General features: G+C 61.6%; 106 protein-coding genes and 1 riboswitch (2 of these 107 running past the window's edge). Of the genes, 68 read left to right on the top strand and 38 right to left on the bottom strand.

The genetic code is table 11. The annotated features are described in order from the left end of the window. The 3 genes from ACYQ47_RS10250 to ACYQ47_RS10240 form a co-directional block, all read right to left on the bottom strand. A protein-coding gene (locus ACYQ47_RS10250) for an amino acid permease (protein ID WP_459905312.1) crosses the window boundary here: on the bottom strand, positions 1-1,191 show its 5' portion. It extends 345 nt beyond the left edge of the window; only the first 1,191 of its 1,536 coding nucleotides appear in the window; the start codon lies at positions 1,189-1,191; its stop codon lies off the left edge, out of view. Positions 1,192-1,317: 126 nt separating this feature from the next. Further along, on the bottom strand, positions 1,318-2,097 hold the full coding sequence (locus ACYQ47_RS10245; protein WP_459905311.1) for an SDR family NAD(P)-dependent oxidoreductase: 780 nt from the start codon (positions 2,095-2,097) through the stop codon (positions 1,318-1,320). Positions 2,098-2,274: 177 nt separating this feature from the next. After that, complete coding sequence (locus tag ACYQ47_RS10240) at positions 2,275-2,916, bottom strand: glutathione S-transferase family protein (protein ID WP_250469697.1); 642 nt, start codon at positions 2,914-2,916, stop codon at positions 2,275-2,277. A 256-nt stretch (positions 2,917-3,172) separates the two neighbouring features. Here ACYQ47_RS10240 and ACYQ47_RS10235 point away from each other — a divergent pair, with 256 nt between their 5' ends. Both ACYQ47_RS10235 and ACYQ47_RS10230 read left to right on the top strand, forming a co-directional pair. Next, positions 3,173-3,331, top strand: coding sequence for a hypothetical protein (locus ACYQ47_RS10235; RefSeq protein ID WP_459905310.1), 159 nt, complete (start codon positions 3,173-3,175; stop codon positions 3,329-3,331). A 33-nt stretch (positions 3,332-3,364) separates the two neighbouring features. Further along, positions 3,365-5,638: a phosphocholine-specific phospholipase C gene (locus tag ACYQ47_RS10230; RefSeq protein ID WP_244830598.1), complete on the top strand. Its 2,274-nt coding sequence runs from the start codon at positions 3,365-3,367 to the stop codon at positions 5,636-5,638. A 54-nt stretch (positions 5,639-5,692) separates the two neighbouring features. Here ACYQ47_RS10230 and ACYQ47_RS10225 read toward each other — a convergent pair whose 3' ends face one another. The 4 genes from ACYQ47_RS10225 to ACYQ47_RS10210 form a co-directional block, all read right to left on the bottom strand. Next, entirely contained in the window at positions 5,693-5,971 is a 279-nt protein-coding gene (locus ACYQ47_RS10225) for a DUF3253 domain-containing protein (RefSeq protein WP_250511611.1), read from the bottom strand. Continuing rightward, the gene (locus ACYQ47_RS10220) at positions 5,971-6,942 is read right to left on the bottom strand and encodes a shikimate dehydrogenase family protein (protein ID WP_459905309.1); all 972 of its coding nucleotides are present in this window, start codon (positions 6,940-6,942) and stop codon (positions 5,971-5,973) included. Before ACYQ47_RS10220 ends, ACYQ47_RS10225 begins: the two co-directional genes overlap by 1 nt. After that, on the bottom strand, positions 6,939-7,586 hold the full coding sequence (locus tag ACYQ47_RS10215) for a glucose-6-phosphate isomerase (protein ID WP_310392086.1): 648 nt from the start codon (positions 7,584-7,586) through the stop codon (positions 6,939-6,941). The genes ACYQ47_RS10220 and ACYQ47_RS10215 overlap by 4 nt, the downstream gene beginning before the upstream one ends. An 85-nt stretch (positions 7,587-7,671) precedes the next feature. Continuing rightward, a complete protein-coding gene (locus tag ACYQ47_RS10210) occupies positions 7,672-8,628 on the bottom strand; it encodes a helix-turn-helix domain-containing protein (protein WP_459905308.1) in 957 nt (318 codons plus the stop codon). A 95-nt stretch (positions 8,629-8,723) separates the two neighbouring features. Here ACYQ47_RS10210 and ACYQ47_RS10205 point away from each other — a divergent pair, with 95 nt between their 5' ends. Beyond that, the gene (locus tag ACYQ47_RS10205; RefSeq protein ID WP_459905307.1) at positions 8,724-9,968 is read left to right on the top strand and encodes a DUF1479 domain-containing protein; all 1,245 of its coding nucleotides are present in this window, start codon (positions 8,724-8,726) and stop codon (positions 9,966-9,968) included. A gap of 61 nt (positions 9,969-10,029) precedes the next feature. Here ACYQ47_RS10205 and ACYQ47_RS10200 read toward each other — a convergent pair whose 3' ends face one another. Beyond that, positions 10,030-11,151, bottom strand: a complete 1,122-nt coding sequence (locus ACYQ47_RS10200; RefSeq protein WP_459905306.1) for a mandelate racemase/muconate lactonizing enzyme family protein — start codon at positions 11,149-11,151, stop codon at positions 10,030-10,032. A 106-nt stretch (positions 11,152-11,257) separates the two neighbouring features. Here ACYQ47_RS10200 and ACYQ47_RS10195 point away from each other — a divergent pair, with 106 nt between their 5' ends. From ACYQ47_RS10195 to ACYQ47_RS10175, 5 genes are all read left to right on the top strand, one after another. Beyond that, positions 11,258-12,160 carry a LysR substrate-binding domain-containing protein gene (locus tag ACYQ47_RS10195; RefSeq protein ID WP_244830616.1) on the top strand — a complete coding sequence of 301 codons (903 nt, stop codon included), beginning with the start codon at positions 11,258-11,260 and terminating at the stop codon, positions 12,158-12,160. A gap of 108 nt (positions 12,161-12,268) precedes the next feature. After that, positions 12,269-14,029, top strand: a complete 1,761-nt coding sequence (locus ACYQ47_RS10190; protein WP_459905305.1) for an IlvD/Edd family dehydratase — start codon at positions 12,269-12,271, stop codon at positions 14,027-14,029. Positions 14,030-14,206: 177 nt separating this feature from the next. Further along, complete coding sequence (locus ACYQ47_RS10185; protein WP_459905304.1) at positions 14,207-15,154, top strand: dihydrodipicolinate synthase family protein; 948 nt, start codon at positions 14,207-14,209, stop codon at positions 15,152-15,154. A gap of 39 nt (positions 15,155-15,193) precedes the next feature. Next, positions 15,194-16,501: an MFS transporter gene (locus ACYQ47_RS10180; protein ID WP_459905303.1), complete on the top strand. Its 1,308-nt coding sequence runs from the start codon at positions 15,194-15,196 to the stop codon at positions 16,499-16,501. Positions 16,502-16,511: 10 nt separating this feature from the next. Next, complete coding sequence (locus ACYQ47_RS10175) at positions 16,512-17,459, top strand: 2-hydroxyacid dehydrogenase (RefSeq protein ID WP_459905302.1); 948 nt, start codon at positions 16,512-16,514, stop codon at positions 17,457-17,459. Here the strand turns inward: ACYQ47_RS10175 and ACYQ47_RS10170 are convergent, their stop codons facing one another. The 4 genes from ACYQ47_RS10170 to ACYQ47_RS10155 form a co-directional block, all read right to left on the bottom strand. Further along, positions 17,460-18,431, bottom strand: coding sequence for an amidohydrolase family protein (locus ACYQ47_RS10170; protein ID WP_309958619.1), 972 nt, complete (start codon positions 18,429-18,431; stop codon positions 17,460-17,462). A gap of 37 nt (positions 18,432-18,468) precedes the next feature. Then, the gene (locus tag ACYQ47_RS10165; protein WP_459905301.1) at positions 18,469-19,275 is read right to left on the bottom strand and encodes an NAD-dependent epimerase/dehydratase family protein; all 807 of its coding nucleotides are present in this window, start codon (positions 19,273-19,275) and stop codon (positions 18,469-18,471) included. A 17-nt stretch (positions 19,276-19,292) separates the two neighbouring features. After that, positions 19,293-20,585, bottom strand: a complete 1,293-nt coding sequence (locus ACYQ47_RS10160) for an MFS transporter (protein ID WP_244830629.1) — start codon at positions 20,583-20,585, stop codon at positions 19,293-19,295. A gap of 95 nt (positions 20,586-20,680) precedes the next feature. Further along, positions 20,681-22,228, bottom strand: coding sequence for a UxaA family hydrolase (locus tag ACYQ47_RS10155; RefSeq protein ID WP_459905300.1), 1,548 nt, complete (start codon positions 22,226-22,228; stop codon positions 20,681-20,683). Positions 22,229-22,447: 219 nt separating this feature from the next. Here ACYQ47_RS10155 and ACYQ47_RS10150 point away from each other — a divergent pair, with 219 nt between their 5' ends. Further along, the gene (locus ACYQ47_RS10150; RefSeq protein ID WP_309958620.1) at positions 22,448-23,386 is read left to right on the top strand and encodes an SMP-30/gluconolactonase/LRE family protein; all 939 of its coding nucleotides are present in this window, start codon (positions 22,448-22,450) and stop codon (positions 23,384-23,386) included. A 22-nt stretch (positions 23,387-23,408) separates the two neighbouring features. Here the strand turns inward: ACYQ47_RS10150 and ACYQ47_RS10145 are convergent, their stop codons facing one another. Both ACYQ47_RS10145 and ACYQ47_RS10140 read right to left on the bottom strand, forming a co-directional pair. After that, positions 23,409-25,094 (bottom strand): methyl-accepting chemotaxis protein, encoded by a 1,686-nt coding sequence (locus ACYQ47_RS10145; RefSeq protein ID WP_459905299.1) that lies wholly within the window; start codon positions 25,092-25,094, stop codon positions 23,409-23,411. 133 nt (positions 25,095-25,227) lie between these two features. Then, complete coding sequence (locus ACYQ47_RS10140) at positions 25,228-27,594, bottom strand: sensor domain-containing protein (RefSeq protein ID WP_459905298.1); 2,367 nt, start codon at positions 27,592-27,594, stop codon at positions 25,228-25,230. A gap of 421 nt (positions 27,595-28,015) precedes the next feature. Between ACYQ47_RS10140 and ACYQ47_RS10135 the strand changes: the two genes are divergently transcribed. From ACYQ47_RS10135 to ACYQ47_RS10065, 15 genes are all read left to right on the top strand, one after another. Next, entirely contained in the window at positions 28,016-28,969 is a 954-nt protein-coding gene (locus tag ACYQ47_RS10135; protein WP_250494626.1) for a DnaJ C-terminal domain-containing protein, read from the top strand. 6 nt (positions 28,970-28,975) lie between these two features. Then, positions 28,976-29,296 carry a chaperone modulator CbpM gene (locus ACYQ47_RS10130; protein WP_250469456.1) on the top strand — a complete coding sequence of 107 codons (321 nt, stop codon included), beginning with the start codon at positions 28,976-28,978 and terminating at the stop codon, positions 29,294-29,296. 188 nt (positions 29,297-29,484) lie between these two features. Then, positions 29,485-29,615, top strand: a riboswitch (guanidine-I (ykkC/yxkD leader). 58 nt (positions 29,616-29,673) lie between these two features. After that, on the top strand, positions 29,674-30,750 hold the full coding sequence (locus tag ACYQ47_RS10125; RefSeq protein WP_250494624.1) for a putative urea ABC transporter substrate-binding protein: 1,077 nt from the start codon (positions 29,674-29,676) through the stop codon (positions 30,748-30,750). Positions 30,751-30,774: 24 nt separating this feature from the next. Next, positions 30,775-31,590, top strand: coding sequence for an ABC transporter permease (locus tag ACYQ47_RS10120; protein WP_459905297.1), 816 nt, complete (start codon positions 30,775-30,777; stop codon positions 31,588-31,590). Next, on the top strand, positions 31,587-32,378 hold the full coding sequence (locus tag ACYQ47_RS10115) for an ABC transporter ATP-binding protein (RefSeq protein WP_250469446.1): 792 nt from the start codon (positions 31,587-31,589) through the stop codon (positions 32,376-32,378). Before ACYQ47_RS10120 ends, ACYQ47_RS10115 begins: the two co-directional genes overlap by 4 nt. 14 nt (positions 32,379-32,392) lie before the next feature. Continuing rightward, a complete protein-coding gene (locus tag ACYQ47_RS10110) occupies positions 32,393-33,097 on the top strand; it encodes an urea amidolyase associated protein UAAP1 (protein WP_250511097.1) in 705 nt (234 codons plus the stop codon). A gap of 16 nt (positions 33,098-33,113) precedes the next feature. After that, complete coding sequence (locus ACYQ47_RS10105) at positions 33,114-33,755, top strand: urea amidolyase associated protein UAAP2 (RefSeq protein WP_244830645.1); 642 nt, start codon at positions 33,114-33,116, stop codon at positions 33,753-33,755. 184 nt (positions 33,756-33,939) lie between these two features. Next, positions 33,940-37,545 carry an urea carboxylase gene (uca, locus tag ACYQ47_RS10100; RefSeq protein WP_459905296.1) on the top strand — a complete coding sequence of 1,202 codons (3,606 nt, stop codon included), beginning with the start codon at positions 33,940-33,942 and terminating at the stop codon, positions 37,543-37,545. Between the two features lie 160 nt (positions 37,546-37,705). Then, on the top strand, positions 37,706-38,698 hold the full coding sequence (locus tag ACYQ47_RS10095) for a TRAP transporter substrate-binding protein (protein ID WP_244830653.1): 993 nt from the start codon (positions 37,706-37,708) through the stop codon (positions 38,696-38,698). A gap of 47 nt (positions 38,699-38,745) precedes the next feature. Continuing rightward, complete coding sequence (locus ACYQ47_RS10090) at positions 38,746-39,324, top strand: TRAP transporter small permease subunit (protein ID WP_250469441.1); 579 nt, start codon at positions 38,746-38,748, stop codon at positions 39,322-39,324. A gap of 12 nt (positions 39,325-39,336) precedes the next feature. Next, the gene (locus ACYQ47_RS10085; protein ID WP_250494619.1) at positions 39,337-40,641 is read left to right on the top strand and encodes a TRAP transporter large permease; all 1,305 of its coding nucleotides are present in this window, start codon (positions 39,337-39,339) and stop codon (positions 40,639-40,641) included. Between the two features lie 36 nt (positions 40,642-40,677). Then, on the top strand, positions 40,678-42,798 hold the full coding sequence (locus tag ACYQ47_RS10080; RefSeq protein ID WP_310392044.1) for a hydantoinase/oxoprolinase family protein: 2,121 nt from the start codon (positions 40,678-40,680) through the stop codon (positions 42,796-42,798). Then, positions 42,795-44,471, top strand: coding sequence for a hydantoinase B/oxoprolinase family protein (locus ACYQ47_RS10075; RefSeq protein WP_244830661.1), 1,677 nt, complete (start codon positions 42,795-42,797; stop codon positions 44,469-44,471). Before ACYQ47_RS10080 ends, ACYQ47_RS10075 begins: the two co-directional genes overlap by 4 nt. Before the next feature lie 61 nt (positions 44,472-44,532). Continuing rightward, positions 44,533-45,420 (top strand): alpha/beta fold hydrolase, encoded by an 888-nt coding sequence (locus tag ACYQ47_RS10070; RefSeq protein WP_459905295.1) that lies wholly within the window; start codon positions 44,533-44,535, stop codon positions 45,418-45,420. A 74-nt stretch (positions 45,421-45,494) separates the two neighbouring features. Further along, positions 45,495-46,457 carry a LysR substrate-binding domain-containing protein gene (locus ACYQ47_RS10065; protein WP_250527703.1) on the top strand — a complete coding sequence of 321 codons (963 nt, stop codon included), beginning with the start codon at positions 45,495-45,497 and terminating at the stop codon, positions 46,455-46,457. On the opposite strand, the gene ACYQ47_RS10060 is transcribed toward ACYQ47_RS10065, so the two are convergent. The 6 genes from ACYQ47_RS10060 to ACYQ47_RS10035 all read right to left on the bottom strand — a co-directional run bounded on the left by ACYQ47_RS10060 (position 46,440) and on the right by ACYQ47_RS10035 (position 52,483). Continuing rightward, positions 46,440-47,276 (bottom strand): hydroxypyruvate isomerase family protein, encoded by an 837-nt coding sequence (locus ACYQ47_RS10060; protein WP_459905294.1) that lies wholly within the window; start codon positions 47,274-47,276, stop codon positions 46,440-46,442. The genes ACYQ47_RS10065 and ACYQ47_RS10060 overlap by 18 nt on opposite strands. Continuing rightward, positions 47,273-47,701 (bottom strand): RidA family protein, encoded by a 429-nt coding sequence (locus ACYQ47_RS10055; RefSeq protein WP_459905293.1) that lies wholly within the window; start codon positions 47,699-47,701, stop codon positions 47,273-47,275. The genes ACYQ47_RS10060 and ACYQ47_RS10055 overlap by 4 nt, the downstream gene beginning before the upstream one ends. A 13-nt stretch (positions 47,702-47,714) precedes the next feature. After that, a complete protein-coding gene (locus tag ACYQ47_RS10050; protein WP_459905292.1) occupies positions 47,715-48,422 on the bottom strand; it encodes a substrate-binding domain-containing protein in 708 nt (235 codons plus the stop codon). A 26-nt stretch (positions 48,423-48,448) separates the two neighbouring features. Further along, positions 48,449-49,117: an arylsulfatase gene (locus ACYQ47_RS10045; protein ID WP_459905291.1), complete on the bottom strand. Its 669-nt coding sequence runs from the start codon at positions 49,115-49,117 to the stop codon at positions 48,449-48,451. 155 nt (positions 49,118-49,272) lie between these two features. After that, a complete protein-coding gene (locus ACYQ47_RS10040; protein ID WP_459905290.1) occupies positions 49,273-50,238 on the bottom strand; it encodes an O-fucosyltransferase family protein in 966 nt (321 codons plus the stop codon). 163 nt (positions 50,239-50,401) lie between these two features. Next, positions 50,402-52,483 (bottom strand): putative bifunctional diguanylate cyclase/phosphodiesterase, encoded by a 2,082-nt coding sequence (locus ACYQ47_RS10035; RefSeq protein WP_459905289.1) that lies wholly within the window; start codon positions 52,481-52,483, stop codon positions 50,402-50,404. Positions 52,484-52,818: 335 nt separating this feature from the next. Here ACYQ47_RS10035 and ACYQ47_RS10030 point away from each other — a divergent pair, with 335 nt between their 5' ends. Then, positions 52,819-54,390 (top strand): methyl-accepting chemotaxis protein, encoded by a 1,572-nt coding sequence (locus ACYQ47_RS10030; protein WP_459905288.1) that lies wholly within the window; start codon positions 52,819-52,821, stop codon positions 54,388-54,390. A gap of 559 nt (positions 54,391-54,949) precedes the next feature. Further along, on the top strand, positions 54,950-56,278 hold the full coding sequence (locus ACYQ47_RS10025) for a hypothetical protein (RefSeq protein WP_459905488.1): 1,329 nt from the start codon (positions 54,950-54,952) through the stop codon (positions 56,276-56,278). Positions 56,279-56,561: 283 nt separating this feature from the next. Here ACYQ47_RS10025 and ACYQ47_RS10020 read toward each other — a convergent pair whose 3' ends face one another. Next, a complete protein-coding gene (locus tag ACYQ47_RS10020) occupies positions 56,562-56,780 on the bottom strand; it encodes a tautomerase family protein (protein ID WP_244830680.1) in 219 nt (72 codons plus the stop codon). Positions 56,781-56,789: 9 nt separating this feature from the next. Continuing rightward, entirely contained in the window at positions 56,790-57,737 is a 948-nt protein-coding gene (locus ACYQ47_RS10015; protein ID WP_459905287.1) for a dioxygenase family protein, read from the bottom strand. A 310-nt stretch (positions 57,738-58,047) separates the two neighbouring features. On the opposite strand from ACYQ47_RS10015, the gene ACYQ47_RS10010 reads away from it, so the two are divergent. From ACYQ47_RS10010 to ACYQ47_RS09995, 4 genes are all read left to right on the top strand, one after another. After that, positions 58,048-58,887, top strand: a complete 840-nt coding sequence (locus ACYQ47_RS10010; RefSeq protein ID WP_459905286.1) for an ABC transporter permease subunit — start codon at positions 58,048-58,050, stop codon at positions 58,885-58,887. After that, positions 58,884-59,627 carry an ABC transporter ATP-binding protein gene (locus ACYQ47_RS10005; RefSeq protein WP_244830683.1) on the top strand — a complete coding sequence of 248 codons (744 nt, stop codon included), beginning with the start codon at positions 58,884-58,886 and terminating at the stop codon, positions 59,625-59,627. The genes ACYQ47_RS10010 and ACYQ47_RS10005 overlap by 4 nt, the downstream gene beginning before the upstream one ends. 43 nt (positions 59,628-59,670) lie before the next feature. Beyond that, positions 59,671-60,675: an NrtA/SsuA/CpmA family ABC transporter substrate-binding protein gene (locus ACYQ47_RS10000; RefSeq protein ID WP_250469423.1), complete on the top strand. Its 1,005-nt coding sequence runs from the start codon at positions 59,671-59,673 to the stop codon at positions 60,673-60,675. 96 nt (positions 60,676-60,771) lie between these two features. Next, positions 60,772-62,013 (top strand): acyl-CoA dehydrogenase family protein, encoded by a 1,242-nt coding sequence (locus tag ACYQ47_RS09995; protein WP_459905285.1) that lies wholly within the window; start codon positions 60,772-60,774, stop codon positions 62,011-62,013. 121 nt (positions 62,014-62,134) lie between these two features. On the opposite strand, the gene ACYQ47_RS09990 is transcribed toward ACYQ47_RS09995, so the two are convergent. Continuing rightward, positions 62,135-63,196, bottom strand: a complete 1,062-nt coding sequence (locus ACYQ47_RS09990; RefSeq protein ID WP_250511079.1) for an LLM class flavin-dependent oxidoreductase — start codon at positions 63,194-63,196, stop codon at positions 62,135-62,137. Between the two features lie 251 nt (positions 63,197-63,447). Here ACYQ47_RS09990 and ACYQ47_RS09985 point away from each other — a divergent pair, with 251 nt between their 5' ends. The 10 genes from ACYQ47_RS09985 (at position 63,448) to ACYQ47_RS09940 (ending at position 74,648) form a co-directional block, all read left to right on the top strand. After that, complete coding sequence (locus ACYQ47_RS09985; RefSeq protein WP_459905284.1) at positions 63,448-65,016, top strand: ABC transporter substrate-binding protein; 1,569 nt, start codon at positions 63,448-63,450, stop codon at positions 65,014-65,016. Position 65,017: 1 nt separating this feature from the next. Then, a complete protein-coding gene (locus ACYQ47_RS09980; protein WP_459905487.1) occupies positions 65,018-65,938 on the top strand; it encodes an ABC transporter permease in 921 nt (306 codons plus the stop codon). After that, a complete protein-coding gene (locus ACYQ47_RS09975) occupies positions 65,935-66,798 on the top strand; it encodes an ABC transporter permease (protein WP_250469418.1) in 864 nt (287 codons plus the stop codon). Before ACYQ47_RS09980 ends, ACYQ47_RS09975 begins: the two co-directional genes overlap by 4 nt. Then, on the top strand, positions 66,795-67,811 hold the full coding sequence (locus ACYQ47_RS09970; protein WP_459905283.1) for an ABC transporter ATP-binding protein: 1,017 nt from the start codon (positions 66,795-66,797) through the stop codon (positions 67,809-67,811). The genes ACYQ47_RS09975 and ACYQ47_RS09970 overlap by 4 nt, the downstream gene beginning before the upstream one ends. After that, a complete protein-coding gene (locus tag ACYQ47_RS09965; protein WP_459905282.1) occupies positions 67,808-68,797 on the top strand; it encodes an oligopeptide/dipeptide ABC transporter ATP-binding protein in 990 nt (329 codons plus the stop codon). The genes ACYQ47_RS09970 and ACYQ47_RS09965 overlap by 4 nt, the downstream gene beginning before the upstream one ends. Before the next feature lie 10 nt (positions 68,798-68,807). Then, positions 68,808-70,211, top strand: a complete 1,404-nt coding sequence (locus tag ACYQ47_RS09960; protein ID WP_459905281.1) for an LLM class flavin-dependent oxidoreductase — start codon at positions 68,808-68,810, stop codon at positions 70,209-70,211. After that, on the top strand, positions 70,204-71,043 hold the full coding sequence (locus ACYQ47_RS09955; RefSeq protein WP_309845600.1) for a TauD/TfdA dioxygenase family protein: 840 nt from the start codon (positions 70,204-70,206) through the stop codon (positions 71,041-71,043). The genes ACYQ47_RS09960 and ACYQ47_RS09955 overlap by 8 nt, the downstream gene beginning before the upstream one ends. A gap of 17 nt (positions 71,044-71,060) precedes the next feature. After that, a complete protein-coding gene (locus tag ACYQ47_RS09950) occupies positions 71,061-72,425 on the top strand; it encodes an LLM class flavin-dependent oxidoreductase (RefSeq protein ID WP_370652258.1) in 1,365 nt (454 codons plus the stop codon). Positions 72,426-72,444: 19 nt separating this feature from the next. Next, on the top strand, positions 72,445-73,644 hold the full coding sequence (locus ACYQ47_RS09945) for an acyl-CoA dehydrogenase family protein (RefSeq protein ID WP_459905280.1): 1,200 nt from the start codon (positions 72,445-72,447) through the stop codon (positions 73,642-73,644). Between the two features lie 185 nt (positions 73,645-73,829). Then, entirely contained in the window at positions 73,830-74,648 is an 819-nt protein-coding gene (locus ACYQ47_RS09940) for an SHOCT domain-containing protein (protein WP_250527691.1), read from the top strand. Between the two features lie 128 nt (positions 74,649-74,776). On the opposite strand, the gene ACYQ47_RS09935 is transcribed toward ACYQ47_RS09940, so the two are convergent. The 3 genes from ACYQ47_RS09935 to ACYQ47_RS09925 form a co-directional block, all read right to left on the bottom strand. Beyond that, the gene (locus tag ACYQ47_RS09935; protein WP_459905279.1) at positions 74,777-76,135 is read right to left on the bottom strand and encodes a hypothetical protein; all 1,359 of its coding nucleotides are present in this window, start codon (positions 76,133-76,135) and stop codon (positions 74,777-74,779) included. A gap of 176 nt (positions 76,136-76,311) precedes the next feature. Then, positions 76,312-76,551 carry a hypothetical protein gene (locus ACYQ47_RS09930; RefSeq protein ID WP_459905278.1) on the bottom strand — a complete coding sequence of 80 codons (240 nt, stop codon included), beginning with the start codon at positions 76,549-76,551 and terminating at the stop codon, positions 76,312-76,314. Between the two features lie 530 nt (positions 76,552-77,081). Beyond that, entirely contained in the window at positions 77,082-77,741 is a 660-nt protein-coding gene (locus ACYQ47_RS09925; RefSeq protein ID WP_459905277.1) for an RHS repeat domain-containing protein, read from the bottom strand. Here ACYQ47_RS09925 and ACYQ47_RS09920 point away from each other — a divergent pair. The 23 genes from ACYQ47_RS09920 (at position 77,740) to ACYQ47_RS09810 (ending at position 94,526) form a co-directional block, all read left to right on the top strand. After that, the gene (locus tag ACYQ47_RS09920) at positions 77,740-78,216 is read left to right on the top strand and encodes an FHIPEP family type III secretion protein (RefSeq protein ID WP_459905276.1); all 477 of its coding nucleotides are present in this window, start codon (positions 77,740-77,742) and stop codon (positions 78,214-78,216) included. The two genes, ACYQ47_RS09925 and ACYQ47_RS09920, sit on opposite strands and share 2 nt — an antisense overlap. Before the next feature lie 43 nt (positions 78,217-78,259). Next, positions 78,260-78,964, top strand: a complete 705-nt coding sequence (locus ACYQ47_RS09915) for a flagellar hook-basal body protein (RefSeq protein ID WP_459905275.1) — start codon at positions 78,260-78,262, stop codon at positions 78,962-78,964. Between the two features lie 2 nt (positions 78,965-78,966). Next, positions 78,967-79,755: a flagellar hook-basal body protein gene (locus tag ACYQ47_RS09910; RefSeq protein WP_459905274.1), complete on the top strand. Its 789-nt coding sequence runs from the start codon at positions 78,967-78,969 to the stop codon at positions 79,753-79,755. 11 nt (positions 79,756-79,766) lie between these two features. Next, positions 79,767-80,351: a flagellar basal body L-ring protein FlgH gene (locus ACYQ47_RS09905; RefSeq protein WP_309847359.1), complete on the top strand. Its 585-nt coding sequence runs from the start codon at positions 79,767-79,769 to the stop codon at positions 80,349-80,351. Beyond that, positions 80,351-81,487: a flagellar basal body P-ring protein FlgI gene (locus ACYQ47_RS09900; protein WP_459905273.1), complete on the top strand. Its 1,137-nt coding sequence runs from the start codon at positions 80,351-80,353 to the stop codon at positions 81,485-81,487. Before ACYQ47_RS09905 ends, ACYQ47_RS09900 begins: the two co-directional genes overlap by 1 nt. 30 nt (positions 81,488-81,517) lie before the next feature. Then, positions 81,518-81,883, top strand: a complete 366-nt coding sequence (locus ACYQ47_RS09895; RefSeq protein WP_459905272.1) for a flagellar basal body rod protein FlgB — start codon at positions 81,518-81,520, stop codon at positions 81,881-81,883. A 6-nt stretch (positions 81,884-81,889) separates the two neighbouring features. Further along, positions 81,890-82,339: a flagellar basal body rod protein FlgC gene (gene flgC / locus ACYQ47_RS09890; RefSeq protein ID WP_459905271.1), complete on the top strand. Its 450-nt coding sequence runs from the start codon at positions 81,890-81,892 to the stop codon at positions 82,337-82,339. Continuing rightward, complete coding sequence (locus ACYQ47_RS09885; RefSeq protein WP_244830712.1) at positions 82,336-82,635, top strand: flagellar hook-basal body complex protein FliE; 300 nt, start codon at positions 82,336-82,338, stop codon at positions 82,633-82,635. Before flgC ends, ACYQ47_RS09885 begins: the two co-directional genes overlap by 4 nt. Before the next feature lies 1 nt (position 82,636). Then, positions 82,637-84,076, top strand: coding sequence for a flagellar basal-body MS-ring/collar protein FliF (gene fliF, locus ACYQ47_RS09880; RefSeq protein WP_459905269.1), 1,440 nt, complete (start codon positions 82,637-82,639; stop codon positions 84,074-84,076). Then, the gene (locus ACYQ47_RS09875; protein ID WP_459905268.1) at positions 84,069-84,623 is read left to right on the top strand and encodes a hypothetical protein; all 555 of its coding nucleotides are present in this window, start codon (positions 84,069-84,071) and stop codon (positions 84,621-84,623) included. The genes fliF and ACYQ47_RS09875 overlap by 8 nt, the downstream gene beginning before the upstream one ends. 98 nt (positions 84,624-84,721) lie before the next feature. After that, on the top strand, positions 84,722-85,309 hold the full coding sequence (locus ACYQ47_RS09870) for a FliH/SctL family protein (RefSeq protein WP_459905266.1): 588 nt from the start codon (positions 84,722-84,724) through the stop codon (positions 85,307-85,309). Next, positions 85,306-86,634, top strand: coding sequence for a FliI/YscN family ATPase (locus tag ACYQ47_RS09865; RefSeq protein WP_459905264.1), 1,329 nt, complete (start codon positions 85,306-85,308; stop codon positions 86,632-86,634). Before ACYQ47_RS09870 ends, ACYQ47_RS09865 begins: the two co-directional genes overlap by 4 nt. Before the next feature lie 86 nt (positions 86,635-86,720). Further along, complete coding sequence (locus ACYQ47_RS09860) at positions 86,721-87,083, top strand: hypothetical protein (protein ID WP_459905263.1); 363 nt, start codon at positions 86,721-86,723, stop codon at positions 87,081-87,083. 690 nt (positions 87,084-87,773) lie between these two features. After that, a complete protein-coding gene (locus tag ACYQ47_RS09855) occupies positions 87,774-88,193 on the top strand; it encodes a flagellar hook assembly protein FlgD (RefSeq protein ID WP_309847340.1) in 420 nt (139 codons plus the stop codon). A 25-nt stretch (positions 88,194-88,218) separates the two neighbouring features. Beyond that, a complete protein-coding gene (locus ACYQ47_RS09850; protein WP_459905261.1) occupies positions 88,219-89,412 on the top strand; it encodes a flagellar hook protein FlgE in 1,194 nt (397 codons plus the stop codon). Then, entirely contained in the window at positions 89,412-90,233 is an 822-nt protein-coding gene (locus ACYQ47_RS09845) for a FliM/FliN family flagellar motor C-terminal domain-containing protein (protein WP_459905260.1), read from the top strand. The genes ACYQ47_RS09850 and ACYQ47_RS09845 overlap by 1 nt, the downstream gene beginning before the upstream one ends. Before the next feature lie 6 nt (positions 90,234-90,239). Continuing rightward, positions 90,240-90,617 (top strand): flagellar motor switch protein FliN, encoded by a 378-nt coding sequence (fliN, locus tag ACYQ47_RS09840; protein ID WP_459905259.1) that lies wholly within the window; start codon positions 90,240-90,242, stop codon positions 90,615-90,617. After that, positions 90,595-90,993, top strand: a complete 399-nt coding sequence (locus ACYQ47_RS09835; protein ID WP_244830723.1) for a flagellar biosynthetic protein FliO — start codon at positions 90,595-90,597, stop codon at positions 90,991-90,993. The genes fliN and ACYQ47_RS09835 overlap by 23 nt, the downstream gene beginning before the upstream one ends. Next, positions 90,990-91,778 (top strand): flagellar type III secretion system pore protein FliP, encoded by a 789-nt coding sequence (gene fliP, locus ACYQ47_RS09830; RefSeq protein ID WP_244830725.1) that lies wholly within the window; start codon positions 90,990-90,992, stop codon positions 91,776-91,778. The genes ACYQ47_RS09835 and fliP overlap by 4 nt, the downstream gene beginning before the upstream one ends. Beyond that, positions 91,775-92,542 (top strand): sigma-70 family RNA polymerase sigma factor, encoded by a 768-nt coding sequence (locus tag ACYQ47_RS09825; RefSeq protein ID WP_459905258.1) that lies wholly within the window; start codon positions 91,775-91,777, stop codon positions 92,540-92,542. The genes fliP and ACYQ47_RS09825 overlap by 4 nt, the downstream gene beginning before the upstream one ends. Positions 92,543-92,544: 2 nt before the next feature. Further along, entirely contained in the window at positions 92,545-93,108 is a 564-nt protein-coding gene (locus ACYQ47_RS09820) for a tetratricopeptide repeat protein (protein WP_244830728.1), read from the top strand. A 6-nt stretch (positions 93,109-93,114) separates the two neighbouring features. Continuing rightward, positions 93,115-93,495 carry a hypothetical protein gene (locus tag ACYQ47_RS09815; RefSeq protein ID WP_459905256.1) on the top strand — a complete coding sequence of 127 codons (381 nt, stop codon included), beginning with the start codon at positions 93,115-93,117 and terminating at the stop codon, positions 93,493-93,495. Positions 93,496-93,800: 305 nt separating this feature from the next. Then, positions 93,801-94,526 (top strand): class II aldolase and adducin N-terminal domain-containing protein, encoded by a 726-nt coding sequence (locus ACYQ47_RS09810; protein WP_250511069.1) that lies wholly within the window; start codon positions 93,801-93,803, stop codon positions 94,524-94,526. A 68-nt stretch (positions 94,527-94,594) separates the two neighbouring features. On the opposite strand, the gene ACYQ47_RS09805 is transcribed toward ACYQ47_RS09810, so the two are convergent. After that, positions 94,595-95,587, bottom strand: a complete 993-nt coding sequence (locus ACYQ47_RS09805; protein WP_459905255.1) for a D-2-hydroxyacid dehydrogenase family protein — start codon at positions 95,585-95,587, stop codon at positions 94,595-94,597. Between the two features lie 46 nt (positions 95,588-95,633). Continuing rightward, positions 95,634-96,995: an MFS transporter gene (locus ACYQ47_RS09800; protein ID WP_459905254.1), complete on the bottom strand. Its 1,362-nt coding sequence runs from the start codon at positions 96,993-96,995 to the stop codon at positions 95,634-95,636. 302 nt (positions 96,996-97,297) lie between these two features. Here ACYQ47_RS09800 and ACYQ47_RS09795 point away from each other — a divergent pair, with 302 nt between their 5' ends. Beyond that, on the top strand, positions 97,298-98,062 hold the full coding sequence (locus tag ACYQ47_RS09795; protein ID WP_459905252.1) for an alpha/beta fold hydrolase: 765 nt from the start codon (positions 97,298-97,300) through the stop codon (positions 98,060-98,062). Positions 98,063-98,084: 22 nt separating this feature from the next. Here ACYQ47_RS09795 and ACYQ47_RS09790 read toward each other — a convergent pair whose 3' ends face one another. Genes ACYQ47_RS09790 through ACYQ47_RS09765 form a run of 6 tightly spaced genes read right to left on the bottom strand, consistent with a single transcriptional unit; the run spans position 98,085 to position 106,238 of the window. After that, positions 98,085-99,023, bottom strand: coding sequence for a hydroxymethylglutaryl-CoA lyase (locus ACYQ47_RS09790; protein ID WP_459905250.1), 939 nt, complete (start codon positions 99,021-99,023; stop codon positions 98,085-98,087). 15 nt (positions 99,024-99,038) lie between these two features. Then, entirely contained in the window at positions 99,039-100,400 is a 1,362-nt protein-coding gene (locus ACYQ47_RS09785; RefSeq protein ID WP_244830742.1) for an MFS transporter, read from the bottom strand. Positions 100,401-100,452: 52 nt separating this feature from the next. Beyond that, complete coding sequence (locus ACYQ47_RS09780) at positions 100,453-101,265, bottom strand: enoyl-CoA hydratase-related protein (RefSeq protein WP_310392002.1); 813 nt, start codon at positions 101,263-101,265, stop codon at positions 100,453-100,455. Further along, entirely contained in the window at positions 101,262-102,431 is a 1,170-nt protein-coding gene (locus tag ACYQ47_RS09775; RefSeq protein WP_459905247.1) for a CaiB/BaiF CoA transferase family protein, read from the bottom strand. The genes ACYQ47_RS09780 and ACYQ47_RS09775 overlap by 4 nt, the downstream gene beginning before the upstream one ends. Continuing rightward, positions 102,428-104,176 carry a hydantoinase B/oxoprolinase family protein gene (locus ACYQ47_RS09770; RefSeq protein WP_244830748.1) on the bottom strand — a complete coding sequence of 583 codons (1,749 nt, stop codon included), beginning with the start codon at positions 104,174-104,176 and terminating at the stop codon, positions 102,428-102,430. Before ACYQ47_RS09770 ends, ACYQ47_RS09775 begins: the two co-directional genes overlap by 4 nt. Positions 104,177-104,192: 16 nt before the next feature. Next, a complete protein-coding gene (locus tag ACYQ47_RS09765; RefSeq protein WP_244830751.1) occupies positions 104,193-106,238 on the bottom strand; it encodes a hydantoinase/oxoprolinase family protein in 2,046 nt (681 codons plus the stop codon). A gap of 192 nt (positions 106,239-106,430) precedes the next feature. Between ACYQ47_RS09765 and ACYQ47_RS09760 the strand changes: the two genes are divergently transcribed. After that, on the top strand, positions 106,431-107,369 hold the full coding sequence (locus ACYQ47_RS09760; protein WP_459905245.1) for a LysR family transcriptional regulator: 939 nt from the start codon (positions 106,431-106,433) through the stop codon (positions 107,367-107,369). A 100-nt stretch (positions 107,370-107,469) separates the two neighbouring features. On the opposite strand, the gene ACYQ47_RS09755 is transcribed toward ACYQ47_RS09760, so the two are convergent. Then, positions 107,470-108,171: a dienelactone hydrolase family protein gene (locus ACYQ47_RS09755; protein WP_459905243.1), complete on the bottom strand. Its 702-nt coding sequence runs from the start codon at positions 108,169-108,171 to the stop codon at positions 107,470-107,472. Positions 108,172-108,255: 84 nt separating this feature from the next. Next, positions 108,256-109,746, bottom strand: a complete 1,491-nt coding sequence (locus ACYQ47_RS09750; RefSeq protein ID WP_250469393.1) for a mechanosensitive ion channel domain-containing protein — start codon at positions 109,744-109,746, stop codon at positions 108,256-108,258. A 131-nt stretch (positions 109,747-109,877) separates the two neighbouring features. On the opposite strand from ACYQ47_RS09750, the gene ACYQ47_RS09745 reads away from it, so the two are divergent. After that, positions 109,878-111,317 (top strand): TldD/PmbA family protein, encoded by a 1,440-nt coding sequence (locus tag ACYQ47_RS09745; protein WP_459905241.1) that lies wholly within the window; start codon positions 109,878-109,880, stop codon positions 111,315-111,317. Then, entirely contained in the window at positions 111,314-112,654 is a 1,341-nt protein-coding gene (locus ACYQ47_RS09740; RefSeq protein WP_310391988.1) for a TldD/PmbA family protein, read from the top strand. Before ACYQ47_RS09745 ends, ACYQ47_RS09740 begins: the two co-directional genes overlap by 4 nt. 14 nt (positions 112,655-112,668) lie before the next feature. Here the strand turns inward: ACYQ47_RS09740 and ACYQ47_RS09735 are convergent, their stop codons facing one another. Continuing rightward, complete coding sequence (locus tag ACYQ47_RS09735) at positions 112,669-113,796, bottom strand: YbdK family carboxylate-amine ligase (RefSeq protein ID WP_459905238.1); 1,128 nt, start codon at positions 113,794-113,796, stop codon at positions 112,669-112,671. 216 nt (positions 113,797-114,012) lie between these two features. Here ACYQ47_RS09735 and ACYQ47_RS09730 point away from each other — a divergent pair, with 216 nt between their 5' ends. Next, complete coding sequence (locus ACYQ47_RS09730; RefSeq protein ID WP_244830998.1) at positions 114,013-114,387, top strand: DUF4148 domain-containing protein; 375 nt, start codon at positions 114,013-114,015, stop codon at positions 114,385-114,387. A gap of 271 nt (positions 114,388-114,658) precedes the next feature. Here ACYQ47_RS09730 and ACYQ47_RS09725 read toward each other — a convergent pair whose 3' ends face one another. Beyond that, positions 114,659-114,905, bottom strand: partial view of a hypothetical protein gene (locus ACYQ47_RS09725; RefSeq protein ID WP_459905236.1) — the final stretch only. 404 nt of this gene lie beyond the right edge of the window; 247 of the gene's 651 nt are visible here — the last part of the coding sequence; the start codon falls outside the window, past its right edge; the stop codon is at positions 114,659-114,661.

Below are 114,905 nucleotides of genomic sequence, written 5' to 3'. Positions count from 1 at the left end.
GGCGCTGAGCACGGAGAAGGCATCGCCATACAGCGTGATGAGAATGGCAAGTATGGCGCAAGTCCAGATCGCCGCGCCCGGCGTGCGATGCTTCGGGCTCACGTGACGCAGAAACTTCGAGCCGGGCAGCCCGCCATCGCGCGCGAACGCGTACATCATGCGCGAGGTGGACATGATGGCCGCAAGCCCGCAGACATAGTTGATGAAGAACATCGCGAGTTCGAGACACACGCGCAACGTCGTCGGAATCGGCGCGAGAATGGCTTCGAAGAAACCGGTGCCCTGTTTCATGCCCGCCGTGAGATCCGGCATGACGAGCACGAAGGTGCAGACCATGACGTAGCCAAAGACCGCCGACCAGAACACCGAGCCGATGATCCCTTTCGGCACGTTGCGCGCGGCATCGTGCGTTTCCTCGGACGTGTGCGCGGAAGCGTCGAAGCCGGTAATGGTGTACGTCACGAGCAGCAAGCCCGCGAGAAACGCGAGCGGCGTCGATTGCTTCGGCCACGCGCCGCCATCGACGCCCGTGAAGTTGGTGAACGTGACGAGCCGATGCAGATCGAGCGGCACGGACGAGTAATAGAGCAGCGCCACGACCAGAACGATGGTGACGACGAAGATGAGATAGCCCGAGAGATCGGTGATCTTGCTGGCGATCTTGATCCCGCGTGCATTGAGCAGCGCCTGCGACAACGTGATGATCGCGAGGAACGCGGTCTGGTGCCACCACGTCAGGCTTTCGGGCGCAACGCCGAACATCGGCGCGATCAGCGTCTTGAAGAACGGATCGTAGGTGCCGAAGTTGATCGCGCTGATGACGAAGATCAGACCAATCAGGTTGAGCCATGCCGTGAGCCATCCCAACTGCTTGCCGCCGAGGATCGAGCCCCAGTGATACAGCCCGCCCGCTGTGGGAAACGCGGACGCGATCTGCGCCATCGACACCGCGACGATCAACGCGAACAACGCGCCAAGCGGCCACCCGAGCCCGACGGACGCGCCGCCCGTCGCCGAAAGCGCCAGCTGGAAAGCGGTGATGCCGCCCGACAGGATGCAGATGATCGAGAACGAGACCGCGAAGTTCGAGAAGCCGTTCATGCGCCGGGACAACTCCTGCGCATAACCCATCTTGTGCAACAGGCTCACGTCGCTGTCGCTGCTTGCTTCAGACTGGTGCTTTGCGTTCATATTCACTCCGTCACGAATGCCTGCCGGGAAGGAACCAGAATTCGACGTCCGTATTGCCTGTCACGCTAACGCGCGACGCGCAACAGGCACGGTAAGTAGCCAAATTTCGAAGCGCTACCTGATTCTTTACACGGCGGAGAAGCCGTTATCCACGAAGAGATGCGTTCCGTTGACGAAGCTCGCTTCGTCGGATGCCAGAAACAGCGCCGCAGCAGCGACTTCGGACGGCTCGCACAGCCTGCCCTGCTGAAGCGCGATGGCGGCCTCAGTGGCATCGACACCCATTGCCTGCAGGTCGCGAAGCTCGCGCATGCCGTGCGGCGTGCGAATGAATCCAGGCGCCACGGCGTTGCAGCGAATGCCCCGATCGCGGTATTCGACGGCTATCGCGCGGGCGAACATGTGGCATGCGCCCTTGGTGGCGTCGTAGAGCACTTCGCCGGGCGTGGCGTAGACCGCCGAGATCGACGAGGTGCACACGATGCTGCCCTTGCCCTTTTCGAGCATCTGCGGCAGGACCGCCTGCGTCATGAGGAACATGCTTTTGACGTTCACGCCCATCAGCCAGTCCCATTCCGATTCCTCTATTTCGAGGAACGGTTTGACGATCAGCGTGCCGGCGTGATTGAAGAGGATGTCCGCGTTGCCATATTGCTCTTTCGCGGCTGCGACGGCTTTCCGGACATCGGCTTGACGGGAGACGTCCGCACCCAGACCTAGCGCTTCGAATCCCGCTTCGTTGAGCCGGGAGGCGAGCGCAATGGCGGCATCCACGTCCCGGTCGATGATGGCGACCTTCGCGCCCTGTTGCGCGAACAGTTCCGATGCCGCTGCGCCGCATCCACCCGCGCCGCCGCTGATGATCGCCACCTTGCCGGCGAGGCGGCCGTCGTTTCTGGAAACCATATCGTTGTCCTCGGTAACGTTGACCTGCGTCCGACAGAGGGTCGCTCCGTGCATCGACGTTACTGCGCCAAAATGCGATCTACTACTGGTTTTCGGCGTAGCGGGCTTTGGGCGAGGCCGCGTAACGAGGAACGACAACGCCGGAACCGGCCTGCGCCCGGCGCTTCATCGATGTCCCTAGGTAAGCATCGGCGTCAGGTCGGGATCGCCCTTCTTCATCGCTCGCCGATACGCCGGGCGTTCGCCGATTCGCTGCAGATAAGCCCGTATGTTGGGATACGGCGAAAGGTCCAGCGGCTGAAAAATACGCATGGTAGTCAACGAAAATACGCTCATGATGTCGGCGGCCGTAAAGTCGCTGCCCGCAAGATAGTCCGCCTGTCCCAGCCGATCTTCGATGAGCGCCAGCACTTTATCGAGCCGTCCCTGCACGGCGGTTTGCACCGGATGATCCACCGGCAAACCGGCGCGGCCGATCATCATCGAGCGTCCCATGACCGGCTGCAGGTTGCCGTTCGCGAAGTGAAACCAGTAGAGATAGGACGCGAAGTCGGGATGATCCGGCGCGTGCTGCAATCTGCCGTCGCCATGGCGCGCGAGAATGAACTCGACGATAGCCGCGGACTCGGCGAGCAACATGCCATCGACTTCGATGAGCGGCGCCGCGCCCAGCGGATGCAACGCGACGAGTTCGGGCGGTGACAGCATGGTGCGTGCATCGCGCGTGTACTTGACGAGCTCATATGGAACATCGAGCTCCTCGCACAGCCAGACGATACGCTCGGATTGCGAGTGCCCGAGGTGATGGATTTTCAGCATGAGTCAGTTTCCTTGAGTACGAGTGAAGTCGAAGCGCGATGAACCTGGCGTGCAGCGCAAGCAGCGAGCCTGGCGCCCGCCGTCCGAAAGGCATCAAGCCTACCGAATTTCGAACGACTTTCTTGAACCTTCATATTTCTGCCAAAAATTACCTTTACATTTCCGTCAGAAATCAGGCGCCTGCTTACGAACATGGAATGTCCGGCCGGAAATTCCATCCAGTTTCTCACTCGTTCTTTTTCTGATGACGACAACCATGCCCCACCTGACTGCGCTCGGCAGACCGTCGCTGGCAAGCGTGCTGATTTGCATCGCGCTTACGCTCGCCGCTTGCGGAGGAGACGACAAGTCGGCAACGCCCGCCTCGACCAACGCGTCGTCCTGCAAGATCAGCCACTGCGCGCCGGCTCCCTGAGTCGCATTCCCACATCAAAAACTCATCAATGGCATGACATTCAGTCCATCTAAACGAAGCTTCATCAAGACGTCGCTTGGCACCGCCGCTTCCGCCGCCGTGCTTTCCACGTTCCCGCCTGCTATTCGGCGCGCGCTCGCCATCGACGCGAACAACGTCACGGGCACGATCAGGGACGTTCAGCACGTCGTGTTGCTGATGCTGGAAAACCGTTCGTTCGACAGCTATTTCGGCACCTTCAAGGGCGTGCGCGGTTATGGCGACCGCTTTGCCATTCCCTCGCCCAACGGCGCAAACGTCTTCTATCAGAACTACACGAGTTCCGGCTCGACGAGCACGCTGATTCCCTATCATCTCGACGAGTCGAAAGGCAACGCACTGCGCGCGGGCAGCACACCGCATACGTGGTCCGACTCGCAGGCCGCATGGGACAACGGCCGCATGGCGGCATGGCCGACAGCGAAGAAGCCCTTGTCGATGGGGTATTACGAAACGGTCGAAGTGCCCTTTCATCGCGCGCTCGCGGACGCCTTCACGCTGTGCGATTCGTATCACTGCGGCATGCACACCGGCACGATTGCAAACCGTCTCTTCTACTGGACCGGCACGAACGGTCCCAACGGTTTGAGTCCGTCGACCAACGCGCCGGTCAAGGTGGCCGCATTGAACAACGAGTTCAATGGCGGCAATGACATTGGCTCGTCGTCAACCGGCTGGACCTGGACGACCTATGCGGACCGTCTGCAAAACGCGGGCGTGAGCTGGAAGGTGTATCAAAGTCTCATCGACAATTTCGGCTGCAACGAGATGATGAGCTTTCGCCACTGGCGCACCGCAATCGAGCAGATGCCCGCCGCACGGCGACCGGTGTACGTGGCGAACACGGACATCACGCAACCCGTGACGGCGGCGGGCGCGTTCTACGATTCATCGATCGACGACGCCCTGAGTCCGCTCGCGAAAGGCTTCGGCAACACCATGCCACAAGGCTTTCTCGAAACGTTTCGCGACGACATCCAGAAGGGCACGCTGCCTGCCGTATCGTGGATCATCCCGCCGTCCGTGTATAGCGAGCATCCCGGTCCGTCGAGTCCCACGCAAGGCGGCTGGTACGTGCAGGAAGTGCTCGATGCGCTGACCGCGAACCCGGATGTGTGGAGCAAGACCGTGCTGCTCGTCAATTACGACGAGAACGATGGCTTCTTCGATCACCTTCCGCCGCCGAGCGCGCCGTCGCACGCAAGCGATGGCACGCTCGCGGGTGCGAGCACCTTGTCCGACACCGACATGGCGGTGGAATATCACAACTTCGCGCCGGCAACGAGCAATCAGCCGAAGACCGACGGACGACCTTACGGCCCCGGCCCGCGCGTGCCGATGTGGGTGATCTCGCCGTGGAGCCGTGGCGGCTTCGTGAACTCGCAGGTCTTCGATCACACCTCGACGCTCATGTTCCTCGAAAAGCGCTTCGGCGTGACCGAACCGCAGATCAGCAGCTATCGGCGTGCGATTTGCGGCGACCTGACCTCGTGCTTCAACTTCGTCAATCCGAACGATGCCGCGCTGCCGACGCTCTCCGGGCGCACGACGAAGGACTCGGCCGATGCGCTCGCCAAGTCGCAGGCGGCGGCATCCGCGATCCAGGCGCAGTCCGTGACGGCGAGTTCGCCGTTGCCCGCGCAGGCTACCGGTACACGTCCGTCGCGCGCCTTGCCTTACGAGCTGCACACGACCGCGCATGTGAACGCCAACGCAAGCACGGTTGCGCTCGAATTCGCGAATGGCAGCACGAACAACGCGGGCGCGGTGTTTCATGTGTACGACAGAAACCATCTCGAACTCGTGCCGCGCCGCTTCGTCGTCGAGGCGGGCAAGTCGCTGACGGGAACGTGGACCGTGCCTGCCAGCGATGCGGGGCGATACGACCTGTGGGTGCTTGGACCCAATGGTTACCACCGCGAGTTTGCGGGCAATCTGAAGGAAGTGAGCGCATCCGCGAATGCCGAGATTCAGGTTTGCTATCAGCCGTGCGATACGTCGCTCGTCAGCGTGAAGCTCTACAACCGCGGCAATCAGTCGTGCACGTTCACGACGGCAGCGCTGGCCTATCTCACGAATGGTCCGTGGGTCACGACGGTGGCTGCGAACTCGGTCGTCGAAGTGACCTGGCCAATTGCCGATAGCGGCAACTGGTACGACTTCATGGTCACGTGCAGCGGTCTGAACGCGTTCAAGCGACGCTTCGCGGGACGTGTGGAGAATGGCAAGGACCTCGTTTCCGATCCGGCCATGGGGATGGCTTCTTAACGTGCATGAGCGGGTCCGTGTCGGCTCGACGATGACGCGGACCGCTTACGCTCTTTATGCCGATGCCGGAAAAGCCGGCCCGCGCCGCAAGCGAATGGGCCCATGACTCATTGCATCGGGGTCCAGCGTCACGTCCCCTTGTGTGATCAGCACTTTGCCTTCACGCGCCATTTGCGCGGCTACGTCCCTGACCAAAGGCATCAGCGCGCGCCATCCATCTTCGTCGCTCACTAGATTGCGTGCCACATCCGATGGACAAATGGAAGAAGTCGCGGCACGTCCGCCAAGCAAATCCAGCGCGCAATTTTCGATGTCCCGCGTAGATACGCTCATCACGCAACCGGGCGCGCAGGCGCCGGCTTGCCCGCTTCCGCCGCGATCCGGCATAGCTCATCGAACGCGGGTCCACGCGACGGAATCTCGACATGGAACACTTCGGCCATCACGCGGGTCCAGCCGTAGATGAAGTAAGTCCACCCGTCTTCTATCTGCAATTGCTTTTGAAGCGCCTGCGCACGCGCCTGTTCGAGAAAGACCAGATCGCCGCGATAATTCAGCTCCCAAACCACGGCGCGTTCCGGGAACACGGCTGCGTCGCTGAGCGGCGAACCTGGCGCGTCCTTGCCAAGTCCCGTCGCATTGATCACCAACGCGCCCGAAGACAATCGCGCGAGCACCACGTCATTGTCCTTTGCGTCCTGCACGAGCACGTACTCGCATGCAACGCCAGCGCCGATCTCTCGATGAATCCGCTCGATCTCCTCGAGCCGCGCCGCGGAACGGTCCGATACGATCACCTTCGACGGCCGATTCGCGCCACGGCCTGGTTGCATCAGATGCCATGTCATCGCAATGGTCGAGCCGCCCGCGCCCATCGAGAACGCTTCCGCGCCCGTCGTTGCGAAATGCTGTTCGGGCAGGAAGCCATCGAGCGCGAAGCCGGAAGTGATCGGGTCCTTGGCGTGACAGACGAACTTGCCGTCGCGCTTGGAGAGGCAACTCGTTTCGCTCATCATGAGCGCGTGAGGATCGATCTCATCGAAGAGATCGCGGCACGCAGCGTACAAGTCGATCTTGTGCGTGGTGACGAGCGCGCCAACCGACAAGGGATCGTCGCGCAAGAACTCGACGGCTTCGCGATACGCATTCGCCGGCGAATGCGGCTCGAAGTCGATGCCCTTCATCTCGACATTACCGAGCCCGAGATGCCTTGCCCATGCGGGAAACACGCGCATGATCGAACTTTGCGCGGTCGTCACGCCGATGAAGTAAAACGTCGGCCGTTGCGCGGCTTGGTAACTCATCGCGCCGCTCCTTCGGCACGCGCGCCGCGCGCGATCAGCGCTTCCACGTCGGCTTGCGAACGCTCGCGATACGCAGGATTCGCTTCGCTGCGCCAGCCGCCCTGACCGTCATCGACGATACGCAAGCGCATGCCGCCCGCTTGTTCGATGATCGCGTAGTCCTGCCCCGAATCCGCCGGATAGCAGAACAGCATCACGAAGTCTTCCGCGCCCGTGTTGACGGAACGATGAATCCAGCGCGGCGGCACGTAGCACACGGTATGCGCGTGTATTTCGACGATGCGTGTCTCTCCGTCCGGCGACTCCATCGACATGAGCCCGTCGCCCTTGAGACCGAAATACAACTCCGGCCGGTCGATGTTCGCGTGAATATGCCCGCGCGTCATGAAGTATTCGCGGCCGACCTTCCCTGGCGACATGCGCGTGACGCCGGTGATGAGGTCGCCCGGCTGATCGCTTGGGCGATGATCGGTCACGTCGTACACGACATCCTTGCCGCGAGCGGAAGCCAGCGCGTCGAAGGCGGATGCATCGGCGTACAAGCCGGCGAGATCGTCGAGGCGCTTCTGGTAGCGCGTGCCCGTGCCTTCCATCAGCCCGGTATTCAGGTTCACATCGAATGAGCGCGGTTCAGGCCATTGCATGAGCCATCTCCAAGGAAGGTTGCAAAAACGGAAGGGTCAATGCTAACTTAAGTGGCGTCATGCGTGACCGTGACGCATGACGCCGTCACGCAATCGACTTCGGCATGCGCGGATTGCGCTGCAACGAAGGCGAGCGCTCGGTGATACGCGGCCCGGCGTGCGCCTCGGCAACATCACCGGCCGCGAATTGTCTTCGATAAGCGACGGGCGTGAGGTCCTTCATCGCCTTGAATTGCCGGTTGAAGTTGGCGACATTCGGAAACCCGGAGCGCGCCGCGACGACGGACACCGGCGCGGACGTATGCGCGAGCATGCGGCAGGCATGTCCGATTCTGACCCGCGTGATGTATCGTCCCACGCTCTCGCCCATGTGCTGCTCGAAGTAGCGCGCAAGCGAACGTTCCGACACGTTGGCCGCCTCGCAAAGCTCGGAAAGACGCAGCGGTTCGGCAAAGCGCGAGTCGATCATCGAGAGCACGCGGTTGATGCGTTCCGGTTCGTGACCCGAAGGACCGTCCGTACGCTCACTGAACGCAGCAGGCGATGCAAGCGGTTGACCAGGCGCTTCCGCCAGCGAGCAAAGCACGTTCAGCGCGGCGGCCAGGCGTTCGCGAGGCGCGTTGCAAAGCAGCTTGTCGAGTTGCGTGCGCATCGCGGCGCCGACTTCCTCACCGAACGCCAGTCCGCACGCGGCTCGGCGCAAGAGGTCGCGCAAGGGTGTGTATTCGGGGCAGACATCCGCGAGCCGCCGCGCCCATTCGCCACTGAACCAGATCACGATGGCGACCTGAGGCACGCTCGAATTGATCGAACGGTTCGACGCCCACGTATGCGGGAGATTCGGTGGCACGAGCACCAGATCCGCGTCGGAATAACCCTCGATCGAATCGCCGATATAACGCTTGCCGTGGCTGTTGAGCGTGAGCGTCAACTCGTATTCGGGATGATGGTGCCATTCGAAAGGAATGCGCGGCAGACGCCGGTGGTAAACCCTCACCGAACATTCATCACCGAATTCGACGTGTTCGTATGCGGGTTTCATGGCAGAAGACGCGAAGAAGTTGTCCGGATGGTATCACTTCTGCAGGCGTGATCGGCCTATTCTGCCGGTATGGCAAAACCCATACGGAGACAACCATGGCACTTGAAATCGACGATTTGCCGGCAACCATCCGGCAAGCCAAACGAGCGCTTCGCGAGCGGCTGCCGAACTATCGCGAAGTCTTCGCCGAAGTGGAAGAAGCAATCCACGCCGAGGCCAGCGAGATTGCCGAGCGACGTAATCGCGGCGAGAACGTCATCCCTGAAATCCAGTTCTCCGAGATCGCGCAGCAGCGGGTGAGCGCGGAGCAGATCGCACTCATCAAGTCGCGTGGTGCGTGCGTGATCCGCAATGTGTTCGAAGCATCGATCGTCGAACAATGGGACCGCGATATCGCGGAGTATGTCGAGCGCAACGACCTCGATACGCGACTGCAGAACCGCGCCGAGGACAAATACTTCGGCCAGCTCGCCTCGAGCAAGCCGCAGATTTACGGCGTGTACTGGTCGAAGCCGCAGGTGCTGGCACGGCAGGCGCCTTCCTTGACTGCGGCGCGCTTGTTCCTCAACCGCTTGTGGCGCGTCGAGAGCGAAGGCCGCGTTCATTTCGATCCCGAGCGCGTGCCGGTGTATGCCGACCGCATGCGTCGCCGTCCGCCCGGCTCCGAGTCGTTGGGTTTGTCCGCGCATTGCGACGGCGGCTCGGTCGAACGATGGATCGAAGCAAATTTCCGCAAGGTGTACCGGCATGTGTTCGACGGCAACTGGCGTCAATATGACCCATTCGACGCCGCGTTCCGGCCGGATGTCGAGGAGATCGCGTCGCCCGCGGTGTGCTCCATGTTCCGCACGTTTCAAGGATGGACCGCGCTCACGCCGCAAGGTCCGGGCGACGGCACGTTGCAGCTCGTGCCGATTGCGAACTCGATGGCGTATATCCTGTTGCGCGCCCTTCAGGACGATGTCGCCGACGACGACCTGTGCGGCGCCATGCCCGGCCGCGCGCTTTCTATCAAGCCCGAATTTCATGCACCGCTTTTCGAAGCGTTGTCTTCGATCCCGCACATGCAGGCGGGCGACACCGTCTTCTGGCACAGCGACGTGATCCACGCCGTGGAAGACGCGCATCGCGGCGCGGGCTACAGCAACGTGATGTATATCGCTTCGGCGCCTGCGTGCGCCAAGAACGACGAATATCTCAAACGCCAGTTGCCCGCTTTCCTCGAAGGCAGAAGCCCGCCCGACTTTCCCGCCGATCACTTCGAAGTCGACTTCGTCGGACGCGCCACGATGCAAGACCTGACGCCGCTCGGCAAAGCGCAACTCGGGTTCGATCTTTAAAGCTCATGAGTCGTCGATAAAACGGGCGCACGCCATCGCAACCAGGACCGAATAAAAGCCTTCAAATCCGCTTCCACTGCCCGTACTTCGCTACCTGCGATTCATCGAAGGAGAAGCCGAGGCCGGGCGCGTCGTGCAGCTTGACGCGCCCGTTCTCATGCGACAACTGGCGGTCCACTAGACGGCGGAAGTTGAGCACCTGATCGTCCCAGAAATATTCGACGTAGCGCGCGTTCGGCGTGGCAGCGACGAGCGGCGCGTGCAGGTCGTGGAACCAGTGCGGACACATCACGACACCATGACTTGCCGCCGTCGCCGCGATCTTGCGCCATTCGGTAATGCCGCCGCACACCGCCGCATCCGATTGCAGAATCGCGGCCGCGCCCTGGTCGAGCAATTCCTTGTGATACCAGCGGCCATAGCCGATCTCGCCCGTCGCCACCGGAATGCGCGTGGCCTTCGCAAGCCTCGCGTGATTGTCGACATCGTCTGGCGAAAAGGGCTCTTCGATGAAGTACGGATCGTATTGCTCGATGCGGCGCACATGCTGCAAGGCCTGCGTGAGATCGGTCCAGCCGTTGTTCATGTCGATCATCAGTTCGACGTCCGGCCCGACGGCTTCGCGTGCCGCCTTCACGCGCCGCTCCTCTTCCTGCGGCGACAAACGCCCGCCTTTCATCTTCACCGCCCGAAAACCCATCTCCACGTAGCCGGCCATTTCCTCGCCGAGCTTTTCAGGTGTCTTGCCGTCGAGATAGTAGCCTCCGCTCGCGTAGGCCGGCACGCTTTCGAGCTCGTTCGCGCCGAGATATTTGTGCAAGGCCACGCCATGCGTGCGCGCGTTGAGATCCCACAGCGCGACATCGAGAATGGACAGCGCACGCATCACGGTGCCCGCGCGTCCTTGCAATAACGCTTCGTTATACATCGTCTGCCAGAGTCCTTCCACAGCGTACGAGTCGCGGCCGATCAGCACCGGCGCGAGCAACTGCTCCACCGCCACGGTCAGCAATTCGCCCGCCGAGCTGCCGATATAGCAAAAGCCGATGCCTTCGACGCCATCGGTCGAGCGCACCTTGACGAGGCCGTAATGACGCGTGGACACCGTGCGCGTCGAAAAGGACGTGACGCGATCGAGCGGCACCGCGGCCGCGCATACGGCGATGGATTCGATGATAGGCATGGCTGTCTCCCTGTATTGTCGTCAAGAACCGCAAGAACGAGTCTGATGACATGCGCGCCGCAGAAGAAGTATCCTTTGGCTTCTTCAAACCCAAAATTTTTTATCGATGGACTCGCGCTATCTGCAGAGCTTCGTGTTCGTCGTCGAACTGGGTTCGATCGCGGAAGCCGCGCGCAGGCTCGATCTGACGCCCGCCGCCGTTGCGCAACGCGTCAAGATGCTGGAAGCCGAACTCGGCGCCACGCTCGTGCGTCGCTCGGGCCGCACGGTGGGCGCGACGGAAGCCGGCGAGCGCATTCTCGCGCGGGCGCGAGCGGTGCTGCACGACATTCGCGACTTGCGTTCGGACATCGAGGACACGGATCAATTAGGCGGTCAACTGCGTCTTGGCGGCATGGCGACGATGATGGGCAGCCTCATTCCCGACGCGCTCGCGGTGCTGCTCGGTCATCATCCGCAGATGGACTTCTATCTGGAGCCGGGCACGTCGCTCGATCTTTATCGCAAGGTGACGGCAGGCGATCTCGATGCCGCCGTGATCGCGCAACCGCTTTTCAATCTCCCGAAAAGCTGCGACTGGCATACGTTTCGCACGGAGCCGCTCGTGCTTCTGACGCCCGCCGCGATGAACGTCAACGACGTCCACGCCACCTTGCTTTCAGAACCCTTCATTCGCTACGACCGTAACGTGGTCGGCGGCCAACTCGCGGATGCGTATTTACGGCAGCAAGGCATCAAGCCGAATCAGCGCTGCGAACTCGATGGCCTCGCGGCCATCGCCACGCTGGTCGATCGCGGGCTGGGCGTCTCGCTCGTGCCGGACTGGGCGCCGCACGAGTATCCGGGCATTTCCGTGCGCAAGTGGGCGCTCCCCAACGCGGCGCCCAAGCGTCTCGTCGGCTTGTTATGGGGACGTTCATGCGCGCGCATCCGGCTCGTGCAGGCGTTTCTCGGCGCGGCGGACTCTATCGAACGGACGCGGCACGGGTCGGGCAAACCGAAGCAATAGTCACGTCCGGAAGCAAGAAGTTCTATGGTTTGAAGCAAGCGCGAGCGTGTCGCGGCAACGCAAGCCAGCCGCGATAATGCGGACACACCTACAGGAGACGCCAGCAACATGAGCGACACATTCAAGAAAAAGTCCGGCGCTGAACAAGACCCGCAACCCGGCGGCCTGCGCAAATCGCTGACGAGCTATGGCGACAGCGGCTTCTCGCTCTTTCTGCGCAAGGCTTTCATCAAGGGCGCGGGCTATACGGACAGCGCGCTCGACCGGCCGGTGATCGGCATTGTCAACACAGGCAGCGCGTATAACCCGTGTCATGGCAACGCGCCGCAGCTGATCGAGGCCGTCAAGCGCGGCGTGATGCTCGCGGGTGGCCTGCCAATGGACTTCCCGACCATCTCCATTGCCGAATCGTTCTCGCAGCCGACCAGCATGTATCTGCGCAACCTCATGTCGATCGACACCGAGGAGATGATTCGCGCGCAGCCCATGGACGCCGTCGTGCTGATCGGTGGATGCGACAAGACCGTGCCCGCGCAACTGATGGGCGCGGCATCGGCGAATATCCCGGCGATCCAGCTCATCACCGGTTCCATGCTGACGGGCGCGCATCGCGGCGAGCGCGTGGGCGCATGCACCGATTGCCGGCGCTATTGGGGACGTTTTCGCGCGGAGGAGATCGACGAGACGGAAATCGCGGCGGTCAACAACCAGCTCGTCGCGAGCGTGGGCACGTGTTCGGTGATGGGCACGGCAAGCACCATGGCGTGTATTGCCGAAGCGCTCGGCATGACCGTTCCGGGCGGCGCCGCGCCGCCCGCGGTGACATCGGACCGCATGCGCGTCGCCGAAATGACCGGCACGCAAGCCGTGCAGATGGCGAAGGACGACCTCACCATCGACAAGATCCTCACCGCCGATGCCTTCGAGAACGCCATGCGCGTGCTGCTGGCTATCGGCGGTTCGACCAATGGCATCGTGCATCTGACCGCCATTGCCGGACGCATGGGCTACGACGTCGATCTGAAAGCGCTCGACCGCATGGGCCGAGAGACGCCCGTGCTGCTCGATCTGAAGCCGTCCGGCTCGCATTACATGGAGGATTTTCATAAGGCGGGCGGCATGGCCACGCTGCTGCGCGAACTCAAGCCGCTTCTCAATCTGAACGCGCTGACCGTCACGGGCCGCACGCTCGGCGAGGAGATCGAAGCGGCGGGTCCGGCCTTCGTGCAGGATGTCGTGCGCTCGTTCGACAACCCGATCTATCCGCAAGGCGGTATTGCCGTCCTAGAAGGCAATCTCGCGCCGGGCGGCGCGATCATCAAGCAATCGGCGGCGAACGCCGAACTCATGGAGCACGAGGGCCGCGCGGTGGTGTTCGAGAACGGCGCGGACTTGGCCACGCGCATCGATTCCGCCGATCTCGACGTCAACGCCGATGACATTCTGGTGCTCAAGAACATCGGTCCGAAGGGCGCGCCCGGCATGCCGGAAGCCGGGTACATTCCGATCCCGCGCAAGCTCGCGACGGCGGGCGTCAAAGACATGGTGCGCATCTCCGATGGCCGCATGAGCGGCACCGCATTCGGCACGATCGTGCTGCACGTGACGCCCGAATCGGCGATCGGCGGGCCGCTTGCGCACGTGCAGACGGGCGACCGCATTCGCCTGTCCGTGTCGAAGCGCGAGATCAGCCTGCTGATCAGCGACGAGGAACTCGCTGCGCGTGCGGCCCGACATCCCGTGACGATACCGACAGCGGAGCGTGGATACCGCAAGCTGTTTCTCGATACGGTGACGCAAGCGGATAAAGGCGTCGACTTCGATTTCTTGCGCGCGACGGAGAAGCGCGGCACGACGCCAAGAAGCTAGACGCGTCATGCTGAAGCACGCCAGGGCCGCTTTCGAGCGGCCTTTTTTGCGTTCACGGGAAGCGTCCGCATAAGACACAAGAATTTTTTGTCTTTGAAGCAAGCGCACCCTTGTTCTTCCATATCCAACCCACGGCGATACTGGCGCGACCCTCGAACGACACCGGAGACGCTTGCCATGACTACATCAAAGACCTTTCAGGGCGCGCTGTCGCCCGTTCTCACGCCATTCGACGATAACGGCGCGCCATCGGCCGAGCGTCTGATTCGCCACTGCCGCGCGTTGCTCGACGACGATGTCGGGCTGGCCGTGTTCGGCACGAATTCCGAGGCCAACTCCATGTCCGTCGCGGAGAAGCGCGGACTGCTCGATGCGCTCATCGGCGCAGGCCTGCCCGCTGCACGCATGATGCCTGGCACCGGCGCTTGTGCGTTGCCGGACACCATCGAACTCACACGCCATGCGGTAGCGAACGGCTGTGGCGGCGTGCTGATGCTGCCGCCGTTCTACTACAAGGGCGTGAGCGACGAAGGCCTGTTCCGCGCATACGCCACCGTGATAGACGCTGTCGCCGATGCGCGTCTGAAGATTTATCTCTATCACATTCCGCCGGTCGCGCAGGTGCCGTTGGGCCTTGCACTCATCGAACGCTTGCTGAAGGCGTATCCGGGCACCATTGCGGGCATCAAGGACAGCTCGGGCGACTGGAGCAACACGTCGGCCGTCATCGATGCTTTCGCGTCCACGGGCTTCGAAGTCTTCGCGGGCAGCGAGACGTTCCTGTTGCGCACGTTGCAAGCGGGCGGCGCGGGTTGCATCACCGCGACGGGCAACGTGAATGCGGCGGCCATCGGCAAGCTCGCGCGCGAATGGCGCGCCGTCGATGCGCCCGCACAGCAACGCCGCCTAGACGAAACGCGCGCGGTGTTCCAGCGCTTCCCAATGATCGCCGCGATGAAAGCGGCCATTGCATGGCAATCCGGCGATGAAGGCTGGGCGAATTTGCGCCCGCCGCTCGTCGAACTCGATGGCACGCAACGCGTGCAGCTTGAAAACGCGCTGGACGCCATCGGCTTTTCCATTCCGCATGCCGATCAGCTCGGCGTTCGCGAACCCGCGCACTGAACCGCCGTACAACCATACGAATAAAAACGGAGACAAATCTTGTACGACAGCCCTTCACTTCCCGCATCGATAGCAACCGACGACGCCGATTCCATCTTTCGCCGCGTTGCGCTGCGCTTCATGCCACTCTTGTTCGTCGGCTACGTGGTCGCTTATCTGGATCGCGTCAACGTCGGCTTCGCCAAGCTGCAGATGTTGAACTCGTTGCATCTGAGCGAAGCCGTGTACGGCCTCGGTGCGGGGTTGTTCTTCGTTGGCTACTTTTTCTTCGAGGTACCGAGCAACCTTCTGCTGCATCGCATCGGCGCGCGGCGCTGGATCGCGCGGATCATGATTACCTGGGCCGCGTTATCGATGGCCACTGCCTGGGTCTCCACGCCCATGCAGTTCTACGCCGTGCGGTTTCTGCTCGGTGTCGCGGAAGCGGGCTTCTTTCCGGGCATGGTGCTGTATCTGACCTACTGGTTCCCCTCGCATCGGCGCGGCAAGATGATTGCGCTCCTGATGGCGGGCAATCCGGTGTCGGGGCTTATCGGCGGACCGGCGTCCGGCTGGATCATGCATTCGATGAGCGGCGTGGGTGGCTTCGAAGGTTGGCAGTGGCTCTTCATCATCGAAGCGGTGCCGTCCATCGTGCTCGGCTTCGTGATCCTGAAGCATCTCGATGACCGCGTCGCCGACGCCACCTGGCTCTCCGAACCCGAAAAGCGCGTGATCCTCGATGAAATCACCGCCGATACCGCCACGCAAACGCACGGCTCGGTGCGCGCGGTGTTCACGTCGGCGCGCGTGTACCTGATGTGCCTGATTCTCTTCGGCATTGTCATGGGTTCGTACGCAATCGGCTTCTGGCAGCCGACCATCCTGCGTTCGACGGGTATAGAAGACGCGTTCATCATCGGCCTTCTGACGATGATTCCGTATTCCGTCGCCCTCATCGCGATGATCCTCACCGGCAAGCACGCCGACCGCACACGCGAGCGGCGCTGGCACGTCGCGCTGCCCGCGCTCATTGCCGGAGCGGGCTTCGTGCTGTGCGCGCTCTTCGGCGCGTCATCGGCGATATCGGTGGCCGGCCTCACGCTCGCGACTGCGGGCGTCATCACCGCGCTGCCGATGTTCTGGGCGCTGCCCACGGCGTTTCTCGGCGGCACGGGCGCGGCGGCGGGCATCGCGCTCATCAACTGCACGGGCAATCTTGCCGGATTCGTAAGCCCGGCCGTGATCGGCTGGCTCAAATCGATCACGCATTCGCTTTCGTCGGGACTGTTCGTGGTTGCGGCTTCGCTTGCGTTGTCGGCGTTGCTGATTTTCGTCTTTGTGCCGGCGAAGCTCGTCAACAAGTAAGGATTCGACGATGACCGCCAACGACACGAATGTGCCACCCGTTTTGCGGATAGGCGAGTTTCCTGCCATTGCCGAGGCCTTGCTGAAAGAGCGCCTCGCTCTACACACGCTCGCCGAGATCGGCGCTGACGACGCGCTCCGCGCGCGCATCGGCGCTATCGTCACACGGTCCAACTACGACATCGACATCGCGCTCATCGAACAATTACCCGCGCTGCGCATCATTGCGACGAGCGGCGTCGGCTTCGACCGCATTCCGGTCGAGTTTGCGCGCGAACGCGGCATCGTCGTGACCAACACGCCCGATCTGCTTAACGCGGCCGTCGCCGAACTGACGATAGGACTCGTGCTCGCGATGCTAAGGCAACTGCCGCGCGCCGACCGCTTCGTACGCGAAGGCGCGTGGTCGAACGGCGTACTGCCGCTCGGCTCGAACCTGGCGGGCAAGCGCGTCGGGATTGTCGGCATGGGGCGCGTCGGCAAGGAGATCGCTCGAAGACTCGCGCCGTTCCATGTCGAGATCGCGTACTTCGGGCGCACGCGTCAGGCGCTGCCGTTCGAATGGTTCGAGACGCCCGTTCAGCTTGCGCGCTGGTCGGACATTCTGATCGCGAGTTGTCCGGGCGGCAGCGCGACGCGTCATCTGATCGATGCTACCGTGCTCGACGCGCTTGGGTCCAAGGGCATGCTCGTGAACATTGCGCGCGGTTCTGTCGTGGATGAAGCGGCGCTAGTTGCAGCGCTGGAACGTCAGGCGCTCGCGGGCGCCGCGCTCGATGTCTTCGAGCACGAACCGCTCAACGATTCGCCTTTGCGACAGTTGGACAATGTCGTGCTGAGCCCGCATATCGGCAGCGCGACGCATGAGACGCGGCTTGCAATGGCCAAACTCACCGCCGACAACGTCGTCTCGTTCTTCACGACAGGACGGGCATTGACGCCCGTACATATCGAGTAATTAGAACTGATACAGCGTGGCGGGCGTATCGACGAGAATGCGCTTGCGCGTCGCTTCATCCGGCACGACGTTGGCGAAAAGGTCCGCGAGCAAGGCATCATCGGGAATGCGGTTCAACGGCTGCTCCGTCGGATGCGGCCAGTCGCTTCCCCACAGCACGCGCTCCGGCGCGACCTGAGCAAAGCCCGCCGCGAGCGCGACGCTATCCGCATACGAAGGCGGCCCGACCTGCGTCTCGTTGTAGAAGCCGATCAGCTTCACGTACGCCTTCCCGCTCGTCAGCAACTCGGAGACCATCTGAAAAGAAGCCTGATGCACCGCATCGGGTTCCGGCACGTGCGCAAGATGATCGAATACGACCGGACACGGCAAGTCGTACCACGTGCTTCGCGCCTGCATCAAAAACGCAGCGGGTGCGTTCACCTGCACATGCCACCCCATTGGCGCAATACGAGCCGCAAGCGGCTTCACCATATCGAGCGTGGTCGTTCCCGGTGGCGCGAGATTGAAGCGGATACCGCGTACGCCAGCGCGATTCAAGGCTTCGAGTTCCGTCTGAGTCACGCTCGTATTGACGACCGCGATGCCGCGTGCGCGTCCGTTGAAACGCGCGATGGATTCGACGAGCAGACGGTTATCGACGCCATAACTCGACGGCTGGATGATGACATTGCGTGTCGTGCCGATGCGCTTTTGCAGTTGCCGATAATCGTCGACGGTTGCATCGCCGGGCTTGAGCGTCGCTTCGGGCGCCCACGGATAGCGATGATCGTAGATGTGATGATGGCAGTCGGTCGCATCGGGCGGCATCGCGAGCTTCGTGCGCTCGGTGCCGGTGGACCATTTCACTTGCTGCGCGTCACTCTGTACTCGCGTTTCTGCGCAACCGCTCAATGCCAAACCACCCGCTGATGCAACGAGCGCACTCAGCGCCTTCAACGTCTCACGACGCTTTCCATTCCACTTCGACAAGGCTGTCTCCTGTTTTATTCGAATGTGCCTGCACGTATTAATCGATGCGCTGCGTGTCTCCCTCGAACTCGCGAAGACAACCGAAGCCGCCATGAAACAGCGCCTCGGTCGCGTCTTCCGCGTCGCTCGATGAGGAGATTTCCAGCGCATGCGTCTGCGCATCGTCCTGCGGTCGATAGCCGAGCGCACGCGCATTCGCATTGCTCCAGCGATTGCGCGCATTGTCGGACACGCCATAAACGATGACGAAGTGATAGTCCGGCGCATCGATAGCGCGACGCGTCAGTTGCACCATGTCGCGATGACTGATCCACGAATAAAGGTGGCGCGGTTCGGTCGGCTTGTCGTCGGGACGAAACGAACCGATGCGCAAACACGCCACCGACATGCCGTACTTGTCGGCATACAAACGCCCGAGCGCTTCGCCGAACGCCTTCGACACACCATAGCGGCTATCGGGGCGAACCATGACCGTGTCGTCGATCATCCTGTCGCGCCGATGGAAGCCCACCGCATGATTCGAACTCGCGAACACCACGCGTTTCACGCCCGCCTCGCGCGCCGCCTCGAAGACGTTGTAGCAGCCATCGATGTTCATGTCGCGAATCTTCTGCCACGTGTCCTCGTCGGGAATGCCCGCGAGATGCACGACCACATCGACGCCCTCCATGATCTCGCGCAAGCGCTCGGGACGCGTGATGTCGGCAGTGACGATTTCCTCATGCTCGCCCGCGCTCGCTTGCGGCGCGATGTCCGCAAGGCGTAGCGCGTAATGGCCCGCGAATCCGGCGCGTAGCGCGCGGCCGATAAGTCCGGCCGCGCCCGTGATCAAAACCCGTTTCATGCGTTGTCTCTCCGTGTTTATCGCAAGGATTGGCTTGCGATGCCGAGTTCGGATGCGCGGCGGTTATGCACGAAAAGCACCATGGCGATGACGCCGGTGAAGTCGATCAGCGCGCCGAACAAGAACGCGCTGTGATAGCCGCCGAAGTATTGGATGAGAACCCCTGTTAGCGCCGGTCCGATGATGCCCGACAGGTTGCTCAGGAAGTGGATGAAGCCACCCACGCCGCCCTGCCGATGCAGCGGCAGAATCTCGTGCTGGATCGCCCAGATGGCCTGGCACGATCCGGTGAGGAACAGGAGCGCCGCCGCGATGAGCGCGACCGCCGCCACGAGCGAAGTGGCCGACGTGATGCACAGCACGGCGACACCGGACAGCGCGAGCGGAATCGTCGCGACGAGCTTGCGCGCCTTCACTGGATCGTCCATGCGACGATAAATCCAGTCGCCTACCAGCCCGCCGCCAAAGTAACCAATGGCGCCGCAAATCCACGGAATGGACGTGATGATGCTCATCTGCTTGAGGTCGAGATGCATCACGTTGGTCAGATAACTCGGCAACCACGAGATGAACACGTACTGTGTGTAGTTCACGGCGAAGAGACCCGCGCCGAGCGCGAGCGTGCTTGGGCGGCGCAGATACGCGCCGAGCGTCATGCCGTCGTCCTCCACGTTCGCGGCTTCGGCAATGGAACGGCTCTCGTCGATCATGCGACGTTCGTCATCGCGCACGCGCGCGTTTTGCGCGGGCTTGTCGGTCACGAAGATGCGCCACACCACGAGCCACAGGAAGCCGAGCACGGCGATCACGATGAACGACGTGCGCCAGTCGAACGCATACGCGATCAGACCGACCACCGGTCCCGCAATGGCATTGCCGAGTGTCTGTCCGGAGAACGTGAAGCCGATCATCGTCGAGGTCTCGTGACGCGGAAACCAGTTCGAGATCGTGCGATTCGTATTGGAGCTCATCGGCCCTTCGCCAATGCCGAAGAACACGCGGCATACGAGCAGCGAGACGAATCCCGTCGCGGCCGCTGTGAGTCCGCAGAACAGCGACCAGATGCCCATGGCGTAAGTGAACACGCGCACGGTGCCCCACTTGTCGGAGAAATAGCCGCCGAGAAAGGAGAAGATGGAATAGCCGATGAAGAAGCTGCTGAAGATGATGCCGAGTTGCGAGGGCGAAAGATCGAGCGTCTTGCCAACGATGGGCGCGACGATGCCGAGCGCCGCGCGATCCATGTAGTTGATCGCGCCTGCCGTGAATAGCAGGCCCGCGACCACATAGCGGTATTTGCCGGTCTTCATATGTCTCCTTGACTGCTTTAGTTATGGAGCGGCCATGAAGCCCTCGGCCGCGAAGGTCCTGCCTTGCCGATGCTGTCGCGTCTAAATCCTCACTCTCAACTCATGATGCCGATCTGCCACGGCACGAATTCGTGATCGCCGAGGCCGAGCAGTTCGCTCTTGCTGCGCTCGCCCGAAGCGGTGGCGAGCAGCGCGTCGAAGATGACCTGCCCCATGCTTTCGATGCTCGCTTCGCCATCGAGAATGGCGCCGCAATTCAGGTCCATGTCCTCGGTGAGACGGCGATACATCGGCGTGTTGGTGGCGAGCTTGATCGATGGCACGGGCTTCGCGCCGAACATGGAACCTCGCCCTGTCGTGAACGCGATGAGGTTCGCGCCACCCGCGATCTGTCCGGTCGCGGAGACCGGATCGAAGCCCGGCGTATCCATGAAAACGAGGCCGTTTTGCGTCACGGGCTCGGCGTAGCGATACACCTCCATGAGCGGCGTGGTGCCGCCTTTCATCGACGAGCCGATCGATTTCTCGAAGATGTTGGCGAGGCCGCCGACCTGATTGCCCGGACTCACCTTGCCGTTGATCTGCACATCGCGACCGACCGAATATTCTTCCTTCCACCAGCGGATGCGATCCACGAGTTTCTCGCCCACCGAGCGGCTCACGGCGCGGCGCGTCAGCGTATGTTCGACGCCATAGACCTCGGGCGTTTCCGACAGGATGGCGGTGCCGCCGTGACGCACGAGAATGTCCATCGCGGCGCCGAGCGCGGGATTCGCGCTGATCGAGGAAAAGCCGTCCGAACCGCCGCATTGCAGGCCGATCTTCAGATGGCTCGCATCGACCGTGCTGCGCGTGACGTCGTTGGCGCGGGGCAGCAACGCCTTCACAGCTTCAATGCCCGCCTCGATGGTTTTGCGCGTGCCGCCGGTTTCCTGCATCGTGAAGGTATGCAGTCGCGAACTTGCGCTCAAATGCTCCTGATCGAGCAGGCCTTGCAACTGATTGCGTTCGCAACCGAGTCCGACGATAAGTGCCGCCGCGAGATTCGCGTGGCGCGCGTAGCCGGCCATCGTGCGGCGCAGCAGTTGCATGGGCTCGCCGCTCATCTCCATGCCGCAGCCGATCGAATGGCTGAACGCCACCACGCCATCCACGTTCGGGTAATCCGCCACTCGCTCGGGCGTGAACCATTCCGCGATCTTGTGCACGACCGTGGCCGAGCAATTCACGGTGGAGAGAATGCCGATGTAATTGCGCGTCGCCACGCTGCCATCCGCGCGCACGATGCCCTGAAACGTCGCGCGCTTCCCGACAGGCAACTGCTCGACCGCGCGATAGTCCTCGCCATAGGCGTAGTCGCGATCGAAGTCGCGGAACTCGACGTTGTGTCCGTGAACCAGCGTGCCCGGTGCGATATCGGCGGCGGCGAAACCGATCACCACGTTGTATTTGCGGATCGGCTCGCCATGCCGGATGGCGCGGGCGGCGATCTTGTAGCCTGCCGTGACCTGGCTTCGGCTCACGAAGTCTTCGGCATCCACGCGCGTGCCCATCGCTACATCCGTGCGGGCAATCACGACGTTGTCATTGGAATGAAGACGGATCACCGGGCCGGCGACGCGCTTTTCGGACTGCTCGATCATGGGTTTCGTATAAGTTATGCGCCGCGAGTACGCGCCTGATGGACCGCTTCATGAAGTACTGGATGGACCACTCGCTGCGCCAATCATACGGATCGGGGATTTGCTATGGTTTGCTTGAGAAGCAAGAAATTTTTTAGTCCGGCGCGCTAACCTGCGGGCTGAGACACCGGGAGCGCCGGGACCGCCGCCGCGCCGACGCTGATAACAAGGAGACATCTCATGTGGCAACAGACCGAACGCTATCCCGACCCGCGCGTGATTTCGCTCGATCCATCCTTCGATCGCTATCGTGTGGCGTTCTCCGCGGTCGAGCGGCTTGCAACGGGCTTTCGGTTCACGGAAGGTCCGGTCTGGTTCGGCGATGGCCGCTTCCTCTTGTTCAGCGATATCCCGAATAACCGCATGCTGCGCTGGGAAGAGGAAACGGGGGCGGTGAGCGTGTATCGCGCTGCATCGAACCATGCGAATGGCAACACGCGTGACCGGCAAGGACGGCTCATCACGTGTGAACATGGGCGCCGCATCACGCGCACGGAATACGACGGCCGCATAACCGTGCTGATGGATTCGTTCGATGGCAAGCCGCTCAATTCGCCTAACGATGTCGTCGTCAAGTCCGACGGTTCGATCTGGTTCACCGATCCGCCCATGGGCATCTGGGGCCACTATGAAGGCAACAAGGCCGAGCCGGAACTGCCGCATTCCATCTATCGCATCGACGCAAAGACGCTCGAAGCGAGCCTCGTCACGGCGGATCTGAAAGGACCGAACGGTCTGTGTTTTTCGGCCGACGAGAAACTGCTTTACGTGACCGAATCGCGCGGCGTGCCGAACAAGCTCATCCACGTGTACGACGTGTCGGAGGACGGGCGCGGAATCGGCCGGGGACGCGTGTTTTACGACGCGGGCGTGGGAACGGTGGACGGCATACGCGTCGATGTCGACGGCAACTTGTGGTGCGGCTGGGGCATGGGCAGCGACGAACTCGACGGCGTGATGATTCTTTCGCCTGCGGGCAAGCCGATCGGACGCATCGCCCTGCCCGAGCGATGCGCCAATCTTTGCTTCGGCGGACCGAAGCGCAACCGTCTCTTCATGGCGGCGTCGCAGTCGATCTATTCGGTGTACGTGAACACGCAGGGCGTCGCGAACGTTTAGCGCGAGCGCCCTGTTTCATCGCTTAGAACGTGGCCCAGTCGCCGTCGCCGGCTGCGACCGCGGGTTCTGCGCGCTTCTTCGGCGCGGCAGGCTTGACGGCCTTCACGATCGACGCGGGCGCAGGACGGTGCACGGGCGATGCGTTCGCACGGGTCGCGGCAACGACAGTCTGTCCCGTGCGAAACACGGCGACGGTCGTGCGCAATTGCTCGGCCTGATCTTCCAGCGATCCAGCCGCTGCCGCCGCTTCTTCGACGAGTGCCGCGTTCTGCTGCGTGACCTCGTCCATCTGCGAGATGGCCTGGTTCACTTGCTCGATACCGCGCGTCTGTTCATGCGATGCCGACGCGATCTCGCCCATGATGTCCGTCACGCGTTGTATCGCCGTGCCGACCTTTTGCATGGTTCCACCCGCGCGGGCAACGAGTTCCGTGCCCGCCTGCACGCGGCCGCCCGACGTCTCGATCAACTCCTTGATCTCCTTAGCGGCACTCGACGAACGCTGTGCGAGGCTGCGCACTTCACTTGCAACGACGGCAAAGCCGCGACCCTGCTCGCCAGCCCGAGCGGCTTCGACCGCGGCGTTCAACGCAAGGATGTTGGTCTGGAACGCAATGCCTTCGATCATGCCGATGATCTCCGCGATCTTGGCCGAACTCTGCTCGATGCCCGCCATGGTCTCGACGACCTGACCGACGATAGCGCTGCCTTCGTTGGCGACGGCGTTCGCGTTGTCGGCGAGGCCGCTTGCCTGCATCGCGTTCTCGGAGTTCTGCTTGACCGTCGCGGTGAGTTCTTCCATGCTCGCGGCCGTTTCCTGCAGCGAAGCGGCCTGCTGTTCGGTACGCGATGAAAGATCGGTATTGCCCGCTGCAATCTGCTTGCTGGCGCTCGCAATGGCCTCGCTGCTCGTGCGGACGGAGCCGACGGTCGCCGCGAGCTTCTCCTTCATGGCGGCGACGCCGGAGAGCAACTGGCCCATCTCATCGTGGGTCTTGATCGTGACCGTGCGTGTCAGATCGCCTGCCGCGATGTGCTCGAAATGCTCGAGTGCATCGGCGAGCGGCGACATGATCGCGCGACGCAGGAAGTACCAACCGAAAGCCGCGCCCGCAATACCCACGACGAGCGAGATGAAGCCAACGGTACGCACGGTTGCGTAGCTGCTGTCGTTTTCCTCGTCCTGGCGGGCTGCGTCGATGAGTTGGAATTCCTTCAGCTTCTTGAAGGCATCGCTCGTGCGATTGTAGGCATCGGGCACGTCTTTCTGTGCATAGCGAATGATCTCGGCCTGATCGCGTTTCTCGATGGCGGCGCCAAAAGCTTCGACTGCCTTGCGCATTTGAGCGCGGCCTTCGACCACGTCCTTCGCGAGGACGTCTTCGTCCGCGCCACGCGGGATGACATCGTACTTCTTGTACCACTCGTCCGAATCGGCCAACGCTTTCTCGGCGCGAGCGCGCAGGTCTTCCCCTCCGGTGCCTTCGCGGTCGAGCGCAAAGCGGTCGAGCAGCACGCGTGCGCGGTTCAGGTACACGTCCGAGACACCCAGCGCGTTGACGGAGGGCAACGTGCTCAGACTCACGTCTCTTGCGGACGCCTTGATGGTCGCCATGCCGTATAGACCGATTCCCACGGACAAGCTGAGCAGCACGCCAAGAAAAATCATGGTGAGCGCGAGCCGCGCCCGGATTGTCAGGCTCTTCATTCGTTTTGCTTCCAGAGTGGTCGTAGGTGGAGACGAGGCGCGATGCTTATCGACGCCGGTTGCAAGCTTGTCCACCTTCTTATCGGCGTGAAGCAGGGAAACTGTAATGAGGATGTAGGTATGACGGCCGCCGTTACGTCACGGCGCCCGCTGCAACGACACCGCTCGGCTCAGGCACGAGCGTCGAAAGTCCCACGACGAGTTCCGGCGCGACCGGCCGGCTCAGCAAGTAACCTTGCACGAAGTCGCACTGCGCTTGCCGCAGCATGTCCAGTTGCGTTGCGCGCTCGACACCTTCCGCCGTGACGCTCACGCCGAGCGCATGCGACATCTGGATGATGCCGCACACGATGCCATGCGTCGCGGCATCGCTTTCCAGGCGAGCGACAAACGAACGGTCGATCTTGAGCGTATCCGGCGCGAAATCCGCGAGGTAACGCAGACTCGAATAGCCCGTGCCGAAGTCATCGATGGCGATGCGCACGCCGAGTTCCTTCAACGCACAGAGCGTGCGTTGCGCGAGCTCTGCATTCTCCATCAACGCACTCTCGGTCAGTTCCACTTGCAGGCTCGACGGCGGCAGTCCGTGCCGGCGCAAAGCGTTATCCACGACATCGACGATAGCCGTATCGCGCAACTGCCGCGCCGACACGTTCACGGAGACGCTGAGCGCGCTCGCACCGTTTCTGCGCCAGTGCGCAAGCTGCCGAAGCGCGTCTTCCATGACCCACGCGCCGACCTCGATGATGAAGCCGCTCTCTTCCAGGATCGGAATGAACACGCCCGGCGAGACGACACCGCGCGTTGGATGACTCCAACGGATGAGCGCCTCGACACTGCGGACCGCGAGCGAATGCGGCTCGTGAATCGCCTGATAGTGCAGCACGAACTGGTCGTTGGCGAGCGCGGCGGGCAGGTCGCGCTCCAGGTTGAAGTCGACGATACGCTTGCTTGCGTCCTTGTCGGCAAAGCGAAAGCCGTTGCGCCCGGCCTTCTTCGCGGCATACATCGCAATGTCGGCACTCGTGAGCAAGGTCTCGTGATCGGCGCCGTTCTCGGGGAACACGGAAATGCCGATCGACGCGGTGACGAACGCGCCGGCGCGAGGCGCATCGCCTGTTTGTGCGAGCACGCCGAGAATGATTCGCGCGATGCTCGCAAGCCGTTCCTTGTCGCGTGCCTCGTCGATCAGCACGGCAAACTCGTCGCCGCCGAGTCGCGCAAGAAAGGCATCGGCCGGGAGCGCCGCCTGAATCACTTCGCTCAGCGACTTGAGCAGACGGTCGGCTGCCGTATGGCCGAGCGTGTCGTTGAGCACCTTGAAGCGGTCCAGATCGATGAACATCAGCGCGAACACGTTGTCCTCGCGGCAGCGTTCCTCGATGGCCCGCAAAAGCGCAACGCGATTCGCGAGCCCTGTCAGCGAATCCGAGAAAGCCAGCCGGTCCAGTTCCGCGACACGCTCCTGCTCCGCAGTGATGTCCTCGCTGATGCCGATGATGCGCGCCACGCCGCCCGCCGCATCGCGCACGGGATAACCCGTGCTTTGCACCCAACGCACGCCGCCGCCGGGCCGCTTGATGCGGTATTGCACGCGCCCGCCAATCGCGGTGTCGACGATGCGGCGCATCGCGGCTTCGACTTGCGGACGGTCTTCGGGCAGCACGACATCCATCCACGCTTGCGGACGTTCCAGCAGCGTCGGCGCGTCCACGCCGAACAGGGACGCGCAGCCTTCGCTCAACCGATGGAAGTGGCTGAAATCCGCGCTATACGAGTAGAAGCAGAGACCGGCGTGCGCTTCCATCTCGGTCATCAGCGCGTCTTTCGCGCGCAGATCGGCGGCGAGGTCGGCTTCCTGAGTGACATCGAGCGACGCGCACAAAATGCCGTAGACGCCACCCCTACCGTTTTCGATAGGGATCAATCGCGACTGCCATACCTTCGGCTCGCCTGTCGTCGTCGGGCACGCGCCAGTGAAAGACGTGCGCGCGCCTTGCAGCGCGGCGGCGAATGCGCTGCGAGCGGCGATGGCGTCATCGTTCGACCAGAAGCTCAGCCAGTCGGCGCCGGCAAGCTGTTCCGGGCCGCTCGCCTGCATCAACTGCGCGCCATGCTCGGAGATGCGCAACATGCGCCCTTCTTCGTCCAGCAGCTTCAGGCATTCGCGGTTCGCGTCCAACAGCGCCCGTGCGAGCGCGCGGGTGGCATTCTCGCGCCCGGCGGCGCGGCGTGCACGACCAAGACCGATCGTCAGCACGACGCCGCCGGCAAAGACGCCAACGCACGACGCCGCAACGTTCGACACGGACGCGAGTGGCCAATAAACGAGCGCGAACGCGCCCACCGCACCGAGCATGTGCTGCGCGACGCAGGCAGAGGAAAGAATTGCGCTACGTGCCTGAGTTTTCAGGAAGAACGACAGGAAGCCCTGGTTCTGCGCGGATCGAGTCTCCGACCGTGCGCGGTCGACTGAACCCTGGGTGGAATGATGGGACATGGGCATTGCAAAACCAGGCTTTCGGTGGACGTGGTGGACGAGTCGACCAAGCCTCGTGCTTGATGGAGCCGATCAGGCGATTCCTGGTTTACGACGCACAAGTGCAAATGCTTTAGCCCTGTGCGGACGAAGAAATACGTGGCGCGGGCGATGGAGCCGTCAGGGAGAGTGCGAGAACAAGGCTCCAAGCGTGCCTTACCGATACGTGAAGCGCCGGTGCGTCCTCTTCGTCCGAGGGACGCCCGTGCATGCGCTTCGAAACGAGCGTGCGGCCATTCGTCGAGCCGCTTCTGCGCGCTCGAATCGTTCACCCATGACACGCTCCAGCAAACATGCTTGTATATTAACGGGACGACATCGGCGTCGCGACTACGCGTCGCGTCGGCGAACCGGGACCAATGATCGACCATCCGGGCTAACCATGAAATACAAAGACTACTACGCGGTCATGGGCGTTCCGCGCACGGCGAGCGAAGCGGAAATCAAGACCGCTCACAGAAAACTCGCGCGCAAGTTTCATCCCGACCTCAACAAGGACGCGGACGCCGAAGCGCGCTTCAAGGAAGTGGGCGAGGCATATCAGGTACTCAAGGACCCGGAGAAGCGCGCCGCGTTCGATGCCCTCGGCACCGGGCTCAAAGATGGCGACGAGATCCGTCCGCGTCCCGATGTCGGCGATGGCTTCGAGTATCGCGGTGGCGAAAGTCAGCAAGACGCCGACGACTTCTTCAGCGACCTGTTCGGCGCACGCAGCGGCATGCACGGCGGCGCACGCGCGCGGCATGGGACACGGTCGCGCATGCCCGAGTGGCCGGGCGAGGATCATCATGCAAGCGTCGCGGTCAGCCTGGAAGATACCTACACCGGCGCGCAGCGCACCTTCAGGCTACAAATGCCCGTCATCGACGATGAAGGACGCGTGACGTATCAAACGCGCACGCTCGATGTGACGATACCGAAGGGCATTCTCGACGGCCAGCGCCTGCGCCTCGCGGGTCAGGGAGGCGCCGGTTCGGGCAATGCGCCGCCAGGCGACCTCTATCTGGAAGTGACGGTCGACAAGCACAAGCGTTATACCGTCGACGGCCGCGACGTCACCGTCGAATTGCCGCTTGCGCCATGGGAAGCCGCGCTTGGCGCAGAGGTGGTCGTGCCGACGCCATCCGGCGATGTGACCGTGACCGTTCCGGCCGGGTCTGCCGCCGGACGACGTTTGAGGTTGCGCGGTCGAGGCATTCCCGGCAATCCGCCCGGCGATGTCTACGTCATGCTCGGCATCGTGCTGCCTCCCGCCGATACCGACGCCAGGAAGGCTGCCTATCACGCCATGCGCGATGCGTTCGACTTCGATCCGCGCGCGCACTTTTATGGGTGAACCATCATGAATGAAAACGAGCCGGTTTATCTGCAGGGCGATATCGTCGAGGAGCACGTCGAGTTCACGATGATCGAACTGTGTCGCATCACGGGCGCTTCGGAAGATCAGCTCGCGCTTTGGGTGCAAGAAGGCGCATTCGAGCCGCGAGGTGCGCGTATCGAGGAATGGCGCTTCAGCGGCACGTCGTTGCGCCGCGCCATGACCGCGCAACGACTGACCAGCGATCTCGAACTGAACGCGCAAGGCGTGGCGCTTGCACTCGATCTGCTCGATCAGATCGATGCCTTGCGCTCGCGTCTCGCACGCTACGGCGACCGCGGTTGATACGCATGAGCCTTCGTGCGACCTTTCCCCGAAACGTCGCACGAGCGCTTCGATGGTGCGCCGATCATCCGGATTTGGTGCACACGCATGGCTGAATCATGAAACATGCGCTCATTTGCGATGGCACGCTTATCGCTTATAGCTACAGCAAGGAGCCGGCGCTTCATCCGGTTTAGCACCAACAATTTGCAATAGATAACTAGGGTTCCGATCCGCGTAGCGTCCATGAGGGACGATCCATACGCGCGATGCTGGTCCGAGAGTTGTCGACCTCAAGGTTCTGCGCGAGGTTACACGGCGGGATAAAAGCCCGGGAGAGAACGCGATCGAGAGTCGCGCCGCTCCCCGCCGTCGATAACCCCTTCGAGGTCAACCTCATGCGCAAGCTATCCCGTTTCATCGGCATCGCCGCCCTCTCTCTCGCCGCGTTTGCTTCCACCGCTTCTCCCTCGTTCGCCGCCGGTCGTCAGGACTTCAAGGTCTGCTGGACCATCTATGCGGGCTGGATGCCGTGGGGCGAAGCGAAAACTCAAGGCATCGTTTCCAAGTGGGCCAAGAAATACGGCATCAATGTCGATGTCGTGCAGCTCAACGACTACGTCGAGTCGATCAATCAGTACACGGCCGGCAAGTTCGACGGCTGCGCCATGACCAACATGGACGCACTGACGATTCCCGCCGCGGGCGGCGTGGACTCGACCGCGCTTATCGTCAGCGACTATTCCAACGGCAACGACGGCGTGCTCGTAAAGGGCACTGGCAAGAAGATCGCCGACATCAAGGGTCAGCAGATCAACCTCGTGCAGTTTTCCGTATCGCACTATCTGCTTGCCCGCGCGCTCGAATCCGCCGGCATGAGCGAGCGCGATCTCAAGGTGGTGAACACATCGGATGCCGATATCTCGGCCGCGTTTGCGACACCCGCCGTGAAGCAGGCCGTCACCTGGAATCCCATGCTCGCCGACCTGAAGGCCAAGCCCGATGTGACCGAAGTCTTCGATTCGAGCAAGATTCCCGGCGAGATCATGGACATGATGGTCGTCAACACGAAGACGCTGCAAGAGAACCCCGCACTCGGCAAGGCACTGACGGGCGCATGGTTCGAGATGATGTCGCTGATGCGCGCCAACAGCGCCGACAGCACCGCCGCCCTCAACGCGATGGCGAAGGCATCCGGCACCGATCTGCCGGGCTTCAAGGGCCAGCTCTCGACCACCGCGCTCTTCTACACGCCTAAGTCCGCGCTCGACTTCGCGACGAGTCCCGAACTGCCGCGCACCATGACGCGCGTCGCGAAGTTCTCGTTCGATCACGGTCTGCTCGGTCAAGGCGCGCCGAGCGCGGACGCAATCGGCATGGCGTTCGACAAGGGCGTCGTGGTCGGCAGCAAGAGCAACGTCAAGCTGCGCTTCGATCCGACCTACGTGCGCATGGCCGCCGACGGCAAGCTTTAACGCCTGCGAACCGGAGGCTGCGCGATGCGACTCATCAACCGACACCCGAGCAAGAGCGGCGCCATGCTGCTGCTCTTGATGCCGTTCATCGTGCTGTTGGCGGTGTACTTCACCAGTTCGTCGCTACGGCTCAGGGACAATCCCGGCGACAAGGTGCTGCCGAGCGCGAGCCAGATGAGCGAGGCGATCACTCAGTTCGCCTTCACCGAAGACAAGCGCACGGGCCAATATCTGCTTTGGACCGATACGCTCGCAAGCCTTAAGCGCCTTGGCATCGGGCTTGCGGTGAGTGCGGTGATCGCGCTCGTCGCGGGCATCGTGACGGGCAGCATTCCGCTCGTGACCGCAACGCTCTCGCCCTTCATCACTGTCGTCTCGATGATCCCGCCGCTCGCGGTGCTGCCCATTCTCTTCATCGTGTTCGGCCTCGACGAGTTGTCGAAGGTCGTGCTGATCGTGATCGGCATTACGCCCATGATGATCCGCGATCTTCAGCAGCGCGCACGCGAGATTCCCGACGAGTTGTGGGTCAAGGCGCAGACGCTCGGCGCCACGAGCTGGACGCTGATGCTGCGCATGATCCTGCCGCAACTCATGCCGCGCCTGCTTGTCGCACTGCGTCTCGCGCTCTGTTCGGCGTGGCTCTTTCTCATCGCGGCGGAAGCGATCGCATCCGTCGACGGCCTCGGCTACCGCATCTTTCTCGTGCGCCGCTATCTCGCGATGGACGTGATCCTGCCTTACGTCGCGTGGATCACGCTGCTCGCGTGGCTTATCGACGAGAGCCTGCGCCGTATCACGCTGTGGGCGTTTCCCTGGTACGGCGGAGGCGCAAGATGATCGAAGTCCGCAACGTGTGGAAAGAGTACGGCAACCAGGTCGTGCTCGAACGCCTGAATCTCAAGATTGGAAAAGGCGAATTCTGTTCGATGGTCGGTGCGTCGGGCTGCGGCAAGTCCACGTTTCTGCGCCTTCTGCTCGGTCAGGAACGCGCGACACGCGGCGAGATCCTGCTCGATGGCGAACCGCTGCCAGGTGAACCGGACGCGCATCGCGGTGTGGTGTTTCAGCGCTATTCGGTGTTCGAGCATTTGAGCGTGGTGCGCAACGTGATGCTCGGTCACGAGTTGCGCGAGTCGAGGCTCATGGGCCGTCTTTTCGGCGCGCGTCGACAGGCTGCACGCGACGAAGCCGTGGCGATGCTCGAACGCGTCGGTCTTGCCGCCGCGCTCGACAAGTATCCGCATCAGCTTTCAGGCGGCATGCAGCAGCGTCTTGCCATTGCGCAGGCGCTCATGATGAAGCCGCGCATCTTGCTGCTCGACGAACCCTTCGGCGCGCTCGATCCGGGCATCCGCCGCGACATGCACGAACTGCTGCTCAAGCTCTGGCGCGAGTCGGGCCTGACCATCTTCATGGTCACGCACGACCTGAAAGAAGGCTTCACGCTCGGCAGCCGCGTGCTCGTCTTCGACAAGGTACGTGTCGATCCGCAAGCGCCCGGCGCGTATGGCGCGCGTATCACCTACAACATTCCGCTCGACCATAGCCGCGACTCGGCTTCGTCGATCCACGTTGCACGGGCGGCCGTCGAAGGCGCCGCGCGTGCGGAAGCGATACCTGCTTAAAGGAACCCAGGAAGATGGACTTGCTACTCGAAGAAACCGTTCCCGGCGGCGGACATGCGTCGCTGATCGTCAAGCGGGGACAGTCGTTGCGCCTGACCGATATGGATGGCGGCGCGAATGTCAGCATCATGATGTTCAACGCCGCCGAAAAAAGCGAACGCTTGAATTTACCCGATACGCTCAAGTGCCAGCACACGGCCAAACTAAGCGCGGGCCATTGCCTCTACTCCGACATGGGCCGCGTGCTTGCCGCCATCGTCGCGGATACATGCGGGTGGCACGACAGCATCGGCGGGGTATCGAATGCCGGGGAAGTGCATGAGAAGTATGGCGCGGGACGCTATCAGGAACTGCGTAACGGCTTTTATCGCAATGGTGTGGACAACCTGCTCGTCGAGATGGGCAAATGGAATCTCGGCCTCTCCGATCTCTTGATGACGCTGAATCTCTTCAGCCGCGTCGACGTGACGGACCAGGGGGCGCTTACCTTCGTCAGCGGCAATTCGAAGCCCGGCGATTACGTCGAGCTCTATGCGCCGATGAACACGCTCGTCGTGCTCACCGCAATTCAGCATCCGCTCGATCCGAACGCGAACTATGCGCCGCAACCCGTGAAGCTCTCGTTGGCAAATGCGGATCGAGAAGTGGCTGAACTCTGCCGCACTTCGTGCGAGGAAAACGTGCGTGGCTTCATCAATACCGAGCGCTTTTATCTTTGAGCGGAGACCGACAAACATGACGACCTACCTCACCGCCAGCGACCGCCGTGCAGAAGATGCGATCCACCGCGAAACGCTCGGCGCCGGCGAGCCGTGGCTCAAGGAACTGAAGGCCGGACAGACGCTGCGCATTCGCGATATGGAAGGCAATCAGGCTGTCGATACGCTCTTCTACAGCCTCGACAACCCGCGCGAACGTTTCGATCCGCAACGCACCCTGCGCCGCCAAAAGAGCCTCTATCTGACGACGGGAACCGTGCTGTATTCCAACCTCGGCAACCCGATGCTGACCATCGTCGCCGATACATGCGGCCGTCACGACACGCTTGGCGGCGCATGCGCTCAGGAGAGCAATACCGTTCGCTATGCGCTCGAAAAGCGCTACATGCATAGCTGCCGCGACAACTTCCTACGCGCCTGCGCGCACGACGGACGGCTTTCCAAACGCGACCTGAGTCCGAACATCAACTTCTTCATGAACGTGCCGGTGACGGCCGATGGCGGACTCACGTTCGAAGACGGCATCTCCGCGCCCGGCAAATACGTCGAACTGCGCGCGGAGATGAACGTCATCGTGCTCATCTCCAATTGCCCGCAGTTGAACAACCCCTGCAACGCCTACAACCCGACACCCGCGGAGTTACTGATATGGGAATGAGGCGAATGAACCGCCTGCGTGAATGGTTCTATCTCGTGATGATGATTCGCGCGGGACGACTCGGCGCCTGTTCGCGCGACTCGCTAAAGTCTCATCAAACGAAAGTCTGAGGACGCTGCCGGGGACGACCCCGGCGTGCATCTTTCAATCGACGGGACGACCCGCCGACGCATCCGCCCCTGTCATGTTCGACAAAGTCCTGATTGCCAATCGCGGTGCCATTGCGTGCCGCATCCTTCGTACCTTGCGTTCGCTCGATATAGCAGGCGTCGCGGTCTATAGCGAAGCCGATCTCGCGAGCCGCCACGTCAGCAAAGCGCCCATCGCGCATTCGCTCGGTCAGGGCGCGGCTTCATCCACGTATCTGGATGTCGCGAAGATCCTCGAGATCGCGCGCCGCGAAAACGTGCAGGCCATCCATCCCGGCTACGGCTTTCTCTCGGAAAACGCGCTATTCGGGGAAGCGTGCGAAGCAGCCGGCATCGCGTTCATAGGACCGACGCCCGCGCAATTGCGCGCCTTCGGGCTCAAGCATACGGCTCGCGCCATTGCGGCCGAGCAAGGCGTGCCGATGCTCGAAGGCACCGGCCTTCTCGAAGACGCCGAAGCCGCGTTGCAGGCGGCTGGGCGCATTGGCTATCCGGTGATGTTGAAAAGCACGGCGGGCGGCGGCGGTATCGGCATGCGCGTGTGCTGGAATGCCGATGAACTCGCCGCGCAGTTCGACGTGGTGAAGCGCCTCGGGCAAAACAACTTCAGCGATGCGGGCGTGTTCATCGAGAAGTACATCGAACGCGCGCGGCATCTCGAAGTGCAGATTTTCGGCGATGGCCGCGGCAACGCGCTTGCACTCGGTGTACGCGATTGCTCGGTGCAGCGGCGTAACCAGAAAGTGCTCGAAGAAACGCCCGCGCCTTCGTTGCCCGATGGCATGTCAGAGGCATTGTGCGAAGCGGCGTTGCGGCTTGCCAGAGCGGTGGCTTATCGTTCGGCTGGGACGGTCGAATTCGTATACGACAGCGGTGCCGCGCAGTTTTATTTTCTCGAAGTGAACACGCGGCTGCAGGTCGAACACGGCGTGACCGAGCAAGTCTGGGGCGTCGATCTCGTTCAGTGGATGATCGAACTCGCGGCAGGCACGCTTGCGCCGCTCGACGAACTCGGCGCCGCGTTGAAGCCCGTTGGTCATGCTATTCAGGCGCGGCTCTACGCCGAAGATCCCGGCCGCGATTTCAAGCCGAGTCCTGGCTTGCTGACCGAGGTCGCGTTTCCCGAAGCGGATGGCAGCGCGCTGCGCATCGACACATGGATCGAAGCCGGCTGCGAAGTGCCGCCCTATTTCGATCCGATGCTCGCGAAGCTGATCGCGTGGAAACCGACACGCGAAGCCGCGCGCCACGCGCTCGCCGAAGCACTCGACGCCACGCGCATCTACGGCGTGGAGACCAATCGCGTGTATCTGCGGCAGATCATCGACGACACGCCGTTCGCTTCGGGCGAGCCGTGGACGCGTTGTCTTGAAAGGCTCAAGTATCGCGCGAGCACCGTCGAGATCGTGAGCGGCGGCACGCAGACCACGGTTCAGGACTTTCCCGGCAGACTCGGGTTTTGGGCGGTCGGTATTCCGCCCTCGGGCCCAATGGATGATCGAGCGTTACGCCTTGGGAACCGGCTTCTCGACAATTCGCCGGATGCGTCCGCGCTCGAAATCACGATGAGCGGCCCCACGTTGCGTTTCAATACGGACGCGGTGATCGCCATCACGGGCGCGGCGTTGAGCGTGACCGTCGATGGCATCGAGCAGCCGATGCACACGACGCTCTTCATTCCGTCAGGCGCGACACTCGCACTTGGTGCCATTCGTGGAGCGGGCGCACGCGCCTATTTGTGCGTGCGTGGCGGCTTCGATGTCGCGCAGTACCTCGGCAGCCGCAGCACGTTCACGCTGGGTCAGTTCGGCGGCCACGGCGGACGTGCGTTGCGCGCGGGCGATGTACTGCATCTGCATCCCTCGATGGATCGCGCACATGGCGTGCGCCTTTCGTTCACGCCCGCGCTCGACCCGGTTCGCACACTGCGCGTGATCTATGGTCCGCATGGCGCGCCGGAGTATTTTAGTCCGCAATACATCGAGACCTTTCTCGACACCGAATGGGAAATTCACTTCAATTCGAGCCGTACCGGTGTGCGCCTGATCGGACCGAAACCCGAATGGACGCGCGAGGACGGGGGCGAAGCGGGACTGCATCCGTCGAACATTCACGACAATCCGTATGCGGTCGGCGCGATCGACTTCACTGGCGACATGCCTGTGATTCTTGGTCCCGATGGCCCGAGCCTCGGCGGCTTCGTGTGTCCCGTGACGATCATCGAAGCGGACCTGTGGCAGATCGGGCAGTTGAAGGCGGGCGACAAGGTGCGTTTCGTGCCTGTGCAGATCGATGAGGCGCGCGCGGCGGCACGGGCGCGTCTCGTCGAATTGAAGACGCTTGAGCCGCTTGAAGCACTGCCTGCAAGCGCTGATGGAAGACGCGCGTTGACATCGCCCATCGTGCTGGACATCGGCGCGAATCACGACCGGCTGGTTGCGCGTGTGTCGGGCGATACGCACCTGCTGCTCGAACTCGGCCCCGCGGAACTGGACCTCGTCCTGCGCTTTCGTGGCCATGCGCTGATGCAATCGCTCGAAGCGCTCGAGTTGCCCGGCGTGATCGATCTAACGCCCGGCATTCGCTCGCTGCAGGTTCACTATCAGCCTGAGCGCCTGCCGCTTGCAACGTTGCTCGATACGGTCGCGCAGACGTGGCAACGCGTGTTGTTGCAAAAGGACTTGCGCGCGCCTTCGCGCATCGTGCATTTGCCTTTGTCATGGGACGATCCCGCTTGCCGCCTGGCCATCGACAAGTACATGACCACCGTGCGGCCGGATGCGCCATGGTGCCCGAGCAATCTCGAGTTCATCCGGCGTATCAACGACCTCGAATCGATCGATGACGTCAAGCGCATCGTCTTCGACGCAAGCTATCTCGTGATGGGCTTGGGCGATGTCTATCTCGGCGCGCCAGTTGCAACGCCGCTCGATCCACGCCATCGGCTGGTGACGACCAAGTACAACCCGGCGCGTACGTGGACTGCGGAGAACTCCGTTGGCATCGGCGGCGCGTATCTTTGCGTCTATGGCATGGAAGGTCCGGGCGGCTATCAGTTCGTCGGGCGCACGTTGCAGATGTGGAACCGTTATCGCGCGATTGCCGATTTCGCGGGCCGTCCGTATCTCTTGCGCTTCTTCGATCAGATCCGCTTCTACGAAGTCCCGGCCGATGAACTGCTGCATATTCGCGAGCATTTTCCGCTTGGACGTTATCCGCTCAAGATCGAGGAGACAGAGCTGTCTCTCTCCGACTACGAGGCGTTTCTGAAACGCGAGGCGGCTGGTATCGATGCATTCCGCGCCCGTCAGCAAGCCGCGTTTCAAGCGGAACGCGAGCGTTGGCGTGAAGCGGGACAAGCACAGGAGAGCTTCGAGCCTCCGGTTGTAACCGAAGGCGAGACCGTGCCGCTCGAAGACGGTCAGACCGCGGTGGACAGCGAGATCGCGGGCAATCTCTGGCAGGTGCGCGTGAAGGCGGGCGAGCGCATTGCGGCAGGCGACGTGATGTTCGTGATCGAATCGATGAAGATGGAGATCGCCGTGTGCGCGCCCTGCGCGGGCATCGTCGCCGATATCCATGTGGCGCCTGGCACGCCCGTGAAGGCGGGACAGCGCGTGGCGATCATCGGGAACGTCTGAATGTCGTAGCCAAGGGAGCCGCAAGTCCCCGTTGAATTTCATTCAACATGTCATTTTTTTTTTGAACTGGCAGCCCTCCCCCTGCGAATCTAATCTGAACGCGGATTGAGAACACGCGGCTACCCACGCCGCGACCGCATTCACTTCGCAGAGGGTTCAAATGAACGGACTGAAAAGACTAGGTGCTTTCTTCGCGCTGAGCGCCGCATTCACATTGCAAACCCCTGCGTTTGCCGTCGATTGGGACTTCGCCACCGCGAATGCGCCGGGCAATTACCAGACGAAACTGGACGAGAAGTTCGCGGCTGAAGTGGCCGCCGCCACCAACAACGAAGTGAAGATCAACATTCACGCGGGCGGGCAACTCGGTTTCAAGGGCCCGGAAATGTTGAGCGTGATTCGCGATGGACTCGTGCCCATCGGGTCGTTTCAGTTCGCGCAGCAAGTCGGCATCTCGCCGATTCTCGGGGCATCGTCGGTACCGTATCTCGTATCCGGTTTTGATGAGATGAAGACCTTCCGTTCCGTCTCGAAGCCCTACTACGACGCCGAATTCAAGAAGTTCAATCAGAAGCTGCTGCTCACCATTCCCTGGCCCGGCCAGAACGTCTTTTCCAAAGTCGAACTGTCGAACTCGGACACCTTCAGGACCATGAAGATCCGCACGACCGACCGCAACGGCAGCGACTTCTTCCGCAGCCTTGGCGCATCGCCGGCGCAGATTCCCTGGGGTGAAGTCGTGCCCGCGCTGTCGACGGGCGTCATCAATAGCGTGTCGACATCGACATCGTCTGCCGTGGATGGCCAGTTCTGGGACTTCCAGAAGGCGTGCAACGTCGTCAACTGGCAATCGAACTTCGAAGGCGTGTCGGTCAATCTCGACGCCTGGAACAAGCTCAGTGCGAAAAACCAGAAGGCTATCGAAGACGTCGTCGCACGACTCGAACCCGTGTTCTGGGACGCGGCAAAAGCGGAAGACAGCAAGAACTTCGAGACCCTCAAGGCGAAGGGCATGGAGATCTACACGCCGCCCGCGGCCGTGCGCGACGCCATGGCCGCCAAGGGCAAGCCGAGTTGGACCGCCTTCGAGGACGCGGTGCCCGCCGCCAAGCCACTCCTCAAAAGCTATCTGACCGCGGTCGGCAAGCAGTGAGCCGCATCCGCTCTTCGAAAACCACGGTCACAGCGGAGTCAATGCCCATGGAAAACATCGACACAAGCGCGCATGTCGAGAGTTCGAAGGGACGTGCGTTCGTGCAGAAGGCGTTGTTCTCCATCGATATGCTCGCCCGTCTGGATGGCTGGCTCGGCGCCCTCTGCCTCTGCCTGCTATGTCTCTTGATGATTGCCGGCATCGTCGTGCGGACGCTGTCGACCGTGGTGAGCTGGTTGCCCAAGGACATACCCATCGCATGGGAATACAGCTCGTATCTGATGGCCGTGACCTTCACGTTCGGCGCCGCGCTCACGCTTCGCGCAGGCGGCCATATCCGCGTCAGGGTGCTGTTGTCGAACGCATCGCCTCGCGTCGTCAAGGGCCTCGAATGCGTATCGGCGGCGGCGGGCTTTGCATTCGCGGCGTTCTTCTCGGTCGCCATGACGCACTTCTCGTATCAGGCGTTTCTCACCGACGAACGCTCGCTTGCCAGCAGCACGCCCTTGTGGATACCCAAGGCATTCGTCGCGTTCGGCGCGATGCTGCTTGCGCTGCAGTTACTCGCGCGCCTCGGCCAGTTGTTTCTGGACGAGCCTGTCGAAGACAAGAACCTGATTCATTGAAGGCTGAGACACATGGGAACGATACTCACGACAATGGCCGTGCTGCTGTTCGGCGGCCTGTCCATCGGCATATGGGTTGGATTGACGCTTGCCATTACCGGGTCGCTCGCGCTCTTCATTTTCAGGTCCATTCCGGTCGACCGGCTGATCGCTCAGTACGCATGGAACGTGATGACGACGCAGGAGCTGCTGGCCTTGCCGCTTTTCATCGTCATGGGCGAGATTCTGTTTCGAACGCGCATCTCGACGTCGCTCTTCAAGGGACTTGCGCCGTGGGCGAGCTTGCTGCCTGGAAAGCTCTTGCATTCGAACGTCATCGGATGCTCGATCTTCGCCGCCATCTCTGGCTCGTCGGCGGCGACGACGCAGATCGTGGGCCGCGTCACGCTTGCGGAGCTCAATCGCCGCAACTACGACAAGCGGATATCCATGGGCAGTCTGGCAGGGGCGGGTACATTGGGCTTTCTCGTGCCGCCATCGAACATCATGATCGTGTATGGCGTGCTGGCGCAGGTTTCCGTGCTCAAGCTCTTCGCCGCAGGACTGATACCGGCCATTCTTCTCGCGTCGTGCTTCATGGCGTGGATCATGATTCACACCACCTGGAACAAGAGCCTGATTCCCGAGGAAGAAAGTTTCGCGACCATGCCCTGGCGCGAGCGCTTTGCTTCGCTCAAACATCTTGCGCCGGTCGCGTTATTGATCGGCGCGGTTCTCGGCAGCATGTACGGCGGGCTCGTCACGCCATCGGAAGCGGCTGCGGCCGGTGTGGTCGGCGCGCTTGCCATCGCGGGCTTTCAAAAGGACCTGAGCGTTGAAAAGCTGAAGGAAGTCGGACTTGGCGCGGTAAAGACCTGTTCCATGATCGCGCTGATCATTCTCGGCGCATCCATTCTCGGCAGTGCGTCCGCGTTTCTCGGCGTGGGACAGGCGGCCGCCACGTTCGTGCAGGAACTGCACCTGTCGCCGGTTGCGCTGCTGTTCGTGCTGTTCATCGGCTATATCCTGCTTGGCTCGTTTCTCGAAGGCTTTTCGATTATCGTCATTACGTTGCCTATTGTTCTGCCGATGGTTCTCGCAGCCGGATTCAACGCCATCTGGTTCGGCATCTTTCTGGTGATCGCGGTGGAGATCGTTCAGGTTCACCCGCCTATAGGCTTCAATCTCTTCGTGATTCAAGGCATCACGGGAGAGAAGCTCTCCGTCATCACCAAGGCCACGCTGCCCTATCTCGTGCTGCTCATTCTGTTCGGCATTGCATTGATCGTGTTTCCGCAGATCGCGCTTTGGTTGCCGGAGCAACTCGGCTTGAAGTGAGCATGCGCTGTCGTATCTCGCTGATAAATGGAAAATATGATGACGTCTAGGTTTGCCATCTCAGTCGATATCGGTGGCACGTTCACCGACTTCGTATTGCTGGACAGCAAGAAGAAAAGTGTCACGACCGCGAAGGTCCTGAGCACGCCCGAACGCTCGGAAGAAGCGATATTTTCCGGCTTCGAGCACTTACGCCGCGATGCGGAACTGGACCTCGCGGATTGCGATGTCTTCCTGCATGCGACGACGGTCATCACCAACGCCGTCATCGAACGCAAGGGGCACGACTTCATTTTGCTGCATACCGAAGGCTTCGGCACGACGCTTGAAACCGGCCGTGAGCATCGTTACAACGTATCGAATCTGAGGCTGGCTTTTCCGAAACCGCTGACCAAACACCGGTTGAAGGTATCGGTACGTGAACGCATTGCCTACACCGGTGATCTCGTGCGGCAACCCGACCAAGCTGAACTCATCGCGGACGTGCGCCGTCTCGTCGAGGAAACGGGCGTGACGAACTTCGCCATCTGTTTTCTGCATGCCTTTCAAAACCCCGCCAACGAGCAGTTGGTGGAAAGCTGGCTTGCAGAAGCCTTCCCCAATGCCGTCATTTCCACATCCAGCGCCGTGGCCCCGCGTTCGGGCGAGTACGAGCGCTGGATGACATGCGCCGTGAATGCGTTCACCAAGCCGTTGCTGAGTCAGTACGTGAAGCGCCTGGAGACGAGAGCCGCCGACGCGGGCTTCAATGGCCGCCTTTTGATGATGACGTCGTCCGGGCTGCCGCTGCCCATCGGTCACTGCGTCAGAGCGCCCGTCCGTTTGATCGAGTCGGGTCCCGCGGCAGGCGTTCTCGCCGCGAGAGAGATCGCCGCGCGTAATGCACCAGCGCCGCAAGACAGCGGTGCCGTGGACGATACCGTGCTCGCCTACGACATGGGCGGCACGACCGCCAAGGGCGCGTTCCTCATCGCCGGCAAGGTCGATGTGCAAGCGGGCCTCGAAGTGGCGCGCGAAGGCGCATTCGAAGCCGGCAGCGGCTTTCCGCTCATCATTCCCGCGCTCGACTTGATCGAGATTGGCGCGGGCGGCGGCAGCATCGCCGAGATCGACGAACGCGGCGCCATCTCCGTCGGACCGAAGAGTGCGGGCGCCGTTCCCGGCCCGGCATGCTATGCGCGCGGCGGACAAGCGGCGACCGTCACCGATGCAAATCTCTTCCTCGGCTTTCTCGGTGAGGCGAACTTTCGCAATAGCGGCATCGACGCCACCCGGGTTGAAGCCAAGCGTGCGATTCAGCAGAACATCGCGGAACCGCTGGACATCTCGGTGGAGCGCGCGGCTATCGGCATTCATCGCACCATCAACGAAAACGTGGCACGCGCGTTTCGCGTGCATGCAGCGGAACTCGGTGTCGACTACCGGCGCGCCACGCTGGTCTGCACCGGCGGTTCGTCGCCCGTGCATGCGTTGCCTATTGCGCAGCTTCTGTCCATCCGGCGCGTCATCTTTCCGTTCGCCGCGGGCGTGGCTTCCGCCATGGGCCAGTTCGCGAGCAGCGAAGGGATCATCCTGCAGCAAACGAGAAAGATGAGTCTCGCCGATGTCACCGATGACGTCATCGCGCAAGAAGTCGCTCGACTCGTGCAGGCCGAACCATACGCAAGCCAGCTCGTCGATGGCGGCGCGCGGACCATCGTGAAACTCGGCATGCGCTACGAAGGACAAGACTCGGAAGTGACTGTCGAGATATCCGATGAAGGGCGTTATCTGAATGCGGCAAACATTCGCGCCAGATTCCTCGATGCCTACAAGGACATCTTCGGCCTGAACTTTCCGGACTACGGTATCGAGATCAGCACGTGGGTGGTCGAAGTCTCCTTGCCCGAGCATCTCAAGTCCGTGCGCGACTTCAGCTACGACGCGCTCACGCCTTCAGCAAGGATGGAGAAGGAACCCAGGTCCTGCTACATCAGCGACGGCGCAACGGAAGTCTGGACCGAAGTCCCCGTCTTCAACCGATACGCCTTGCCGGTTGGCTGGAAACGCTCCGGCCCCGCGCTGATCGAAGAGAACGACACCACCATCTACGTTCCAGCGTTTGCCGAAGCACGGATTGCATCGACGCTGGATCTCATCGCGGAGCTTAAGTCGTGAATGCTACAGTCAAGATGGACCCGGTCGATGCCGGCATCATCTGGTCCCGTTTCGTCTCGGTTGCGGACGAAATGGTTTCGGCCATGGAACGCACCGCTTTCTCGACAATGGTGCGCGCGAGCGGCGACTTCTCGTGCATGATCTTCGACGCACGAGGCAAGCTGATTGCGCAAGGCGCGACGAGTGTGCCGTCGTTCACGGGAACCGGCCCCAGCACGCTTGCTCATATCCTCGACGTGTTCGACGCGGCCGCTCTGCGCGACGGCGATATCATCGTGACCAACGATCCCTGGATCGGCACGGGACATACGTTCGATATCAACGTCGTGAAACCGGTGTTCTTCGAAGGACGCATTGCCGGATACTGCCTGACCGTTTCGCATCTTGCCGATGTCGGCGGCGTGGGAATGGGTTCGGTCGCGAAGGACGTCTACGAGGAAGGCTTCTCGCTTCCGCCCGTGAAACTCTTCGAAGCGGGCGTGGAGAATCGCTTCGTGTTCGACTTCATCAGAAACAATGTTCGCACGGTCGATTACGTGTTGGGCGACATCTATTGCAATGTCGCGGCATGCAACGTCGGCGCGCAAGGGCTCGTCAAGATTCTCGTGGAGCACAAGCTGTCCACCACCATCGACGCCGCCGATGCGATCTTCGCGCTCACGCGCAAGTCGATCAACGCGAAGCTCGAACGCATGCCCAAGGGAAGTTATGCGGCGACCATACCCGTCGAAGGCGGAAAGGACTTCCCCGACATCTCGCTCTCCGTCACCGTCACGTTGAGCGACTCCGGCTTCGCGTACGACTTCGCCGGAACGGACCCGGTGGTGAATCGCGGCGTCAACGTGCCGATCTGCTATACACGCGCGTTCTGCTACTTCTGCACGAAAGTGCTCGTCGCGCCCAGCATTCCCAACAATCAGGCCATACTCGATTTCGTCACCATAGCGGCGCCCGACAACTGCATTCTCAATGCGCTCAGGCCGAACCCGACTGGTGCGCGGCATGTCTTCGGCCATTTCGTCGGACCGCTCATTTTCAATGCGCTGGCCGAGGCCTTCCCCGACGACGTTCAAGCCGACTCGGGGATGGTGTTCCAGATGAATCTTCGCGGCCAGACGCGCGCGGGAAAGCACTATTCGTCGATCTATTTTTCGGCGGGCGGATACGGCGCGCTAGCAGGTTACGATGGCCGCCCTGCCTTGCCCGCACCGGCCAACATCATCGGCGGCTCGGTTGAATTCTGGGAGCAGCAGATTTGCTGCACCTTCCTCAAGAAAGAGATACTCAGAGACTCGGGCGGGCCCGGCGAGTTTCAAGGCGGCAACGGTCAGATCTTCGCGATCAGGAACGACACGGGTCATCCCATCGAGGCATCGTTCATGGCGTCGCGGACCAAGATAGCCGCGAAAGGATTTGCAGGCGCGGGCGCCGGCGCGCATCGGCTCATCTTCGTGGACGATGTCGAGACCGATCCAAAGGCGCGCGTGCTCATTCCAGACGGCGGTATCGTGGAGATTCGCGACGCGGGCGGCGGCGGATACGGCAACCCGGATCGCAGATCGCTCGATGACATCGCAGCCGACCTCGAAGCCGGGCTGATCAGCGCGCAGTTCGTCGACGACAACTATCCCCGGCAGGCGCGTCAGCTCGCGCGCTCCGTGGGTGCATCGTGAAGCCGGCTTTTTGGCCCGATACAATGCACAACACGCACCTTCACTCAGAAAGAGAACCGACATGTCAGGCGTGATAGACCTTGGCGGCAAGTCCTTCACCAGGCGCTTCGTGCGAAGCGGAGACATCCGCTTTCATATGGTGGATGGTGGCGTCGGCCCGACGGTCGTGCTCGTGGCGGGCTTCCCGCAGACCGCTTATGCGTGGCGTCGCGTGCAACCGCTTCTGGCCGATTCCTACCGTACCATCGCCATCGATTTGCCCGGTCAAGGTTACTCGGACAAGCCCACCACCGGCTACGACACCGAGACCGCCGCCGCGCGCATCAATGGTCTCTTGCGGTCGCTGGATGTCGAGCGTCACTTCTACGTGGGCCATGACATCGGATCATGGATTGCTTATCCGTACGCGCATCGCTATGAGGCCGAGCTCGACGGCATCGTGTTCATCGATGGCAACATCCCCGGCATCACGCTCAGGCCCGAAGTATCGGTCACCGCGCCTTCGAACTGGAAGAGCTGGCACTTCCTGTTCAACGCGGTGGACGACCTGCCTGAAGCGCTCATTGCAGGCAAGGAGCGCGTGCTGATCGAATGGTTCTTCAACAAGAAGACCGCCAACGCAATGGCCACGTTCGAGCCTGCCGACATCGACGAATACGTCAAGGCGTATGCGTCGCTCGGCGGCCTGCGCGGCATGCTCGGCTATTATCGGGCCGTCGAAGAGGACATGAAGCAGAACCAGAAGCTCTTTGCCAGCAAGATCAAAAAGCCCGTGCTCGCGCTTGGAGGCGATGTGGGCAGCGCGCCCACCATCCATGAACTGATGAAGCCGCTCTGCGAAGACCTGAGCGGCGGTGTGATCCAAGACTGCGGGCATTACATTCCCGAAGAGCAGCCGCAAGCGCTGGCAGCGGAACTCAAACGCTTCTTCGAGACATGTCTCGGTTGATCGATGTCGATGCTGCGAATGTCTTCCGCCCTGCAATGCTTTATCCTTGCCGTCATTGGGGCACGGGGGCATAGATGACGGCCGGTTCGAGAAAGAAGGAAAGCGATGAAGCCGAAGCCGTTCCGGACACGCGCCGTGTGCGCTTTCCGCCGCTCAAGTCGCTGATCGCGTTCGAAGCGGCCGCTCGGCACGGCAGCTTCACGCAAGGCGCGGAGGAGATCGGCATCACCACGTCGGCGGTGAGTCATCACATTCAGCAACTCGAAGACTTTCTCGGCGTTCCGCTCTTTCAGCGACATGCCGGGCGCGCGGTGCTGACCGTCGCGGGCCGAACCTATGCGCGCGAACTGGAAAAAGCATTCGGCATGATCGCCACTGCGACGAGTCTTATCGCGCCGCAATCGTGGGGCGGTCATCTGTCGATTGCCGTGCCCAATAGCTTCTCGGTAAAGTGGCTGCAACCGCGTTTGCAAAACTTCCTGAAAGCGAACCCGCTGTTTCGCGTTCGACTTGCGACGCTCCACACACATGAACTCGATGCCAACCGCTACGACATAGCAATCGCGCATGGGCCTCAAACGCCGGGATTGAAGCTTGCCGAGCCATTGCTCATCGAACGGCTCAGGCCGCTTTGCAGTCCGCAACTCGCGGAGGAACTCGGCCTGAAAAGCCCGAAGGATCTGGCTAAGGCTACGCTCATCCACTCCAATAATCCGCTGAACTGGGTCGATTATTTTCGGCGCATAGGCAACCTCGTCGTCAAGCCCGCGCACGACTTGTGGCTCGACCGCTCCGCCATGGCAATCGAAGCTGCGGTAAAGGGCTTGGGCGTGGTGCTGGAAAGCGAGATCCTCGCGGAAGAAGAGTTACGCGATGGCCGGTTGATCGAGCCATTCTCCGACCCGAAGTTCCACGTCGAAAACATCTCTTACTATCTGCTGCGCTCGTCGAGTCTGCGCAATTCGGCCGAAGCGGCCGTGTTTGAAAAATGGCTTCGAGCTGAATTCGAGTTGGCCAATCTAAAAACGATGTTCTGAGTGCTTGCTCAAGCCTGCGGCTTGCGTAAAGGCTTGACGCCAATCGAGTCCAGCGGCAGTCGTTCCACGCGGACGGTACTCGCATCCTATCCAGCCTGAATAGCCGCTATCGGCTATCGCTCGTGCAATCGTGGTCCATGACATGTCGCCCGTGCCCGGTTCGTTTCGTCCTGGTACGTCGGCGACCTGAATGTGCGCCACGTCACGACGATGCATGGCGAACGCATCCAGTACGTCCATGCCGCTCATTGCCGCGTGATAAAAATCGAAGAGCAGTTTGACGTTGCCTTGCGGGATGTCGCGGACGTACGCGCTCGCCTGAGCGAGACTCTTGAGGATGTAACCCGGCACGTCTTGCTGGTTCAGACCTTCGAGCACAAAGGTTACGTTCTGCCCTTCCGCGCGCTTTGCGGCCCACGCGAGATTCGAACGAAAGACGGCTTCGGCCTCGGCTGGCGAGCAGCCGTCCGGCACTCGTCCCGCCATCAAGTGAATCAGGCTGCACTCCAGCGCGTTAGCGTAGTTCAACGCGAGATCGACACCTTCGCGAAAAACATCGACATAGCCTGGAATACAGCCAAAGCCGTTGGAGCCTACGGCTCCTGCTTCGCCCGCCGGCGTGTTGATCAACACTTGTTTCAAGTTCCACTGGCTCAACACGTTGCGAAGCTCGGTGGCATCGTAGCCATATGGCGATGCGTATTCGACTGCCGCGAAGCCATGCAACGCAGCGGCTTCGAATCGCTCAAGAAATGGCAACTCGGTAAAGAGCCATTTGAGATTAGCCGCGAAGCGTACGCGCGAAGACCGTGCAGTCATTTCAACCCCACGATCATTTCGACTTCCACTGCCGCGCCATGCGGAAGCTGCTGCACGCCGATCGCGCTTCGTGCATGCTTGCCGCGTTCTCCGAGCGTTTCGATCAATAGGCGGGACGCGCCATCGATCACCGCGCCCTGTCCGGTGAAATCCGCCGCCGATGCGACGAATCCCGTGATCTTCACGATCTGCGCAATGCGCTCATGCCCGCAAAGCGCGTGCGCGAGTGCATCGAGGCATGCTTTTGCACATAACGCTGCCGCTTCTTGTGCGTCTTCCGCCGATAAGTCCGCGCCGACCTTGCCGCTGTATTTGATCGCTCCGTGTTCGCGCGGAAGCTGGCCGCTCACGAATGCGAGATTGCCGAACACCGTAACGGGCGTGATGAGGTGACTGGGCGTTTGCTTGTCGTCTGCGCGCTGCATGAATATCGTCTCCTCAAAGAACCGTTAGGCCAAGCCGCTCATACGCGTGGCGCGCTGTATCGGAGAAAAGGGATTGCAGCAAGGCACATGCACCTTCCGATTGTGCGCGACCAGAAAACATCCCGACATAAAAGTCGGTATGGAACTGAATCTCTTCCGGAAGCGGGCCGATGATCTCGATGCCCGCCACCATGGCCAGTTCGCTCATCTGTTGAATGGCGACGTCCGCCTCGCCACGCACGATGCATTCGCCCGTAAAGCCCTTCTCGATGATGGTCGCGCGCTGATTGACCTGCTCCGCGATGCCCATCTCTTCGATCAAGGTGGCGAAATAAACGCCGCTTGCGCCGGTCTTCGAATATGCGACCGATCGCGCGTTCAACAGAACCTCGCGCAAGTCTTCAACGCTTCTTATCGACCGAGGCACGTCCCGCATAGATGCCGCTACACCCACGCCGGTTCTGACCAACCCGCGCATCGTCGGTACATCCAGTACGTTTTCATCGGCGAGACGCTTCACATAGGCGCGAGTCGCAATCAGCATGTCCGCTCTTTCACCGGCAGACACGCGCTCTTGCAGCACGTTGGTTGGATCGAACATAGCTTGCACGCGGATGCCGCTACTTCGTTCGAACGCTGGAATGACGACATCGACGAGCGCGCTCTTGACCGCGAGCGTGCTCATCATCGAAACGGCTGGCGCGAGCGATGGAGTAGGCATCGTTGAATCCATGACGGTAAAAGACTTCAGCGCGACAAATGCAGGCGCTTCTTCAGATCGGCAACCGCGCTGCGCGGTGCGGAAAATACCGGACAACTCGCGACTGAAGTCACGGCATCGAGTGCCTGAGCGGTTGAGAAATGGGCCAGCATGATCGCGTCGTAGCCATGCAGGCTCGCGGCCTTTTCTGCAACGAGACGGTTGTGTGTGTCGCGGTCGCCCGCACGCAGCTTGTCGATTGCATCGTCGACCACGAAGGTGGCCAGCGTAGCGTGCGGGTTCATGTTCGATGCTTCCTCGAAGAACTCCGCCACCATGGTCGGCAAGGCCGGCGCGAACGTTGCGATCATCGCGATGTTTCTGCCTTCTGCAAGCGCATCGGCGAACATGGCGGTGTTCGGCTTGCAAACAGGTATGGGAAGCGCCGCGTCCGCGGCATCGATGGCGGGACCGAAGGCCGAACACGTCGCGAGGACCGCATCCGCGCCGCTTTCGTACCCGTATCGCGCAAGATTCACGAAGCGTGTCTGCAATGATTCGGGCAGCTCTTTGCTGTCGCCTCTGGCCGAGGTCAGACCGTCGTCGAGAAGATTGGTGAGCCTGGCTTCTGGCCAGTCGCGCAGGAACGCGTCGTGTATCGGCGCGATGGCAACGGGCGTGGCGTGCAACAGCACGATGGAAAGGTCATGTCTCATGGATGTCGATTCGCCGCTGGTCGGCTGCCGGGTCATGCGCCCGGCATCGATTCAAGCGTAGCGAATGACGCGTTGGCATTCCAACGCAAAGAAATCAACACCCGTTGAGTCAGAGTCACGACAGCAGGCTTCATGCGTTAATACAAGCGCGCGACTCACGCCGCCTTGCCGTCCATCACCTGTTCCTGTTCGATCCAGATCTGGCTGTCGGGAAACCAGAACGCGTCAGGCTTTGGCGGTACGGCCAAGGTAGTCGGCAAATCGGGATTCAATATCTTCGACCATGCCGACAAGTAAGAAGGCATCTTTACGAGGTATCCGCACTTCGAAAGCAGCAGGCTCGATACCAACGCTTCGCGCCCGATCTCCAAACCCGGATAACCGCTGAAGTGCACCGGCATGTCGCCTGTGGACAGCAGCTTGGCCGGTGCGACACTGACCGGGCGATTGAACGGCCACGCGCGGAAGAAGTCGATGAACGCCTGCTCATCGCTCGAAACGAAGATGTTGGTCAGATGCGGATTGAGCGCGAGGGTCTGCTCGACCAGCCGGCAGAAGTCAGCCCAGGGCAAGGTCATCGCTTCGAACTTCTTATCCGTGCCCCGGTAGTGAACACCGAGTGTCGATTGGCCGATATCGAGTTTGGCGCAGGTTGCATCGACTTCATCGCGAATGGCTGCAACCGGCCGGTAATGCGAGCGAAACAAGTCGCTCGAACTTTGCAACCGCAGACCCGCTTCATGGCGTTGCCGCAAGCCGAGTTGCACGAGATCGCGCACGGTAGAGGTTCTCACTCTGCGCGGCAACTTCACATCGCCGGATGCCCGCACGCTTTCAAAGAGCGCCGAGAACCAGTCTATTTTGCCTTCCGGGTCGCCATAGAGACCGCCGCGTGCCGAGATTTGCGGTGTCAGCCGTTTCTCTTCGCAATGCTTGAGGATGAAGAGCACCATCTGCATCACGGAAAAAAAGCCGGAGTTTTCCCTGATCTCGATAGCGAACACATTGCGATTCAGCCGCTGTCGCGCATGCAGCGACAAACGCACTGGAGCGGCGAGAGAATGCTTGAAGCCTTCACTGCGCCGAAAGCGCCTGACACGATCGACCACCGTTCGCAACATGTGCGGTCCCCGACTCGGATTTGTCTTTTGGAATGACCGTATGGTCCAGCGCTACGGTAACTATGACGGGAGAGTAGCACCGTGCAACGTGTAACGGATCGACCCTCGTCGGCGTTCTGTTGGCTAGCTAACGTGATGGGCGGAAAAAGTTACTGGCGAAGTTTCAATGGCGTCCTGTCGATGCGACATCGGCGACGGAAGCGATAAACGCATTGGCCGTCATTGGCTTGCCGAGCAAAAACCCTTGGAGAATGTCGCATCCCAGTTGCGTGAGAAACGCCTGCTGTGCAGTAGTTTCGACGCCTTCCGCCACGATCCTGAGATTGAGCGTTTGTCCGAGCGCCACGATGGCCGAAACAATGGCCGCGTCTTCCGTACCGTGAGCTAGTTCACGCACGAAGCCGCGATCGATCTTGAGTTCGTTGGCGGGCAAGCGCTTGAGATAAAGCAGGCTGGAGTAGCCGGTGCCGAAATCATCGATAGAGATCTGCACGCCTTCTTCCCGCAGCCGTTGCAATACCTTGAGGCTCACTTCGACATCGCGCATGGCCGTCGATTCAGTGATCTCCAGAATCAGCGATTCCGCTGGCAGGCCATTGCGCCGCAGCGCGCCGCGAACCGCTCGTACGAGACCCGAGTGAACGAACTGCAATGGCGAAAGATTGATCGCGATGGTCCACTCTGTGTGACCGCGATCGTGCCACGCCTTTAATTGCCGGCATCCTTCGCTCAGCACCCATTCGCCGATAGGCACGATCAACCCTGTCTTCTCCGCCATCGGAATGAAGCGGTTGGGCGCCATCAGTCCGTGCACGGGATGGTTCCAGCGCAATAGCGCTTCCGCGCCCACCGCCGGACCATTTGGCGCCTTGAATTTGGGTTGATAGTGCAAGGCGAGCTCACCGCGCGTCAACGCCACGCGAAGCTCGTGCGCGAGTTGCATCTGCTCGTAAGAGTCCGCATGCATCGACGGTTCGAAGAAACAAAAACCGCTACGGCCAAGGGCTTTCGCGTGATACATGGCGGTATCGGCATTGCTCAGAAGCTCTTCTTGAGTCGCACCGTCGTCGGGAAAGATCGCAATGCCCACGCTCACGGAAATCTGCACTTCCTCGCCTTCCATGCGAAATGGCTTCTCAATGGTCTCGGTCAAGCTCGCGGCGATTTGCGCGGCCACGGTTGCGTCGTCGACGTTCGAAAGCAGCACGAACTCGTCGCCGCCGACCCGCGCAATGGTGTCGTGTGACCTGACGTTGGCGCGGATGCGCTTCGACACTTCGATCAGCAACAGGTCGCCGACATGATGTCCGAACGCGTCGTTGACCGCCTTGAAGCCATCGAGGTCCATGAACATCAACGTGAAGCGACGCCTTGCATCGCGCGCGCCATGCACCAATTGTTCGAGTCTGTCTTCGAGCAAGACGCGGTTCGGCAACTCAGTAAGGCTGTCGTGAAGCGCCAGATAAGCGAGTTCCTTGTTCGCCTCCGCGAGCGACGCCGCGAGCACGGCGGTGCGCGATTCGAGCCGCAAGTCCAGAACGGAGATGATCAGCGCGATGGCCAGCACCGAGAGTGTCACGACGATCACCACGACGGCCAGCCATCCGGTATCCGCGCCTTCCTTAGCGGCACCGCATATCGCGCCCGTGGGAAAGCGCGCGGCCGCCATTCCGGTGTAGTGCATGCCGACGATGGCAAAGCCCATGAGGAGCGACGCGCTGCCGCGAAAAAACAAGAGCCGCGACGCCTGCTGACGCAAGCGAAAGGCAATCCAGAGCGCAGCGCCCGAGGCGACGATGGCAATGGCCACCGACACAATGGTGAGCCATGGGTCGTATTCGATCGGCGGCCGCATGCGCATGGCGGCCATGCCCGTGTAGTGCATGCCGGCGATAGCCGGTCCCATCAATAGCGCCCCGATCACGATCCTGAACGCGGGCAGCGTCTTCTGACAGACGAGCCAGAGCGCGAACATCGATGCCGCGACGGCAATCAGAAGCGATGCAAATGTGATCAGCGGGTCGTAGCCCAGCTTGATGGGCAAGCTGAACGCCAGCATGCCGACGAAGTGCATTGCCCAGATTCCGAGTCCCATTGCACAGGAACCGCCGATGAGCCACCAGCGCGCCGCGGGCCCCCTGGCTTGCGCGATACGCCCTGCCATGTCGAAAGCCGTGTACGCGGCCAGGATTGCCACGAGAAGCGAGCAGACGACAAGCAAAGGGTTATATGAGTAAGCGAGCATTGAGCGCTATTTTCGCAGGCTTTCGTTGTCGCTCCCGGGTAGAGAACAGCATCGCGGTGACGAATGGAGACCTGTCATCGACAGGAGCCCATATCTTAACCAAGGCATGGACAAATCCGGGCTCTATTCATCCCATTCGTCGAAGAAAGCCTTACCCACCCTGCGACATATCCTGGACAGGGCGATGTAAAACGTTTGCTAACATCGTCATACTTTCGTTCATCTTCATATTTTCCCGGCGCTGCCGTAAGCGATGCAAGAAAGAACCCGCGCTCGCCGCGTAAAGGACGGCGAGCGTCAACGACAGCACTGCCATCAAAAAGGAAAAGAACGAGATGAACCTGCAACCCATGCGCATGAAAACGAAGCTTTCCATTGGCTTCGGCCTGCTCACGGCGGCAGTGCTGATCGTCGCCGCGCTCTCAATCGAGACGCTCGGCGAAGCGAACCAGCGCTTTACGTCCTTCGTCAACGGCATCAACGCGCGCGCGCATCTGGCCGAAAGCATTCGCACCGCAGTGGACCGGCGCGCGATCGCCGCACGCAATCTCGTGCTCGTGACGAAGCCCGCCGATCTCGAACTCGAGAAAGCAGCCGTCCTTCAGGCGCATGAAGACGTGCAACGCGATTTGCGCCGCTTCAAGGAAATGGTCGCGAGCGCGCCGGATGTCTCAGCCGAAGTAAAGACGCGCGTTGCGGAGATCGATCGCGTGGAATCGCTTTACGGACTGGTGGCGCTCGCCATCGTCGATCTGGCGCTGAAGGGCCAGCATCAGGAAGCGATTACGAAGATGAACGACGAGTGCCGTCCGCTGCTCGCCGCGCTCATCAAGGCCACGCAAGATTACCTGGACCTGACGAGCCAGCGCGAAGCGAAGCTCGTGCAAGAGTCGGCGGAGGATTACGCGTTCTCGCGCATGCTGCTGATCGCCGCGTGCATCGCGGCGGCCTCGTTGGCCGTGGGCGCGGGGTTCATCATCACGCGCAGCATCTTGCGAGCCTTGGGCGCGGAACCCGATGCACTGAGCCAAGTCGCGCAGCGCGTCGCTTCCGGCGATCTGAGCCCGGTCGCGCACGCGGATAACGCCCCGCAACACAGCGTGCTCGCCTCCATGCGCACGATGCAAGGCAATCTCGTCAGTCTGATCGGCAATGTCCGCTCTTGCGCCGATGGCATCGCCACGGGATCGAGCCAGATCGCCACGGGCAACGTCGATCTGTCGACGCGTACCGAACAACAAGCGGCATCGCTGGAAGAGACGGCGGCGAGCGTCGAAGAGTTGACCTCGACCGTGCGGCAGAACGCCGAGCACGCGCAACAGGCAAATGCGTTGTCGGCGGATGCATCGGCGGTGGCGCAGCAGGGCAATGCCGCCGTGGGGCGCATGGTCGCGACCATGACGGAGATCAGCACGCGCTCGGAGAAGATCGCGGATATCACCGGGATCATCGAAGGCATCGCGTTTCAGACCAACATCCTCGCGTTGAATGCGGCGGTTGAAGCGGCGCGCGCGGGCGAGGAAGGACGCGGCTTTGCCGTGGTCGCTTCGGAAGTGCGCAACCTGGCGCAACGTTCGTCGTCCGCCGCGAAGGAGATCAAGGAGTTGATTGGCGCGTCGGGCGTGCGTATCGCGGAGGGTTCTTCGCTCGCGGGCGAAGCCGGGACGACGATGGCCGAAGTGCTGCAGGCCGTCTCGCGCGTGAGCAGCATCATGGGCGAGATCGCGGCGGCATCGAGCGAACAAAGCCGGGGCATCGAACAATTGAGCCAGGCGATTGCGCAGATGGACCAGGTGACACAACAGAACGCGGCGCTCGTGGAAGAATCGGCGGCGGCTTCGCAATCGCTCGATCAGCAGGGGCGCAAGCTCGTGGATGCGGTGTCGTTCTTCCAGGTCGCAGGATGATGGTCGGGGCGCGGCGCGTCGGAGAGTTTTCTCGTCGCGCTGCGCTCACCAAAAATACGCTGGTTTAACGCAAAAACTGGGAATAGTACGTTCGTACATGTGTAGAGGTAATTTGTTCACTCTCGCGCAAAACAACGAAAAATGGGCAAATACTCCTATAAAGCACTGCAGCAGAGTCGCACTATTTTCCTCTTCCATACGGCAACGCCATGCGTTCGTTACTTTTTGCCCGAAAACGTTCGAATTCTCACACGCTTTTTGTAACATTGCGTAAAATCCAACCTATCGTATGAACTTTGAAGAAGGTGGTTGTGAGACACAGACGCGGCGGCTTTGCATCGCGTGTCGAACGAAGTTAGGGCAACACGGCAGGCCGGTGGTTACTGCACGAAGTTCGCTCTTTCCCTGCTACAACGGCCAACTTTGAAGCATCCCAGGTAGGCAAGGCAAACACTGCTGCATCCTTGGCTCATTCGTTAGTCGTCCTTACTTAATAGGACATTGATATCGATCTCTGACCTTAAGGAGTGTTCCGCCAGACCAGCGGAACTGCGAAATGATGATTAATCGACGTAAATTTCTGGCTAGCATGAGCGCGTTGTCCGGGACCTATATGCTTTCCGCATGTGGCGGCGGCGGTAGCGATCTACCGCAAGCGGCAACCAAGGCTTCCGACGATTCCACGCAACTGGATTCCACAGCAAAGGCCGCGGTAATCACGCCTTCCGCCGATGGCACGACCATCCCGAGCGGTACGTCGATCGTGGACAAGACGGGTGCGGTTTGGACGGTGACCGGCGCCATCGTGTACAAGAACAAGACGGCTGTTTCAATCGCCAATGTCGCGATGCTCCTCTGGTCGGGCGGCAAGATTTACCAGAAAAACACGAGCGGCCAGTTCTACGTGTGGTCGAACAAATGGCTCATCTGCCGTGACCCGCGCATTGCGATGGCAGCGACGCCGGGCATGTTCTTCGGGATGAACGGCCATTACGACTACACCTACACACCTCCGCAACTCATCGCGATCCTGAAGGGCATGGGCTGCAACATGTATCGGGTGGGCTGCAATTCGACGTCGAAGCAGATCAGCGCCGTCGCCAAGCTGGCATCGGCCTTCAACGGAACGGGCATCAGCATGCTTTGCCTGATTCAGCAAGGTTTGACCGATGCTTCAGGCGCGCTGTATGGCAGCGAAGCCGCCGCTTACGCCGACGCCTACAACACCGGCCTGACGGTTGCGAGCGCGCTCAAGCCTTATGGCGTGACCATGTACGAATGCGGCAATGAGTTGACGCGCCGCTCGCAAACCGTGCTGTATTCGAACCGCGCGGGAACGGACGTAGCCGACTTCAACAACGCAAACTGGCCCGTCATGCGCGGCGTCATGCGCGGTCTCATCGCCGGCGTGAAAGCAGTACAGCCGGACGCGAAGTGCGGCATCAACTTTTGCGTGGCGGACATCGGCGCATCGGATGCATTGTGGGACGGCTTCCAGCCGGATGGCACGAGTGGCTATCCGAAGGTCCGCTGGGACATCACGACGTGGCACAACTACGAAGTGTATGGTGACCTGTTCGACATCGGCTCTGACGGCGCGGGCCCGCATTTCGATCTGCCGCAGTACTGCAAGGCGCGCTACGGCGTACCTTTCATGATCACCGAGTGGAACGCGAACCCCGAGCAGACGGATGCTTATCGCGCGACCTTCGTGCAGTCTCGCCTGCAATCTTTCTACGACGCACGCAAGACGCACAACATTCACTCGGCCATGTACTACGTGCTCGACAGCGGCAATCACACGTTTGGCATCATGATCAACGGTGCGCCGATCACGCCGACGTACAACAGCTATGTGAACTTCACGAGCACACATGCCGATGTCTGAGCGTCTCTGAACAAAAGCCCACGGTTTGCCGCATCGCGCAAAGCCGTGGGCCTTATCGTTTCAGATCATCGTTCACGCGTGCCGCATGAACGCGCGCGCTAGCGCATGTCGTCGACAGGCTTGCCATCGAGGCCACGACCGCCACTGAGCGGGCCTTCATAGCCAAGCCCCCAGAAGGTCCCGTTATCGTCGATGCGCATCACGCGGTCTCGTTCGATGTGGTGCCGGCGATCTTAGTCGCCCCGACATGGCGTCATCCATCTTCCTATGAACAGTCGCGGCGTCATCGTGACTCCTCTGCCTTGTTCGGGCTTGCGGGCATCTCGTCCTTCGTGCGTTCGCCGACGGCCCAATGCGCGGCGGGCACCGCGGTGGCATACACGCGGATGGTGTCGAGCGGTGCGCCCAGCGTTTCATGGACCGTGCGCGCGACTGCCTTCACGCAGGCCTTGACGGCGGCTTCATCGCGTCCTTCGACGAGGGAGATATGTACGATAGGCATGTCGGTTCCTCAATGTCCGGTGCGTTCGAGCACGGCTTGCTCAGGTCGCGGACCGGTTGTCTTGCCAGTGATAGGCGGCTTCGGTAGCCTGGCTTCGCCGGGTTCGATAACGAAGTGATGATCGAGCGAATACCACGGCCCTTGAACGTCCGCGCCGGGTGCGGTCTCGCCGTCGTGCAGCACATATTGCCCGACGAGCGCGCGCGTCACGCCGAACTGCACATCGGTCTCAAGATTGGGATCATCGCTCGAATAGACCTGCGAAAACTGTGTCTTGAAGCCCGGCTTGTAGATCATGAAATGGATATGCGCAGGCCGCATGTTGTGCCGGCCTTGCGCGCGTAGCAGCGCGCCGACCGGGCCCGACAGCGGAATGGGATAGCCCGCCGGCTTCACGCTGCGAAACGCGATGTGGCCGTTGGCATCGGTAGTGAACTTGCCGCGTAGATTCATATCCGCCTGCGCGGGGTCCTGATTCTCGTAGTAACCATCCGCCGATGTATGCCACACGTCCACCTCGGCGCCTTCCACCGCACGCCCGCTCGAATCGCGCACCCATGCGTTGACGAAGATAGGCGCGCCCGGCGTCGGCGAGCGCACGATGCTGCCGCCGCTTTCAGTGCGCGGCGAGTCCATGCGCCAGAACGGGCCCATGAGGTTCGCGGTCGTATCGGTCTGACCGCGATCGCCGTTGTTGAGCAGGCACACGAGCGCGGACAGCCCAAGCGATCCGGCGATCAACACGACTTCGTTATGCGATTCGGTGGTCAACTGCCCGAGCTTCGCGATGACCGCGCATGCCTGATGAAACTCCGGCTCGGACAGCCGCGCCTCGCGCGCGAAGCCATGCAGATGACGCACCGCCGCCGACATGATCTCGCAAAAGCGCGCATCCGGCGCGCGGCTCAGTTCGGCAAGCACGGCTTCGGTCACTTCCTGCTGATTGCTGACTATCATTGCTGTCTCCATGGCGGCTCATGCTTCATTAGCAAGCCGGTGCGGCGGTAGTAACGCATCTGCCCGAGTTCCATCGTCTGCCTCGCAATGGTATCGCGGACGGCGGGAATGCATCGTTCGCTACAACGGGGCAACTGCATTCCAGTCATCGACGAACACGACCTCACAACATCCCCACCCAGACCCTGAAAAGCAAAGCAGAAAAAACCGTTTGTCATTGCAATGCCGCGCGGCTTTTAATAACAGGCTCGCTTGGCGCCAAGTGCGTCACCGCTCAAGCACCTCTTTCACGGCATTTCATGGAACCGACATGGCGGACCTGACATCCACTCGCAACAGCTATGTCGCATCGAAACGGCAACGCTTCGGCGTGTCGAAAGGCACGTTCTACAAGCTGCTTTCGTGGCTGGTCCCCGCATGTGTCGTGGTGATCTGGGAAGCGGCAGCACGCGCAGGACTCATCACGCCGCAAGTGCTTCCGGCGCCCAGCAGCGTTCTTGAAACCGCGCTCGGTCTGATGCGCTCCGGCGATCTCTTCGTTCACCTCGGTGTGTCGCTTTTGCGCGCCGTCACAGGCTTCGTTATTGGCGGGACGGTTGGTCTCGTGCTCGGAATCGCAGTCGGGTTTTCGCCGCTCGCGCAAGCGCTTCTCGATCGCTCCATTCAGATGGTGCGCGCCATTCCCTTCCTCGCCATGCTGCCGCTCGTGATCGTGTGGTTCGGTGTCGGCGAAGTCGCGAAGATCTTTCTGGTCGCGCTCGCCGTGTTGTTTCCCATCTATATCAACACCATGCTCGGCATCCGTCAGATCGATCCCAAGCTGATGGAACTCGCCAAGGTGGTCGGCCTCGACTGGACCGCGATCGTGCGACGGATCATTCTTCCCGGCGCCATGCCGTCGATCCTCACGGGCGTGCGCTATGCGCTCGCTCACGCGTGGCTCGCGCTCGTCATTGCCGAGACGCTCGCGACGACCAAGGGAATCGGCTTCCTCGCCATGGACGCCCGCGAATTCCTGCAAACCAATGTCATCGTGCTGACCATCGTCATCTACGCGGTCATCGGCGTGGTGGCGGACGCGTTGGTGCGTCTGCTCGAAGCGCATTTCTTATCGTGGCACGCGAACTACGCCAAAGGAGCAACCCAGTGACCGAGAGCATCGCCCTGTCGCGCGACTCCGACATCCGCGCGCGCGCCGCCGAACGCGTGAGCCACGCCTCCCTTGCCGTATCGGTGCGAGGTCTGCAGCGGCGCTATGGCAAGCGCGTCGTCATCGATGCACTCGACCTCGATATACGCAAAGGCGAATTCGTCGCGTTGTTAGGCGAAAGCGGCTGCGGAAAGACGACACTCTTGCGCGCGCTCGCCGGGCTCGACCGGCCGGATGCCGGCGAGATTCGCGCGCCCGAGCGGCCGTCCGTCGTGTTTCAGGAGCATCGGCTGCTGCCTTGGGCGACGTTGTGGGAGAACGTCGCGCTCGGCCATGAAAGCACGGTAGGACGCACGGGCGCCGCGCGCGCGCTGGGCGAAGTCGGACTTTCGGGCCGTGAAGATGACTGGCCTCGCAATCTTTCCGGCGGTCAGGCGCAACGCGTGGCGCTCGCGCGCGCTTTGGTTCGCGACCCCGCGCTCCTGTTGCTCGATGAACCATTCGCGGCGCTCGACGCGCTCACGCGCATCAAGATGCACGGGCTCGTCAAGGAACTCGTCGCGCGTCATCTGCCGGGCGTGCTGATCGTGACGCATGACGTCGATGAAGCGCTCACGCTCGCCGACCGGATTCTCGTGATGCGCGCGGGTCGCATCGCTGCATCGTTTCGGCCCGGCGATCACGCGCCGCTGCAATTGCGGCCGATTCTGCTCGATGAACTGGGCGTCCAGTCTCACTGATCCACCAATCGTTTCCTGCAAAACTCGAAAGGTACCAACAAGAATGATCGATTCCTCGCTGAACCGCCGCCAGTGGTTGCGTGCGGCAGGCGGCCTCGTGGCCGGCGTCGCCGCAAGCAGCCTGATTCCCACGCGCGCCGCCGAACCGCGCAAGCTGACGCGCAACACGGACACGGTGCGCATAGGTTGGGGTTACGGCAGTCTTCCCGATATCGCGCGGCAACGTGGCGTGTTCGAAAAGACGCTCGCGGCCAAGAACATCAAGGTCGAATGGATCGGTCCGTTTCCGAATCACGCGCCCTCGCTACAGGCCGTGGTCGGCGGCAGCGCGGACTTCGGCTTCTGGGGCTCGACGACGCCCGCGCTTGCGTCGATGCTCGCAGGCTCGCCACTCGTCTTCAATGCGTTCGATGTCTATTCGCCGCGCTCGACCGCGATCATCGTCAAGAAGACGAGCGGGATCCATTCGGTGGCGGATCTGGCCGGGCGCAAGGTCGCGGTCAACCGTTCCGGGCTCGGCGAGTTTCTGTTGATCGCAGCGCTGGAAAAGAATCACATCGACCGCGGCAAGGTTGAATTCGTCTATCTGAATCCGCCCGACGCAGCGCCCGCCTTCGCGCAAGGCAAGGTCGATGCATGGTCGATGTGGTCGCCCGCCGTGGACATTGCGCGCAACGCCAACGACGCGAAGGACATCTTCAACGAAGGACGCGATCTGGATTTTCTGATCGACTACAGCTCGCTCGTGACGCGCCGCAAGTTCACCGAGGAAAACTCCGAGCTGATTCGCGCGGTCATCGACGCGTATTACGTCGAAGGCGCATGGCAGTCGAGTCATTCCAACGAATCCGAAAAACTCGTGCAGGGTGAAGCGAAATATCCCGATCAAGTGCGCGATTATCTGGCGAGTCTCAAGCGCGTGAATCAATTCCATGAACCCGATGACGCTGCCTTCATGGCGCAGCTTCAACGCGCCGCCGACTGGCTTGCGGAACGCAAGATCATCAATTCGCGCATCAAGGTGGCCGACTACAGCATCAAGGTCTGACGAGGCGAGCCATGAACATGCGATACACACTGGCCTGCGATCACGGCCGCAATCTGTCGAACGCGTGGTCGCGCAACTTCGCACGAGAGCGATCCCATGTCTGATACGAAGAACATCGACCCTACCGCGCCGAAACTGGTCTCGCCGCTGTCAGCAAGGCTCGGTTTCGCGGAAATCATCGCGGACATTGCACCGACTGCGGCTGCACGCGAGCTTGCGCATCGTCTGCCGCACGATGAGATCGCAAGGCTCAAGGCGGCGGGCTTCGGCCGCTCGCGTCTGCCCGTCGATGCGGGTGGCCTCGGCTTGTCCTTGAGCGAACTGCTCGTCGTCGCGCGAGATGTCGCGGCGGCGGATTCGAACATCGCGCACGCGTTTCGTAACCATCTCTGGCAAATCGAGGCAGCGCTCAGGCGGCGCGACCTTCCGTTTCATGCGCACGTTCTCGACCTCGCAAGGCAGAACAAGACCGTCGGATTGAGCTTCACGCAGACCGATGTGACTGCCGCTGGCGCGCGACCGACGCAGGTCCTGAGTCGTTTGGAATGGGACGCAAGCCGCGATGTCTACGTCGGCTCCGGCGACAAGGTTTATGCCACGGGCAACCTCTACAACGATGCGTTCATCGGCCTTGCCGTGGAAAGTCGCGCGGGCCGCAACGTGCAATACGTGCTCGATCGCGGCGAAGGCGTGGACGACGCCGACGACTGGCAAGGCTTCGGCCAGCGCTTGACAGGTTCGGGCACGGCCAGGTTTCGCGCCGTGACGGTGCCGGCCGCGCATGTCTATCCGACTGACCCGCCAAGGTCGGATGAAGCCGCGCCTTGGGGATACACCTTCCATCAGGTTTATCTGACCAACTGCATTGCCGGCATCGTGCGGCGCGTGGCGCTGGATGCCGTCGAGGTGCTTCGTTCGCGCGGCCGCAACTTCTATCATGGCGAGGCCGCGCATCCGGCAGACGAACCGGTGTTGCAGACCCTGCTCGGGCGCATCCGTGCTTATGCGGCGAGTGTCGAGGCGACGGCGGACCGCGCGGTCGCGGCGCTGCAGCGTGCATCGGAAAGCTACGGCACGCGCGATGAATACGACACCACGCTCGCAGCCACGTTCGCGGCGGCCGAAGCGAAGGTCGTCATCGACGATCTCGCGCCGCAAATCGCGTCGTGGCTGATCGATCTGGGATCAGGCTCGGTCGTCTCGCGCACGGGCGCTCTCGACCGGCACTGGCGCAACATCAAGGTGATCGCGTCGCATAATCCGCGGCTCTACAAGGAGCGCTTGCTTGGCCAGAACTTGCTGAACGGACAACTGCCGCCGACGGGCGCGTTTTTCTGATCTCGGGCTGCGGCGTTGTCGCTCACCAAGCGGGAACGCGCTGCGCGGCCCCAGCGGCGCACGTCCGCCAATGCGTGCCGCAGCGCTCCTCACGCATAAACAGAAGCGCTACCCCTTCGTTTTACGCAGCAAGCAATCGACGCACGCGCGGCACGACCTCTTCCGCAAAGCCGCGCATGTCGGTTTCGAACGGCTGGAACTGCAGCATGAAGAGTTCGATTCCCGCCCGGTGAAAGTCCGCCACGCGCCGCGCGACCGTATCGTAATCGCCGACGAGACCCGCCGCCGTGCCGCCGTTCGATCCCACGCGCGCCGTCTTCGCGAAGGTCTTGTGCATGACCGTGTTTGGATCGGTATTGGCCTTCTGCTGTTCGCGCAGCGGCTTGTCGAGTTCCGCCAACGCAAAGAGATGGTCGAGATGCGCCTCGGCCTGCGCCTGCGTCTCACGCGCGATCACGAAGGCCGACAAGCCGAAACGCAAGGCATCGGCGCCAGCGGGACGCACGCGCGCACCGACATCGGCGATCAGGCGAGCAACATCTTCAGGCGGCTGGCCGTTGATGAACCACACGTCGCCATGCGCGGCCACGAGCGAGCGCGCCGGTTCCGATTCGCCGCCGACATAGAAGCGCGGCCGCGCGCGAAAAGGATCGGCGGGACGCAAGCGGTATTCGTCGATACGAAAGTTGTCGCCATGATGATTCACGACCTCGCCGCGCAAGAGCTTGTCGAGCACGGCTATCCACTCGCGGCCATAGGCATAGCGTTCGTCGTGCTCCGGAAAACCGATACCGGCGCGCTCCAGCTCCGGACGATTCCACGCATTCACCAGATTGATGGCAAAGCGCCCGCCGCTGATGTGCTCGATCTGCTGCGCCATCTTCGCGAGCACCACCGGATGATAGAGATAAGGCTTGATCGCCGTGATGATCTCGATGCGCGAGGTCAGCGCCGCGAGCGCAGCCGATGCCGTCCACGCTTCGAGCTGATCGAGCGAGGGATCGTGCGGATTGATCGTGTGCTGCGCGACGAGCACCGAGTCGTATCCAAGACGCTCGGCTTCGAGCACGAGTGCCTTGTTGCGCGCCCATGATGCGTCATAAGGTTCTGCGGGGTCCTGCAGCGCCGCGCGGCTGCCGTGCACGAGCGCCCAGACGCCGAAGCGTGGAAAGTTGGAAGACATCGATTCGATACGCGAGAAGACGCAATGAAGGGGATCACATGCTAACGCCGCACGCGTGCGCGCTTTCGAATTTTTGAAGATAAGCAACTGCGCGAAACGCATTAAGCGAGCATGACTTTCGTTCATGCCCGGCGCAGAAAACCTCACGAGCGCAGGGCTCATATGCATATTCGATTTGCTCGCTTCGCAATAGGCCGGGCGCGCGTCATCATTGCTTACTCACCTGCACGCTCCCTACCTAGCTCCCATCCATGCGCACGTTTTCGTCGGTCCTTCGCGGACTGGTTTTCGCCGCCGCTTTGTCCGGCGCGTTCATCGAACCTTCACTGGCGGCGAGCACGGCTCCCGCCGTCGATCGCGATACGGTCGTGATCGGCGTCGAGAAGGAGTTCTACAACCTCGACGGACTCGTGGCTGTCAGCGGCGATTCGCTGCGCTACGGATGGCAGATTTACGACACGCTCTATGGCTTCGACCTGAAGGGCGATCTCGTGCCGCGTCTCGCCACGAGCGTGAAAGTATCCGACGATGCGCGCGTCTTCACCTACAAGCTGCGTCCCAACGTCAAGTTCCACAACGGCGCAACGCTCACGTCGCGCGACGTGAAGGCATCGCTGGAACATGTGCTCGATCCACGCAGCAAGAGCACGCGTCGTCCGTTCTTCGCGCCGGTGATCGACTCGGTGGAAACGCCCGATGACCTCACCGTCGTCTTTAAGCTCAAGGCGCCGGACGGCGCCTTCGCGAACAAGATCGCGGGGTATTTGTATATCGTGCCCGCCGACTATCTCGCGAGTCTGCCGAATCCGGATGCCTTCGCGCAGAGGCCGGTGTCGCTCGGGCCGTACAAGTTCAAGTCGCTCGCGCCCGGCGGCAGCGAACTCGTTTTGGAGCGCTTCGACGACTACTGGGGCGAAAAACCCCGCGTGAAGACGCTGATCTTTCGCGCGATCACCGAGCCCGCGAGCCGTGTCAATGCGGTGCTGCGCGGTGAAGTGGATATCTCCGTCGCGCTGCCCTTCTCCGACTATGCGCGGCTCAAGAAGGAAAGCGGGCTGGACGTGATCGAAAGCCGCGTCGCGTCGCCGGTGTACGTGCGCGTCTACACGACCGACAAGAACTCGCCGTTCTCTAACGTCAAGGTGCGCCAGGCGCTGAGCTATGCGCTCGATACGCAAGCCATCATCAAGAGCGTGCTCTATGGCGTGGGCGAGCCGCTCGGCACGATGATCTCCAACTACTATCCGTACGGCGCGGATCGTTCGATCAGGCCGTATGCCTACGACCCGACAAAGGCGAAAGCGCTGCTTGCCGAAGCGGGCTATCCGAAGGGCTTCGAGACCACGCTCAACATCCAGGGCGACATGCCGCAAGGCGTGGCCGAAGCGATCGCCGCGTACTGGGGGCAAGTGGGCGTGAAGGTCAAGCTCAACCGCCTCACCTATGCGACCTTCCAGCGGCTGAACAATACGCACACGTCCGGGCCGCTCGCACTGAGTCAGTTCACCAATGCGCTGTATGACCCGGTGCATCCGGTGGGCGGCGCGTTTGCATCGAATGGAAGCTGGTCCGACTATTCGAACCCGAAGGTCGATGCGCTGCTCGCCGATGCCTCACGCGTCAGCGATACCAAGAAGCGCGGCGAGATCTTCCAGCAGGTCGGACGCGAACTGCACGACGACGCCGCTGCGTTCTTCATCTCCGAATTCACCTACGTGTATGCGAAGAAGAAGACGTTGCAATGGCAACCGCAGCAAGGCGGCGGCTTCCTGAACTTCCGCTCGGTGCAATGGGCCGCGCCGACCGTGGCGGGGAACTGAGCTGATCGCCTACGGTCTGCGGCGGGTGGGCTCGGCCTTGATCACGGTCTGGCTGATGTCGGTCCTGATCTTCGTGCTGGTGCGCATGGTGGGCGACCCCGCTTACTTGCTGATGCCGCCCGAAGCCACCGAAGCGGACCGGCAGCTCTTTCGCGAGCAACTCGGACTTGCCGATCCCGTGCCCGTGCAGTACGTGCGTTTCTTGAACGGCATCCTCCACGGCGACATGGGCAACTCGTTTCACTTTGGCGCGCCGGCCTTCACCATGGCGCTCAGCCGGCTTGCATCCAGTCTGCTGCTCGTGGGTGTGTCGCTGGCGGTGGCGCTCGCGCTCGGGTTGACGCTCGGCGTCGTCTCGGCGGTGCGGCGCGGATCTCTCTTCGATCGGGCGGCGTCGTTTTTTGCGGTACTCGGTCAGGCCGCGCCGCCGTTCTTCGTCGCGCTGCTGCTCGTCCGTCTTTTCTCCGTGCAATGGGGCTGGCTTCCGACCGGCGGCCACGGCTCGTGGCGTCATCTGATCTTGCCCGTCGCCGCGCTCTCGTGGTATTCGGCCGCGGGCATCGCGCGGCTCGCGCGCGCCAACATGCTGAGCGTGCTCGAAGCCGATTACATCCGCATGGCACGCATCAAGGGCTTGCCGGAGCGCGTCGTGATCGTGACGCACGCGCTGCGCAACGCGGCGCTGCCGATTGTCGCGTTCACGGCTTCGCAGTTCGGCGTGTTGATAGGCGGCGCAGTGGCGATCGAGACCGTGTTTTCGTGGCCGGGCTTCGGCAGCCTCATGGTAGAGGCCATCAGCACGCTCGATTTCACGGTGGTGCAAGCGGCCGTGATCGTGTCCGTGCTGCTGTTCGTCTCGATCAATCTCGCAGTCGATGTGCTCTATGCGCTCATCGACCCACGCATCCGGTATCGACAATGAGCGCGCGTTTTCCCTCCAATAGCGGCGAGCACGCATGGGGCCGCCTGACATGGCTGGATAGCGGCGTCGCGATCAACGCCGGCGTGCTGGTGCTGATCGTCGCGGGCTCCGTGCTCGCGCCGTGGCTCACGCGCGTCGATCCCAATGCCATCGACCTCGCGGCGACGCTTCAGGCGCCTGGCATGCATCACTGGTTCGGCACGGATCAGATGGGTCGCGACGTCTTCACGCGCACACTCCATGGCGGACGCATCTCGCTTTCCATCGCCTTCTGCGCGGTGCTGCTGGCGGGCTTTTTCGGCGCGCTGGCGGGGCTCTTGTCGGCATATGTCGGCGGACGTTTCGATGCCGCGCTCATGCGTGTCGTCGATGCCCAGTACGCGCTGCCACCCGTGTTCCTCGCCATGCTGATCGTCGGCATATGCGGGCCGAGCATGACCAACATCGTCATCGTGGTGACGCTCGCGAACTGGGGGCGCTTCGCGCGCATCATCCGCGCCGAGGCATTGAGTCTGCGCGAACGCGATTTCATCCTGATCGCGAAACTGGCCGGCGCCACGCCGCTTCATGTGGTGCTGCGTCATTTGCTGCCGAACGTGCGCAATACGTTCATCGTCTTGCTGACGCTCGACATCGGGCTCGTCATCTTCATGGAAGCGGCGTTGAGCTTCGTCGGACTCGGCGTGCAGCCGCCCGATCCTTCGTGGGGCGGCATGATCGCCGAGGGCCGCAATTATCTCGATACCGCGTGGTGGCTCTCCGCGCTGCCGGGCCTGGTGCTGATTGCGACGGTTCTATGCAGCAACCGCATCGGCGAGAGTCTGCAACGCGGCGAACGCGCCGGGGAGGACTGGCGATGAGCAACGAGCCCGTGCTTGCGATCGACGATCTAGTGGCCGAAGCGCCCGGCGCGAACGGCCGCATGCGACTCGTCGACGGCGTGAGCTTTTCCGTGCACGCGGGCCGCACGCTGGGTCTCGTCGGCGAATCGGGTTCGGGCAAGAGCGTGACGTGTTTGTCCGTGCTTGGTTTGCCGCCGCGCGGCGTGCGCTTGAAGTCGGGCCGCATTCTGCTCGATGGCGTCGACTTGCGCGACAAGACACCCGCCGAACTGAACGCGCTGCGTGGCCGGGATATCGGCATGATTCTGCAAGACCCGATGACCTCGCTCAATCCGCTTCTGACCATCGGCCGGCAGATCACGGAGATGTTTCGTTATCGGGAGGGCGTGACGAGCCGCGCCGAACGCGAGGCGCGCGCCATCGAGTTATTGCGGCGCGTACGCATTCCCGCGCCCGAGAGCCGGCTCAAGAGCTATCCGCATCAGTTCAGCGGCGGCATGCGCCAGCGCGTGGCAATCGCCATGAATCTCGCGTGTAATCCGCGCCTTCTAATCGCCGACGAACCGACCACCGCGCTCGACATCACCGTGCGCCTGCAGATACTCGACCTGTTGCGCGAGGTGCAAGCCGAACGCGGGACGGCGATCGTGCTCGTCACACACGATCTGCATCTCGTGCGCCGCTACTGCGACGACGTCGCGGTGATGTATGCGGGGCGCATCATCGAGCAGGGTCCGGTGGAAGAAGTGTTCGCGCGGCCGCGCCATCCTTATACGAAAGGGCTGCTCGGCGCGGTGCCGCGACTGTTCAGCTTGCAGCATCGGCTGACGGTGATTCCCGGACATCCGCCCTTGCCTGGCAGCATTGCAGAAGGTTGCCGCTTCGCGCCGCGTTGCCCGCGCGCGCAAGCCGATTGCCTGAGCACTTATCCCGCGACGCGCTCGCTCGATGCCGGCCGCGAAGTCGCGTGCTGGCATCCGCAAGAGTACGACGTCACCGCGCATCCTCTTCTTGCGACGGCCACGACATGAGCGCTTCCGACACGCAAGTCTCAGCGATAGAAGTGGCGCGCGTCGCCAAAACGTTCCCGGTGCGCGGTGGACTTTTCGCGCGTCCGAAGATGCTGCGCGCCGTGGAAGACGCATCGTTCGTACTGCCGCTTGGCGGCACTTTCGGACTCGTCGGCGAATCGGGATCGGGCAAGTCCACGCTGGCGAAGATCATCCTCGGCGCGGACGATGCAAGCCAGGGCAACGTCTTCTTCGGCGAACGCGTCTTCGGCAAGCACACGCAGGCGAAGGACGTCCGCTGGCGGCAACGCGCCGTGCAAGCCGTCTTGCAAGACCCGTTCGGCTCGCTCGATCCGCACATGACGATCAGCGACATCGTGCTGGAACCGCTGCGTATTCAGCGCAGCGGGCTTGCTCGCGCGGTACTCGACAAGCGTCTCGACGAACTCCTCGCGCAAGTCGGCCTGCCTGCGGAATTCAAGCGGCGGCGCCCCGGCGAGTTGAGCGGCGGCCAGCGTCAGCGCGTGGCCATTGCGCGCGCGCTCGTGCTGGAACCGGAGATTCTCGTGCTGGACGAGCCGGTTTCCGCGCTCGATGTGTCCATTCAGGCGCAAGTGCTCAACCTGCTTAAAGACCTGCAGGATGCGCTCGGCCTGTCCTATCTGCTGATTTCGCACGACCTCGCCGTGGTCGCGTTCATGAGCAGCCATATCGGCGTGCTCTATCTCGGACGCTTCATGGAACGAGGCACGCGCGAGGATATCGTCGAGCGCGCGGCGCATCCGTACACGCATGCGCTGATCGCCGCGTCCGAGCCGGATTCGTTCGCTGTCGAGCCTATTGGTGGCGAGATTCCTTCGCCGTTAGCGCCGCCTTCCGGCTGTGTCTTTCATACGCGCTGCCCCGCCGTGCGCGACGTCTGCCGCACGGAAGCGCCGCCCGAATTTCAGTTGTCCGCGACGCATCGCGTGATGTGTCATTTTCCCATCGCATCGAAGCAGACATAGGACGCACGCCATGTCGAAGGAAATCCGCATCAACGCGTTTCTGGCCTTCGCGCCGACGCACCTTTCGCCGGGGCTATGGGCTCATCCGCGTGACCGCGCGCTCGACTACAACTCGCTCTCGCTCTGGACCGATCTCGCGAAGACGGCGGAACGCGGTGGCTACGACGCGCTTTTCTTCGCCGATGGCATCAGCCAGTACGACGTCTATGGCGGCTCGAACGCCGCGGGCGTGCGCTGGGGCCTGCAGTTCCCGCGCCTCGATCCGCTCTTGCTGGTTTCCGCGATGGCGCAGGTCACCGAGCATCTCGGCTTCGCGGTGACGAGCAGCGTGAGCTACGAAGCCCCGTTCCTCTTCGCGCGGCGCATGTCCACGCTCGATCATCTGACGCGCGGGCGCATTGGCTGGAACATCGTGACGAGTTTCGGGCAGAGCGGCGCGCGGGCGATAGGACAGGACGGCGCGCGGCCGCACGACGAGCGTTACGATCTCGCCGACGAATACATGGAGATCGTGTACCGCCTGTGGGAAGAAAGCTGGGAAGACGGCGCGGCGGTACGCGATACCGAGACCCGCGTTTTCGCCGATCCGGCGCGCGTTCACGAGATTCGCCATGAAGGAAGATTCTTCTCGATGCAGGGCACGCATTACTCGGAGCCTTCCCCGCAACGCACACCGCTTTTGTATCAGGCAGGCACGTCCGGTCGCGGCAAGGACTTCGCCGCGCGTCATGCCGAATGCGTGTTCCTGAGCTCGCCGACCGCGCATCTGGTCGCGCGCGATGTCGCCGATGTGCGCGCACGGGCCGCCGCGCTCGGCCGCGATCCCGCTTCGGTGTTGTTCTTCGCGCTTGCCACCGTGATCGTCGCGCCGACCGCCGAAGAGGCGCAGGCGAAGTGGCAGGACATTCAGCGCCACGTGAGTCTGGAAGGCGCGCTTGCATTGTTCTCGCGCTGGAGCGGTATCGACCTGTCGAAGTACAGCCCCGACGATCCGTTGCGCTACGTGAAGAGCGAGGGCATGCAGTCGGCGATAGAAGCATTCACCGTGGCCGATCCCGGGCGCGTGTGGACCATAGGCGAACTCGCGATCTTCAATGCCATTGGCGGCAAGGGACCGGTGTTCATCGGTTCGCCCACCGAAGTCGCCGATGCACTCGAAACCTGGATGGCGCAAACCGGCATCGACGGCTTCAATCTCAGTCACGCGCTGTTGCCCGGCACGCACGAAGATTTCGTCGATCTCGTCGTGCCCGAACTGCGACGTCGCGGCGTCTATAAACCGGCCTATCGCGCAGGCACCTTGCGCGAAAAACTCTATGGCGAGGGCGCGGCGCACCTTGCCGCGCCGCATCCCGCCGCATCTTTCCGAAGCGCTCACAGCGTTTCGCCCATCGAGGACGAAAGCCATGCTTGATACCGCATACGAGACCATCACCGTCGAGCCGCTCACGCGTCATATTGGCGCGCAGATTGGCGGCATCGACCTGACGCAGCCGCTTTCCACGCAGCAGGTGGCCGACGTGCGCCGCGCGCTGCTCGCGCATCAGGTGATCTTCTTTCGCGATCAGCCGATCACTCTGGACCAGCATCTCGCGCTCGGCCGGCATTTCGGCACGTTGCACGTGCATCCGAATAGTCCCGGTCCCGAAGGCTACCCGGAGATCCTGACGATCCACGCAGATGCCGGCAGCAAACGCGTCGCGGGTGACCACTGGCACTCGGACGTGTCTTGCGACGAGGCGCCGCCGATGGGCAGCATCCTGCATCTGCATACGCTGCCATCGCATGGCGGCGACACGCTCTTTTCCAGTTCCTACGCGGTGTATGAATCGCTGTCGCCCGGCTTTCGATCCTATCTCGAAGGACTGACCGCCACGCACGATGGCGAGCCGACTTATCGGCAGCGCAATCGCCTGCGCGGTATCGACGACACGGGCAAGCGCTTTCCGAAGGCATCGCATCCGGTGATACGCACGCATCCGGAAACGGGACGTCGTGGCGTATTCGTCAATTCGAACTTCACGACGCACATCGATGGCGTGTCCGAGGCGGAGAGCGAAGGCATTCTGCGCCTGCTCTATGCACGCTTCGCCGCGCCCGAGTTCCAGGTGCGCTTTCGCTGGCAGCCGCATTCCATCGCCTTCTGGGACAACCGCGCGGTTCAGCATCTCGCCGTGTGGGATTACTACCCGGAAGTGCGCTCGGGTTTTCGCGTAACGATCAACGGTGACAAGCCTTTCCTATGAGCCACGACGCACAGCGCATCAAGAAGGAAATCCGCGTCAATGCATTCGCCTTGCACAGCCCCGTGCATCATTCGCCAGGCATGTGGCGGCATCCGCGCGACCGCTCGCTCGAATACAACACGCTTGATTACTGGGTCGATCTGGCGAAGACGCTGGAGCGCGGGCTGATCGATTCGCTCTTCATGGCCGACAGCATCGGCGTGAACGACGTGCACGGCGGCAATATCGATACGGCCTTGCGTCACGGAGCGCAGGTGCCGAAGCAGGACCCGATCATGTCGCTCTCCGCGATGGCCTACGCCACGCGCGATCTCGGCCTGTGCGTCACGAGCAACGCCAATCACGAGCCGCCGTATGTGTTCGCGCGCCGCATGTCCACGCTCGATCACCTGACGCGCGGACGCATCGGCTGGAACATCGTCACGGGCTTCGCACAGAGTAGCGTGAGAGTGCTCGGCAAGGACGGCGTCGCCTCGCGCGACGAGCGCTACGATATCGCCGACGAGTATATGGATGTCGTCTACAAGCTATGGGAAAGCAGCTGGGAAGACGGCGCGAGCGTGCGCGACCGCGACACCGGAATCTTCGCCGATCCGTCGAAGGTGCATCGCGTCGATCATCACGGCAAGTACTTCAAGGTGCAGGGCATCCACATGACCGAGCCTTCGCCGCAGCGCACGCCGGTGCTGTTCCAGGCGGGGTCGTCGGCGCGCGGGCAGCGCTTCGCGGGACGTCACGCCGAAGGCATTTATCTGAGCGGGCCGAGCAAGAAGGTGCTGACGCCCGTGGTGTCGGGCACGCGCGCGGAAGCGGTCAAGGCAGGACGCGACGGCCGCGACATTCAGTTCTTCACGATGGCGACCATCGTCACCGGCCGCACCTCGCGCGAGGCGCGCGACAAATACGAGGACTATCGCCGCTACGTGACGCCCGAAGCTGCGCTGGCGATGTTTTCCGGCTGGACGGGCATCGACTTCTCGACTTACGACCCCGACGAGCCGATCCGCTACATGCAGCTCGACGCGGGCACGTCCTCGGCGCTTGAAGGCTTCACACGGCTCGATCCGGAACGTGTGTGGACCGTGCGCGAACTGGCGTTGCATAACGCCATCGGCGGACGCGGTCCGGTGTTCATCGGCGCACCGGACGAAGTGGCGGATGCACTCGAAGACTGGGTCGATGAAACCGATATCGACGGCTTCAATCTGAGCTATGCCGTGACGCCGGAAGCCTACGAGGACTTCGCGGAATTGATCGTCCCCGAGTTGCAGGCGCGCGGCCGCTACAAGACGCGCTATGCGCCGGGCAGCCTGCGCGAGAAGCTCGGCGGGCAAAGCAGCTTCCTGAACGCGCGTCATCCCGGCGCCGCGTTTCGCCGATAACACCTTCCACGACTTCACCATGAGCACTTCCAGACGACTCTCCGACGCACTCGCCGCCCTGCCCGCACTCGCCGACGAAATCGGCGCCGATGCCGCCCAGCGCGAGCTGCGCCGGGAACTGCCGTTCGCGGCCTTCGACGCGTTCCGCCGTTCGAGCCTCGGCGCGTTGCGCATACCCGCCGAACGCGGCGGCCTGGGCGGCTCGCTCGAAGACGCTATTCACGTCGTCACGACGCTCGCGGCGGCCGAGTCGAACGTCGCGCATGCGTTGCGCGTGCATTTCGATGTCGCCGAATCCATGCGTCTTGCACCGCACACGCCGTTTCACGAACGGCAAGTGCGCCGTATCGTCGAAGGCGGGTTGTTCGGCGGCGCATCGGGCGAACAGGGCACGGCGCGCGCGGGCGAAATCGAAACGGCATTGCGGCGCGAGGGCGACCACTTCCGCGTCACGGGCAAGAAGTACTACACGACCGGCACGGCGTACGCCGACTTCGTGCGCACCAATCTGGTCGATGAAAACGGCAAGGGCGTGACGGCCATCATTCCGGTACGCACGGAAGGACTCGAAGTGCTCGACGACTGGGACGGCATGGGTCAGCGCATGACGGCAAGCGGCAGCGTGGTGTTCGACAACGTGAAGGTGGACGCAAGCGAAGTGATCGAGAAGGGCTATCCGTCGCTCGTCGGCCGGCACGGCGGCGCGTATCGGCAGCTGCACCTCGTCGCGGTGGCGGCGGGGATCGTGCGCAATGTCGTGTCCGATGCGCGCGGCTATGTCACGGGACATGGGCGGCCGGTCATGCACTCCACCGCGGCCACGGCCCGCGAGGACGTGTTCATTCAGCAGGTGGTGGGCGAACTTTCGGCGTTGAGTCACACGATCGATGTGCTGGTGCGGGACAACGCGCGCACGCTCGATGTGTCGTCGAACGCCATCCGCAATGCCGATCCGGCCGCGGATGAACTCGTGCTGCAAAGCGCGCTCGCCACGGCGCGCACGCAGATCATCGTCGGCAAGCTGGCCTTGCAGGCGGGCGAGCGTCTCTTCGATGCGGGCGGCGCGTCCGCGACTTCGCGCAAACATAACTTCGATCGGCACTGGCGCAATCTGCGCACGATCTTCAGCCATAACCCCCTGCATCATAAGGCGAAGGTCGTGGGCGACTACGTGCTCAATGGCGTGAAGACGCATTTGGTGGAAGGCCGGACGTTTTAGGCGCGCGTCGCTTGTTGCATGGAAACGGGTGGACCGGTAGTTGCATTTCGCCGCGATGCCACCGGAAGTAGCGGCACTTTTAGTGATGCGCGACGCCGCTTTGGTTGCAAGAGGTTGAAGCCAGCGCAAACCACGCCCGACTCTCCCGCGTGATAAGGTCACAGGAAACCTTGGGAGCGAACATCATGCAAAAACTGACTCCGGCTGGCGAGCAAATCATCGGAGAAATTGCCCGGCGACACGGCTTTAGCACCGATGCCGTGATGAGCATGCTCGAATCCGTGATTCGGGGAAACGGCGGCATGGCGCAATTCAGCCACCCTGAGTTCGGAGGTTCCGGCCAGTGGATGCTGGGTGGCATGACCATGGTCTCGGACCTGTTCAACAACCACCTGAAGGGTCAGGTGAACGGCTTGTGCTCCGAGCTTTCTGGCCTGATCGCCAGTCAGCCCGACCTGATTCGCAGCGGCAGTTTTCAGTCGCAGAGCCAGGGTGCTCAGTATCAGCATCGCGATGGTGATGGTCATCGACAGCAGACTGCAGGCGGCCCCGTCGGCTCGGTGAGTCTCTTCGTTCCCGCCGATACGAGCAACTCCGGCAACTGGTGGCCCGCCGATCTAGGCTGGCCGAATAGCACCGGCGCACAGAACGGCATGCGCTACGCGTTCTTCTCTCAAGCCAAACGCCTGGCGATAGAAGTGAACGGAAAGACGACGCTTTACGACACGCTCGATCACGAGATCGGCGGCTTCTCGCAGCAGCAGTCGCACGGTGCGTCTCTTACGTTTGGAAGCCAGCACGGTTTGGTCGATGTCGGGAGCCTTCCTGTTGTCTCCTCAAGCGGGGGTTTGCCTGTGCAGGAGGCGCCGGTGAGTGCTCGGTCATCGGCGGCAGAGTCGGATGTATTTGCCACCATCGAGAAGCTCGCTCAATTGCACGCTAAAGGAATTCTTAGCGATGAAGAGTACGCTTCGAAGAAGGCGGAGTTGTTGGGACGGTTGTGAGCGTCGGGCCGTGTTTGTTGATTGGAGAGTACGTGGTGGGGACGGAGCCACGGGGTTGGTCGTTGAGTACGTGAGTGCGGTCCCGCTTTCTGCCTTGATGCAATTCGTTGAGCGCAACGCGTGGTTGGTCAGGCGCGTAATCGTCGACTATGCGCTTCAGTTGATTCAACGGTTTCGCATCGATACGTCGGTTTCAACTGAGAGTTGGCCACGCTCGAATGGGCAACCTGATCGATCGAATCGATCCGGGTTTCGTTTGTTGCCCTAGTCGCCGGCTTCCAGCCCAGTGCGTTCGGGTTCGTCGCCTGCACCTTTACCTTCGATTGCTTCGCGCCGTCCCACCACTCGTAGCTATAAGTCGAGGTCGTGCGCGTGTCGTTCGAGTCGTCCGGCTTCGAGTCGATCTGCGTGAGCGTGCCATCGGCCATGCGCGTGTAGCTCGTGCTCATGCCGTTCAATGCATCGCGCTCCGATGTCTGCAGGCTGTCGGCATCCCACACGCGCGTGACGTTCGACACCACCTTGCCCGTTTTTACATCGCGCTCGATCTGCGAGGTCACCCGACCCATCAGGTCATTGGTGCGCTCCTGCGCCACGATGCCGTTGATCGTCTGCGTCTGCAGATAACCATTCGCGTCGTACGCATAGCGCTCGGTGCGGCCGTCCTTCGCGTACACCGCGAGCACGCGCTCGCCCGCTGCGTTGTAGCCGAGCTGCACGCCATCGCTTCCCATCGGTCCGGCGACGATGTGATCGCCCGCGAGCGTGCCCATCGTCACCGTGAAGCGATTCAGTGCGTCGTATTCATACCAGTAATCTTGCGTCTTCTGGTGGTAGCCCACCATGTCCATATAGGTCGCCGTCATGCGACGCCGGTTGCCCACCGCGTCGTACTCGTACTTCACCTGATAAGCGTTGTCCGTGATCGATACCACGCGATTGAGCGCGTCGTACTCCACGCGCGATTGCGCGAACACATACGAATCGCCGAAGTTGGTGAAGTATTCCGCCGTGCGATTGCCGTCGCCATCGTATTCGTACAGCGACTGCGTCTTGGTCGCGTGGTCCACGATCGAGCGCACCAGGCCATGCGAGTAGTACGTGTAGTCCACGTCCTGACCCGTGCTGCCGGTTTGCTTGGTGACCAGACCGGCCCAGTTGTACGTGTACTGAAACACGTGGCCGCCCAGGTCCGTGTGTTTCGTCACGCGGCCGAACGTGTCTTGCTCGTCGATCGTGGTGCGGCCGTTGGCGTCGGTCATGGTCTTGATCCAGCCACCCGTCACCGATGTGCCCACCGAGGCGATGCTGTTCGCACACTTGTAGTCGTACTGAACCGTGCGGCCCGCGGCGCTCACGGTCTTGACGATGCGGCCATCGGCATCGTAGTACGTCTTCTCGCGCCCGCCCAGCGCATCGGTATGCGCGATACGTTGGTCCAGATCGTCGTACTCGTAACGCTCGACGCTGCGACTGTTTTGACACATCGCACAGTCGATCAGGTACAACCCCGGTTATTACATATCACGGCGGGGGCGGGGCGCACTTGAACCAGACATCGCCCCCACCGCCCCGCGCACTCGCCCGACCGAATGAACAGTTGAGCCTTTCCTCGCCCTATCGAATCCAAGCCGCACCTTGTCTCGTACTCGTTCGGATAGTACTAAGAAGCCCACACGGTTTTGTCCGGTAGCTTGCCCTGCTTCCACCCTCGCATGACCTTGAGGGCAGCTCGATTAAACAAATGTCCTTGTCGATCACCGTTAGCTTGAATAAGCAATTTGACCTCGCCGGACTGCTTGTTTATTTCGAACTCACCGCAATCGTTTTCGACGCTCCAGTATCTATATGTAGCCACTACGTCATTCTCCGTATTCTTTTCAATCTCAATGTAGAACGCCATGTTTTTACTCCGCAATCCAAATACGCCCAGATCGAATGGCCGCATCGTGGGCTGTACGATAATCAGTCTCGAAGATCGACTCGAATTTCGATTCGAAACGTTCGTGCTGCAGCAAACTTAAATCCGACTCCACCCAATCGCCGACCGTCAAGCGATTCCATGAATTTACAATCCCAGGATCTGCATCAAACCGTTGGAGCACTGACTCGATTCGGTGCTCATTGAAGAACACGTGATCTTTGATACGTGCAATGCTACTCTCCGACATCCCTGTGTTCTTTGAAATTAGCGCAACGTCAGCCCTGTCTGCGCGAATAGCATCATAAGCCCGTTCCGCCGCATCCCAACCCTCCAAGGTGTCTGGATTCCGAATTAATCGCCGCGCACCTGTCTGGAATACACCTCCTCCGTCCGGTACAACGTTATATCGAAGCCTTGGTACAGTACGCTCAAACGCTCTTTCAATCTGCGGTCCAAAACTCTCAGCCGCCGTTCGCGCCACACGTCCAATACTCTGTCCTGCGATTTGGCTAGGCAATACCGTAGCCCTTCGGATCGATCTCGAGTGTCTTTTGCCCCGAGTTGTTATAGAAATATAGCGTGGAATTGCCGGCTGGGTCCGTCTTGACGATGAGGAAACCGCGGGCGTCGTATTGGTACTTCGTAACGAGTTCGCTGCCCGACGTGAGGTAATAGGCGCCACGTTGATCGTCGCCACTCGTCGGGTCGAAATAGCCGTTGGCCACGTTCATGACTCGCGACTCGACGAGATGCCCGTTTGCATCGTAAGACGCGCGGGTTTCCCGCACATTCCCCGCGTTCTTCGGCGCGGGCGGCTGCGACCCGGCCACGGCCGCGACCGCGTCGGCATACACCCGCGTGCTGATGACGTTGCCCGCCGCATCGAAGGTCAAAAGCGTGAGCGTGCCTTCGGCATCTACTTCGCCCGTGCGCCTATTGGCGGCGTCGAAGTACCAGGTCGTCGTGTTCCCGTTCGGATCGGTCTTCGAAGTAAAGTTACCGCGCGCATCGTAAGCATAGTGCTCGACCGTCGGGACATAGAGCGTAAAGTAAGTTCCAGGGTTCGTCTTCGATATCACCCGATCCTGAAGGTCATAGGCATATTGTGTGACGCGTTCGGCGATCTGCCAGCTTTGCAGATCGAGCTTGGCGTTTTCGGTCACGGTCATGCAGTTACCGCGCGAATCGTACTCGTACGTGTTGGTGGCGACAGTCCGGCAACGTCTTGGTCACGCCATCTGTCAGAGCGTTCAGGGCGAACATGACGCCCTCGCGGTTCTCACCCTCGATCCAGCGTTGGAATCCAGTATTGCGCAGAACCTGAACAGCGCTGACGGCCATGCGCCCTTCGTCATCGACCCGCGCCTCGCCGAGGCATTTCTTGGGCGCCTTCTCGCCCAATCCGATGCGATGCTGCGGCAGGGACTGTCTCCTGTTCTGTTATGCCGCCCCGACATTCGCCGGCACATCAGGAACTTCACGCGGCGCACGCTGACGCGTCTCGTCGTGTTGTCGATGAACGAGGTTCCACACCAGATCAACTTGAGATCTTTCGCGATGGTGAGCATCGAGCGCGCGACGAATTCGGTGCTGCCGCCACAAACGCGGGCTCCCGGCGATACGGCGGTTCATGCGGCAGCCTGATCGCTGCAAACGAATACAGAAATCAGCGAACACGGAAACGAGAATGGACGGCATCATGGCATTGGGTACGGGTCTGATCGGAGCGGAGACGCGGCGCGTCGAAATCGCAGGTCAAAACATCGCGAACGTGGCCACTCCGGGGTACAAGCGCGCGGTTGCATTTCGCGACGTGCTCGGCACAAGCGCCGACGCAATGGGCAAAAGCGCATCGGCAGACACGGTGGCCACCGACTTCTCGGCAGGCAAGCTGATCCATACCGGCAATCCGTTCGACCTCGCGATCAACGGACCCGGTTTCTTCGAGGTAGCCACCACGGACGGCCCCGCCTATACGCGTCTCGGCGCTTTTCAGCGCGACGCATCCGGCCGGCTCGTCACATCGCAAGGCTGGCCGCTGCAAGGCTCCGCCGGCGACATCAAGGTCAGCTCGGACGCTTGGCGAGTCGAACGGGACGGCACAGTCATCGACGGCGGTAACTCGGTCGGGGCCGTCAACATTGTCGACTTCGCGAAGACGGCTGAACTCAAGCGCACAGCGGACGGCCTCTTTGTTTCCAACGGCGCCGCAGCCACGCCGGTAGACGCCGCGCAGTTGAGTCAAGGGTATATCGAAGCATCGAATGTCTCCGTCGCCCAGGACATGCTGCAGATGATGGAAGCCATGCGCCGTGTCGAGTCCGGCCAGAAACTCATTCATGTTTATGACGACATGATGGGCGCGGCAATTCAGCGTCTTGGAGAAATGTGAGCGTGAACAATGTCTTCTATATCGGCGCGTCCGGCCTCAACGCGCAGCAGAGCGCGGTCGACATCACGGCAAACAATCTGGCCAACATGAACACGGCGGCTTTCAAGCGAGGGGCGGTCTCGTTTTCCGAGTTGCTCGTTGCGGCGCCTCAACGATCGAACGCCATGCGTTTGCCGACGGAGGACATTGCAGGCAGCAGTCCGGCCGGCGTCGCCGTCGATCCTTCTCTGCGCATCTTTAGCCCAGGCACGTTGCATGAAACGGGCAATGGCTTCAATCTCGCAATCAAGGGCGAGGGATTCATCGAACTGAACTCCGAGCGAGCGTCCGGTGAAGCCCTACTTTGGCGCGGCGGCACGTTGCACGTCGGGACGGACGGCTTTCTCGCCGCGCCCAACGGCCAGGCATTGAAGTCGATGATCTCCGTGCCACGCGATGCAACCTCCATTACGGTCGGCTCCGACGGGCAGGTGCTGGCCACCGTCCCAGGACAAGCTGACCCGCTCGAAATCGGGCAAATCGAGCTCGTGATGCCAGGCGACACGCGCGCCCTTCAGTCCGAAGGCAACGGCGTCTATCGCGCGCCGGATGACGGTGTCGCGCTGTCGCGCGTTCGTTCGGGCGAGGACAACGCGGGCACGCTGGTCCAGGGATACAGCGAGGCATCGAACGTTTCGCTCTCCGATGAACTCGTCAACCTCATGATGTATCAGCGCGCCTATGCCGCCAACGCGCGGCTCGTTCAGGTGGGCGACGAACTGATGTCGATTGCCAACGGCCTGAAGCGCTAGGACGCCGCAAGATGATTCCATACAGCCTACGCATCATCTTCATGCTCTGTTGCGCGTTCACATCGCTCGACGTGCATGCCGCGAATCTGTTCAGTGCCGAGGCATATCACTCGCTGACGGCCGACCGGCGCGCGTCGAACGCCGGCGACATCGTGACCATTCTCGTCTATGAAAATTCATCGGCCAGCAATAGCGCGGATACCTCCACGAATACAGGCTTTGCCATAAACGGCAAGGTTTCGACGCTCTACGCCGGAAACAATATGGCGCAGGTGGGCGCGGGCGATAACTACGGCGGCAAAGGCAAGATCGAGCGCGCCGGGCGCCTGCTCGCGCAGATCAGCGCGAGCGTGACGGATGTCATGTCGAATGGCGACTTGATCGTGGCGGGCGATCAGAACATCGATGTCAATGGCGAGAAGACGCGCATCCATCTGAAAGGGCGTGTGCGTCCAGTCGACATCGCGCAGAACAACACCGTCCTGTCGAACCGGCTTGCCGATGCACAGATCGACTACACCGGCGAAGGGTTCATTACCGACCGCTCGCGCCCCGGTCTGATTCCCCGCTTCTTCGCATGGCTCGGGCTCTGGTAATGCGCAGACCTCCACTTCTTTTTTCAGCGGCAGGCCTTGCGCTGCTCGTTCTAATCGCCTTCTCGTCACAAGCCAGCGCGGTGACCTCCGAAGTGCGTCTCAAGGATCTCGGCCGTTTTCTCGGCTGGCGCGACAACATGCTCGTTGGATACGGCCTCGTTTCGGGGCTTGCAGGATCGGGCGATACACCGCGTTCTCAGGCTACCCGTCAGGCGCTCGCCAACATGATGTCGCAGTTCGACATGGCGATTACGCAGGACCAGATTCAAAGCCGCAACGTCGCGCTCGTCACGGTGACAGCGACGCTGCCTCCCACTGCCGACACCGGAGATCGAATCGACGTCAACGTGACCTCGATGGGTGACGCACGCAGCCTGGCCGGAGGAACCCTCATCATGACCTCTCTCCGCGGCCCGGATCGCAAGATGTATGCACTCGCGCAGGGCCCGCTTTCGGTCGGTGGTTATAGATACGACGCCAATGGCAATACGAAGCTCAAGAATCACCCTACCTCGGGCGTCGTGCCACTTGGCGCTACCGTCGAAGTTCCGGTGCGCGCCGATCTGGTCACCGACGATGGCTATCTGCGCTTCGTACTGAAGGACGCGGACGCCAGCACTGCCCGACGCATCGAACAACGCATCAATCAAGGTCTTGGCTTAGGCGCCGCGCGCGCGCTCGATGCGAAGACCGTACAGATTCGTGCACCTGGAAGCTCGCTCGCCTTGAACGACTATGTCGCTCGCATCGAGACGCTTGCCGTCGAACCAGATCAGGTTTCGCGCGTCGTCATCAACGAACGTACCGGCACGGTCGTGTCGGGCGGCGACACGCGCATCTCGCCGATCACTATCTCCCATGGCGACATAAGGGTATCCATCTCCACCGAATACACCGCTTCGCAGCCGGGGCTCGTCAGCTTCACGGGACCGGGCGTGCGCAGCATGGTCGTTGGCAATACGGATCTGACGGTCGAGGAATCAGGTCCGGCGGTTTCCGCATCCTTCCCGCGTGGCACGGTGGGCGATCTCGTCCGCGCGCTGTCCGCATTACATATCAGTACCAGAGATGTCATCTCCATTCTTCAGGCGATCAAGACTGCCGGATCGCTTCATGCAGAACTCGTTATCCAGTAATCATCAAGGCAACAGAGAAGGCGCAACATCATGAGCATCGACCTCGTGTCTGCCATCGCGAGCAAAGCGCTTGACGGACTTTTCGTCAAGCAGATTGCGACGGCGAATAACATTGCGAACGCCAGTTCCGAAGGCTTCATGCCGACGAGCGTGTCGTTCGAGGACGCGCTGCGTAACGCAGCCGAAGTCCACGCAGGCGACGACACCGCACGTATCGCGACACGTGTGGCGAACGTCACGCCTCTATTGACCATCGAAACCACCGGCCTAACCCAGGGCTCACGACTCGATCGGGAGATCGCGACGGCATCCGAGACCTCGGCGCGATACGCCATGGTGACCGGCATGCTCGACCGCACCCTGCAAATGCAGATGCTGGCGATCAAGGGAGCCTGACGCGATATGTCGACAGGAATCTTCGCTATCGCCCGTTCCGGCATGGATGTCGAGCATCAGCGCATGGAAGTCATCGCGCAGAACCTGGCCAACGCAAGCGCCACGCGTGCGGCCGGCAGCCAGCCGTATCAGCCCATGCGCCTCGTGTCGGGACCACGCGCATCTGACGCATCCTCGCTGGCATTTTCAAGCGAGCTTTCGCATGCTGCGCTAGCGAATCTCAGCGGCGCGCAGACGCTGTCAGTCGAACCGGTCGATGCCGCGCCTCGTCTCGTCCATGACCCCGCGCACCCCCATGCCGATGCGAAGGGCTTCGTCCGCTATCCCGGGATCGATCACGCCGGTGAAATGGCGTTGATGGTGCAAACGCTGCGCGTTTATGAAGCGAACACGGTGATGTTCAACGCAGCGAGATCGATGTACATGCGCGCGCTCGAACTGGGGAATAAGGGATGAACATTGAAAGCATCGGATTTTCGGGCATGCCGGAGTCCCCGGCGGTGCAATGGCCGGCCGGTTCGTCGGCTGCCAATCAGGACTTCGGCACGATGCTGGCGAGCGGCGTGGTCAACGTCGACCGCGCCGTGCAGACAGCGCAAGACGCCGTTACCCGCTTCGCTATCGGAGACGATACTCCGCCTCACCAGGTGATGCTGGCACTCGAAGATGCGCGCTTGCAGTTGCAGTTCGCCCTGCAGGTCCGCTCGAAGCTGGTCGAGGGTTATCAGGAACTAATGCGGATGCAGATCTAGCATGAACTCAACCTCCTCGCGCCTGTTGGAGCGCTTCACCGACGCGTCGTTCATGCGCCGCTGCGCACTTGTCGCCGGTCTGCTGTTGATCATCGCCTTCGTGGCGTTGTCGGCATGGCTGCTCGTGCGGCCATCATACGAGGTGATGTTCAGCGATCTAAAGCGTCAGGACGCGGCCGTCATCGCTACCGAACTCGAAAAGCAAAAAATTCCCTTCCGCTACGACGAGGAACACGCGGCCATTCTCGTGCCGAGTGGCGACACGCGCGCCACGCGCCTCAAACTCATGAGTCGCGATCTGCGTTTGCAAGGCGTCGTGGGCCTTGAGCTTTTCAATAACTCGGATCTCGGTCTCACCGAATTCGCGCAGAAGGTCAATTATCAGCGCGCATTGCAAGGCGAACTCGCGCGCACCATCATGACGCTCGATGAGATCGATCTTGCGCGGGTCCACATCACCTTGCCCGAATCATCGGTCTTTCATCGCGATAATGCCCGGCCCAAGGCGTCCGTTGCCCTTTTCATGCGCGACGGCCAGACGCTCGGCGTCAATGCGATTCGCGGCATCCAGCGTCTCGTCGCGGCGGCGGTCCCCGAACTGACTCCCGCCGATGTTTCGATACTCGACGCGAGCGGCGCACCTGCCAGCGCTTCCAGCAGCGAAGTCGACGATCCAGCACTGCTATTGAAGCAAGCCATCGAACAAAATTATGAACGCAAGATCGCGGCGCTGATCGCAGCCGTGACCGGCCCAGGACATGCATCGGTGAGCGTGGAGGCATCGATCAATACCGATCAGGTGCGCTCGACGCACGAATCGACGATAAACCGGCCGGGTTCATCCGATTCAAGCTCGAATGTACCGCTTCCTTCTTCGCGCGCCATGCCCGACGCCGGCAAGCCGCCGTTGCCCGCGCCGCAGTCACCGGCCTTGCGCGAAGACGCCCGGACGGTGCACGAGACCGAACAGATCGTGCGAACGCCGGGCGCGGTGCGTCGTTTGTCCGTCGGCATCGTGTACGACCGTGCCTTGCCACAGGAACAGATGCAGCGCCTGACAAGCGTCATCTCGACCGCGATAGGACTCGATGCGTCGCGCGGCGACGTGCTCTCCACGTTCGTTCGCGACGCGCAAGTTGGCGCTTCCACGACCGACCAGGATATACGAACCCTGCAAAACGCGAAGCAGGCCGAGAGCATTCAACCGGAGGAAGCAGCGGCTTCGGCTTCCGTGCATGCGGGCCAGCCGGGTTGGCTGAATGCATCGCTCGGACTGCCCGCCGTTGCAATGACCCTCGTCTTGCTTGGAGCGCTATTGATCCACGCTCGCTCGCGGGTCAATGCGTCGAATCGCTCGAAGCGGCTTACCGCTTCGGAACGCGATCGACACGTGGCACGCCTTCGCCAACTGCTCGCCGTCGAGGAGTCCACGCATGAGTAAGCGGCAACGCGACCTGCGCCGGGCCATGGCGAATTTGCTGTCGAATCCGATCGAAGACGTCGAGGCAATCTGGAATGCGCTTTCTCCGGACGAGCGCGAGCGACTCAAACCCATGATGGCATCGGCCTCGGGATTGCATCGGGAAGTAGACATGACTTGGGCCGCAGGCACCGGAGATCATGTTAAGTCCAAGACATCGAATACGAGCGACGATGACATCGCGCGCCTCGTGCATCGAATGCAAACAATGCCGGACATGCTTGCGCGAAGTCTCCTTTGCAGCCTCGATCCAGAATCTGCGAAGGCCGTCGTTGGCTGCTTGCCGGAGAAACGTCGCCGGGATCTCGAGAATCGGGAGGACGCGCGGTTGTTGACCGCACACGCTCGCGCAGCCTGGATCGAAGCTTGCCTGCAAGGCGTGGCGCAGGCCGACATCGATCAGCCCTCTCGCGACGTTGCGAAGCAGCCTGGCGCACCCGCACGGCTGATCAAGCACTTCCTTTGCGTGCTGCGCCAACGAACGACAAGGAAAGCATGGGCTCGGTGATCAAGGCTCGTAGTGTGCGCTATTCCTCACTTTATGCGACGGTCGAGTCCGTGCGCGCTGAGGGCTCTTCTGCATCCGATGTGTCGGCGAGCGACGCAATGCCCGATACTCGCGATATCGAGTTGCTCGCCTTGCAGCAGCAGGTTGCCGACCTTCGCGCGGCCTATGCCCAGCTCGAACTCGATGCCGTCGCCACCCGGACGAATGCACGTGAAGAGGGCTACGCGGAAGGGCTCGCAGCCGGTAAGGTTCAGGCTTCGCTGCGTCGCGCGGAACACGAGGCAGCGCTGCGCGATGGCTTGAATACCGCGATGGCAAAGTTCGACGCGACGCTGCGCGCGCTCGAGCCGCTTTCCATCGAGATCGCTTTGACAGCACTCGAGAGAATCTTCGGCGATGCGGAAGGCCTGACTCGACTGGTCGAACGGACTGCCCGGCACCATGTGTCACAGCTATCGGCGAAATCGATCGTCATGCTCGAAGTATCGGCGGAGGACTTTGCCTCGGATGCGGAAGTCGCAGACGCAATGTCACCCACCTTGCGTGGTGACTCCGTTCGACTCCGCGTCAATCCGCAGCTTAAGGCAGGACAATGCCTCGTCCGGCTCTCGCTTGGCACGCTCGACATTAGTCTCGACAGTCAGCTCGGCCGCATCCGCGATGCACTGCAGGAAGCGGCCACGTGACTTCGCCCAGCAATCCCTCTTCGCATCGTTTCGTGGAAGCAGTGCGCGCCGCCGACGTCCTGACGCGTAAAGGCGCCATCACACGCGTCATGCCAACCTTCATCGAGGCGGATGGTCCCGGTGTGCCGGTCGGCGCGTTGTGCCGCATCGAAGGGACATTGCCGATTCTCGCCGAGGTGGTGCGCACCGAAATCGGCCGCATCACACTGGCACCGTTCGCTCCATTGAATTCGATACGTATCGGTGACGAAGTCTGCTCCGTGCGGACGGAAAGCGAGGTGCGCGTAGGCGACGGCCTGCTTGGTCGCGTCATCGATCCGCTCGGCCAGCCACTGGACGGCGCAGGCGCCGTGGGTCTTCTCGAAGCCACCTGGCCTCTTGCTGGAATTGCTGCCTCGCCGCTCGAACGGACTTCGCCGTCCGTGCCACTGCAAACTGGATTCCGAGCCATCGATACCCTGCTCACCCTTGGCATTGGCCAGCGCGCTGGCATTTTCGCGGGAAGCGGCGTCGGCAAGTCGACCCTGTTGGGAAGCCTCGCACGGAACATCGAAGCCGATGTCTGCGTGGTGTGTCTGGTCGGCGAACGTGGACGAGAGGCCGAGGAGTTCTGGCGGCGCACTTTATCAGACGAGGCGCGCGCCCGGTCGACCATGGTCGTTGCCACCTCTGATCAGCCCGCCATCCTGCGGGCCCGCTGTGTCCTTCATGCACTCGCGATTGCGGAGTATTTCCGCTCGAAGGGCCTTCATGTCCTGCTGTTGCTGGACTCCGTGACGCGTTATGCGCTTGCGCTGCGCGAGATCGGCCTTTCCGCTGGCGAACCGCCCACCATGCGCGCCTATACCCCAGGCGTGTTCGCCGCCTTGCCGAAAGTCGTCGAACGTTGCGGCGGACTGCTCTCCGGCGGCGCTATCACCGCGCTCATGACGGTGCTTACGGAAACCGACGAGATCGACGACCCAATGGCGGAGACGATGCGCGCGCTCCTCGACGGACACATCGTGCTCACGCGTTCTCTCGCGGAACAGGGACACTATCCGGCAATCGATGTGCCTCGCAGCATCAGTCGTGCGTTTCAGCATGTCACGACCGCTGCTGAACGCCACACTGCCAGCGAAGCTATCGCACAACTCTCCACGTACGAGTCGTCGCGAACGTTGATCGAGTCCGGTCTCTATGTGGCGGGAAGCCAGCCTTTACTTGACAGAGCGCTTGCCACACGCAGTCAAATGATCGAATTCCTGCGTCAGGACTCGGACAAGCAGATATCCCGCGCCGATGCCAACGCCGCGCTCGCCGCACTGCATGGACATGCCACATGAACAAGCACGAACGCCTGCGCACCGCGAAGCAAGTCGCGCACATTCGCACGTTGCAAGTCGAGCGGCTGCGCGCCGAATATGAGCGCATGAAAGTCGAGGCATCGGCCGCGAAAACAGCCTGGCGCAACGCAAAAGACTACGTGGACCTTCAACGTGCCGCCTTGCGCCATGTTCTGGAAGCTCGCGGCGGAATCGATTTGACATTGGTCGTCAATCTGAATCAAGCGCTCAGTTCAGCAATGAACGCCGCTGATGCTGCCCGGCTTGAAACTGATCGCAGGAACGAGCAGGTGAACGCACAGCGTCAGGCATGCACGCGAAGCCAGCAGTTAGCCGATCTTGCCGATACTCTCGCATCCCGTGCCGCCTTGTCGCATGCACGCAATCGCGAAGCGAGGCAAGCCGATGCTATCGAGGACAACATGCGCGCCCGGTGGAACCTGCCGTGAAGATCGACACAAACCTCATCCCGGCAAGCGAACTCAAGGTAACTAAGCAGTCAGTTGGTGATGCAGTCGCGTTCTCCAGTACATTGCGCAGCCTCGAGCGTGACATGTGGCGCGGCGCCGCGTCGGGCAGCAAGCCAGGCGCTGCGGCGCTGCGCCTTCATTCATCGATGCGCCTCGAAGAACGCGCTCGCGTACACATGGGCGCTATCGTGCCGCACGAACGAGCGTCCGAGCTCCTTAAGGAACGAACGCGCCCGCCGGCAGACGACGGAGAGCATGAAGGTGTTGCCAACACGCCCTCTTCAGACGATCCGTCGGCTCGAAGCGACGATGTCAAACCTAATCAGTACGGCATTTCGCCTGCGGCCTCGCCATTGCTGTTAGAGGCACGCGCCAGTCGGACTTCGCCGGCATGTGGGACTGAACCACGAAGACGCGCTGAAACGCTGACCCTCAGACGCGCGCCCGACACCGATGTCCAGTTGAGCCTTCTCACCGGCGAGTTGGACACCACGCTCGCAATTCGTTGCCCCGCCGACGCATCTCACGAACAGGATGCACTCGTGCGACACGCGCTCGAAGCCTTTAGAAGACACGGCGCGCAGCCTGCGAAAGTCATCGTGAACGGCGTCGCACGTGAGGTTGTCCACTTCGATCAACCAATTCATACCTTGACGAACAGAGGAAAGCATGGCCATCAGCCCTATCGGCTCTACCCAGAACGTGAACCGCGGCAACAACACCAGCCTGAGTTCGATGGGACTCGACATGCAGTCGCTGCTGCAGATCATCCTGACTCAGCTTACCTATCAGGACCCGCTCAAACCGGTCGATAACTTCGAGTTCGTTTCACAGCTTGCGCAGTTCACTTCGCTCGAACAAACGCGCCAGATGACCGACAAGATGGACAGTCTTCTATCGGTTCAGTCATCGGATCAGACGTTGTCCCTGCTCGGCCGAAATGTCGATGTTCAGACTGATACGTCGCTGCTTTCCGGCGTCGTCAAAAGCATCTCTTTGCAGGGAACTCAGCCGCAGTTGACCGTGGAAACCGCCGACGGGCAGTTCCTGACCAACGCGACGCTTACGCAAATCGTCACCGTGCGATAAGCGATCTTCCAACGGGAGTTTTTCGATGCTCGACAGTATCTACATTGGCATGAGCGGGCTGACCGCATACTCGCGCGGCCTGCAGACCATCAGCAACAACGTGGCGAACATGAACACGCCCAGCTTCAAGACCTCGACGCCACAATTCGAGGACGTCTACTATGGACAGCGCTTCGCACGCGATACGCCAGGCTCGGCAGCGACGTTGCGCTATGGCAGCGGCGTCGACTACGGGTATGCGGCGCTCAACATGTCGCAAGGCGACATCCGCAACAGCACGGGACAACTCGACCTCGCCATTCAGGGCAACGGCTTCCTCACGCTGCTCGACGGCGACATCGCACGCTACGCCCGGACTGGCCAGTTCACCACAAGCGACGACGGCTTTGTCGTCGACACGGTGAGCGGACTCAAGCTGGGCGCGCTCGACACGGCGGGTAAGCCGCAGCCTATTTCGATGACGGGCAAGCAGTCCAATTCGCCGAAAGCGACGAGCGTCGTCAAATTCACCGACAACCTCTCGCCGGGCTCGACGAACTTTTCGGTTCCCAATGTCGAGGTCTACGACTCCACGGGCGCGAAGCGCACCCTCGGCATCGCCTTCATGCCTGATTCCACGATCATGCCTGGCCGTTGGAAAGTAACGGTCACGGACGAAAACGGCTTGCCGGTCACCGAGAGTTCGTTGCAGTTCATTGGCGGAATGCCGATGCCCGGCGCGGATACGATCAACTTCACGCTGACGTCCGCGGACGCACCGCCCACCACCATCACGCTCGATTTCTCTAGTGGCGTCACGAACTTCTCGGCGGGCAGCACCTCCACGCTGCACATGACCGAGCAAGACGGCTATGCAACAGGCGCGCTGACCTCCATGTCCATCAACGAGGATGGACAGCTCGAGTGGCACTACTCGAATGGTCAGACAGACCACACGGGCGTCGTTGCTCTCGCCACTTTCGCCGATCCCGAGCGTCTCGTTCAGAGCGGTAAGGGCCTGTTCGACGCGGCTCACGCCGGTCCGCCAATCTATCGGGCAAGCGGTCAGGGCGGCGCCGGGCAACTGCTTTCCGGAAGCGTCGAGGCATCGAACGTCGACCTGTCGCGCGAGTTTGGACAGTTGATCCTGATTCAGCGCGGCTTTCAGGCGTCGTCGCAAGTGCTGACCACGGCCAATGAGATGATCATGCAACTCTTCCAGATGCGAGGACAGGGTTGATGTCGAAGGCAATTCGCTGGCGTCCGCTGGGTCCTGCCGATCTGGACCGCGCCCGTGATCTGGTTGGCGAAGCCATTACGAGCTGGCGTGATGACTGGTTTGGCACAAGAGGCATGGCCGCTATGCATCTTGAATCGGTGCGCCTGATTTCCAAGGACACGCCCTACGACTTCGCCCGCGCCCGCGCCGTGTCGCATGGCGGCTCCGCCGCGTCGTCTCCGTGGTGGAGCATCGACAGAAACGCGCGGCGCTTGCTCGCCGCGCTGGCGTTGGATCTAACCGGGCCTCTACCTATACCGGCAACGTCCGGCGCAGCGTGTCCGCTCACGACGCTCGGCGAGCGCATCATCGAGGAACTCGGCAACGCGTTATGCACCCTTTGCGATGGCACGCTTGCCGCCTGGACACCGCCTGAGCCCGCGCGTCTGCATGATGCGCCCGTAAGCGGCGTGCTGTTGCGGCTCGTCGCGGCCTGCGGCGATGCGTTATGCGAGATCGTCTGTCCTGCACCGCTGATCTTGGATCGCCCTGTCACGCGGCGAGAACCGACTCGCGCGAATCCACTTACATCTGCGTACGACGCCCTGGCTACCACGACGGTACGGATATCCGCCAGTCTCGGGCACGCGCAATTGTCCTTACATCAACTGCTCGATCTCGCCCCAGGTGATGTGATCACCGTCGATCGCAAACTGCATGATCCCATCGCGCTCGTGGTTTCGTCGTTGAACACGCGCGAAAGACCACCGTTCGCATACGGCCGCCTCGGTCGCACCAGCGACAAACTCTCGATTCAATTAGCCACGCCCACATCCCTGTAGAAAAGCATGACGAATTCCGCCCAGAACGCTCGCGCTGCGATGGCGCAAGACGAGGACATGATCACGGTCGATGCAATCGACCTGCCAATGTTCGACCCTTCTTCGAACCTGAACAGTATTTCGTCGCCCAATACGCGCTCGCTCGATCTCGTCGGCGACGTGAAGATCACGCTCGACATTCACCTTGGTTCCGCAACAACATCGATTGGTGAACTGATGGCGCTCACGCCAGGCTCGGTCGTCGAACTTGAACGGCATCTTGGCGATCCGGTGGACGTTTTACTGAACGATCGCGTCGTTGGCCGCGCAGAAATCGTCGCCGTCGGCGACTGCTTCGGCATCCGCATGGTCGAGATACTCAATGGCGCCCGTGGCAGCGTCTGAACTCGCGGCGAGCGCTCCGTCCGCGGCAGCCTGGCGGGGCCTCCCCCTCAAAGACGCCGCCCAGTCCATGCATGCGCTCGGCGGAGTACTGGGGCATGACGGCGTGAGTCCGCTACGAGTCGTCGCGGCGCTCGCATCGTGTCTCTTGGTGGGCATCGTGATCATCGTATTGATGCGGCGAAGCGGACATTTCGCCATTGCCCGGCGCAGCGCCACCGCGTCGCACGTCCGGATACTGCAAAGCGTGCGCCTCAATTCCCGAACCACGCTCTATGTACTGGCTCATGGCGATGTGGAAATCATCATTGCCAGCGACGCAGGCGGCGTCAAGACCCTTCACACCGCTAGCTCATCGAAGCAGGAGCCAAGGCCTTGAACTTCTATCGCCTGATACATACGCTGGCGTTGTGCCTGATCGTTTGTTTTTCGTTTGCAAGCGCGCCACGAGCCGTAGCCCATGCCCGTCCTGCGCAAGCGCAGCCGCTGACTTTCTCCATCTCCGACTCCGTCAGCAAACAGTATTCGGCCGGCGACGCCACCTCGAACACCGTGCGCATGGCCGCGCTTCTGACCGTACTCAGCGTGGGTCCCGCGCTTGTGATTTCAATGACGGCGTTCATCCGGATCATCGTCGTGTTGTCGATGATCCGTCATGCGTTCGGCATGCCGGAAACACCGCCCACGCCGGTGCTGATCAGCCTTGCGCTCTTCCTTACCGTTTTCGCGATGTTGCCCACGCTCGAGGCCGTCAATCACGATGCTTTTCAACCCTTCATGAGCGGCCATATCGGTCTCAATGACGCGCTGGCGCGAGGTGCCGCGCCCTTGCGCGACTTCATGCTGAGGCAAGTCCGAGACGACGAATTGAAGCTGACGTATGAGTTGTCGGGTAAAGCGCTGCCTCAGACACCTGCGGAAGTGAGCTTGTTGCAATTGACGCCGGCGTTCATCCTCAACGAACTGCGCGTTGCATTTCAGATTGGTTTCGTCGTCTTGCTGCCGTTCTTGTTGATCGACCTCGTGGTATCGAGCGTACTGCTCTCGCTCGGCATGATGATGGTTCCACCGGCAACGATCTCCTTGCCGCTCAAGGTGCTGATGTTCGTGCTCATCGACGGCTGGGGACTCGTGCTGCGCGGCGTCCTGGGCAGCTTCCGATGACGGATCCCGACAGCGAGGTCATTACGCCTTCTGCTCGTTCGGGCGATGCGCTATTGTGGGAGCGTTTCACAGCCACGCGCTCCGTGGAGGCGCGCGAAGCCATATTTCTGCGCTACATGCCCTACGCTCGCGCGCTCGCGGCGCAGTTGTACGCCGGACGACATCGCAATGACGTGGACTTCAACGATTTCAGACAACTTGCGTTGGTCGGCTTACTGGAAGCAATCGATCGTTTCGATAGCGTGCGGTCCGTTTCCTTCGAGACCTTCTGCACGCAACGCGTCAAGGGCGCGGTGCTGGATGGCGTGCAAAAGCTGACAGATGCACAGGAGCAGATATCGTTCATGAGGCGCGCGCAGCGTGAGCGTATTGCTTCGCTCGAAGATCGATCCGACCGAGACATCGACGCGAAACGCGACACCTTCGACCACTTGACGCAGCTTACCGCCGGGCTCGCAATAGGTTACATGCTCGACGACACCGGCATGCTTGCCGGAGAAAAAGACAAACCAAGCCCGGCGCCTGCGCCATGGCACGGCGTGGCATGGCGACAAACGCGTGACCGTTTGCTCGACGCCGTTTCCGGCATGGTCGAACGTGATCGAAAGATCATTCAGTATCACTATTTCAACGGCATGCGTTTCGAGCAGATCGCGAACATACTAGGCATTAGCCGCGCGCGAGTCTCGCAACTGCATCACGCCGCGCTGGCACACCTGCGTGAAGAGCTCGGCGGCTCACGTCACCTCTATACGATCGGATAACAATGACTGACAACCTGCCTTCGCGTTTGCACGCGCATATCGACGAAATCAGCCATGCGCTGACACGACCGGGTATCGATGGAACGCGACTGCTCCACGATGCACTAGAGCGCTTCCCCCACGACGATCGCCTATGGTTTTTTCTCGGCGCGCACCTGGCCAGCGCCGGAGACCAAGATGGAGCGCGCGACGCGTTCGTGCGCTGCCTTGCCGAAAACCCCGAGTTTCACGCTGGTTCATTCATGCTTGGCTTTTTGGAACTCATGACTGGACACGTGGATCGAGCGAAGCATGTCTGGTACCCGCTCGATCAACTTCCCGCGCAAGATTCTTTGAAGCTTGTCGCGCAAGGCTTGACGCTGCTCACCCACGACGATCTGGACGGAGCCTCGGAACAGCTCTCGCGCGCCCTCCAGGCCAATACCGCTTTTCTGCCTTTGAACGGTTATGTGAGCGCGGTACTCGCGGGAATCGAAGAGAGCAAGGCCGACGCAGAAACCGACGGGAAGGTTTCTGCTAATCATTTGCTGCTGGCGGGCTATCTCGGCAGTGTCGCGAGACATTAAGAAGGTATGGAGATGGATTCCGTGTCTACTTTGAATCAGGTCATGGCGCTGTTACGCCAGCAAGCGCGCGGACATGATCGGACGCCAAGCGGCGCCTGCCCGTTGTCCGGTGAGCCAAGCGATCCTTCGAGTCCGTTTGCACATCCGGGCGCCAAGGACGTCGGCTCCACGTTGAAGGAGAAGCTGGCCACACTGCAGGCAAGCGGAGTCACCGATGCGCACACACTCACGCGCTTCGCCGTGGAAACTGTTCTGGACCAGGCGTTCGGTCAGTCTCTGAGAAACGATCCACGATTTCAGGCGATGGTAGATGTGGTTCATCTCGCGCTCATGGACCACGAAAACAGTCGCGCGTTGTTCGAGCGTTTGTTGGCGGGGTTGGCCTGAGCGCTACACCCTCTGTCCACTGAATCGGGAAAACAGTATTTCTTCTTTAATTTGATTTGTTAGATTGATCTCGCAGCGAGCCCATGAGGCAAACGCACCTTTTTCATGCGCTAGACGCATGCATCTGTCCGCTGCTCGTCTGCCGCAGCCGGAAACGGAGCACCCGCCGCGAGGAATTCAATCATGGATATGCATCGCAAGCAGCGCCAATTTCATCGCGCACAAGCTGCATCAGCATCGAGCTTGAAAAGCCCGCTATCCATATGATTGCCCGCTCCCTCACCTCGACACCGGATACCCGACTCATGAACGAACGCCAGCTTCGTATCGATCTCGCTGCCGCATTCCGATGCTTCGCCCGGCTGGGCATGCACGAGGCCGTCGCGAATCACTTCAGCGCGGCCGTATCGCCAGATGGACGCAAGTTTCTGATGAACCCGAAGTGGGTGCATTTCTCGCGCATCCGCGCAAGCGACCTGCTGTTGCTCGATGCCGACGACGCCGACGACCTGGCCGGCCGCGACGATATCGATCCCACCGCGTGGGCCATCCACGGACAGCTTCACAAGCTCGCTCCGCATATCCGCGTGGCGATGCATCTGCATCCGATTCACGCTACCGCGCTCGCATGTCTCGCCGACCCGGAGATCAAGCCGGTCGAACAAAACACGGCGCGTTACTTCAATCGCGTTGCGCTCGATACGTCCTTCGGTGGCATGGCCGATACCGCGGCAGAAGGCGCGCGTCTGGCCGGCCTACTCGGTGACAAGTCGCGCTTGATGATGGGAAATCACGGCGTCATGGTGACATCTTCGACCGTTGGTGAAGCGTATGACGACATGTACACGCTCGAACGCGCCTGCCAGATTCTGTGCATGGCGTATGCAACAGGACAACCGCTGAAACTGCTGTCGCCAGAAGTCGCCGAGAAGACGGCGCGCGACTGGGAAGGCATTGCGGATTTCTCCCTCGCGCACTTCGAAGAGATGAAGCGCATTCTGGACAAGGAAGACCCGTCCTACGCCGACTGAGATGAAGCCGTTTCGCGACACCGCGGCGCAACTCGAACGGCCTCGCGCAGCGTCGAGGCAAGTACGCTTCAAACGCCGACCGCAGGCTCGTAGCCAATCTCTCGCTTGTCGGCGGTGATCACTCGAATGGGCTTGCCTTCGATCCACGCGCGAATATTCTCGACCGATTCGCCATAGTAGATGGCGTACGAGTCCTCGGTCACGTAACCGATGTGGGATGTCGCGATCACGTTGCTCATCGAGCGAAGGGAATGCCCGGCGGGCAGTGGCTCCATATCGTAGACATCGAGCGCCGCGCCCGCAATCTGTCCGCGCTGCAACGCCTCGATCAACGCTCGTTCGTTGACGATGGGTCCGCGCGCCGTGTTCACCAAAAGCGCATTCGGCTTCATGGTGGCGAGTTCCGCCGCGCCTATCAGGTCTCGCGTGCGCTCCGACAAGCGGACGTGAATGGAAAGAATATCGCTTCGTGCAAGCAGTTCTTCCTTTGTCACATAGGTCGCGCCATGCTTGGCGGCCGCCTCCGGCGTCATGTTCTGGCTCCACGCAATCGTCTTCATGCCGAACGCCTGTGCCACGCGGGCGGTCACGCTGCCGGAATAACCCAGCCCGAGAAGACCGATCGTCTTGCCGTTGAGATCGCGGCCGACCGACACTTGCCAGCCTCCTTCGCGAAACGAAGCCGCCTCGCTGGGAATGTGGCGCGCCGCCGCGAGGATGAGCGCCCAGGTGTGCTCCGCCGCAGCCGTCAACGAAGAAGCCGTCGCGCAGACCATGATACCGAGTTCGTCGGCGGCTTCGATATCGATAGCCGCATTCCACGGCCCCGTGCTCGCAAGCAGCTTCAGGTTCTCGAGCTTCGACAGGACGTTTCGCGTGAAGCGGGTGCGCTCGCGCATGACGCAGAGAATGTCATACGGGCGAAGACGTTCGATGAGTTCCGCTTCGTCATCGATATGGTCGGTGAACACATCGATTTCGGCGTGCTCTCGCAAGCCGTTCCAGTTGCCGAACTTGAGCGATGTATTCTGGAAGTCATCGAGAATGGCGATCTTGTGCATGAGCGTCGTGTTTTCGTGAGAATGTATAGAGAGCGTGTCGGTCATCTCAAACCGGCTTGCTTGTCTGCGGCTTGAACCCTACGAGCATGACGATGATCCCGAGGACGAGTATCGCCGTCATCACGTAGAGGCCGCTCACGAGCGTGCCGGTCATCGTCTTGAGCCAGCCGATCACGAATGGGCTGCAAAAGCCGCTGAGCAAGCCGATGCAATTGACGAACGCAATGCTTGCCGCCGCAGCAGGCGAGCCATGAAGATAATCCGCGGCGAGCGACCAGATCAGCACGTTGGTCGCGAAGATGCCGATCGATGCAAAGGTCAGCAAGGCGACGGTCAAGGCCGGCGAGTTCGTCGGATGCGACACGAGAAGCAACGCCACCGCACCCACTACACCCGCGCAGGCCGCGTGCCAGCGCCGTTCGAGCATGCGGTCGGAACTGCGGCTGATAGCCACCATGCCGATAGCGCCCATGGCGTAGGGAATCGTCGAAAGCCAGCCCAATTGCGAGAGGTTCGAGATGCCTGAATCTTTCATGACGGTAGGAAGCCAGAAAGTCACCGAATACGTTCCGCAGACAAACGCAAAGTCGATGAAGGCAAGCATATAGACCTTCGGGTCCGCAAGCGCATCCGCAAGGCGTCCGTGACCGCGATGTTCATTCTTGCGCTTGCGTTCGGTCTCGACGAGAAAGCCATCGCGAAGCACTTTCTTTTCTGATTCGCTGAGCCAGCGCGCCTTGTCGATATTGTCGTCCAGCAAGAACAACGTGACGATGCCAAGCGCCACGGCCGGCAACGCCTCGACGATATAAAGCCATTGCCATCCCGCCATGTTGGCGACATGCGCGAGTTGCGTCATCGCCCATCCCGAGACGGGACCGCCAACCAGACCCGCGACCGGAAAGCCGACCATGAAGCAGGCGATGATCACGCCGCGCCGCTTCTCCGGAAACCACGAGCTCAGATAAAAGATGACGCCTGGAAAGAAGCCCGCCTCGAAGACGCCGAGCAGCAACCGCACGGCGTAGAACTCGGTGACGTTCGTCACGAACGCCGTGCACATGCCGACGATTCCCCAGCAGATCATGATGCGCGCAATCGTCTTCTTGGCGCCCACCCGCCTGAGCAACATGGCGCTCGGTACTTCCAGCAGACAGTACGAGAGAAAGAAGATGCCGGCGCCGAGACCGTAGACGCTGTCGCTGAAACCGAGCGCGTTCTGCATCTGCAGTTTCGCAAAGCCGACATTGATGCGGTCCAGAAAAGCCACGACGTAGCAAACGAACAGCAATGGCACGATGCGAAGCGTGACGCGCAGATAGAGCGCCCGCTCTTCGGCGCTCGACGTCGAGACGGTTGATGATTCGTCGGATACCGCCGGCTCGGGTTCAACAAAGGTACGATTCACAGCGTGTCTCCTTCGTTCGATAGTGTCTCTCTCTATCCCGACGTCTGCGCGGCTTTTAATCGGCTGCCGCTGCGCGGAACCTCGGACCGGTCCAGTGTAAAGAGGCCGCGCTCAGGCGAGATAATGAAACCTTCCGATCAGGTGAGATGCGCGGGTTATATCGGTGATAACCAGTATCGAACGTAATGACACCCAGCGCGGATTCACTGGCTATTTGCGCTTTACAACTTACGCGCAGCCGTCGCAGAATGCGGCCTTCAGTGCTGACGTTCACGCATGACCGTTTCCGGAGCCAGACATCGATGCATGATTCATCGGCAGAGCAGGTTCGTCCCGCCGCACCGCGATACACCTTCGTCCTCATTCATGGCGCGTGGCATGGCGGCTGGTGCTGGCGCTTCGTCGCCGACAAGCTGATCGCGCGCGGTCATCGTGTCTTCGCGCCGACACTGACGGGGCTGGGTGAACGGCGGCATCTGCTGGAAGCCGCGACGTCGCTTGATGTCTGCATCGAAGATATAAAGAATCTGATCGATGCCGAAGAGCTCTTGAACATCGTCATGGTAGGTCACAGCTTCGGCGGACTGGTGGCTTCGGGCGTCGCGGACCGCATGCCTCACGCAATACGTTCGCTCGTCATGCTGGACGCGTTGCTCGTCGATAACGGGCAAGCTGCTTTCGATGTGCTACCGCCGGAGGTGGTGCGCGAGCGCATGGAATCCGTTCAGGTGAGCGATCAGCCGCTGGCGATGCCCGTCAACGGATTGAAGGGCACCGGAATTCCGGAAGATCATGCACGCGCCGCGTGGGTGCAAAGGCGCCTGACGCCTCACCCGCTCGCAACCTACACCACGCCGCTCGACTTACAGCATCCGCTCGGCAATGGGCTGCCGTGTACCTACGTGCATTGCACGAACCCTTCATACGAGACGCTCGAACCCGTGCGCGAACGCATCAAGGGTTTGCCCGCGTGGAATTGGGAGACCATCGACACGGGACACGACGCGATGGTGCTCGCGCCGGATCTGCTCGTCGATCTGCTGGAGAAGCTCGCCTTGAACGCGTGAGGGTGAACACCAGCGGCGAGCCCTAAGCCGCCACGGCTTCCCCTGCTCGCACGAACGTCTTCGGCAAGCCTGCACGCGCAATGGCGCCTGTGAATGGTTCGCCCGGCAACCACGCGGCAATCGTCTCGCGTATCGCCAGCAACTTGTCTATGTCGATGCCCGTGGTCATGCCCTGCGCTTCGAGCATGAACACCGTGTCTTCGGTGTTGATGTTGCCCGTGGCGTTCGGCGCGAACGGACATCCGCCGAGTCCGCCGAGCGAAGAGTCGAACGCACGCACACCCGCATCGAGTGCGGCCATAACGTTGGCCAAACCGAGTCCGCGTGTATCGTGGAAATGACACGCAACCGGCAAGGGCCCCGCAAGCTCCATGACGCGACGCATGAGCGCATAGACCTGCGCGGGATTCGCATAGCCGACCGTATCGGCGATGGTGATTTCCTGCGCGCCCGCCTCGATCAACGTTTCGACCAGCCCGAGCACGATGCCTTCATCCACCTCACCGGCAATGGTGCAGCCGAACGCCGTCGCCACGCCTGCGCCCAGCACGACGCGCCGGCCGAGTTCGTCACGCGCCGCCGCAATCCGCACGAAGTCTTCGACGGATTCCGCCGTGCTGCGCCGAACGTTCTTCAGGTTGTGCTCGTTGCTCGCGGACAGCACGTAGTGGACCTTGTTCAAGCCGACATCGAAGGCACGCTGCGCTCCCTTCAAGTTCGGCACGAGCGCTGCCGCGTGCAATCCCTCGATGGCAAGCGCGCCTGTCGCCACCTCGACCGCATCGGCAAATTGCGGCACGATCTTCGGCGGCACGAAGGACGTCACTTCGATATCGGTCACGCCCGCATCCACCATGCGCGCGCACCATTCGAGCTTTTGCGCGGCGCCGAGAATGGTGCGGACCATCTGGAGGCCGTCGCGCAAGCCGACTTCACGTATCTGTACTGCTACGTCTTTCATTTCCACTCCCTTCGTTCAGATGGTTGCATCCGGTACGCGTTCACCGCCTTCCTCGGCGCGTCCTTCGCTCACGGGCGCGCTCGATGTGGACGGCGCAAGCACGACAGCCGCGATGGCGCCGAGCACCATCAGCGTGGCAATCGCGCCAAGGCCGCCTGCCATGCTGTTGGTCATCGTCTTGATGGAGCCGATGATCATCGGGCTCACGAAGCCGCCGAGCAGACCCACGCAATTGATCACCGCCACGCCGCCCGCCGCGCCGCTGCCACGGATGTAATCCGTCGAGATTGCCCAGATGAGCGGGTTGGGCGCGAGTATGCCCGCGGTCGCCACCGAGAGCGCCGCAAGCGACAGCGCGAGATTGCCGGTCGTGAACGCCGCGACGACGAGTCCCGCGGCACCGAAGATCATGGCGATGGCGCAATGCCAGCGGCGCTCCATCGTGCGGTCCGAATGACGGTTGAGCATGATGAGCGCGACCCAACTCACGAAATACGGAATGGCGGAATAGCAGCCGATCTGCAACGCGCTCGACACGCCCGCGCTCTTGATGAGCGTCGGCAGCCAGAAGCCGATGGCGAACACGCCGGCAATCTGCGTGAACCACACGAAGCCCATCACGTAGACGCGAAAGTCCGTGAGCGTGCGTCCGAACGTGTGCTCCTCGTGCTTCGCCGACACGCTCGAACTCTTGCGGATATCCGCGAGCACGACGGCCTTTTCGCTTTCCGTGAGCCACTTCGCCTGCTGCGGGCCGTCATCGAGATAAAAGAACGCCACCACGCCCAGCACGGTCGCGGGCAAGCCTTGCACGATGAACATCCATTGCCAGCCGTGCAGACCGAAGTAGCCGTTGAAGTACGTCATGAGCGCACCGGACAGCGGCCCGCCGAACAAGCCCGCAATGCCCGTTGCACACGTGAAGAGCGCGATGACCTTGGCGCGCCGTTCGACCGGATACCAGCGCGTGAGATAAAAGATCACGCCCGGATAAAGCCCCGCTTCGGCAAGCCCAAGAAAGAAGCGCACGGTGTAGAGATGCGAAGGCAGCGTGACGAATGCCGTGCCCGCCGCGATCAAGCCCCACAGGATCATGATGCGTGAGAACGTCCGCTTCACACCGATGCGCGCCAAGAGCAAGTTGCTCGGCACTTCCATCAGCACGTAGCCGAGGAAGAAGATGCCCGCGCCGATGCTGTATGTGAGATCGCTGAAGCCGACATCGTGCTTCATGTCGAGCTGCGCAATGCCTATGTTGATGCGGTCGAGAAACGCGAACACATAGCACAGGAACAGGAACGGGATGAGCCGGCGCGTGATCTTGCCATACGTCGCTTCGGCTTTCGGCATGTCGAAGCTGCCGATGTTGGGGGTCATGTCTGTCTCCTCCGGTTATCCGGGTATAGGTATGCCGGCTGTTGCGTTCGAACTAAACGCCCTTGAATCGCGGTGCGCGCTTCTCGTTGTACGCGCTGATGCCTTCTAGACGGTCCGCCGTCGGAATCAGCCGGTTATAGGCTTCGATTTCCAGATAAAGGCCCGTGCGCAAGTCGCCCTGCATGCCGAGGTCGACCGCCTTCTTGGCTTGCGCGACGGACAGCGGTGCGCTCGTGCAGATGTCGCGGGCGGCGTCGATGGCATCGGCGAGCACGCCGCCCGGCTCGCAAAGACGATTGACGACGCCCCACGCCAATGCTTCCTGCGCCGTGAATTTCGCTCCCCGGAAGATCAGTTCCTTCGCGCGGCGGGCGCCGATGGTGCGCGGCAATTGCTGCGTGCCGCCGCCGCCCGGCATGATGCCGCGCTTCACTTCGGTGAAGCCGAAAACGGCATGTTCCGATGCATACGCGAAATCGCAGGCGAGCAGCAGTTCGAGTCCGCCCGCGACCGCCGCGCCGTTCGCCGCGCAGATGATCGGCACGGGGCAATAGGTGATCGCGCGGTTCATGCGTTCGAACAGATAGTGCTGCACGCCGAAGTGCTCGTCGGTCATGCCTTCGCGTTCCTTGAGATCCGCGCCGCCGCAAAACGCACGCTCTCCCGCGCCCGTCAGAATGACGCAGCGATAGAGCGTGGGATCGGCTTCCAGCGCGCCGAAAACGCGGATGATCTCCTGTCCCATCGTCGTGCTGATCGCGTTCGACACATTCGGGCGGTTCAGGGTGACGACGAGAATTTGCTGATCGATGTCTTCGAGCGACAGCGTGTCGAGCGCGCCGCCAAGTTGCGATGCGAGTTTCAAGATGTCTCCAGTGGCGTCTTCGCCAGCAGATGGTTATGTTCGCCGAGCTTGGGCGTGATGCCCACATGCGCGGGCCGTGCCCCGCCGAACGATATCGGCACGCCGACGACCGTGGCCGCGCCATCGTCGGTCGTGCGCAAGAGGTCGAGCGCTTTCGTCTGCTCGTGCGCGACCACCTGATCGATGGTCTGGATGGGCCCGCACGGAATGCCCGCCCCGTCGAGCGCTTCGAGCCAGTGCGCGGTGCCGTGCTTGCGAAACTCGAGATGCAGCAAGTCGATGAGCGCGACGCGATGGCTCACGCGGGCGCCGTTGGTCACGAAGCGCGCATCGTCGGCGAGTGTCGGGATAGACAGTACGGCGCAGAGGCGGCGGAACAATCGGTCGTTACCGGCCGCGACCATGATCGTGCCATCCGCGCATTCGAACGCCTGATGCGGCACGATCGCAGCCGTTCCCGATCCCCAGCGGCCCGGCAGCACGCCTGAGGCGAGATAATCCGCGATCTGAATGCCGGCCCAGCTGATCGCGGTTTCGTACAGCGACACGGTGACGACCTCGCCCACGCCCGTCGCCTGGCGTCGGAAGAGCGCGGCCAGCACGCCGATTGCCGCCCACAAGCCGGTGCCCATGTCGTTGACCGACACCGGTATGCGCGAGAGCGGCTCGCCCGGCTGACCCAGAAAACTCATGAGACCCGAAAGCGCCTGCACGAGCGGATCGTAGCCGGGCTTGTCGCGCAGCGGTCCCGCCGTGCCGAACGCGCCGAGATTGCAATAGACGAGCGAGGGCTTCATGCGCAGCATCTGCTCGCCGCCGAGGCCGTACTTCTCCGTGCCGCCGGCCTTGAGATTCTGCAGAACGACATCGGCGCGGCGCTCGATCAGCGCACGCAATGCCTCCGCGTCGTCGCGATTCGATAGCGTCATCGCAATGCTCTTCTTGCCGTGGTTCACCGCATGAAACAGCGCGGCGGCGCCATCGACGAAGGGCGGGCCCCAGTCGCGCGCATAGTCGCCGCCTTCCGCGCTTTCGATCTTGATGACCTCCGCGCCCAACGAGCCGAGGATCATGCCCGCATAGGGCGCGGCAAGACTATGGCCGATCTCGACCACGCACACGCCCGCGAGCGGCAAGGTCGGGCTCATGGCTTCGCCCGCGCTCATTCCGCCGCCACCGCGAGCGATGCGACTGCCGGCTCTTCCGCTGCCGGCTGTGCGCTCGGACCGTAACGTTGCGCGGCGGCTTCGGCGCTGACGTAGCCATCGGCGATATCGGCTGCCACGAGCAACGGATCGCGCTCGTGCGGATCGCCATAACCACCGCTGCCTGCCGGCTGCACCGACACGCGATCGCCGCGATACACCACCGTCTGTCCGCCCTTCGCCGCTACCGCGTGCTCGCTGCCGTCCGCCCGCTGCACGATGCATTGAAAGCGCGTGCCCGCCATCCCGCCAAAATGGCCTTCGGGCGCCGAGCGTCCGCGTTCGCCGGAGACGGTGAAGGTCGCCTCGTCGTATTCGACGCGATAGACGCGCCGCGACGTCAGGCCGCCGCGTCTGCGTCCCGCGCCGCCGCTGTCGGTCACGAGCGACCATTCCTCGACGACGAGCGGCGATGTCGCCTCGATCATCTCGATGGACTGGCTGCCCGCGTTGCCCACGTACACACGCACACCGCTCACGCCATCCTTCTCGGCGCGCGCGCCCATGCCGCCCGCGTGGACGTCGTGCATCGTGACGAACTCCTGGCCGGTGCGGCCAATGCGCGCCGGGTCCGTGTCGCGTCCGCTGAAGATGCCCGCGCACGACGCGCAGTTGCTTTGCCCCGTGATGCGCTTGGGCACCGCGGGCGCGAGTGCCTTCAGAAGCAGATCGATCACGCGTGGCGACGTTTCCGTATTGCCCGACACGACCGAGGCCGGATAGCGGCAGTTCAGCACGCTGCCTTCGGGCGCGATGATCGTCACCGGTCGATAGCAACCCTGATTGATCGGAATGCCCGGGTCGGTCAGCGCCTTTACCGTGAACCAGGTGCTGTTGCAGGTGACCGACAGCGGACAGTTGATGCCGCCGCGCACTTGCGCGCCGGTGCCGGTGTAATCGAACGTGATGTGATCGCCCGTCTTCGTCACCTTGACCTTGAGAAGCGGACGCTCCTGTTTCCAGCCCGGCGCTTCGATCGGATCGAGATACTCCTCGGCTTCGTAGACGCCATCGGGAATACGCGCTATTTCCGCGCGAATCAGCTTCTCCGAGTGATCGAGGCTCTGGCTCATCACGTCGCGCAAGGCATCGGCGCCATACTTCGCAACCAGATCGCCGATACGCCGGTCGCCGACGAACGTGCCCGCGTATTGCGCCTGAATGTCGAGCCGTAACTCGTGCGCATTGCGGCTATTGCGCGTGAGCAGGTTGAGCATGTCCTGCACAGGCTCGTCATTGCGATACAGAAACACCGGCGGAATGCGGATACCTTCCGCGAACACGTCCCATGTGGTGACCGTATAGCTGCCCGGAGACTGCCCGCCGATATCGGTCCAGTGGCCGCGCGTCATCACGAAGGCGACGATCTTGCCATCGGCGAAAACGGGGCGCGTGAACTGCACGTCCGGTTGATGATTGCCGCCGCCGACATACGCGTCGTTGCTGACGATGACATCTCCGGGGCGCAAGTTCTCGCGTCCCATCGCCTCCACCGAGACGCGCGTCGAGATGACGGCGGAGCCGAGCATCGTCGGAATGTCGTTGCCTTGCGCGACGAGCTGCATGTCGGCGTCGAAGATCGCGGCGGACGAGTCGCCGCTCGCATGCATGAGCGGGCTGCCGGCGGTGCGCATCATCGCGATCTTCATTTCACGCGCGACGGCAAAGAGACTGCTGCGGATGATTTCGTAAGTAACAATATCCATGAGGATGTCCGTTTATTCAGGCTGCCAGTTCGATGACGAGATTCAGATCGGGATCGACGCGCGCGACGTGCGACGCCTTGAGCACGGCGCAACTGCTGTGCTCTTCGATGACGGCGGGCCCTTCGATCGTCGCGCCTATGGGAATCTCCATGCGCGCGAACACGGGAAGCGTGCGCACGCCGCCGTCGAAATAGACCTCGCGCGTGCGCACCGGCTTCGGCATCGCGCCGCCCTTGCTGCTTGCGACGCCGCCGCGCCAGCCCGTCGTCGTGACGAGTTGCAGACGCACGTTGGCGACCACGACCGGCTTGTCCTTGCTGATGAAATTCCATTGCCGCTGATGCGCCGTTTCGAAGGTTTGCGCAAGCGCGGCGCGAATGCCTTGTGCATCGCCCTGCACTTCGACCGTGATGACATCGGGCTGACCGGCATAGCGGCAATCCGCGAGACGCACCACTTTCACGCCGTCTGCATCGACACCATGACGTTGCAGCTCTTGCATGCCTTCGGCGGTGAGTTCGTCGAGCGCATGCTGCAAGGTGGCGTCGTCGATCATCGCGAGATCGCTTTCCAGCGGGCGCTGATAGTCGTATTGCTGGTCCGCGACCGTCATGCCGAAGGCGCTGAAAAGCCCCGGCAGCGGCGGAATCACGACTCTTCGAATGCCCATCTCGTGCGCCAGATCGACCGCGTGCACCGGCCCCGCGCCGCCGTAACAGATGTACGAAAATTCGCGCGGATCGTAGCCGCGTTCCACCGTCATGATGCGGATGGCTTGGGCCATCAGTGCATTGGCCACCGAGCGCACGACTTGCGCAGCTTCCGGCACCGAGACGCCAAGCGGCTTGGCGATGACCTCTTCGACCACGCGCCACGCCGCCTGTGCGTCCAGTTTGAATTCGCCACCGAGGAAGCTGTCGGGATCGATATAGCCGAGCACGAGGTTGCAGTCGGTCACGGTCGGACGCGTGCCGCCGCGCCCATAGCACGCAGGGCCCGGATCGGCGCCCGCGCTTTCGGGACCGATCCGCACGCCGCCGCCCGCATCGATCCAGACGATAGAGCCGCCGCCCGCGCCCACCGAGTCGATATCGATGCTGGGCGAGCGCACGGTATAGGTATGCAGCAGGCTTTTGTTGCGCAGCTCCGGCCGAAACTCGCGGATCAGCGATACGTCGAACGTGGTGCCGCCCATGTCGCCGAGAATCGCGTTCTTGAGATCGCTTTTCTCGCAGTTGCGGATGGCCGCGGAAACGCCGCCCGCGGGACCGGATTCGAGCAGCACGATCGGCTTGTCGGCGACCATCGCGGGGCTTGCCAGACCGCCGTTCGACTGCATGAAGAGGAACTTGCCCGCGAAGCCGTGTTGCGCGAGCGTGTTGATGAGCCTGCCGATATACCGGCCGCAGACCGGACCGAGCATTGCGTTGATGACGGTCGAGCTCGTGCGCTCGTATTCCATCGCTTCGGGATTGACCTCGTGCGATGCGCAAATGAAGCGGTCGGGCAGCAAGCGGCGCAACGTATCGACGGCTTCGCGCTCGTGCTGCGGATTCACATGCGCATGCAGGAAGCACACGGCGACGGCTTCGATATCCGACTCGCGAATCTGTGCGGCAAGGGCTTCGAGTCCGGCGTGATCGAGCGGCATTTCCATGCTGCCGTCGTAACGCAGACGCTCCCCGACTTCGAGCCGCCAGCGCCGCTCGACGAGCGGACGCGGATTGTCGAACAGCAGATCGTACAGATCGGCGCGGTCGTGACGCGACACGCGCCGCAGTTCGAGGATGTCGCGAAAGCCGCGCGTCGTGACGAGTGCGGTTTTAGCGCCCGTGCCTTCCACGACCATGTTGGTCGCCATCGTCGTGCCGTGGCCGAGAAAGGCGACGTCTTCGCTTTGCGTGCCTGAAAGCTCCAGAATCTTGAGAAAGCCTTCGATCGTTCCGACGACGCGATCCTTCGGCGTCGTCGGCACCTTGGTCGACCAGATTTGCCCCGTTTGGTCATCCACCATCACGACATCGGTGAAGGTGCCGCCGACGTCGATACCGATTCTTTTCAATTTGCTTCTCTCCATAGGGATGCATGATTCATCACGCCGCCCGCTCGTTCGCTTGCTCGTTCGTCGATCAATGCGGCTATGATCGAGCCGCGTGGCCGAGCATGGGCGGCGACGTCTGAGCCAGTGTAGGGAGAGAACGCCCTGGCCAGATAATGAAACCTTCGGATCAGGTGACAGGCTGGAGTTATATCGGTGATAACCAGTATCGATGCGATTTTGCGTAGATTGCGCGGCAATCACATTGCGTTGTTGATCGCGCTGGACGACCACGGCTCGCTGCGCAAGGCGGCGCATCAGGTCTCGCTTTCGCAGCCCGCCACGACCAAGTCGCTGCGCGAGATCGAGTCTTTGTTCGGCGCGGAGCTTTTCGCGCGCTCGCCGCGCGGCATCGTGCCAAACGAACTCGGCCGCTGTGTGATTCGCCATGCGCGCGCGGTCCGTTCGGAGATCGGCGCATTGCGCGATGAACTCGCGGCCCTCTTGCGCGGCGGCGGCGGCACGCTCGCGGTCGGCGCGGTCATGGGCTCGGTCCCCGTATGGCTCACGCCCGTGCTTCGAGAGTTGCGCGGCATTCAGCCGGATATTTCCGTCGAAGTCTGGGAGGACAACAGTGCGCGGCTCTTGTCGATGCTCGATCAGCGGCTGCTCGATCTCGTGATCGGTCGGCCGAGCATCAGCGTTCATCCCGAGGCTTACGACTTCATTCCGCTCGAAGTGGAGGAAGTGTGTTTCGTCGTCGATGGCGCGGACCCGCTGGCCACGGACGCGAACGTGACGCTCGCGGGCATCGGCGAGAATCCGTGGATCGTCCCTCAGGCCACCCTGCCAATGCGCTCGCTTCTCGAACAGCTATTCGACGATGCGCAAGTGCCCTTCCCGCGCTATGCGATCGAGACGTCATCGACGTTCGCGACCTTGTCGCTCTTGCGCTCCGGCGCGGGGACGGTGGGATTGATGCCGCTCAAGGTGGCGAGATACTTCGAGGAGCATGGACTGGTGGCGGTGCTGCCCATACGAATCGACAGGACAGGCGCGCCTTATGGAATTGCCACGCGGCGTGGGGCGACGCTTACGCAGCCGGTGCAGCGGTTCATCGAGTTGTGTGTCGCGAAGCGGGACGCAATGACGTAAGTGGGAAGTCGAAGCCGTGCGGTGGGTGCGTGGGCCTGGCGATGAATGGCGAACATTTCCACCGATGCCAAAGACCTCCACCAACACGCAGCCCGACAACTCAAGTCCCCGCCAGCTCGCGCCGAAACAACTCATAGGTCCGTTCATTCGCAAGCTCTGCCGCGGCCGCATCGTAATGCAAACCTGTGTGCCGCGCGAACGCATGACTGCATCCGGGATACGCGTACACCGTCACATTCGTCCTGTCTTTCATCGCCGCCTTGATTGCGGCCTGTGCATCCGTCGATATGAATTCGTCTTCGGTACCGAGATGCATGATAATCGGCGCTCGTATGCTGTCTGCTTCGCCCAAGTACTGATCAGTCTGACCGCCGTAATAAGCCGCGGCGGCATCGACACCCTCGCGTGCGGTCGTCAGGAAAGTCATCAGACCGCCGAGGCAAAAGCCCATTAACCCGCACTTGCCGTTCGACTCGGGCAAGGCACGTCCCATGGCAACCGTGGCGCCGACATCTCGAACACCCAGATCGATGTCGAATGCCTGATAGAGCGCAAAGCCCTTTTTCCATTCCTCCTCGGACCAGCTATTCAATTCGACGCCCGGTTCGAGCCGCCAGAAGAGATCGGGACACAGCGCGATGAATCCTTGCCTCGCCAACTCCTGACATGTTTCCCGCATGTCCGCGTTGATGCCGAAAATTTCAGGCAGCACCACGACGGCGGGCGCCGGCGTGTTGGCGGGAAGTTCGACATAAACGGCGAAGGTGCCATCGTCGGTATGCAGTTGCCTATATTCGCCCATGAGATACCTCTCCAAGAGATTTCAAAAGATGCCAACGGATGGCCTCGTTCAACGCGACTACGTGTCTTCGCTCAAACGCCTCTTCTAAGCGGACTTGTCGGTCTGCTTGACCTGAGAAGCTTCTTGCAACGCGTGCCGAAACCAGACCTTGTCCAACAACCACTGAAACAGCGATGTGCCTTTTTCTTCTTCCACCGGCATGGGATTCGTCAACTGGCCGAGCTTGTCCTGACGATAAGCGAGGAGCTGACACAACTGCTTCGCGACGTCCCGATGATCTTTCAGGAACGACGTCATATCGTCCTTACCGAGTTGATATAGCACTACGGGTGTGAGCGTCGAGATGGATACGTGCATCGGCAAACCGGCAAGCAGCCCGGCCTCCCCGAAGGCCTCTCCGGGACCGACGCGGGCAACTTCGCGATCTCCTGTCGCTTCGTGATAAGTGACCGACAGCACACCCGAATGAACGATAGAGAGACTGTCGGGCACCGTGTCAGGCGCGAGTATCTGCTGCCTTGCCTGATACTCGTGCCGCAAGAGCCGCTTGGCAAGCCGCTCTATTTCATCGCTCGTCAGACTGTCGAACAGGCTCACGCGTCTGAGCAAGGCTTCTCGTGCATCGTGCGCGGTCACGGCGGGCGCGGGAATGCCGAGCGCGCGCAGCGCCACGGACGAAGCCGCGAGATGCCGGTAACAAAGATCGAACAACTCGTTGGATACGGATGACTTCTTGTTCATGTCATCGACGAACGCCACGACTTCGTATTGCACCGAATTGAGCGTGGCGCGCTTCATCCGCGCATAAGGTGCGGGGCTGTCGAGAATGACATTGCAGCCGGTCAGGGCACGGCCCAAGGCATCGAGCACGGTCTTTGGCCGGGCTTCGGGATCGATCTCGAGAATGAGAGAGATTCCGTGGATGTTCGCCGGCCTGCTGTTATTCGAAATCTTGGCTTTCGATGCAACCGCGTTAGGCACGATAAGCGTATTGCCCTGGCCCGTGAGCAAATGCGTGGCGCGCCAGTTCATTTCGATCACTTTGCCTTCGACGTCATCGATCAAGACCCAGTCGCCAACCGAATAAGGCTCCGTGGTGTTGAGCACGATGCCCGCGAACACGTCGCTCAACGTGCTTTGAATGGCGAGACCGAGCACGATGGCGAGCGCGCCCGACGTCGCAACCAGCCCGCGTACCGGCAATTCGAGCACGAAGCCGAGCGCTGCCACGGCCGCTGCGAGAAAGACCACCGCACCGAACACATCTGAAAATAGCCGCTGCTTGCGCCAGGCGCGCGGCAAAAGCAAGGTGTCGAGCGAAAGCGTGAGCAACCGCGCGCCCGTCAGCCACCAGATGATTTCGAGCACTTGTCCAAGCCAGTGCAATTCGACGACGGCAGCGTAAGGCGCCTGAGTGAACGGATTCAGGTCAGAGGAAAACAGGTCCCAGCTCAACGCGACGAAAAGCGCGAGCCGTATGAACAGCCGCGCGAGGTCTTGCGCGGGCAGACGCGCGCGCCACACGACGACATCCAGCGCGACGATAGCGAAGCCCAGTATGAGTGGGTATTTCACAGGGGCATCCTCGAATGACGACATCGAGAGGATACACATCCGCAAACGCGCGTGCGTTGGTCCGTGCCATGGCATATTAACGCTGCCTGCGCACGCATTTGCGCACCCGACGGTAAAAACACGGAAGCGATATGAACGGTCCATCACTCGACGAGCACGTTCGCGCCCTTTCCAGCGAAGCGGACTTCCACTCGGTGCGCTTCGTCGATGAACGCACGGACGATCACAAGGTTCGCAACGACGTGATCCAGCCACTTCGCACCGCGCGCGATCGCGGCGCAATGCTCACTGCATGGCACGGCGCCGGCGCGGGCTATGCGGCGACCGCCGACTTGTCCCCGGCTGGCTTGCAGGCGGCGCTCGACCTCGCCACGCGCCGCGCCAAGGCAAGCGCACGCGTCTCGCTCGTCGATCACAGGCTCGCCGCGCGTCCATCGCAAAGCGGCGAATACGCGTCGCCCGGCATCGAGGCCACGCTGCCGGCGCGGCGCGAATGGCTTGAACGGCTCGCGGAAGAATGCGCCGCGGCGAGCGTCGACCCGCGTATCGTCGAGCGCACCGCGTCCATGCAGGTCATCGAAAGCGAACAAACCTTGATCACGAGCGACGGCGTTCGCATCGAGCAGCGTTTCCGGTTCGCCATGCCGCAATTGGCGGTCGCGGCGCACGCCCACGGCGATACCCAAGTCCGCACGCTGGGCGGCGATTACGGAACCATCGCGCAAGGCGGCGTCGAAATCCTCGATCGCTTCGCTTTCGATGGCGCCGGCGAGCGGCTGGCCAACGAAGCGCTCGCGCTTCTCGCCGCGCCGAACTGCCCGAGCGGCGTGCGCGACCTGCTCCTCATGCCCGATCAGATGATGCTGCAAATCCATGAGTCGATCGGTCATCCGCTCGAACTCGACCGTATTCTCGGCGACGAACGCAACTTTGCCGGATCGAGCTTCGTGAAGCCCGAGTTCTTCGGCACCTACCAATACGGCTCGCCGCTCTTGAACGTGACGTTCGATCCCGGCGTGGCCGCTGAGGTCGCCACCTACGCATTCGACGACGACGGCGCCGCTGCGAGCAAACACCATCTGATCCGCAACGGCGTGCTCGAACGCGCGCTCGGCGGCACGCTCTCGCAACAACGCGCGGGCATCGGCGGGGTCGCGAATTCGCGGGCATCGAGCTGGAACCGCCCGCCTATCGACCGAATGGCGAACCTCAATATCGAAGCTGGCGAGAGTACGCTCGACGAGATGATCGCGAACATCGAACAGGGCATTCTGATGCGCACGAACACCTCGTGGTCCATCGACGACTATCGCAACAAGTTTCAATTCGGCTGCGAGTTCGGGCAACTGATCGAGAATGGCCGGCTTACGCAAGTGGTTCGCCAACCGGGCTATCGCGGCATTTCGGCGAATTTCTGGCGCAGCCTGGTCGCGGTCGGCAACGAAGGAACGCGCGGCATCTACGGCACGGCAATGTGCGGCAAGGGTGAGCCAATGCAGATCGTGCGCGTGGGCCATGCATCGCCTGCATGCGTGTTCAGCAACGTGGATGTGTTCGGAGGCACGCGATGACAGCCGCCGCGGCAAACTGGGAACTTCGCTTCATGCGGCTCGCGGATGTCGTCGAGCGTCGGCTCGTCACAGGCGAAGTGGCATTGACCACACTTGCCGCCGAGGAATCGGACTTCGTGCGCTTCAATGCAAGCAAGGTCCGTCAGATCGGGCACGTCTCGCAGGGCGCGTTGACGCTGCGGCTCATCAGGAACGAGCGCCAGGCCTATTCCACGCTCACGATAAGCGGCGACGCGCATACCGACGACGAAGCCATCGCCGGGACGCTCGCCGCGCTGCGGGCCGCACTCGAAGACGCCAGCGCCGATCCGCATTTGCTCGTCGATACGGCGACATGGACCCAGGCCACTCGACGACGCGGCACGCTGCCGGAGATCGAATCGCTCTTGAGCGTGGTCGAACGATGCGCGGCACGGCTCGACTTCGTCGGCTTCTATGCCGGTGGATCGATGGCGCGCGGCTTTGCATCGTCGAATGGGAGCCGTGGCTGGCATGAACTCGACAACTTCAACTTCAGCTGGTCGCTTTACGATGCAAGCGGACGCGCAATCAAGACGACCTACGCGGGCGAGCAATGGAGCGACGAAGTCTTCGCAAGAAAAGTCGAAGAGGCCGCGGCGCGCATGCCGGTGTTGGCCCGGCCCGCGCGCACGCTTGCGCCGGGGAATTATCGTGCATGGCTCGCGCCGGCCGCGCTTGCCGAACTCATCGGCACGGCGTCCTTTACGGCGTTTTCGGCACGCAAGCAGGCAACATCGCGTAGCGAGTTTCATCGCCTGAATAGCGGCGAGGCTTCGCTGGACGAACGCGTCACGCTCGCCGAGGACATCGGTCTCGGCATTACACCGGGCTTTAGTGAAGACGGCTACGAGCGCGAGACCGTCCCGCTGATTCGAGAAGGCCGCGGCGCGCAGCAACTCACCAGCGCGCGCACGGCCCGCGAATACGGCTTGCGTCCCAACGGCGCGCCCGCGAATGAGATGCCCATATCGCTTTCGATGCAAGGCGGCGATCTCGCCGACAGCGACGTGCTCGCCGCGCTCGACACCGGTCTTTATGTCGGCAACCTGTGGTACGTGAACTTCTCCGACCGGATGGATTGCCGCATGACCGGCATGACGCGCTTTGCCACGTTCTGGGTCGAGCATGGCGAGATCGTCGCGCCCATCGAAGCCATGCGCTTCGACGACAGCCTTTATCGGCTGCTAGGAAGCGAACTCGACCGGATAGGCGCCACGCCCGAACTGCTGTTGAACGACTCGACGTGGGGCGAACGTTCGACAGGCGGCCTGCAATTGCCAGGAGTGCTGGTGCGCGGTTTCAGGCTAACGCTTTAGTCATTGCCTTGAGTTCATTCGAGCGTCTGCGCGCCACGCCATATCTGACATTGCTGCCGCACGACTTCATGCAAGGAGTCATGCGCGCCATAGACGCGGCGCAACCACGTGGCATCGCTCGTGCCGGTCGTCACCGCACGCCTGATCGATTCGAGGCCTGCTTGGCCGCCGAGAGCCTGAGCGTGGCCGCTGATCGCATTGAGCGTGGCGAGGATGTCGTCTCTGATCGGTTTGCTTTGCCCCGTCTCCGGATTCACGCATGTTGCATCCAGACCAAAGCGGCAAGCCATGAACCGGTTCGTCCGATAAACCTCGTAGTCGCGTTCACTCAGCGTCACGGGTTTATCGATCAGCAGATAGCGCGAAAGCGCCTGAATGTAAGCTGCGATGGCGGCGGCTCGTTCCACGCGTAACGGCGTATCCATGACGCGTACTTCGATCGTTCCGAATCCAGGACTCGGACGAATGTCCCAGTAAAAGTCCTTCAGACTCTTGACGAGACCCGTGTTGGTCATGCGCTCGAAGTACTGTTCGAACTCGCTCCACTTCGTCACGAAGGGCGCCTGGCCCGACAAGGGGAACGGCGCGACCGAATTGAGTCTTGCGCACTGGAACTGCGTGTCGCTGCCCTGCACGAACGGCGAAGAAGCGGCGAGCGCGATGAAGTGCGGGACGTAGCGCGAGAGCGAGTGCAGTAGGACGAGCGCCGAGTCGGCGTCCGGGCAACCGACATGCACGTGCTGACCGAAGATGGTGAACTGCTGATAAAGCGCCCCGTATAAGCCCATGAGATATTCGGAGCGTTCGCGTCCATCGGAACGTTGGTCGTACCAATTCTGGAAGAAGTTGGTGCCGCCACCGCATACGCCGACGTTGAGAAAGTCGGCGGCGCGAACGAGCGTATCGCGAAGCACCTGCAACTCGTTACTGACTTGGTCGAAGTTCCTGCACACGCCGGTGGAGAGTTCGATCATCCCTTCGGTCGTCTCGGGGTCGATGGCCCCCGCGAAGGTTTCCTCTCGAACGCGGTTCAACAACTCCGTGGTCGCCTTCGTCAGGTTGTAGTCATGCGTATTGACGACCTGGACTTCCAGTTCGACGCCAATCGTGAACGGTTCTGATGATGCAAACGGCTGCAACATAGGGTGTCCTGTCATTCGAACGAAAGAACGGCGGCAACGCGATTTTACGCGAGCGCGTCCGATGCAACGGCGTCATCGGCTATTGAGGGTTAACGCGTATTTAACAATAATTACTTGTTCAGTCCGCACTTAATTCCCTAGCACGTGCCGCCTAGACTTCAAGCACTGAAACGCAAACGGGTGTTTGCGCAAAAACGAAGCCTGGAGGTAAGCATCATGAAACTCGTTCAATCGCTCATCGTTGCCGCTGCTCTTGCAATCCCTGCCGTGTCGTCGTTCGCTCAAACGAACCAGCCGGTGACTCGCGCTGAAGTGAAGGCGCAACTGGTTCAGCTCGAAAAAGCCGGCTACAACCCCACCGGCGATCAAACGCAATATCCGGCCAATATTCAAGCCGCGGAAGCTCGTGTGAACGCGCAAGGCAATAACGCAACGGATGTCGGCGGCGCCGCGGATGGCACATCGGCTTCGGGCGCACACCATACGCTGCGCAATTTCGACCATGCAGTGGCTCGCGTGGGACACAAGATCAGCGCTTCCGTCCGTCCGGATGCCAACGACGGCATGAAGCCTGTATTCTTCGGCTCCTGATCTGTTCAGTTGTTTTCGTTCAAGGTCTGGCGCGCAATCGTCTTGTGCGCCTCGTCTCCACGATCCTCCTCCGGTGGCCTTCAATCACTGGATTGCCCAGCGCTTAGTAGCTGGGCCCTTTTGTGCGCTAAGCGAAATAGCTTGATTTCGTTTGTCTGGCGCGTGGGCTTTATTGCCAAGCGCGTGCTTTCTTAGCGTGTCACGGCAAGACGCGCTCGTACAGGTCGCAAGATATTCCCTAAAGAAATTCGATCAAGCGCCAAGCCGTGTCTTAGCCTTGAAGATTGTCCTCGCAGTCTGCCCAGTACCGTAAAGGATCGCGATGGAATGGATAATTCGAGTTGAGCCACGTCGACAGCCGTGTCCAATCGGGATGGTTAGTGCCACTTTGCGCGGACCAGGTCGACGATCTTTCGAGAATTTGACCGTTCGATCGATCGCGGACGAGCAAACTGCCCAGCCCATTTGAACCGTTGGTCTGCGATTCAAGGGAATATCGCGGCAAGATTCGCAACTCG

The sequence above is a fragment of the Caballeronia sp. HLA56 genome, from assembly GCF_054655155.1.
Note: the sequence above shows the minus strand (reverse complement) of the source record. Positions and strands in the feature narration are given on the sequence as shown.

Excerpts from the sequence above, each read along its gene's own strand:
- ACYQ47_RS10245 (WP_459905311.1), bottom strand. The coding sequence starts at position 2,097 with ATGGTTTCCAGAAACGACGGCCGCCTCGCCGGCAAGGTGGCGATCATC.
- ACYQ47_RS10240 (WP_250469697.1), bottom strand. The coding sequence starts at position 2,916 with ATGCTGAAAATCCATCACCTCGGGCACTCGCAATCCGAGCGTATCGTC.
- ACYQ47_RS10235 (WP_459905310.1), top strand. The coding sequence starts at position 3,173 with ATGCCCCACCTGACTGCGCTCGGCAGACCGTCGCTGGCAAGCGTGCTG.
- ACYQ47_RS10230 (WP_244830598.1), top strand. The coding sequence starts at position 3,365 with ATGACATTCAGTCCATCTAAACGAAGCTTCATCAAGACGTCGCTTGGC.
- ACYQ47_RS10225 (WP_250511611.1), bottom strand. The coding sequence starts at position 5,971 with ATGAGCGTATCTACGCGGGACATCGAAAATTGCGCGCTGGATTTGCTT.
- ACYQ47_RS10220 (WP_459905309.1), bottom strand. The coding sequence starts at position 6,942 with ATGAGTTACCAAGCCGCGCAACGGCCGACGTTTTACTTCATCGGCGTG.
- ACYQ47_RS10215 (WP_310392086.1), bottom strand. The coding sequence starts at position 7,586 with ATGCAATGGCCTGAACCGCGCTCATTCGATGTGAACCTGAATACCGGG.
- ACYQ47_RS10210 (WP_459905308.1), bottom strand. The coding sequence starts at position 8,628 with ATGAAACCCGCATACGAACACGTCGAATTCGGTGATGAATGTTCGGTG.
- ACYQ47_RS10205 (WP_459905307.1), top strand. The coding sequence starts at position 8,724 with ATGGCACTTGAAATCGACGATTTGCCGGCAACCATCCGGCAAGCCAAA.
- ACYQ47_RS10200 (WP_459905306.1), bottom strand. The coding sequence starts at position 11,151 with ATGCCTATCATCGAATCCATCGCCGTATGCGCGGCCGCGGTGCCGCTC.
- ACYQ47_RS10195 (WP_244830616.1), top strand. The coding sequence starts at position 11,258 with ATGGACTCGCGCTATCTGCAGAGCTTCGTGTTCGTCGTCGAACTGGGT.
- ACYQ47_RS10190 (WP_459905305.1), top strand. The coding sequence starts at position 12,269 with ATGAGCGACACATTCAAGAAAAAGTCCGGCGCTGAACAAGACCCGCAA.
- ACYQ47_RS10185 (WP_459905304.1), top strand. The coding sequence starts at position 14,207 with ATGACTACATCAAAGACCTTTCAGGGCGCGCTGTCGCCCGTTCTCACG.
- ACYQ47_RS10175 (WP_459905302.1), top strand. The coding sequence starts at position 16,512 with ATGACCGCCAACGACACGAATGTGCCACCCGTTTTGCGGATAGGCGAG.
- ACYQ47_RS10165 (WP_459905301.1), bottom strand. The coding sequence starts at position 19,275 with ATGAAACGGGTTTTGATCACGGGCGCGGCCGGACTTATCGGCCGCGCG.
- ACYQ47_RS10160 (WP_244830629.1), bottom strand. The coding sequence starts at position 20,585 with ATGAAGACCGGCAAATACCGCTATGTGGTCGCGGGCCTGCTATTCACG.
- ACYQ47_RS10155 (WP_459905300.1), bottom strand. The coding sequence starts at position 22,228 with ATGATCGAGCAGTCCGAAAAGCGCGTCGCCGGCCCGGTGATCCGTCTT.
- ACYQ47_RS10150 (WP_309958620.1), top strand. The coding sequence starts at position 22,448 with ATGTGGCAACAGACCGAACGCTATCCCGACCCGCGCGTGATTTCGCTC.
- ACYQ47_RS10145 (WP_459905299.1), bottom strand. The coding sequence starts at position 25,094 with ATGAAGAGCCTGACAATCCGGGCGCGGCTCGCGCTCACCATGATTTTT.
- ACYQ47_RS10140 (WP_459905298.1), bottom strand. The coding sequence starts at position 27,594 with ATGTCCCATCATTCCACCCAGGGTTCAGTCGACCGCGCACGGTCGGAG.
- ACYQ47_RS10135 (WP_250494626.1), top strand. The coding sequence starts at position 28,016 with ATGAAATACAAAGACTACTACGCGGTCATGGGCGTTCCGCGCACGGCG.
- ACYQ47_RS10130 (WP_250469456.1), top strand. The coding sequence starts at position 28,976 with ATGAATGAAAACGAGCCGGTTTATCTGCAGGGCGATATCGTCGAGGAG.
- ACYQ47_RS10125 (WP_250494624.1), top strand. The coding sequence starts at position 29,674 with ATGCGCAAGCTATCCCGTTTCATCGGCATCGCCGCCCTCTCTCTCGCC.
- ACYQ47_RS10120 (WP_459905297.1), top strand. The coding sequence starts at position 30,775 with ATGCGACTCATCAACCGACACCCGAGCAAGAGCGGCGCCATGCTGCTG.
- ACYQ47_RS10115 (WP_250469446.1), top strand. The coding sequence starts at position 31,587 with ATGATCGAAGTCCGCAACGTGTGGAAAGAGTACGGCAACCAGGTCGTG.
- ACYQ47_RS10110 (WP_250511097.1), top strand. The coding sequence starts at position 32,393 with ATGGACTTGCTACTCGAAGAAACCGTTCCCGGCGGCGGACATGCGTCG.
- ACYQ47_RS10105 (WP_244830645.1), top strand. The coding sequence starts at position 33,114 with ATGACGACCTACCTCACCGCCAGCGACCGCCGTGCAGAAGATGCGATC.
- uca (WP_459905296.1), top strand. The coding sequence starts at position 33,940 with ATGTTCGACAAAGTCCTGATTGCCAATCGCGGTGCCATTGCGTGCCGC.
- ACYQ47_RS10095 (WP_244830653.1), top strand. The coding sequence starts at position 37,706 with ATGAACGGACTGAAAAGACTAGGTGCTTTCTTCGCGCTGAGCGCCGCA.
- ACYQ47_RS10090 (WP_250469441.1), top strand. The coding sequence starts at position 38,746 with ATGGAAAACATCGACACAAGCGCGCATGTCGAGAGTTCGAAGGGACGT.
- ACYQ47_RS10085 (WP_250494619.1), top strand. The coding sequence starts at position 39,337 with ATGGGAACGATACTCACGACAATGGCCGTGCTGCTGTTCGGCGGCCTG.
- ACYQ47_RS10080 (WP_310392044.1), top strand. The coding sequence starts at position 40,678 with ATGATGACGTCTAGGTTTGCCATCTCAGTCGATATCGGTGGCACGTTC.
- ACYQ47_RS10070 (WP_459905295.1), top strand. The coding sequence starts at position 44,533 with ATGTCAGGCGTGATAGACCTTGGCGGCAAGTCCTTCACCAGGCGCTTC.
- ACYQ47_RS10065 (WP_250527703.1), top strand. The coding sequence starts at position 45,495 with ATGACGGCCGGTTCGAGAAAGAAGGAAAGCGATGAAGCCGAAGCCGTT.
- ACYQ47_RS10060 (WP_459905294.1), bottom strand. The coding sequence starts at position 47,276 with ATGACTGCACGGTCTTCGCGCGTACGCTTCGCGGCTAATCTCAAATGG.
- ACYQ47_RS10055 (WP_459905293.1), bottom strand. The coding sequence starts at position 47,701 with ATGCAGCGCGCAGACGACAAGCAAACGCCCAGTCACCTCATCACGCCC.
- ACYQ47_RS10050 (WP_459905292.1), bottom strand. The coding sequence starts at position 48,422 with ATGCCTACTCCATCGCTCGCGCCAGCCGTTTCGATGATGAGCACGCTC.
- ACYQ47_RS10045 (WP_459905291.1), bottom strand. The coding sequence starts at position 49,117 with ATGAGACATGACCTTTCCATCGTGCTGTTGCACGCCACGCCCGTTGCC.
- ACYQ47_RS10040 (WP_459905290.1), bottom strand. The coding sequence starts at position 50,238 with ATGTTGCGAACGGTGGTCGATCGTGTCAGGCGCTTTCGGCGCAGTGAA.
- ACYQ47_RS10035 (WP_459905289.1), bottom strand. The coding sequence starts at position 52,483 with ATGCTCGCTTACTCATATAACCCTTTGCTTGTCGTCTGCTCGCTTCTC.
- ACYQ47_RS10030 (WP_459905288.1), top strand. The coding sequence starts at position 52,819 with ATGAACCTGCAACCCATGCGCATGAAAACGAAGCTTTCCATTGGCTTC.
- ACYQ47_RS10025 (WP_459905488.1), top strand. The coding sequence starts at position 54,950 with ATGATTAATCGACGTAAATTTCTGGCTAGCATGAGCGCGTTGTCCGGG.
- ACYQ47_RS10020 (WP_244830680.1), bottom strand. The coding sequence starts at position 56,780 with ATGCCTATCGTACATATCTCCCTCGTCGAAGGACGCGATGAAGCCGCC.
- ACYQ47_RS10015 (WP_459905287.1), bottom strand. The coding sequence starts at position 57,737 with ATGATAGTCAGCAATCAGCAGGAAGTGACCGAAGCCGTGCTTGCCGAA.
- ACYQ47_RS10010 (WP_459905286.1), top strand. The coding sequence starts at position 58,048 with ATGGCGGACCTGACATCCACTCGCAACAGCTATGTCGCATCGAAACGG.
- ACYQ47_RS10000 (WP_250469423.1), top strand. The coding sequence starts at position 59,671 with ATGATCGATTCCTCGCTGAACCGCCGCCAGTGGTTGCGTGCGGCAGGC.
- ACYQ47_RS09995 (WP_459905285.1), top strand. The coding sequence starts at position 60,772 with ATGTCTGATACGAAGAACATCGACCCTACCGCGCCGAAACTGGTCTCG.
- ACYQ47_RS09990 (WP_250511079.1), bottom strand. The coding sequence starts at position 63,196 with ATGTCTTCCAACTTTCCACGCTTCGGCGTCTGGGCGCTCGTGCACGGC.
- ACYQ47_RS09985 (WP_459905284.1), top strand. The coding sequence starts at position 63,448 with ATGCGCACGTTTTCGTCGGTCCTTCGCGGACTGGTTTTCGCCGCCGCT.
- ACYQ47_RS09975 (WP_250469418.1), top strand. The coding sequence starts at position 65,935 with ATGAGCGCGCGTTTTCCCTCCAATAGCGGCGAGCACGCATGGGGCCGC.
- ACYQ47_RS09970 (WP_459905283.1), top strand. The coding sequence starts at position 66,795 with ATGAGCAACGAGCCCGTGCTTGCGATCGACGATCTAGTGGCCGAAGCG.
- ACYQ47_RS09965 (WP_459905282.1), top strand. The coding sequence starts at position 67,808 with ATGAGCGCTTCCGACACGCAAGTCTCAGCGATAGAAGTGGCGCGCGTC.
- ACYQ47_RS09960 (WP_459905281.1), top strand. The coding sequence starts at position 68,808 with ATGTCGAAGGAAATCCGCATCAACGCGTTTCTGGCCTTCGCGCCGACG.
- ACYQ47_RS09955 (WP_309845600.1), top strand. The coding sequence starts at position 70,204 with ATGCTTGATACCGCATACGAGACCATCACCGTCGAGCCGCTCACGCGT.
- ACYQ47_RS09945 (WP_459905280.1), top strand. The coding sequence starts at position 72,445 with ATGAGCACTTCCAGACGACTCTCCGACGCACTCGCCGCCCTGCCCGCA.
- ACYQ47_RS09940 (WP_250527691.1), top strand. The coding sequence starts at position 73,830 with ATGCAAAAACTGACTCCGGCTGGCGAGCAAATCATCGGAGAAATTGCC.
- ACYQ47_RS09935 (WP_459905279.1), bottom strand. The coding sequence starts at position 76,135 with ATGTGTCAAAACAGTCGCAGCGTCGAGCGTTACGAGTACGACGATCTG.
- ACYQ47_RS09930 (WP_459905278.1), bottom strand. The coding sequence starts at position 76,551 with ATGGCGTTCTACATTGAGATTGAAAAGAATACGGAGAATGACGTAGTG.
- ACYQ47_RS09920 (WP_459905276.1), top strand. The coding sequence starts at position 77,740 with ATGCAGTTACCGCGCGAATCGTACTCGTACGTGTTGGTGGCGACAGTC.
- ACYQ47_RS09925 (WP_459905277.1), bottom strand. The coding sequence starts at position 77,741 with ATGACCGTGACCGAAAACGCCAAGCTCGATCTGCAAAGCTGGCAGATC.
- ACYQ47_RS09915 (WP_459905275.1), top strand. The coding sequence starts at position 78,260 with ATGGACGGCATCATGGCATTGGGTACGGGTCTGATCGGAGCGGAGACG.
- ACYQ47_RS09905 (WP_309847359.1), top strand. The coding sequence starts at position 79,767 with ATGATTCCATACAGCCTACGCATCATCTTCATGCTCTGTTGCGCGTTC.
- ACYQ47_RS09900 (WP_459905273.1), top strand. The coding sequence starts at position 80,351 with ATGCGCAGACCTCCACTTCTTTTTTCAGCGGCAGGCCTTGCGCTGCTC.
- ACYQ47_RS09895 (WP_459905272.1), top strand. The coding sequence starts at position 81,518 with ATGAGCATCGACCTCGTGTCTGCCATCGCGAGCAAAGCGCTTGACGGA.
- flgC (WP_459905271.1), top strand. The coding sequence starts at position 81,890 with ATGTCGACAGGAATCTTCGCTATCGCCCGTTCCGGCATGGATGTCGAG.
- ACYQ47_RS09885 (WP_244830712.1), top strand. The coding sequence starts at position 82,336 with ATGAACATTGAAAGCATCGGATTTTCGGGCATGCCGGAGTCCCCGGCG.
- fliF (WP_459905269.1), top strand. The coding sequence starts at position 82,637 with ATGAACTCAACCTCCTCGCGCCTGTTGGAGCGCTTCACCGACGCGTCG.
- ACYQ47_RS09875 (WP_459905268.1), top strand. The coding sequence starts at position 84,069 with ATGAGTAAGCGGCAACGCGACCTGCGCCGGGCCATGGCGAATTTGCTG.
- ACYQ47_RS09870 (WP_459905266.1), top strand. The coding sequence starts at position 84,722 with ATGCCCGATACTCGCGATATCGAGTTGCTCGCCTTGCAGCAGCAGGTT.
- ACYQ47_RS09860 (WP_459905263.1), top strand. The coding sequence starts at position 86,721 with ATGAAAGTCGAGGCATCGGCCGCGAAAACAGCCTGGCGCAACGCAAAA.
- ACYQ47_RS09855 (WP_309847340.1), top strand. The coding sequence starts at position 87,774 with ATGGCCATCAGCCCTATCGGCTCTACCCAGAACGTGAACCGCGGCAAC.
- ACYQ47_RS09850 (WP_459905261.1), top strand. The coding sequence starts at position 88,219 with ATGCTCGACAGTATCTACATTGGCATGAGCGGGCTGACCGCATACTCG.
- ACYQ47_RS09845 (WP_459905260.1), top strand. The coding sequence starts at position 89,412 with ATGTCGAAGGCAATTCGCTGGCGTCCGCTGGGTCCTGCCGATCTGGAC.
- fliN (WP_459905259.1), top strand. The coding sequence starts at position 90,240 with ATGACGAATTCCGCCCAGAACGCTCGCGCTGCGATGGCGCAAGACGAG.
- ACYQ47_RS09835 (WP_244830723.1), top strand. The coding sequence starts at position 90,595 with ATGGCGCCCGTGGCAGCGTCTGAACTCGCGGCGAGCGCTCCGTCCGCG.
- ACYQ47_RS09825 (WP_459905258.1), top strand. The coding sequence starts at position 91,775 with ATGACGGATCCCGACAGCGAGGTCATTACGCCTTCTGCTCGTTCGGGC.
- ACYQ47_RS09820 (WP_244830728.1), top strand. The coding sequence starts at position 92,545 with ATGACTGACAACCTGCCTTCGCGTTTGCACGCGCATATCGACGAAATC.
- ACYQ47_RS09815 (WP_459905256.1), top strand. The coding sequence starts at position 93,115 with ATGGAGATGGATTCCGTGTCTACTTTGAATCAGGTCATGGCGCTGTTA.
- ACYQ47_RS09810 (WP_250511069.1), top strand. The coding sequence starts at position 93,801 with ATGAACGAACGCCAGCTTCGTATCGATCTCGCTGCCGCATTCCGATGC.
- ACYQ47_RS09805 (WP_459905255.1), bottom strand. The coding sequence starts at position 95,587 with ATGCACAAGATCGCCATTCTCGATGACTTCCAGAATACATCGCTCAAG.
- ACYQ47_RS09795 (WP_459905252.1), top strand. The coding sequence starts at position 97,298 with ATGCATGATTCATCGGCAGAGCAGGTTCGTCCCGCCGCACCGCGATAC.
- ACYQ47_RS09790 (WP_459905250.1), bottom strand. The coding sequence starts at position 99,023 with ATGAAAGACGTAGCAGTACAGATACGTGAAGTCGGCTTGCGCGACGGC.
- ACYQ47_RS09785 (WP_244830742.1), bottom strand. The coding sequence starts at position 100,400 with ATGACCCCCAACATCGGCAGCTTCGACATGCCGAAAGCCGAAGCGACG.
- ACYQ47_RS09775 (WP_459905247.1), bottom strand. The coding sequence starts at position 102,431 with ATGAGCGCGGGCGAAGCCATGAGCCCGACCTTGCCGCTCGCGGGCGTG.
- ACYQ47_RS09770 (WP_244830748.1), bottom strand. The coding sequence starts at position 104,176 with ATGGATATTGTTACTTACGAAATCATCCGCAGCAGTCTCTTTGCCGTC.
- ACYQ47_RS09755 (WP_459905243.1), bottom strand. The coding sequence starts at position 108,171 with ATGGGCGAATATAGGCAACTGCATACCGACGATGGCACCTTCGCCGTT.
- ACYQ47_RS09745 (WP_459905241.1), top strand. The coding sequence starts at position 109,878 with ATGAACGGTCCATCACTCGACGAGCACGTTCGCGCCCTTTCCAGCGAA.
- ACYQ47_RS09740 (WP_310391988.1), top strand. The coding sequence starts at position 111,314 with ATGACAGCCGCCGCGGCAAACTGGGAACTTCGCTTCATGCGGCTCGCG.
- ACYQ47_RS09735 (WP_459905238.1), bottom strand. The coding sequence starts at position 113,796 with ATGTTGCAGCCGTTTGCATCATCAGAACCGTTCACGATTGGCGTCGAA.
- ACYQ47_RS09730 (WP_244830998.1), top strand. The coding sequence starts at position 114,013 with ATGAAACTCGTTCAATCGCTCATCGTTGCCGCTGCTCTTGCAATCCCT.